The sequence below is a fragment of the Nostoc sp. JL23 genome (genome assembly GCF_017115065.1).
In the GTDB taxonomy this organism is placed as follows: domain Bacteria; phylum Cyanobacteriota; class Cyanobacteriia; order Cyanobacteriales; family Nostocaceae; genus Nostoc; species Nostoc punctiforme_A.
In genome coordinates this window covers 1-105,393 of sequence record NZ_JABXKN010000154.1, presented here as the reverse complement: position 1 = coordinate 105,393, position 105,393 = coordinate 1, and the positions used below count along the sequence as shown (strand labels likewise).

Sequence of the window (105,393 nt, the reverse complement as noted above, 5' to 3'; positions counted from 1 at the left end):
CACCCTAATTTTAATTTTTTGCCTCTGAATGCTCTCAAATACTTATTTTTTCGTAGCTCCTTTTAGTGATCGCCTATTGTACCCAAGTTTCTCAAACCCAGTCCCCGTGAGCATTTGCCATTTGTGGATGAGTCTAATAAATTTAGTTGCTCTCAGACCATTTTGCCTCCAGAGAAAATTCTTTTCTAAAACCTCCTGCCTCCTGCCTTTTTTCTGTGACATAAGGAGAGAAATCCAGGATTGATCAGGCAATAAAAGGTCATTTATTTTAAAACTGTGGAAAGTTTTGCAACCATGTGAGCACGAGATGAAACTTCAAGCTTGCGAAACATCCTTTTTAAGGCTTGCTTGACAGAGTTTTCAGTAATCCAAAGTTCAGCACTAATTTCTGCATTGGTTTGTCCTTGAGCCACCAAGGAAGCAATTTGCATTTCACGAGGCGTTAAACGCTTTGTCTGTAATAGTGGTTGTTGCAATTGCGCCATTGCCACCCAAGTAGAAATATGCAGACAAAGCGCACTCAAATCTGTAAGATTTTGTGAATCAAATGCAGGCATTCCTTGCTGACGCGTCAAACCTACCACACCCACTAACTCACCATTGCTGACAATTGGCCCTGCCATAACGTGCCAGTGATCGGCACGAGGACAAATCAATTTCCATGTTTTAGGTTCTACTACCAAAGCTTCATGAACAGGGGCATGGCGTTCTAGCAAGTAGCGTGCAACTGGATTGTGTTGAGGTGATAATGCAATTTGCAATGCTTTTTGAATCTTGCTGTCAACTAAAGAAATTTGGGCAAAGAAAAACAGCCCACATCGTGTAGCTGAAAAATACTCACTCATTTGTGCGGATATGTGCGATCGCAAAGTCTGTTCATCTTGAGCTTGAGCAATTCCATGAAATAGAGCTTGTAAGGCAACCATGATTTGCAAAGTGTACTCGTTCGAGGTCTAGGCGCAGTATCGCAACCAGACCTATCTTAGCTTTAGTCACACCAAACCGCTTCGCGGAGTCATTAGTTATTAGTCCTTAGTTTTTTCACCCACTCTGTTGCGAGCTATGTACCAAAAAACTCTTTATTAATGACTAATGACCAATGACTAATTTGTTTGGTTTTTTGGATTACTTTACATGACTGTAAATTCTGGCATTGATGACACACAGATATCCAGGCGCTGGATTCAAATCAGTTTTTTGATCGCAGCAGTGCTTTTCAATCTCTGTTTAATAATCCAAATATTCAGTGTTGGATTGGCTTACTTTTACAACTCTGATTGGTGGAACCTACATATTTGGCTCGTGCGAGGATATGGCGGACTCTCACTAATTTTGTTGATATGGGTGTTTTTGATTCCCTTTCCTCGAAGAGTCCGAAACCTAACAGCAAGTATGCCAGTGCTACTGGGACTGCAATTTCTCACAATTCACTTGCAAACTTCTTTTCCTCTAGCAGTGTTCCATCCACTTATCGGCTTTTCCTTATTCTCTATTTCCATAACCCTAGTGCATCGGACATCGCACATCGTATTTCCCAACCATAACCAAGACTAAATCGTTGAGGAAACACAAGTTTCAATTTTTTTCACGCTATTACAGGAGAAATACAAGTGTCTCAATACGCCGATCCGTCTGTTCTCGTTGATACCCAGTGGCTTGCAAATCATCTTAACGATCCAAATATCCGCATTATTGAAGTAGATATGAGTCCAGAGCCGTACAACAATGCTCACATACCTGGTGCTGTCTTCTGGAACATCTTTACAGACTTACTCTTGCCCGACTTGAAGATAAATTTGGATGCGATCGCTTTTGAGAAACTGATGGCACGTTCAGGCATCACCCATGACACCACAGTGATTGCTTATGGCAGTTATCCGGGAACGGGAGCCTGGATTTTCTGGTTGTTGAAAGTCTTTGGACATGAGAATGTACGAGTTCTCAATGGCGGCTACCAAAAATGGAAATCAGAAATTCGTCCACTAGCAACTGAGTTATCTACGTTTACTTCTACTGATTACCGTGCCAGAGGTATTGATGCTCATCTGCGAGTATTACACGATGAAGTTCAGGTATCGATAGGTAGAAGCAATCGCGTATTGTTGGATGTCCGAACACTGCAAGAATACTCTGGTGAGTGGTTTTTCAATCAGCCACCAAAAGCAGGCGAACGTACTGGACATATTCCAGGTGCAGTGCATTTGGAGCATATCTTAACTCTCAATGAGGATGGAACTTTTAAATCATTTAACGAATTAAAAAATCTTTATGACAGTAAGCGCATTACCCCTGATAAGGAAGTGTTTCCCTACTGTGCTATCGGTGGGCGTTCTGGATATACCTGGTTTGTCTTAAAATATTTATTGGGCTATCCGAATGTTCGGAATTACGATGGCTCTTGGAATGAGTGGAGTCGCCTGCCTGATATAGCGATCGAGAGGTAGTGAGAGTTATTGGGCAATATTACCAATAACCACACCTTTACGGACGGACACCACTACTGCCATCAAGATTAAAATCTCTTAACCTTTCGTTACACTAGAGACATCGAGAAGGAAGAAAGCAAACCTCTCGAAGCTGAAATCAAAGGTGAACGACATGAATGGCACAATTCGCGTTGGTAATCTCTTCGGAATTCCCTTCTATATCCATCCGTCATGGTTTTTAGTTCTGGGTTTAGTAACTTGGAGCTATAGCAGTGGATTGGCGGCGCAATTTCCCCAATTGTCTGCGGGATTAGCTTTGCTATTAGGATTGATGACAGCGCTGATGTTATTTGCCTCTGTCGTCGCCCATGAATTAGGCCACAGTTTTGTTGCGATTAGTCAGGGAATTGATGTCAAATCGATCACGCTGTTTATATTTGGCGGTTTAGCAAGCTTAGAAAAAGAATCGAAAACCCCAGGTGAAGCTTTTTGGGTAGCGATCGCCGGGCCAATGGTAAGCTTACTACTATGCGGTATCGTTACAGCGATCGGTGTTACTACTGCTGCATCAGGGCCGTTAGCTGCAATCCTTGGTGTTCTAGCTTCCGTAAACTTGGCATTAGCGCTATTTAACCTGATTCCTGGCTTGCCCTTAGATGGCGGAAATATACTGAAAGCTATCGTTTGGAAAATTACAGGTAATCCTTATAAAGGTATAACCTTTGCGAGTCGAGTTGGACAAATCTTTGGTTGGGTAGCAATTCTTTCTGGTGTAGTTCCCTTACTATTATTTGGCAACGCCGGTAACTTCTGGAATTTGTTAATTGGCTTCTTCTTATTGCAAAATGCTGGTAATTCGGCTCAATTTGCCAGAGTCCAAGAAAAACTTACAGGTTTGACAGCTCAAGATGCCGTAACTCATGACAGCCCGATTGTCTCTGCTAATCTTACCCTGAGAGAGTTTGCCGATGAGCGAGTCATAAGTGGGCAAAACTGGCATCGGTTCTTAGTGACTGATGATGATGGACAATTAGTAGGTGCGATCGCAGTTGATAATTTAAGAACCATCCCCACAGCACTGTGGTCAGAAACTCAAGTTAAAGAAGTCATGCGACCAATTCCCGAATTTACCACAGTCCAATCAGATCAACCTCTGCTGGAAGTCATGCATTTACTCGAACAACAAAAGCTATCTGTGCTTCCCGTGATTCGTGAGAATGGCGTCCTAGTTGGAATCTTAGAAAAAGCTGCAATTATCCAGCTACTTCAAAGCCGAACCCAACCTAACCCTGCATAGAGACGCAATTCATCGCGTCTATCAAAAAAAACGGTAAACCTTTGTAGAGACGTGATTTGTCACGTCTCTACATTTTTTTATCACCCAAATTTTTGATTGCATGAAAAAACTCCGTACAATTGAAAGAGCCTTATTGACCGTTGCCTCTTATCTGTCCCCGTAAATAAGTTCAAAAATCAAATCGGATTGTTATGTAGCACTCCTATTTAATTTTTGAATAAAACTCAGTATATATCTATTCCCTATTCCCTGTATTTATTTTCCAAGAATTTTTACGAGATATTAGGTATATCCCTAGCAAGGATAGACCTAACACTGACGCAGGTTCGGGTATAGTTTTGATTTTGGCATAAATAGCTGTTGTAGTTGTAGCTTCTTCAAGAGCTTTAATACTTATCTGGCGACTGTCTGGATTAAAACCGGTTAACTCAAGGGTATATTTATTACTTCCAAATGTGAAACTGCGATTACTCAAATTTGTGTCTAAAAATACTAAGTCTGCACTCTTTTCAGGATCTTTTGGGTCGTTAAATGTATTTACTAAACGCAAGTTGAAGTCAAAAACTTGGCTGGTTCCCACAGGTGTGCTGAAAGATACATTGAGATTTAAAGGGACAAATTCAACGCTTGAATCAGTGCGTACCTTTCCATTAAAGTAAGTTAAATCAGCTATTTTGAATACAGAGTTAATGTCCGCAGAAAATGAAGTTCCATTAGAGGTTAGTTTATTTGGAAGTCCTAGTGACGAATTAGCTTGACCCCAAGTAAATGTATTACTTCCCACACCTGTATATATGGGATTAGTATCAGTGATTCCTGGAGTAGGGTTTCCCCATGTCGCACCAGAGATGCCAGAAAAAGTTAGAGCTTGTGCTTGACCAGAGAAACTAAATCCTGTGGTCAAACTCACAAAAAAACTAGATATAGCAGTAGCGAAAACAAAACTAAGTTTCATAATTCTAGGTTTTAATTATCATTCTGGAGTTTCTTTCAAGTAGGTCTTCAATCTACCTTAGTAAATTTACGGAAAATCCGCCAACGTCTTATTGTATTTTTTATAAAAATTTTATGTGTATTTCAAAATAATTTAATGAATAATTTATATTTATTAAGTTAAAATTATGGGTTTTTAAAATATATTTCACTAGTTTGTAATTAGTAAAACGGTAAACTTCTTGCAAAAAGTTCTCTAACACGCTAAACTCAGCAGGAGTTGAGACTTTAACGAAAGTCAAAGGGAAAGTGAGGTTTTTTTTGATTTATGCAAGAAGTCTAGTAATTGTGTAGGCGTAGCCCGTCGTAGACATCGCTACCTTACTTGACTTACCGATAAATTGTCAAGCTGATATCAAGTTATGGTTTTTTGACATTCCTCGCGCTATGGAGAGGAATGGGATTCATAATTTTGACAAAATCTTTGACAACAACTGGCTAGGAATTTTAGATAGAGCCAGATTTTGTCCCTGTATCCCTAACTCATTATGAAAAGCACGAATAGTTTTCACCACATAAGCAAAGGTTGTTTGATAAGCTTCTGGTTGTTTACTTAATCGGTTTAAGGCTTGCAAATGGTTATCTAATGCCACTTCTAAGTGTTGAGAGCGTGTTGCTTTGTCGCCATTAAAAGACTTATCTATTACTAGCTGATAATGTGCTAGTCCCAGGTTATTGTGAGAGGCAAGCAAATCAAAACTTAAAGGAGTGCCGCTAAGTGAGTTAGCCAAAGCTATAGCTTCTTCGTAAGCGCTGATACATAGTTGCAGATACTTTTGCCGTGCCTCTTTAGTAGTCTCAGATAGGTTTGCTAGATGCCAGTAGGCAGTACCCAGATTATTTTGTGTAGCGGCGCAAGCACTGGGAACATTAGCTGGAGTGCGATACTTGAGAGCTTCGCTATAAACATCTATAGCTAGCTGGAGATTTTGGGCAGGTTTTTCGTATTGTGCCAGATTCCAATACGCAGTACCGATATTGTTTTGAATCATGCCATACTTCAGCGGTTCCTCTTCAGGGTTGTAGTGTGCAAGTGCTTCATTGTAAGCTGCGATCGCTTTCTTTAAATGCACAATCGGTTGATTGTATTGCCCTAAATGCCAGTAGGCAGTACCCAAATTATTCTGGCAAGCCGCATACTTTAATGAATCCATATCCGCTGTACGGTAGCTGAGTGCTTCACTGTAAGCGAAAATAGCTTGCTGCCAATTTTCAGATGGGTGAGAGAAACGAGCTAAATCACCATAGGCTGTTCCCAAATTATTTTGCACACGAGCGTAAGTTTCCGAATGTGTCTGGGGCGAAATCATCTTTAACGCCAACTGATAAAATTCTATTGCCTGCTCTATATAAGTTTGTCCCTCCTCAGAATTGGGTGGTGTGCGGTATAGCATCCAGTAGAGTGTACCCAAATCATTCAAGATATCTGGGAGTTGCGGTGAGCTTTCGTCATAGCTAATTGCCTCCTGATAGGCAATAATTGCCACCATCAGGTTTTCTAAATTTGCCTCTCCTTGCTCAATGCGAAGACGGTATAAAGTACCCAACCGATGATAAGCCTCTGCCAGTATCTCCTCTGAAACAAGATTTCCGTGTAATTCTTCAATCTCCAATAAAATCTGCTGTGGTTGTAAGGAATCCTCTGCATTTTGAGTAATACTTGTATTAATTGTTGCTATTATTAGCTCCGTTAACTCACTGCTAATATAAGATAAAGATGACAGCGATTGATTATTACTCCCATTACCAGACCGATTTGTAGATTCCTGTTGTTGTGGCGTAGCCTTCAATAAATCTGCTGGTGATGGTGAAACTTCCTCAGTTTTGTGTACGCGATTCCCTTGTATCTCTACTGGGAAATCAGAATTATTCTCAAACTTGAACTCAGTGGCTGCGGTTCTGAGTTCTGGTTGGTTAGCTGATTCATCTAGAATCGACTGCTCAATATTCCCTAAATCCAAGCTTCCTGAACGTGAAAAACGTTCTGGATAGGCCAAATTCTGAGTTACTGGTGTGGGTTCTCCAGCAAACACAAATACGCCAGTACGACAACGCCAAAACTGTGGTGCTGATTGCTTGATAGCCGATAACCAAGGACGTGGTATCCACAACAGCAAGTTAGATTCCAGGAATCGGCTAGATTCTTGTGTAGAGAAATATTGTTCGCTTAAGCGGAGATAGTGCAAAAATAACCGCTGTGTCGCTACTGATTGCTTAGTGAGATGCTCCACGCCGACAATCTGAAATGCTGGTACTGGAAAAGGTTTTCCAGGAGTATCTTTTGATGCCCCAACAATTGGCGGTGGATAATTAGTCAACCATTGATTAATCTGGATTATGGGGTTCGGATCGTTTAAATTCAAACGCAACGTGACTAATCGCGGATAAGCTGGAGTGCTATTTTCCTGAGCATTTGATGATTGATATAGCACCTGTCCAACAGGATAAGCTAATGTAGAATGCAAACGGGCTGCTACCTGATTTCTTAAGTATAAATCATCACAAACTGCTAAAAGAATTTGTCGTCGTAAGCCAAGACTTAAGGCAAGTTTCAGGCGGTGGTATACTTGCCGATTCCAAGTAGAATTATTGTTGTGTGCAGTATCATTCACGCTCATAGCGGCTAAAGAGCCAAAACACAGTACATATCACCTTTTTGGGTGTATCCAGTGGGACAAACTCATACCAATTCAAAATTCAAAATGACGCTCTCTACGAGACGCTAAAAGCGTAGCTTGCTTCTCTGTAAGAGTACGCGGACTCGCTCTAAGCGAAGCCATGCCGAAGGCTTTACGCTGCGCTAACAAAAATCAAAATTAAGAAAGCCAGACAGAACACAGGTTTGGGAGTATGTATCTGTCACATCCTTTTTTCAAATTGGTCTCATACTAAAAATTATTTTTAACAAGTAGATGTTGTGCTACTCAGGATATATTCAGCATTCAATTATAGTCGGAACAATAAAGTATAATTATATACTTTTATTCCTAGTTCAATTTTAACAAAAAATAAAAAAGCAGGCCCCTCTTAAAATCGGAACCTGAAAAACTATAAAGAAAATGAAGTTTTCTTAAAATGTTTTACGATCAACTGCTCTTAGAAACAAAGAAGGCGACTACAATCAAGCCGACAACCAAAACTGTAGCGGCAATTCCTAGTAGGAGATAAGTTCGCTTTTGCCCCTCTGTGGGAGGTTCTGCTTGATAAATCTTTGGTTCCCGGGCAAAATTATTCAGAAGACCGCCTTCTTCATTGGTATAGGGCATGAATGAATTCCTTTATCTTTATCGTTAATTTAATGTTACATAAATGCTAAATCTGGTCTTAAACTGCTAGATAAATCGTTACATTGGGGATTTAAAAGAGGTAGCGGTGCAGGGGAGCAGAGGGGCAGAGGAGACAAGGTGACTTGTGAGAATTTACAACAAGTTTTTCCCCTTGTCCCCTTGTGCTGTTCCCCATGCCCCATGCCCTACTCCCCATTTTCTAACTAGTAATCGTCCCAGTTAGAGGTGAACTAGGACTGGCGTAATCTTTAATAGGCATTCTGCCAGCAAGGTATGCTAGACGACCGGCGACTGTTGCTAAATTCATGGCACGAGCCATTGCTGCTGGGTTTGGAGAAAGAGCGATCGCACTATTAATCAACAAAGCATCTGCTCCCAATTCCATTGCCTGGGCGGCTTCTGAGGGTGAACCAATACCAGCATCTACCACCACTGGCACACCTGCATTTTCGATGATGATTTGGATATTGGCAGTTGTTTTCAGTCCTTGTCCAGAACCAATTGGTGATGCCAAAGGCATGACTGTAGCACAACCTACCTCTTCTAAACGCTTGGCTAACATGGGGTCAGCATTGATATAGGGCAATACTGCAAAGCCTTCTTTAACTAGTTGTTCTGCTGCTTGCAATGTCCCAATCGGGTCTGGGAGTAAATACTTAAGATCGGGTATTACTTCTAACTTTATAAAGTTATTATCTTCCTGCCCCAACAATTTCGCCATTTCTCGCCCCAAACGCGCCACCCGAATTGCCTCTTCGGCAGTTTGACAACCTGCGGTATTGGGTAACATCCAGATTTTCGTCCAATCCAAGGCTTCAGCTAAACCTTCATGTCCCGGAGCCTTGGTTTGTACCCTTCGGACTGCTACGGTGACAATCTGGCAATCGCTGGCGGCGATGCTTTGCTGCATTTCCTCAATGCTGCGATACTTACCAGTTCCCGTCATTAAGCGGGATTGGAAGGTTTTGCCAGCGATAATTAGTGGGGAGTCTTGAGTGGGGAGTAGGGATATAGCAGAGTGATGTCCGTTGGAGAAATTGGCAGAGTGAGTCAGCATTGGGGTGGAGGTAGATGACTTGGACTGGAAACGCGAATAGTGAAAATTAGCAAGTAGGGGGTCAGACTTTTGTTCCAAGATTAAATCGGCAATCAAAGCGGCGGTTACGGGCGCAAGTAGAATTCCATTGCGGTAGTGACCCGTAGCAAAGGTTAAATTTTGACAGTGGCTAGTGCCAAGAATGGGTAATTCATCAGGGGTCGTTGGGCGAAATCCCCACCAAAATTCCTGGATGGGATAATGCTTTAATTGGGGATAGAGGCGGATAGCACCTTGTAGTAATTTTTGAATACCTTCTGGGGTGTTGTTGGGGATAAAGCCAACGTCTTCACTTGTTGCTCCAATAACCAAGCGATCGCGTCTTGGTACGATGTAAATATTTTGCCCGAACAAAACCCGCTTCAAAGGCAATTCCGGCGAAACTTCTGGTATCCGCACACTCAGCATTTGTCCTTTTCTAGGTAGCACAGGTAGCGGTAACAATTCATTTGACCAAGCACCTGAAGCTAAAACATAGTGCGCGGCGCGAATTATTCCAGCATTGGTTTGGACGCCAATCACTTGTCCCTGCTGCTGTAAAAATGCTTCTACTGTAATACCGTCTTTGAGTTCAACACCAACAGACTCAGCCGCCGTCCGCAATACGCAAGCGAGAGCTTTATTATCAACTTGTGCGTCTTCAGGATACCACCAGCCACCAACTACCTCGGCTCCCAATCCTGGCTGATATTGATGAATTGCCTCTTTGTTTAACCAGTAAGAAGGGGATGAAGGAGATGAGGAGGAAAGACTTTCCCCTCTGCTCCTCTGCTCCCCTGCTCTCCTGCCCCCCTGCCCCCCTGCCTCTTCAAAGACGGGTGCAAGGATACCACAGGCACGGTAGCCAGTATTTAAGCCTGTCAGTTCTTCTAATTTGCGCGTCCAGTCGGGATATAAAGCACGCGATCGCCAACACAAGGAACGCATTGCCCCATTAGGGATGTTTTCCGCATCTGGTGCCAACATCCCGGCGGCGGCGTGGGTAGCGGCAGCCTGGAAGTCACGACAAAGCACGGTGACGTTTGTCCCGCGCAATTTTAGTTCAATGGCGATCGCTAAACCTATAACGCCGCCACCAATAATCACAGTCTCACTAATCATTAGTCATTAGTCATTAGTCATTAGTCATCTATCATTAGCTATTTATCATTAGTACATAACTAATAACTCATAACTTATAACTTATAACTCGTAACTAAAGACGGATCTATCTTTACCACAAAGCGCGAATTGGTTCGTTGCCTTGATTTGTATCGCTAGATGGTGTGCTGGTTTCTGAAGAATCTGTATTGCCATCTGTTGTACTGTCAGTTGAGTCATCGGCAGAATTTTGAGCAACGTTACTCCTGTTGTCAGGTCTTGGGGCTACAATACCGCGTCTGTTTTCGTTTGTTTCAGTTGTTTCGTTTCCTTCTGTTGCAGTTTCTTCATTCTTGCTGCCAGCACTGCTATTAACATTGATATTAGCTGGCAGGACTTCTGATTTCTTATCACTGGGAGCGTTAGCAGTTTGTACGCCCATCGGAAAGTTGATGCCCAGTAATGTACCAAGCAGAATGGCTAAACCGCCAGCCATTAAAATTAAGGGTGTCCATCTACCCATCTTGTCTTAACTCCTTTCTTTTTAACCTTTTGGTGTCCACACTATTTGAGAACCCTGTCCCCAAAATCCATCAAACTTTGTCACTTTCACGTCGCCTAAAACCTGAGTTTGACAGGCTAAACGCAAGTCTGTTGTAGGAGAATGGGGAGGAAGCGAACGCCGTACTCGATCGCGCCAGTTCGCTGCTGATACTTTGCCCTCTACCTTAACCGCGCAGGTACCGCAACTGCCAATGCCCCGACAGTTTATTACTTTAGCACCGTCATTGTAAAGATCAATACTATTGTGCAGCAAAACCTTGCGGAGATTGCTTCCATACTCGCAATCAATTGTTTTACCTTCTGCTAGTACTTTAGGCATTTTTAAATTGCCAAACTGGCTTTTTGTTGTATATTGACACATTGCCTCGAAAGTTGTCTCGTCGGTCCCAGTTTTATGACCACAAATTCCTCACCTCAACTTTGGCTCTATGACACTACATTACGGGATGGCACTCAGCGCGAGGGGCTATCTGTATCGATAGAAGATAAGTTACGCATTGCCCGTAGACTCGATCAACTGGGAATTCCCTTTATTGAAGGTGGTTGGCCTGGTGCCAATCCCAAGGATGTACAATTTTTCTGGCAACTTCAAGAAGATCCGCTAAAACAAGCTGAAATTGTTGCTTTTTGCTCGACTCGACGCCCTAACTCCACTGCCGCCACCGAACCGATGCTACAGGATATTTTGGCTGCGGGAACTCGCTGGGTAACGATTTTTGGCAAGTCTTGGGATTTACATGTGACAACCGGACTGAAGACGACATTAGAAGAAAATTTGGCGATGATTCGCGACACCATTGAGTACCTCCGTTCTCAAGGTCGTCGCATTATCTACGATGCCGAACATTGGTTTGATGGTTATAAGCACAATCGAGATTATGCTTTACAGACATTAGAGGCTGCGATCGCCTCTGGTGCTGAATGGCTAGTCCTCTGTGATACCAATGGTGGTACTTTACCACACGAAATTAGCCAAATTGTTCAAGATGTCATTAGTCATTTGTCATTAGTCATTTGTCAAGAACCAATGACCAAGGACAAAGGACAAAGGACAATGCCCCAAATTGGAATTCATACTCATAACGATTCGGAAATGGCGGTTGCTAACGCAATAGCCGCCGTAATGGCAGGGGCAAAGATGGTACAGGGCACAATTAATGGTTACGGTGAACGTTGCGGTAATGCTAACCTCTGTTCGTTAATTCCCAATTTACAACTGAAGGCGGGTTACAGTTGTATCACAGAAGACCAGCTCACACAACTTACAGAAGCTAGTCGTTTTGTGAGTGAGGTTGTCAACCTTGCGCCAGATGAACACGCTCCCTTTGTGGGACGTTCGGCTTTTGCCCATAAGGGCGGTATTCATGTATCAGCAGTGGAACGTAATCCCCTAACTTACGAACACATTCAGCCGGAACAAGTCGGGAATCGTCGCCGCATTGTGATTTCGGAACAGTCTGGACTGAGTAATGTTTTAGCCAAAGCCCGCAGTTTTGGGATTGAATTGGATCAGCAAAAGGCAGAGGCTAGAGAAATTCTCCAGCGTCTCAAAGATTTGGAGAGTGAAGGATTTCAATTTGAAGCAGCAGAGGCCAGTTTTGTGCTGTTGATGCACGAAGCTTTAGGAGACCGCCAGAAGTTTTTTGAAGTCAAAGGTTTTCAAGTCCACTGCGACTTGATTGAAGGGAAAGAAGCTAGCAATGCCCTAGCTACAGTCAAAGTCGCTGTTGACGGGAAAAATATTTTGGAGGCGGCGGAAGGTAACGGGCCCGTTGCAGCTTTGGATGCAGCTTTACGCAAGGCTTTGGTGAACTTTTATCCCCAAATTGCAACCTTTGATTTGACAGATTACAAAGTGCGGATTCTCAACGGACATACGGGCACTGCGGCGAAAACCCGTGTGTTGGTAGAATCAGGCAATGGTCGTCAACGCTGGACAACAGTAGGGGTTTCCACCAATATTTTGGCGGCTTCCTATCAAGCGGTGGTAGAGGGCTTGGAATACGGTTTGTTGTTACATTCTCAAGCAGAAGCAGCGGTGAAAGCTTCTAGTTGACAAAAGGGATATGTAGTGTAAGGAAAGTTTGCGTTTTTGGATGAAAAGGGGAAGCGATCGCTATTTGGCGATCGCTTCTTATGATCTATTAAAAATTTTTCTGCTTATATAGCGAAAAAGCGGTTGTGAAAAGTAGCTCTACCAATTGCGCCATCCACCTTTGGGTGCAACTTCATTATTAGTAGACTTCAGTCCGTGACTTTGCAACAGAGTTTGATATTCAGTGCTGCTTGCCCAACGGTCAATTTCTCGCGCCCGCAGTACTGGCACTGGATGGGTTAATTGGGCTGTACGGGCAGCTTTGACCATTTCACCCAGTTCTGTCTTGCTAATATCATCGTAAGCGCGAGCTTGGGCAACAAAGGCATCGAGATTCAGTTGGGGCGCTAAGGTGGGAGAACCACCTGCCAACTTCATCAACACGGACATGACAACTTTCGGGTCTTGGGTTGCTAGTAATGCGGCGCGATCGCAGGTAAACTCAGCACAACGTACCCATTCCAAAAGTTGCGCCTGTATGGCTTGGGCAACGATAGTACCGACATTGGGCACAATCGCCGCAGCTAATATTAATAAATTTACAGGTGTCAAGTAAACGCTATGGTCACACTTGAGATGCCCCAACTCATGGGCAATTACTGCCTGTATTTCTTCTGGTGTGAGAATATCAATCAGGGAAGTGTGTAGCACGACAAAAGGCTGCTTACCCCGCACAGCAAAAGTATAGGCGTTAGGAGCCGGATGTTGCCGGACGTACAACTGGGGAGGATCTATATCCAGGATTTTACAGGCATCTAACAACAGCTTGTATAAATCGGGTAGTTGCTTTTCACCCACCAAAATGCTAGAGGCAATATTTTCCACATAAAAAACCTGCTCTGCCATTGGCCCGAGCCAATTTCGCACCAACATATCTATGCCCGGTATCTGCTTGAGCGCTCTGGTAGCTTCCAGGTCTAATGGGTGACGAAATGAGTCAGCTTTTAAACCAATCAGCGGGGTTTTGAAGAAAGACATAGTGCAACAAGCTATAAAAAAATACAACTATGGAATCTGGCTGGATAGATAAACAGCCTCCCACAGTTAGTATAACGATTTCAGTTGGGGGTTTCCTTTCTTGCATAGTCGTAACTTTCGCTATCACTGCTCATTTCCCCCTTTTGCTGCATACGCCTACCGGGTAAACCCTCTCCTTTAGTATCCGTTGCAGTTAATCTTGATTGGACACACTAATTTACGCTCGGAGAATTGAATGCGCTTTGGTTTTTTTACTTTATGTGTTCTCGCACTAGCGACAACTTCTGGGCACGCCGCTCAGTCTCCCAAAATCCCAGCACTGGTAATGACCAGCCCGGATTCAGCTGACGCCAACTATGAAGATAAATGCAGCAACGGCGGCAACCTTGACCAGTTTAATCGCGATAAGTTTCTTAAACTTATGCTTGCTAATAAAAAATCAAAGCTATCTCTTCTGAAAGTAGCTCTCCTCAATGAAATTAAACAAAGTGGTGATGAGCCACGAGGCGAGGGTGTCCATATTGGTGAATGGAATCAAACCTTCCATGAGCGAAGTGGTTGTGGCACAAACACTAACAGTTACTCAGCATTTGTTGTCACTGTGACTGGTGGAAATGCAAACCATACGGTCGTGAAATACCTGGTAACAATTGATGATGACGATAACGCAGGCAAAAGAACCCTCAAGATCCGCGACATCCGTCCAATCAACCTACGAAATGATAATTGAGCAAGCCATTTCTCCTCGCTTCCTAGTTTCAACTCTCTGAAATTTAGAAGCTTCAAAGCCTTGTTGTACCGTGAGAAAACTAAGTATAGTATTTCATTAATTTATAGCGAATTTATGAAAAGTAATACCGTGCAATGCCAATACGTCAGCTTGAATTGTTAATGCAATAGCCGCCTTGTTAATGCGTTAGCTTGTATTGTTAATGCAATAGCCGCCTTGTTAATGCGTCAGCTTGTATTGTTAATGCAGTGGCCGCCTTGTTAATGCGTCAGCTTGCATTGTTAATGCGTTCCCCTGAATTAAAAACGCTACGCTTTTACGCAAAACTGTACTAAGCATGAAGCTACAACTAGTGGCACGATCAAAGTAAATCGTCTTTTTCTGTTGTCACTATGAAGATATTAATACTGAATGCCGGATCGAGCAGCCAAAAGAGTTGTCTGTATGAAATTGCAGATGAAACTCTTCCCAGTCAAGCACCCCAACCCCTTTGGGAAGGGAAAATCAACTGGACTCAAGATCGGGCTGTCGCAGAAATTGAGGTGAAAACTGCTACGGGTGGAACGCTGCAAAAATCAATCTCTGGTGATTCTCCACAGGCGCACCTCACCTATATGCTCAATACACTTGATCGTGATGATACCAAGGTAATCGAGCGGTTGTCAGAAATCGATGTGGTGGGGCATCGAATAGTACATGGTGGACAGGATTATCGAGATAGTGTGGTAATTACGGAGGATGTCAAAAAGGCGATCGCTGATCTGTCTAACCTGGCTCCAGCACATAATCCAGTGGGTTTGGAAGGTATAGAAGCAATTGAACAAATCTTAGGAGATGTCACCCAAGTAGCAGCCTTTGATACCGGATTTCATGGTACTTTACCCGATGCAACAGCAATCTATCCCGGCCCATATCAGTGGGTAGAGCAAGGTATTCGCCGCTATGGGTTTCATGGTATTAGTCACCAATACTGTTCTCAACGTGCTGTCCAAATTCTCGGTCGAGATGTTGCATCTGAGCGGTTAATTATCTGCCATTTGGGCAATGGTTGCTCTTTAGCGGCGATTAAAAACGGTCGCAGTATTGATACCACTATGGGATTCACGCCTGTAGAAGGATTGATGATGGGTAGTCGTTCTGGTTCAGTCGATCCAGGGATTCTGATTTACCTGTTGCGGCACTGCAATTACTCTGTAGAAAAGTTGGATGAGTTATTAAATAAAGCTTCTGGGTTAAAGGGAATTTCGGGTGTATCTAGTGATATGCGTGAAGTGAGAGAAGCGATGTCTCAAGGCAATTCCCGCGCTCAACTGGCGTGGGATATCTACGTGCATCGCTTGCGTTCTGGTATTGGCGCAATGCTTACTAGTTTGGGCGGATTAGATGCTTTAGTGTTCACAGCAGGTGTGGGCGAACACTCTCCAGAAATTCGCCAAGCCACTTGTGAAGCCTTTGGATTTATCGGACTGAAAATAGACCTTAAGAAAAATCAACAGCAGCCTGTGGATGAGGATATTGCTACACCCGATTCAGCAGTACGGATATTGGTTATTCATACTCAAGAAGATTGGGCGATCGCCGGGCAATGTTGGCAGCTATTGAAACGTAATTAGAAAGTCTGATTTAATTTGGGCAACATTGTTTGAATATTTCAGCTACCCTAATCTTTTTCTTAAAACAGTCTTTCACAACAAAATATCTTTTGCAATGCCTCACACCCAATTTTCAAGCTATTAACCAACGCATAAAGACTTTACCAATTTGCCCTACTATCAAACTAAAAACCCATTGTAATAACGGCCCAATTAGTGACAAAAGTAGCAAAAATAAGAAATTAGTGGGAGTAAAAATAAAAATACTAGAAGTGACACAAGTTACTCCCCACGCCAGCCAATTTCGATATTGAGAACTAATATAAGTCCATCTTGGAAGCTGACTAACCAGCCAAACTAATTTATTGTCTAGCGTAGCCTTATTATTAAAGCAAATCTTATCACTAAAACAGTTGTAGTACCAAATAGAAGCTAGTAATTTTGGTGGAATATATAAAGAGCAGCCTATTTCTCGCGCTTGCTCAATTTGTTTTAAAACTGTCTTATTTAGATAAAAAGTATACTGTCCTGGTTCAACCCTAATTTCAAGTTCAATAGGAGTGCCTTGAGGTATTTGCACAAAGAAAGAGAGTTGAACATCAGCTTCATTATCTGTATGTATTTTCTCAGCGTTCATTGTCGGGATAATTTTGCGATATTTTGTATAATACCAATCAGAAAATCTAGTGTTCCACGCCACTGCTTTTCTCCAGCAACTACCCCTTCATTATGTATTTTTAGGATTAAATTTCTATCCCCATCAGGTAATTGAAATAGCTTTTTATGGTAACGACTAATAATATCTCCATCTAACTGCATAACAGTTTGAGCATAAATAACATCGATATCTACGCTGGTAATATTCCCACTATTAAGTGCAGCTTTAAGCTCAGGCATTTTCCGCAGTGTACGAATAAATTTGTCATTATTCAAAAGTTCTTCAATCTCTTTCCACCTTTGCTGCAAACTTTTTAGATTATTTTCTTCTCGATCTGCGACAGGAGTTGGAGCAGGCAATATTGGTCGAGCTAACTTAATGTATACCTCATCAGTTGGAACAATATTTGCTTTATGTTCCACCTGATATTTAAGACGCTCTTGATATTGTATTATCCTGGAATCTGGCTCATTAGTCTCATTACTTTGTTCAAGGAGAATGTAAAAATATTCTCTTTCAAGTTGCGAAAATAGACTCGTATAACGCTTACGTAGCTCTTGAGCTTGAGTTTTTTCTGGTTCTGGTAAATCGTCTGGATTTGGAATTCCTTGAGCATCAAAGTAGTCTTTATCATTTATTGAATAAATCTCTTCATACGCTTGCCAAGCATTAAACTTTGCGCCAGTAATTTGCTCCACAACCATTGTATTTACTTCTAAAGCTGTAATATCATCAACTAATCCATGTACAGATGAGACTACTTTTTCTAGCAAATCTTTAGCTTGTTCTTGAATTTTATTAGGCATAGTCTTCCTTGATTTCTCTAAGGCAAATTAACCTACAGGTTAGGATAAGCTCATATCCTATAGGTATTTTTGGGTTAATATCAATTAATAAATATCAACTACTGGGGACGAGATAGCGATTGTTGTGAAGTTTTACTAGATTTCATAATTTCTATAAAAAATCCATACAACTTCTGCAAACTTTCTATATTTTTTTGCATAATTTCCCGACTTTCTTTGATTTGAGTTAGATGAAATTCACGAAGTTCTGTATATGGCCCACTACCAATAAATTCACTACCAACTTCATTAGTTATATCACCATCAATTAGATTGATTATAGTGTGCATTCGATTACCTGGTTGAGCAACTTGCTGCCCTTGGGGATTTTCTAACTGAGTAGATGATTCTGGAACCCAAGTGGTAATTTCTAGCTCGATAACTTCAACTATTGCTGTTTGAATAGCATCAATAATGTCATCAATCTTGAATCCTTCTCCTTTAGTATTTAGCTTCTTAACTTTTCTTTTAAATTCACTACTTGGTTTGCTAAATTGACTATTGCTTTCCCCATTTTCTATGGATTGACCATTAGTTTCTGCGTTTTCGTTAAAAGTATTATTCACCATGACATTTTAGAGGTTACAGACAGATTTAAATATAAACAAGATACAAGTTTAGGTTATGTCAAAATTTTTAAGGCTTTTACTAAAAAAAAGTAACTAAAGTCAAAACAACTTAATAATTAAAGCAATCTTTACTAAAAAAGTTATGATTTTCCTAAAGTCAAATTTATCTTAGAAAAAGAATAATACCGTGTTAGATTTTGGAGCCACGGTTTGTAATAAGTCCAGCGATGCTGCAAGGTTTTTCCACTGTTTTAAGTGGCGTTGACTCTGAAAGATTTATTTAATTAGCTTTTGGGCGTTTCGTTCTAATCTGTAGAAATTAGATATTACTTATGAACAAAGAAACATAAAGTATGTCTCAGAACAAAAGCAAGATTACGTATAAAGTAATACTCACCATTGAATTCATTTATTTTAGTCAACCTGTTTTTTATTTGCTCTAGCAAAGCGCAGACTCACAAATGGGGGTGACTTTTCTGATAGCAGTATGTATACAATAATATGAATATGATGATAAAGATAAAGAAAATATGTTGTTATCTCGTCAGAGTTTTGCTACACCTGTTGTAATTTGTATGTGTATTTTAGGAGTTGGCTTGATTCAATTCCCCCAATTGCAAAAACTAATAAATAGAAAACAATCTGCCTCTTTAGAAACTCTAAAAGAAGAAATAAAATCTGAAAATATCCGTCTGAATTTTCTCGAAAAAACGCCTAGCTTTGGTTATGATAACTTCATCGCAGATTTGGTATATCTCAATTTTCTGCAATATTTTGGAGATGATGAAATTCGGGATAAAACAGGTTACAGTTTAAGTCCAGAATATTTTGAAGTTATTCTAGAACGTGACCCGCGATTTTTAGCAGCCTATCACAGTCTTTCGATCAGTACTTCATTATATGCTGGTATGCCAGAACGTGCGATCGCAATATCACAAAAAGGCTTAAAATCGCTATCTCCCTCAGTTCCCGAAAGGTCTTATTACGTTTGGCGTTATAAAGGAGTTGATGAGTTATTATTTTTAGGAAACGCGAAAGCTGCCCAACAGTCGTTTGCAACAGCTGCAAACTGGTCGAGTAAATTTTCAGATCCAGAAAGTCAACTTGTAGCTAATACTTCCCAAAGAACTGCTGAATTTCTGAGCCGAAATCCTAATAGTAAATATGCTCAAATTTCTACATGGTCAATGGTTTTAAATAATCATGCTGATGAAAGAACTCAGAAACGCGCAATTAAGGAAATCGAAGCTTTGGGAGGAAAAATAGTTACGACTCCTGAAGGTACTAATAAAATTATATTTCCTCCTAAAGATTAAATTATTGCAAGTGTAATCGAGGATTCTATTCGCTCAATTATTTTCAAGTTTCTCATACATGATTGAGTAAAGTAATACTAATGTCAATAAAATTGGTAGAATCTGACTTTCAAATATTAGGTTGTTTTCTTGTTATCTCTCAGTTGCGCCCTTACATTGAACAGACTAAGTTTGTAGAACAAGTTCGATATCAAATGAAGGAAGGATATCAACTTGCATTCTTGGAAGTAGAAAAGCAAGCTGTAGCGGTCGCCGGATTTCGCATTTCTAATTGTTTAGCATCGGGGAAGTTTTTATACATTGATGATTTAGTTGTTGATGAGTTGAAACGGTCACACAGCTACGGTCAACAATTATTTCAGTGGCTAATTGAATATGCCAAAAATCATGAATGTAAACACCTGAGTCTTGATTCTGGTGTTCAGCGATATGCAGCCCACAGGTTTTATCTCATGCAGCGTATGAGCATTACAAGTCATCACTTTTCAATGGAGTTGTAGCAATAAGCAATTTGGTTGTGACAAATAATATTTTTTGGTATGACGGCAAATTAATTCACTCTCAAACCCTAGAATTAAACATTAACGATCCGGGTTTACTTTTTGGGGCAACTGTTTTTACAACATTGCGGGTTTATGAGAACTCCCTAGATAGTAATTTAACTAATTGGCAAGCACATTGCCAGCGCTTACTGTTCTCAATACAATCTTTTGGTTGGCAGCAACCCGATTGGAACCGTCTGCGTCAAGGCGCCCAAATTCTTCTCACACACTTCCCCGTTCTCAGAATTACCGTTTTTCCCGATGGACGGGAATGGATAACTGGTAGATTATTACCACAAAATTTGACAGAAAAACAAAAGAATGGTATTTCGTGCGCTGTTGCCAGTTCAGAATTTTCTCGCTCGCTCCCCTCTCATAAAACTGGAAACTATTTGAGTGCTTGGTTGGCAAAAACTAGCTCAGATGCTCAAGAAGCAATATTAGTTGATGCTCAAGGAAATTGGCTAGAAACCAGTACAGGCAACCTTTGGGGCTGGTGCGATCGCAGTTGGTACACGCCACCAATAAAGTCCGGAATTTTGCCGGGAATTGGGCGATCGCAACTTGTAAACTGGTTGCAAAACCACCAGCAGCCAGTGCGAGAAGAAACTTGGAGCGTCGAGTTAGTCCAGAGATTTGAAGCGATCGCCTACACTAATAGTGTGGTAGAAATTATTCCCATTCATACAGTTCATCTGCCTTCAGGGTCGCTACAATGTAATCCCTACCATCAAAGTTTTCAGCTAATAAGGGAGCTTTTTTTAGCATGACAGCCACGCCAAATTTGTTATATCTTAAGATAAGTTAACATAATTCTTAATAATCACCTTTCCGAGCAGAGAAGCTAGGCGATTGCGCGAAAAATACCGGAGGATAGACCTTAGTGAATAAAAGATGGAGAAATGCAGGGCTGTACGCGCTGCTGTTTATTGTCGTAATTGCGCTGGGAACAGCATTTTTTGACAAACAACCCCAAAGCAGAGAGACATGGCGATACAGTCGCTTTATTCAAGAAGTTCAGCAAGGCAGAGTAGAAAAAGTCAGTTTGAGTGCAGATCGCTCCACAGCACTGGTTACACCCAAATATGATCCAGCTAAACGGATTGTTACCTTAGTCAACGATCCAGACTTGATTAATACTCTGACTTCTAAAGGCGTTGATATTTCTGTTTTGCCCCAAACCGACGAAGGATTTTGGTTTAAGGCACTGAGCAGCTTATTTTTCCCTGTATTGCTTTTGGTTGGCTTATTCTTCTTGTTACGTCGCGCTCAAAGTGGCCCAGGCAGCCAAGCGATGAACTTTGGCAAATCCAAAGCCAGAGTGCAAATGGAACCACAAACTCAGGTGACATTTGGCGATGTTGCTGGTATTGACCAAGCCAAGTTGGAATTAAACGAAGTCGTAGACTTTCTGAAAAACGCCGATCGCTTTACCGCCGTTGGTGCAAAAATTCCTAAAGGTGTGTTGTTAGTTGGCCCTCCTGGTACAGGTAAAACCCTCCTCGCGCGTGCCGTAGCTGGTGAAGCAGGTGTACCTTTCTTCTCAATCTCCGGTTCAGAATTTGTCGAAATGTTCGTTGGTGTGGGTGCATCCCGCGTCCGCGATTTATTTGAACAAGCTAAAACCAATGCTCCTTGTATCGTCTTCATCGATGAAATTGACGCCGTAGGTCGTCAACGGGGTGCCGGTTTAGGCGGTGGAAACGATGAGCGGGAACAAACCCTCAACCAGTTGCTCACCGAAATGGATGGTTTTGAAGGCAACACTGGCATCATTATTATTGCCGCTACCAACCGTCCTGATGTTCTAGATGCAGCCTTGTTGCGTCCTGGTCGCTTTGACCGTCAAGTTGTGGTAGACCGTCCCGATTATGCCGGACGTAGCGAAATCCTCAAGGTACATGCTCGTGGCAAAACCTTGGCGAAAGATGTGGATTTGGATAAAATCGCCCGTCGTACCCCTGGATTTACTGGTGCAGATTTATCCAACCTGTTGAATGAAGCCGCAATTCTGGCAGCACGCCGGAATTTGACTGAAATTTCGATGGATGAAATCAACGACGCTATTGACCGCGTATTAGCTGGGCCAGAGAAGAAAGACCGAGTAATGAGCGAAAAGCGCAAAACCTTGGTAGCATATCACGAAGCTGGTCACGCTTTAGTTGGTGCTTTGATGCCAGACTATGACCCAGTACAAAAGATTAGCATCATTCCTCGCGGTCGTGCAGGTGGTTTAACTTGGTTTACCCCCAGCGAAGACCGGATGGACACTGGTTTGTACAGCCGCGCTTATCTAGAAAATCAGATGGCTGTAGCTTTGGGTGGTCGGATTGCTGAAGAATTAATCTTTGGTGAAGAAGAAGTTACCACTGGTGCTTCTAATGACTTACAACAAGTTGCACGGGTTGCACGTCAAATGATTACCCGATTTGGGATGAGCGATCGCTTAGGCCCTGTTGCCCTTGGTCGTCAACAAGGTAATATGTTCCTTGGACGAGATATCATGTCAGAGCGCGATTTTTCTGAAGAAACCGCCGCTGCCATTGATGAAGAAGTCCGCAAACTTGTAGATGTAGCTTATACACGCGCTAAAGAAGTGTTGGTGCGTAACCGCCACATTTTAGATGAGATAGCGCAAATGCTGGTTGATAAAGAAACAGTAGACGCTGAAGAGTTGCAAGAAATTCTGTCGAATAACGATGTGACAACTGCTGCGTTTGCCTAATTTAATGAGGAGTTAGGAGTAGAGACGCGATTAATCGCGTCTTTACAACAGTTAGGAGTTAAGAACAATCCGTAACTTTTAAAATTTGGGGTAATTCTGGGATTTTCCAGAGTTCCCCCAATTTTTTTAATTTATTGTCAAAAGCCCGGCCATGAAGACCGGGCTTTTAATCCGTAATGGGGTTATATTCCCCGAAGGTTCGTTATAGAGTTTCAGTATAAATCGCTAATCTGATAGAGACTACGACCTGAGCATAATCAATTCCGGAAAATTAGAAAAATTTTTTAGATACACCAAAATCAAATTACTAACGCCAGCAGAACGTGGCCAAATTCTGGCACAGAGCTTGCATGAACTTGGTATAGATCCTGATTCTCTCTCGTAAGAACTTGAAATCAGGGTAATTCGGAAATTTTACGAATTACCTTGATTGCGATGATGCAAAAGAATTTATGCATTCTGTCGCGCACCCCCTATGGCATTAAATAAACAACTTTCTAAACCTCGATCGGACTAGCGTCAAGAGTGACTGGATACTAATCAGTTGGTTAACTTACACTCTGGATGTGGGTTTCAAAAATAGCCATGCCACAAAGAATGTAGCCGCCGTAAATAGTTGCGTCAAATCCAAAGCAGATAGATAGCCATCTGCAAATGAAGCAATACTGCGATCGGTAATGCCAAATACCCAGGATGACAGCCCAAACAGCCAAATCCCATTCTTGAGATTTCCGACGAATTGCTTAGAGTCTGATGGTTTTTGGTCTTTCATAATCTTCTGTTCCGTTGGTGAACAATCTGATGATTGATGCGAAATACCGGCCATTAGGAATTTTTTCGGATTCCTGACGCTGAATTTACATTTACTATCTATTAACAATATTAATAAATATTTCACCTACTTGACATCCCTACCCAAAGGTACATCTCCTAATGATGACATTCCTCTTTTGGTTCTGTTACCTCCGATAGACAGCAATACATTGAGTTCTCAGCTTTACAGCGTCAGGGTTGAATACTGAAATCACATGATTTTTAAATAACTATATAAATATTTATTTATGCTTTGTATAAAATACCCCGTAGGATAGATGCGTTACCAAAATATCTTCATACTTCAATGTGTAGAGACTTTGTAGGGGCGCACAGCTAGCTATACGCCCCTACAAGGAAATGAAATACTTATTTTGGAGTAGATTAATTCCTTCACGCTACTTAGTGCTGAGTTCCGTGAGCGGTAGCGGGGCGTTTAGCCCGTGCTGAGTTCTGAGTAAATTAATAAGTACTCAGTACTTATGTATTAGTCTCCCTTGCGATGTCCGTAGCTCTGCCGTACTCTTTACCTACGGTACAGCGAATGGAGAAGCAAGCTACGCGTAGCATCTTGTAGAGAAAGGTGAATGGTCTTTCAACTCAGCACTCTTGACTCAGCACTCAGCACTCATCATCTCACCAACTGCGCGGCAGAATTAAAAAATTGACGACACAACCCCTTTGTGACTAAAACTGTTGTCAACAAGTTAGCAAAAGCAACCATAAACATAATCAAAATTTCGTAGGAGACAGCATCTAGAGGTTTGATACCAGCTAATAACTGTCCGGTGGTAATTCCTGGTATTGCGACCATACCTATGAGTATCATTTGATTGAGGGTAGGAATCAATCCGGCTTTGATAGCATCTTTGCGGTACTGGCTAACTGCTTGCTCTGGAGTTGCACCTAAGCTTAAATGAGTTTCTATTTCGAGATGGCTGGAATTAATGGTGCTGACAAGACGATCGCCTGCGATCGCAGCAGCATTAGTAGCATTACCTAAGACTATCCCTGCTAAAGGAATTATATACTGTGGTTCATACCATCTTTCGGGTTGAATGATCAAGAAGTTAGTGTAAAACACTGTTACGGCGGTACTAATTAAAATTGCACCCCATACCAAAGGCAACAGATGAGGAATTTTTTGGCTGATGCGATTTCGTGCGACAATCGCCGTAATTGTCAGCATTATTGCTAATAGCGCCAAAACTGCCCAAGCATTGTCTAAAGCCAAGATGAAATCTAAAATGTATCCCAATACAAGAAGTTGTAAGATGGTTCTCCCAGTAGCTAGGGCTAAGTTCAACTCTAATCCTAATTTTTCCCAGGCAGATAAACCAATGGCGATCGCCATCAATCCCACAGCAATAGCTAAATCCACAAAATCCAGCTTGATTAGATCCTGCATGGGTTCTCTATCTCCTGGTATTTTCTTTTCAAAGCAGCCCACACATTTGGAACTTTGATCGGATGTGTTGGATCTTGGTTGATATATATCACTTTCATCAATTCAAAATGGTACGACCTTAACATGGCAAACACCTAGTATGCCTACTATCTGTAAATTAAATGTGCGGTGGTTTACCGCACCACAATTTAAGTAAAAACCCTAATAGATGCGTATCTTGGGCGATAGTCTTTTAGTAGCTCCTCTTTGATTCACAATTCAATCAGCAAAAATTGACTGTCGAAGTGCATCCTTTGTATCTCCCGATAAAATGAGAACTCATGATCCAAAGTGTAAATCCCATCCCTGCCTTTGATATCAAGCAGCAATACACCACCATCGAAGCAGAAGTAAGTGCAGCTGTGTTAGAGGTTTTGGCTTCCGGCCGCTATATTGGCGGCCCCTTAGTCGAAGGCTTTGAACAACAGTTTGCCGCTTATAATACTGTCACTGAATGTGTGGCTTGTAATTCTGGTACTGATGCGCTCTACTTAGCGTTACGAGTCTTGGACATTGGTGCAGGCGATGAAGTGATTACAACGCCTTTCACCTTTATTGCGACATCTGAAGTGATTAGCGCCGTGGGTGCAAAGCCTGTTTTCGTTGATATTGACGCGACTACGTTTAATTTGGATGTAGAGCAAGTAGCAGCGGCGATTACACCCAGAACCAAAGCGATTATCCCGGTTCATCTATTTGGGCAACCTGTGGATATGACATCATTAATGGCGATCGCTCAGTCTCACAATTTGTCAATAATTGAAGATTGCGCTCAGTCTACAGGCGCGATTTGGGCTGATGAAAAAGTAGGAAGCATTGGACATATTGGTTGCTTTAGTTTCTACCCTACCAAAAATCTTGGTGGTTGCGGCGATGGTGGAGCAATAACCACTAACGATCCAGCGATCGCCACTAAACTGCGAATACTAAGAGATCATGGTAGTAAGATTCGATATTTGCACGAGGAAATAGGTGTAAATAGCCGATTAGATGCTCTCCAAGCAGCTATTTTGCAGATTAAGCTACGTTATTTAGATATTTGGAACGATCGCCGCCGAGATCTTGCCAACTATTACTACCAGTACCTTAGTCAAGTTGCGGGGATTGTCCCGCCCCAAGAATTACCTGGGGGTATTGGGGTATGGAATCAATACACTATTCGCATATCCGGCGAAGGGCGAAATGGTTCTAGCGCCAAATATCGAGATTGGGTGCGTAGTCAATTGCAAGAACAGGGCGTGAGTTCAATGATTTACTACCCCCACCCTTTACATTTGCAGCCAGTTTATCAAAATCTAGGCTATCAAATTGGGGACTTACCAATAGCAGAGCAAGCTTGCCATGAGGTTATATCCTTACCGATGTTCCCAGAACTGACACAACAGCAGCAAGACCAGGTGATTTATGCGTTGAAAGAAGTTATGAGTTAGAAGTTAGAAGTTAGGAGTTAGGAGTTAGAAATTAGGAGTTAGAAGTTAGAAGTTTTGAATAAATAAGTTTCTTCAACTCATAACTCATAACTCATATCTCATCACTCCTAACTCATCACTCTTAACTCATTACTACATTTGCAGTCGCTAAGGCTTCTACTAGTCCACGCACGGCGGCAATCATTGCGACTTCGCTATTGAGTTGGTTGATGGCGGAACCAACACCAACGCCAGCAGCACCAGCCGCGATCGCTAATGGTGCGGTAACGTTAGAAATGCCGGAAGCGCATAATACTGGCACTGACACTACACGGGAAATTTCAAAAGCTGCTGCCAAGGTGGGAGCAGCTTTTTCAATTAATCCTAGAGTTCCAGGGTGAACTGGGTTACTGCTGGTACCGCCTTCGGTTTGGATAATGTCTGCTCCAGCTTTTACCAGTTCTTCTGCTAGCTGTACCTGTTGATCTAGTTCCAGGATGTGGGGAACGGTGACAGATAGGGTGATTTCCGGCAGGAGAGCGCGGGTTTGCTTAGTCAGTGCTAGTACTTCCAGAGCTTCAAAGCGGCGTCCTTGAGCATAGAAGGAATCGAAATTCCCGATTTCGATTAAATCAGCACCAGCTGCGACAGCTTGCACAAATTTCTCTGGCTCTATTGCTGAAACACAAATAGGTAAATTTGTCAAACTTTTAGCTAGCTGGACTAAAGCTGGATCGGCGGCAATATCGACAAAAGTAGCACCGCCAAATTCAGCAGCTTTGACAGTAGCAGCGACGCTAGCAGCGTCGAAGTTATTCAAACCGCTGATCACTTTGAGAACGCGGCGATTAGTAAATGCACGTTGGAGTGTGGAATGCATCGTCATAGTTTGGCTTTTGAAGCTACGAAAATTAGGTATATTCTACCGTCCCTCAGTTGATTGGGGACTAAATCACTATGGTAGTTGCCAAATATTGATAGTTTTTTGATAATTTTATCCTTACCGCCACTAACCAAAGTTTTGCCATCTGTACTGAAAGCGATCGCATAAACTTATAATCTGATCTATCTACGTCTGTAGGGTTTTCACCATTATTCTAGTCAAACTCTAGAGGCCACAAATCTGCAATTGGTACTTCCCATCCTGGGAGCAGTTCGGGAACTGTTAAAATATCGCCATCACGAAGTATTATTGGCTCTTGTCCAAAATTGTAAACTTCAACAATCCGCTCATCTGGATTGAGCAAAATTCCTACCTTAGTTCCCAAACTCAGAAATTCTTGAATTTTGGCTCTCAGATCCTCTAAATTATCGCTAGGGGACTTCACCTCTACAGTCAAATCGGGAGCCAATTGAGCAAAAGACTTGGGACTACGACGCAAGCGTTCGGCTAAAACAAATGAAGCGTCCGGTGCGCGCAAATCGGAATTAGGCAACCTGAAACCGGCGCTAGAAGCTGCTGTTCGTCCAAGTTTGCGCGGTCTAACCCAGTTATGTAACTGGGCAATCATCGCGGCTGCGACTTCATCTGATTCGTATCCTGATGGACTCATAACAATAATATTACCCTTGACTAGTTCCATACGAAAGTCAGGATGCTGTTGCTGCATTTGTTCCAAGTCTTCAAGTGTTAGGGACATAAAACCTCTAGTTACACGTCTCTATATTAATTATGGAGACAACAGACCTCTCTAGGTGCGATCGCCCCATGAATTCTCCTCATTTTTCACGGGATTATGCAACGCCATTTTCCTAATTACTTTCTACGTTTACGATCAAACTTTATTTCTTGCGACTATGACTTCAGATATCAAACCCATTTTTGCTATCCTGACTGATGAAGGGTCTGCCATCGACTGGAACCGGCTGCTGACCGAAATCCTGAACGCTTTCGACTGCTCTACAGGTAGCATCCATACTCTAGATCAAGACAGCCAGTTATTGCACCTAAAGGCTTACCAAGGCATTCCAGAATTACTCTTGCCTAAAATGACGCTAATTCCCATTGGTAAAGGAATGGCTGGTGTCGCCGCCGAACGCAAGCGACCCGTACAGATTTGCAACCTGCAAACCGACGAATCAGGAGTGGCTAGACCCTCAGCAAAAGAAACGAAGGTAGAAGGTTCCATCGCAGTGCCGCTGATGCTGAATGGTCGATTGCATGGTATCTTGGGCATTGCCAAGCCAGTTCCCTACGAATTTACTCCTCAAGAGGAAGAGACACTGATAGAGATTGGAGAGGCCATTAGCTGGAAAATCGTCAGTTAATATCAAATAGTATTGCTTATTTTTCAAAATACTCCATTGCTGTTTGTACTTTCTCAACTTGCCTGGGTGCTTGCATTTCGTTAAAGAGTGCGATTGCTTGGACAAAACTTTCCCTACTCTTAGCAATTTCACCCATTTTTTTATGAGTCAATGCCAACTGATAATAAGCCTCAGCTAAGTCTGATTTCGCACCGATTTTATCAAGAATTTCTATTGCTTCTGAATGATGAAAAATTGCTCTGGTAAATTCTCCCTGTTCTCTAAAAAGTTCAGCCAGAGAACTTATAGCTTTAGCTTTGATTTGGGTAAAGTTGTTTTCTTCAGCATGAGATATAGCTCGTTGGCACAGATCAAAGGATTTTTTAAGATTACCTAAATTCTTATAAGTTAAGCAGAGACTTACTAAACTATGCCCGATTCCCCATAAAGTTACTCTAGCTGATGATGACATCGTAGAAAAGGCAACTTCAGCAAGATGAAAGGCTTCTTCTCCACTACCAGGGCGTGATTTTATCAAAGCTAGACAGCATTGACCATAAGTCATATAATCATCAAGGTTGCTATTCTGTTCAGCAAGGCTACAAACAGAATTGAAACAATCTTCGGCTGCTTCTATTTCCCATAATTCAAGTTTACAAAGTCCAGTATTGAACAAAATAGATATTTTTGTTTGCTTGACATCTAATTTGCCTAATACTTCTTCTGATTTCTCATAGCATTCTATAGCTTCTCTAATGCAACCGATAATTCGATATGTATAGCCAAGGATATTGTAAAGTCTAATTAGTCTTTCTTGCGATTTTATATCGTCTATTATCCGTTTAATGACAGAAAAATTTTTCTGGAGCAGTCCCAGTTGGTAAAAAGAGCAACCCAAAGGCAAACCTATACTCCACTGTTTGCCTCGCCCTTGTAAAATTACATCACCAGCTTGCTCAAAATCACTAATTTCTACATAATGATAATAAGCTTCTAAAGCTGTTAATGCATCTGTAATATTTTTGATTTTTGTAACTCGTTGCGTCCAACATTCTGCGGCTTTTCGATTTACTAATTCCCATTCTTCACTGACTAATCTTAATCTACTAATTGCTTCATCACGAATTACCGGATGTAGCCAATATTGTCCTTTTTTTGCTTCTATTAAAGACAAATCTTGCAGAGCTTTAATTATACTTCTACGTTTTTGCTCTGGTACATCCCAAAGCAAACATAAAACTCCCTCTATCGATAATGAAGGAATATCTTGATAACGATAGCATCCTAAACGACACAGGAGGCTATAGGCTTCTAAGTCATTTTTTTGAAGACGGGTAAATTGACTGGCGACTAAATCTTTTAACTCTCTTTCTATTAATAAATCTGTACAGTTTTCCTGCCAATAGGCGTGTATGTCACCAGAAAAATCTGTCAATATTGCTCCTCGGAGAATTTGCATTGCTTTGGCATTCCCTCCATAAGCTCTGCACATTTCACCGAGAATAGTACAATCACAATTGATGTGGCAACTACTGAAAAACTCTCGCCATGCTTCATCATCTAAACCTTCAAGTGGATAGAGATGAACCTCTACACTAGATTCGCGTAAACGCTCACGACTTGTTACTAAAGTAACTGAATGCACATCCGAATCTGCTAATACTCTCAATAGCTCAACATAAGGGCGACGATATTCTAGAAACTTGCCATTTTTATCGAGAGCAGTTTCTAGATTATCGATAAATACGCCAATTTTAGAAGTTTGTTCTCGAAGTTTGCGCCGTAGTCGTTCTAAGCTGATACCAAAGTCTCCTCCCGGTTCTTCGTTAAAGTATCGCCGTAGCCATTCTTCAACCACACTCTCTACAGGAGTAAGGTTTTGGATTTCTGTGGCCATCCACAGTTCTAGGACAAAATTAAATTTTTGACTTTTAAAATATTTGCGTGCTAATCTTGTTTTGCCAACACCACCTTCACCTTGGATGAGGATAACTTTTTCTCCCCGACTGACTAAGGTGTGGAGTTCGGCTATTTGGCGATCGCGCCCTACAAAGTTAGAATCTAAATCTTGGGGTTTAGTGCCATTGCCCTCTAAATTGGGAATATAGCTGATTTTTAGCGACTGTTGAGTTGTTCTAAATCCCTGAACTACCCCTTGGAAGGTAGATTTGGAGACTTTCACTCCCAGCACTTTTGATAGTAAATGCCAAAGTTCTGCGCCAACTGATTTTAAATGCGCTTCTGTATAACGAAGGCTGTTGGCAATATCCTGGTAAGTCCGCCTTTCATCCTCCCACAAATGACGCAAGATAATCCTTTGAGTTTTATCTAAGTGTTCTCCCGTCTTGAGAAAAACCAAGTTATCTACAAACTCTAAGGCCTCTTCTACACCCATTTGCTAACTTGATGTATCATTTGTAATTCATTATAACGATATTTTTACTACTTCTTCCTACTTGGCATACTACAAAATACTTTTTCCTACTCGGTAGGGAATTTACTTTATCCGACTGCAAAGCCTTTGGGGTTGTATTACTCTTGTAAGTAATACAGGCAAAGTTAAGTTAAGCGCCAATAAAAAGTGGTTGAGGAGAGATTTAGAGAGCGCTACTACTGCAAGCTTAGTAAATCACAGCTGTTACTGTGCCATATTAATTACTCATGAAAGTGGTGTCTACTAAACAGGCAGTGGGTATTAACTAACTAGATTCTGTAGAGCGTATTTACAACTAAGTATGTAAGTCTTTACTTTACAGGAGGTTCAATGATGTTAGACAAAGATTGTCATCATGATTGCAATCAAAATCAGTGCCCTTTTGCCCAAGATACACGTAATCCCAATAGATATGTCTGCCTCAAATGTGGTGTTGAGCGAGAAATAAATAAGTATTCCTCTGGGTTTGGCTCGTTTTTGCTCCTGTTGTTGGGCTTGTTTATTTCATTTCAACTATTAGTTAATTATGAAAAGCAAGACAATCTACAAAAGCAACAACAGTCTTTAAATAATTCAACGAACAAGGCAATTATCCAATTAGAAAACTAATAATTTTGATTCCCCACAGCCTGTTTTAAGGAGGAGTGGGGGAATCAAAAAGAATATTCGTTGCCCAAAATTCAGCTACTTTCGTGAGTAAAACTATGGACGCAAATCAGGATACGCTTTTATTTCGCTTTGCCTCGAAATCCTTAAAATATTTTTTGTTGGTGCTATTCGGCATTGCGATCGCTTACGTTTTATCCAGTGGTTTGGGTATCTTACAAATCATACCCATACTGCTGTACCTTTTACAACAGTTTTTGCTTCCACTGGGAATTATTCTGTTGTGTTTAATGACAATAGCAGTCATTTTTGAATCCCTGCGTTAAAAATTGGGGGAGTTAGGAGTTAGGAGTTAGGAGTAAAGAATTAATTGCCTCTCTTGTCTCCCTCATCCCCTTTTCTCCCCCATCTCCCTAATCTCCCTCACTTTTTCGTGGCATCTAAAAACTTCAACTGGTGGTATAAACAGCTAATCTGCGCTAAATCCACACCTACTGCTTGGGCTTTCCGTAATGGGCTGCCGAAAATTGCTTCTACCTCCAAGGGACGTTGTTCGTCGTAGTCAATTTTCATACTGGGGCGGTAAGGCGTCATTTTGACAGTATAATCCAGCATTGTTTGAATGAAGCGATCGCTAATAATCCGCCCATAACTTTTCGCCCCTGCCGCTACTTCATACATCAACTGTTCGACTAACTCGCGGGTGTACTCATACGCCATTAATTCATCAGTTCTAGCGTTGAGAATCACAGAAAGCCCATTGTACGGGATATTCTACACCAACTTTTTCCAACGTGCTAGTAGTAAATCTTCGGCTAATTCAATTGAGATAGCAGCGCTTTCAAAGTCATCAGCAATTTGCTGCATCCTCTGAGTTATCCCACTAGGCTGATAGTTAGGGGTATATTCACTGAAGTTAATTTGCCCATAGTCTAAGTGGTGTATATGCCCTGGCCCCACTTTGTTAGAACATAAAAAGCACAATCCGCCGATAACAGTTACATTACGAACAATTTCAGCGACTTCCTCTTCTACACCAAGTCCATTCTGTAATACCAACACTACGCCATTCTCTTTAACTACAGGTGGCAACATCTTTGGTAGTAAATGGTTTTGCGTTGTCTTCAATGCTACCACCACCACATCGCATTCTGGCATCTTTTCTACATCGTTGTAGGCATGAACTTCAGGAAGGGTAAAGTCACCGTCTTTGGACTCTACCACTAAACCATATTTCTTTAACCTGTTCGTAATCACTCTTGAGCAAAAAGTGGACATCCAACCCAGCTTTTTGCAGTCTAGCGCCATAGAACCCACCTAATGCTCCAGTTCCCAGAATGGCATACGTGCGATCGGACATTTCTTTTATAACGGAATTTTCCTAAAAACATCATAAGATGATGTCTGACGAGAGTACGCGTCTAGGTGTAGTTTATTCAACGCCTAATTTTAAATTTATTTTGTTTAATAAAACTTAAAAGAGGTTTATTATCCTTTAAAATCTTTTGCAGAGATTTAGGTAAGATATATGGCTGATATTGTTGATATTGCAGTTACGGCTGAGTCGTTTAAAACACTGGTGGCGGCTGTACAAGCTGCTGGTTTAGTAGAAACATTAAAAAGTCCTGGCCCGTTCACTGTCTTTGCACCAAATGACGATGCTTTTGCCAAGTTACCAGCGGGAACTATCCAAACTCTGTTACAGAATATTCCCCAGTTAACACGGATTTTAAAGTATCATGTCGTTCCCGGAAAGCTGCTAAAGGCTGATTTAGCAGAACTCGGTACGGTTAATTCTGTGGAAGGTTCACCCATTAAAATTCATTCTTCTGATGGTTTTGAAGTTAAAAATGCCACAGTTTTAGCAGCAGATATCGAAGCTGATAATGGTGTAGTACACGTTATCGATACGGTAATTTTACCGGGTTAATTCGGCTAGGGTGGGTGTTTTCCACCCTAGTTATCCAAAATCTTTATAATTAACTAACTATTGGTAGTATCAAAACGCAACTGAATATTTTAACTTATGTTATATTTGCAATGTGATTACTCACTCATCTGTTAATCTATATTTCGTTATTTTAAAATCAAGTAAATTAAATTCTTAAAAAGCTAACATCTATCCCAACAAATTAATGCTGGATTTTAACACCCTCGCTGAGTTCTCTCGTGGCAACTGCATAAGTATTTGTGCATTTCTCGTACCAGCGAACTTACTTGTCACAATTTCAACAATGATTCTAGTAGCGTTGCGTCGCCCATCATATCAAGTGTGGCAATCTGCTGGAATTGCTAGCTTTTTCGCTTCTGTAATGATATTGCACGTATATACTTGGTTCATGATTGGCGTGGTGATGGCTCCTACTTATATCTTGCTGTGCCTAGCAATCACTTGTTTGGTAACTAATTTGGCAGCAATTCTTTTTCAAAGACGCTACAGCAACAGCCCTAGTCTTTCAAACTGAAGTCTATCCAGGCGTCTATGGGTGATAGACTTCAGAAAATCAATCATCATTTGACCAAATAATTACTAATTCGTAATTCGTAATTCGTAATTAAAGAGGGTTCAAGCCCCAAAAGAATTGTAACTACGAATTACGAATTATCAATTACGATTTATGTTGAGGCCTCTCCATTCATGCTCAAGGATGGCATATAACCAAGAGTCCCGCCATTCTCCTTTAATCCAATGGTGTTCTCGCAAATACCCTTCCTGCTGCATTCCAATGTTTTGCATAACTCGTGCGGAGGCAATGTTTTCTGGGTGACAAGTGGCAAAGATGCGATGTAAGCCTAACTCCTGAAAACCAAATGATATAACTGCTTTTACAGCTTCAGTTGCATATCCTTGTCCCCAAAATTCCTTGGTAAAAGAGTATCCAATAGAGCCTATTCGGTTGTCAGTATCCTGAACGGATATACGACAGATACCAATTAATTGCTTTTGGGGTTTCAAAATCACTGCCAAAGCAAAATGCTGACGGGGTTCTTTGCCTTGCAATAAAATCTCTCTTTGCAAAAAGTTTTTGGTATCTTCTTCGGTATTAGGGCCAAAAGTCAAGTAACGCACAACTTCAGCATCAGCAGCGTATTTATGAACCTCTTGCCAATCTGATTCTACAAAGTCTCGCAGTATAAGACGTTGGGTTTCTAGTGGTATCATTTGGGAAATTCTGCACGTAACTGACTGACTACCCGATCTAGTCCTACAGAATGGGCGGCTTTGAACAATAAACGATCGCCTGTTTGCACAAATGTCTTCAACCTAGCCACCAACTCGGCATGAGTTGCAAAGCACTCCGATGGGATACCTTCGGCACTTTGAGCGATCGCTTCGGCATCTTCTCCATCTACCAAAACCAACAAACCGTCTAAATTCAACTTACGTACTGTTTCTCCCACTCGCTGGTGCAACTGCTGCGATCGCTCTCCCAATTCTTTCATTGCACCCAATACGGCAATTTTCCGCTTTCCGGGTGTGTCTGCCAATAATTGCAACGCTGCAATCATGGCTTCTGGTGCAGCATTATAAGTTTCATCTAAAATTACCACATCATTAGATAAAGTAAATCGCTGCGATCTTCCTGTGGGCATATCCACCTCCACACCTGTTTTTAAGGATGCCCAATCGATCCCCAACACCTTTGCCACTGCTAAAGCTGCTAAGAAATTAGTCGCATTGTGACGACCAGGTAAAGGTAGAGGTAGTTGGATTCCTCCGACTTCCACAGTTTCGTTATCAATTAACTCCCCTTGAATATCCCCACCAGAAAAGCCGTAAGTCAAAACTTCTCCGTGCCAAACTTTTGCTGCTGTGGCCATTAATAGGGGATTGTCATGGTTGAGAATTGCCACACTATCAGCAGGCATTTCGGCTAACAACTCACATTTTGCCTCAGCGATCGCTTCTTCGGAACCTAGTAACTCAATATGCGCCGTTCCCACATTGGTAATTACTCCAATTGTTGGACGCGCTATTTGTGTGAGTTCGGCAATTTGTCCTCTACCCCGCATCGCCATTTCAATCACGGCGTAGTCATGTTCTGCACCAAGTTCTAGGAGAGTTTTTGGGACACCAATTTCGTTGTTGTAATTTCCATAAGTTTTGTGAACTCGTCCCTTTGTTCCTAAAACTGCGGCAATTAATTCTTTGGTTGTAGTTTTACCCACGGAACCGGTTACGCCAATTACAGGAATATTAAAGCGATCGCGCCACCATCGGCCGATTTGTTGATATGCCTTGAGGGTGTCTTTTACCTGCAATACCGGAAATCCCGGATTTTCGTATTCAAAATCTACAATTGCAGCTATTGCACCCTTTGCGATCGCAGTTGGCACAAATTCATGTCCATCAAACTTATCGCCTCGGAAAGCGACAAATACTTCACCGGGCTTCAAGTTACGGCTATCTGTTTGGATACCGCTAGTTACTTGTGTTAAAGCAGTTTCGGATAAGTTTACAGAATGGGCCAAAATAACTTCAACCAGTTGGTTTAGGGTGGCAGAACAACGCATAAGCAATTTACAATTTAAAGTTCAAAATCATAAAATCGAATTATGACATAATATTGTTTAAATCAGATAATTTATACTATCAATGTAGAGACGTTGTAATGCAATATCTCTAAACGATATTGAATTATCGCCAATAAATAATCAAAGAACAGCAAAAAATAGTGGCAAAGAAGCTCAACTTCCTTGCCAGACTTTGTTTATAAGCTATTTATACAGTTTAATCAGGTAAACATAATGGGCATAACAAGTTATGTTCTATCACTCTATGCGCGATTTTTAATCAAGATTACTTCCACAATTTGTATTGCTATCTCACTAGAAACCCCTAAAGCTTGATATAAATCATTTAAGAAGTTTTTTTCTTCTTCAGGTATAATACCTTCAGCTAAGACTAAATCGGTGGCTACTGCAAAGGCTGCTTCCCGCAAGTCTTGAGATAGAGAATCTTTTGCTGCATTAAACAAAGCATTAAAGTCATCACCCTGGAGAATGCCCAAGATTTTGTCAAACAGCCTGTTCATCATTTCATTGGGATAACTTTTAAAAAGTTTCAGCCGAGACAGCACAGAAATGATAGAATTTGCTTGCTCAACAGAAAGATAACCGTCTGAAGCAGTTGCCGTCAATATAATGACAGCAAAAGCTTCCGCTGGATTAAGTGATGCTTGGGTTTGGCTTTCTGTACCCAACACAGCGTCGAATAGACCCATTGTAGTAGCTCCTTGGTTAGAGTCCCAATAGCGCTACTTTTACCTGTATATTTGGTAGATTTCCAGGTAAGACTATAACGCTATAAGACTTTCATACCTTAGTGTTCCCAGGATTTATTCACGGCGAACACTTGTACCCAAAGCTTTTTGCCAGGAACTACATTGCCATCTGTAAATTTAGCGTTCTCCTGTCTTTTCTATTGTCTCAATCACCGCCAAACCTATACCAGAAGCTGCCATTAACAGTACTACTGATAACAAATAGGCGTTGGTCAGCATTCGTAGGGCTTCATCGAAAAAAATATAGGTGGTCATTGCTTCACCTTTTGAACTTTGTGCTGCTTGTGCTTTTTATTTCTCCACACCCCGATAGGTGAATTTCGGTGAGAAACTGCTAGCAATTGCATCTTAACAAAACTTTAGCTCTTTCATAACCCCGTTGAAAATTTTTCTTTCTGAAGATTCTATGAAGTTTATAAAAAAGGGAATGGGGCATTGGGCAAAACAGTTCCGATTTCCGTTAGCGGATAGCTAAGGTTTAGCCCGTTCCTAGTCCTGAGTAAAGCGAGATTCCCAACTCGAAACTCTTGAGGGGTATGGGTTATTCTCCTTGTCCCCTCCGCTACAGTTGTCCAATGCCACCAACTCAGAAAAGTCTCACCTGGCTTTGCTATCTGGAACATTAGGGAACTTGGCCATCGCTCTTCATTAGGTAGATGGGGAAACTCTTTTTTAGAAAAAGGAGGTTCTGCAAGTGTCACATATCGAGTTGCTTGAACAAACTGAGCAACTTGAGCGTTATTGAGACGAGGAAAGCCTAAACCAAACAACGTTCAATCGTCGCTACAACTGATTGAGAAAGAGTATCAAAGTCGTAACCACCTTCTAAGCCAAACAGAATTTTACGAGTTACCTCTAGACAATAGTCAGTAAATAAAGCGTAGTCTTGTGGCTGCAAATTGATACTTGCCAAAGGATCTTCCGCATTGGCATCGTAACCAGCACTCACAATTAGTAAATCCGGCTGAAAGTTGGCTAAAAACGGTACTACCTTCTTTTCAAACAGCGGCTGATATACTGTAATATCGCTACCTGGGGGTACAGGCAAGTTGAGGATATTATTGTGAAAACCCCGTTCTGTAGCTCTCCCAGTACCGGGATAACACGGGTACTGATGTAACGAACAATAAACAATTTGGGGATAAGTCTCTACAATGGACTGAGTACCATTACCGTGATGTACATCCCAATCGAGGATGGCGACACGCTTAATTCCAGGTTGTTCTAGAGCAAATAAAGCGGCGATCGCGGCATTAGAAAATAGACAAAAGCCCATCCCAGCATCACTTTCAGCATGGTGTCCTGGGGGACGCGCTAGTACAAAAGCTGGATTCGCCGACCCTAACACAACCTTAACTCCATCTAACCATGCACTGACTGCCAACAATGCCACATCATAACTGCGTGGGGAAACTGGCGTATCTCCATCCAAAGGGCCGCCGCCACTAGAGGCGATTTGCCAAAGTTTTTTGATGTAGGCTGGGCTATGTGCTTTAACTAACGAAGACATCAGCGATGGCTGTTCTGATGCTGGTGTAGGCAAGTCCCAGGTAATTTTATCTGCGAATGTAGCTGCTTTTAGAGCATTGGCGATCGCACTTAAACGTTCTGGTTTTTCAGGATGGTATTTTCCAGTCTTGTGATCTAAAAATTCGTCGGAATAAATGACTGGCAGCATAGGACGAAAAAGGCCGACAGTAGGACAATGAATGTTATTGTATCCTCACTGGTACAAACAGTTTTCCCTTTTACTAGATCGTTAGTCGTTTACTTTCGAGGACTTCTGTTGCTTTCTGTGCAGAAAGTGGGCGGTAGAATAAAAAGCCCTGTACCTCCTCGCAGTTGATAGATTTCAAGAATTCCAATTCCTCTTCCTTTTCTACCCCTTCGGCTGTTAACTTTAATCCCAAGCTGTGTCCCAAGGTAACTATGGCCTTGATAATATGAGCTACTTTGGCATCCTGCGTCAAATATTGAATGAAAGATTTATCTATTTTCAGATTGTGGAGTGGCAAAAGCTGTAGGCGCGAGAGCGAAGAATGACCCGTACCAAAGTCATCAATGGAGATGTAAATACCCATCTGCTGTAGCTCCTTTAACACCTTTGTGGTAAAATCCAAGTCCTCAATTGCTGTGGTTTCCATAATTTCTAATTCTAAAAAGCGGGCTTCCAGACCTGTTTGTTGTAAAATCCTAGCTATAGTCTCTAACAATTTGGGTTGGCGGAACTGCTTCAGAGAAAGATTGACAGCGATCATAATCGGTGGCAACCCAGCATCTTGCCATGCTTTATTTTGGCTACAGGCCGTCTGTAGAGTCCATTCGCCGATGGGGACAATTAATCCACTTTCTTCGACCAGGGGAATGAACACACTGGGGGCGACCAATCCCATCTCTGGGTGCTGCCAACGCAACAGAGCCTCCATACTAGTAATTTCCCCTGTGGCAATGTTCACACGAGGCTGGTAGTACAGCATAAATTCATTGCGTTCTAGGGCATAGCGCAAGCTCTTTTCTAAAGTCAGGAGTTCAGGATTTTTAGCACTCAGGGAAACACTGTAGAATTGGTAGTTATTCCGCCCTTTGTCCTTGGCGTAGTACAAAGCAGCATCTGCGTGCTGAATTAGTGTTTCGGTGTCAGGGCTGTTGTTATCAAGTAAGGCAATACCAAGGCTAGCAGTCACATAAAGTTCATGCCCTTGGAGATGAAACGCATCTTCTAAGGCTTGGAGGATTCTTTCTGCCACCAAAGTTACCTCTTCAATATCGGTGACTCGTGGGAGTAAAATAGTAAATTCATCGCCTCCCCAACGGGCTACAGTATCTCCGCCTCTGAGTGAGTCTTTTAATCTTTGAGAGACACTTTGTAACAATTTGTCTCCCAGAGTGTGCCCCAGAGTATCATTAATGACCTTGAAGCGATCCAGATCGAGGAAGATCACAGCTAAACTTTCGCCATTTCGAGTGGCGTTGGGCAGAGTTTTACTGAGCAGTTGATTAAATAGTAGACGATTGGGCAACCCTGTCAGCAAGTCATGGAGGGCTTGATAGCGAATCTTTTCTTCTACTTGCTGACGCTGCCGCGCACCAATGATACTGGCGGCCATCGTCAAAAGAGTAGATTCTTCGTGCTTTGACCAATGACGCTCAAAGGTACAGTCTGCCAAGCCAAGATATCCCCAGAAATCATTATCCAAGCGAAGAGGCACTAAGAGAAGAGATTGAATGCCATCTCGAATCAGGAATTCTTGTTCGGTGACAGGAAATTTTTGAGTGATACCGTTAATTGACTGGCCCCTAGAGAGAACTGTATACCAACGGGCTAATCCAGAATCTTGATAAGGCTGATTCTGCCAATGGTGGTGGGTAGATTCAATACAAGATTGTGTCCATTCAAACCGTAGGCTGACTGCCATTTCCTCTGTAACAGGATGAAGATGGTTCTGAAAGAGATAGGCACGATCTGCCTTGGCAGCTTCGCCTAGTACAGCTAGAGCTCGATCGATACCAGTTTCGTAATTCATTTCTCCTAGCAAATAATTGGCAGCTTCTGCAACTGCTTGTAACAAGCGATCGCGCTGGCGCAGTTCGGCTGTAGCTTGCTTTTGCTCTGTAATATCCCTAATAATAAAAGTTCTAATTAAATCACTTTCAGGAAGATAGAGAACAGATTGTTCAAAAACTTCTGTACCTACTTCCACCTCCCGCACAAAAGAATTTTTTTCTAGATTGTTAACTCCAATCAAGAGTCCTGTTAAGATCGGGTGTTTTGTCCCAACTTCCCTAAGATTGGGAAACTTGATAGCTGCGACTGGATTGAGATAAGTAATTCTTCCCTCGAAATCCATCTCAATAATTGGATTGGGAATGAGTTCAGGAAAGGATGCTAGGCGAGCTAGGGCGGACTCACTAGCTGCTTCAAAGCTGGGATCGATGGCTAAGGTTTGAAAAGGATTGGCAGGACTGGCTTGCTCTGAGAAGAAACCAGATAAGTCTTCAACATCAAAAGATTCAGAAAATGCTTGTTCGGAAATGTTGGAAATAGCATAATATTTAGCTTGAGCTTTATTACTGCCAAAAGCAATGATATCTCCATGCCTAAGATTATGAGAAAAGCATTTATTGCCATTCACAAATAAGCCATTAGTACTTCCTTTACCCTTATAGTTGCCATCAATAATCTGGAAGCCATATTGGTCAGTTTCTGGAACAGTTACTCGCAATAAAATTGCATGTTGCATTGATACTGACCGGGAAGCCAAGACAATAGTGTTTGCAGGATGCCGCCCCAGAGAATAAGTAGTCTCTCGCAAGGGGACAGTTCGCCGCCCTTCCAGGTCTTGGATGACCAACAGATGGCGTATTTTTTCCCGCTCATTTCCTTGCATGGCTGTTCCTCAAATTCTTATATAATTAGTATTTATGTCTTAATCTGAAAAAGGCTGCTCCTATAAGTCCAGAATTTCCGGCTGCACTTATGGGAAAATTTACTCAATCAAAGTTCTCACGATCTGCGTAGGCGTAGCCCGCCGCAGGCATCGCAAAATTGATATGAGGGTGTAGACGAGCCTTTCTCTTCATTGATTGACCGCACTCAGCGCTAACGGAAATCAGCACTCTTCTTTTTATGGAATGAGATGGCTAATTGTTCAATCAGTTTTTGTGGTAGAAATTATAGCTTTTTTCTCTATTCATACATAAGTTCTAAACTTTTTTCCTTCGCCTATATCATCTAACCTTGTCTTTCTTAGGATACCCAGATTGACAATTCAAAATTAAAATTTCCAAATTGTACCCTTACAGGGAAGCAAGCTAGCGTAGCGTCAGGTTAGCGTAGCCTCTTGTTGAGAAGAGAGTTACATGAGGGAATTTCAACCCCAACTAAAACTGCACAAGGCCAGGGCCAATCCGCCTCTGAGCTAAGTGCAGACATTGGCGTTAGCCTCTCTCTTTGGAAACTAGTACAACACGGCGGAAATAAACCACCCATTCCAAATCAATGAAATGCTTACGCTGTATTCATTTTTAATTTTTAATTTTTAATTTTGCCTTGCGGTACTAGCTATCCATTAGTGACATCTTTACTTAAAATTTATAAAACGCTTAATCTCCAACCTCATAAATTTAGGGACTTTTGATGTCCTATTAGAGTATTAGTCCAACAACTTAGGGATATAAGATAGAGAAGTATGTTTAACTTTTCTTTCCCCTGATCATGGGGTTGAAAAAGTGAGCATTAATTAAGCATGGTTAATGAGTACTAATTCATACCTATTATTTACTATCAAATGCTGAAAGTAAGTGTTTTGAGCATTGGATGAGCATTTTAGAGAAAGTGAAGGCTGAAGTGTTGATATTATGTCGGTTTATCGTAATCTGCAAGAAACTCACTTAAATCGTGCCCGCGCCAGTCTCAGACAAGCGCTTTCTTGGTATGGATATCTTCGCAAGTCAGGACAGCTTTCATCTAACCCAGAATTGGTAGGTTTGGTGAAACCAGAATTGGAAGCTTTGAACGCCACACTCAACAAGCTAGATTCAAATGTCATTAGAATTGCCGTCTTTGGTTTGGTGAGTCGAGGAAAGTCAGCAGTTTTAAATGCCTTGCTGGGAGACAAAATTCTGCAAACTGGGCCCCTAAATGGTGTCACACAATGGCCGCGTTCCGTGCGGTGGCAGCCCGGTGGTAAGGTACTAGTAGAGTTAATTGATACTCCCGGATTAGATGAAATTGCGGGTGAGTCACGGGCGGATATGGCACGAGAAGTAGTACATCAGGCAGATTTGATTTTATTTGTCGTGTCTGGTGATATCACGCGTACTGAGTATCAAGCACTGCTGGAATTGCGACAATCACAAAAACCCTTGATTTTAGTGTTTAACAAGATAGATTTATACCCCGATACCGATCGCGGCGTGATTTACCAAAATTTGCAACAACTGGGTGCTGGGAATCCCCAAGCAAAGCCTCTACTCCCGGATGAAATTGTGATGGTGGCGGCAGAGCCAGCAGCAATGGAAGTGCGGGTTGAGTGGACTGATGAGCGTATCAGTTATGAATGGGAAACACCACCACCGCAAGTAGACGAACTTAAAGAGACAATTCTGAATATTCTCAATCGGGAAGGGCGATCGCTTCTGGCTTTAAATGCACTGATCCAAGCACGGGATGCAGAAGCCGCGATCGCTCAAAAAACCATCGATTTACGCGAAAAAGAAGCCGAAGATATCATCTGGCAATTTACCAAATACAAAGCTTTGGCAGTAATGCTCAATCCCATCGCCTTCTTAGATATCCTTGGCGGAACTGTTGCTGATTTAGCTTTAATTCGCGCTCTCGCTAGATTGTATGGTTTGCCGATGACTAGCTATGAAGCCGGGAAAATTTTAAAAACGATTTTATTTAGTTCTGGTGGTTTACTACTTGGAGAACTAGGTAGTAGTTTTATTTTAGGTTTAAGTAAAAGTACGGCAGCAATAACTAGTGGTGACAATCCCAGCAATATTACTGCTTTTGCTGGCAGTGCGATCGCTCAAGCTGGTATCGCCGGCTATGGTGCGTACTCTGTTGGCAAAGCCGCTCAAGTATATCTCGAAAAAGGCTGCACTTGGGGACAATTAGGCGCTAGCAGTGTCATTCAAGAAATTTTATCTCAAGTTGACCAGAATACAATTCTGTATCGTCTGCGACAAGAGTTAGGCATAAAATATTGAGAATAAATAAGATTTATTAAGCTTTTGTTACCGTTTATAAGTGTTTATCAACTTCTATCAAACTCTTCTGACAATTGACTGACATTCCGAATTTGGGATGCAAGATTGAGGGAACAGGTTATGGGAAATAAAACGATTCCCTATTTCCTAATATCTATCTGTGTAAATTAAAGGTGAAACGATCGTGACAACTACCCTAAAATTTGAAACTGCTAAGGCAGCAAATCTTGAAGAAGCCATTACTGAAGCCATTACTGAAGCCCGGACAACTTGTGAGCTTGATGGGAGCGATTCTGCTGGTTGTGCTGTAGCTTGGGACATTGTAGAAGAATTACAAGCTGAGAAAGCTCATCAACAACAAGCAAAACCAAACAAAACCTCTTTAGAAAATTATTGCGATCGCCATCCAGCTTCCGTAGAATGTTTGATCTACGACGTTTAACTTTTCCGTAAATCAGTTGTTGCTGATTGCGTTATTAGCTTAATTGTTTCTAAATCAAGTGGTGGTATTTCACTGTCCATTCCCAACCACAGCAGATATTCGATATTCCCAGCCGGGCCAGTGATCGGCGACCAAGTTAAGCCTTTGTATTTCCATCCTAATTCGTGGGCAGCTTGCAAAACCTGGAAAATGGCATCAGCTTGGTCGTTTGGATCGCGCACAACACCTTTTTTACCCACACGGGATCTGCCGACTTCAAACTGGGGCTTGACTAACAATACAGCTTCTCGGTTAGCTTGAGTTAGTTGCCACAAAGCAGGCAGAATCTTAGTTAAAGAAATAAACGATACATCCACCACGGACAAATCAGGAATCGGGTCATTTGCACCATATAACTCATCCGGTCGTAGTTGCCGTAGATTGGTGCGTTCCCGCAAAATCACCCGCGGATCATTTCGCAACCGCCAGTCAACTTGTCCGTAACCGACATCAATGCCGTAAACTTTTTTTGCTCCAGCTTGCAAGAGACAATCAGTAAAACCACCAGTAGAAATCCCACCATCTAAACAAATGCGCTCCATTACGGGAATGGCAAATACTGACAAAGCTTTAGAGAGTTTTTCACCGCCTCTAGAAACAAAAGGCGATCGCTCTTTAATATTTATTTGAGCCGTAATATCAACTTCTGTACCAGCTTTATCAACTAACTGCTGATTAACAGTAACTTCCCCTGCCTGAATTAGCCGTTGTGCTAAGGCGCGAGAAGAACATAAATTTAGCTCTACTAATAGTGTATCGAGTCGCTGTTTAGCCAATTAACTAGACTCTCCTGGTAAGATTAAAGTCAAAGCACGATTGATAATTTCTTCTTGGTTAACCAGCTTTTCTAATTCTTGGGCTTCATAACGACCTTCTTCTACTTCTAAGGAAGCCTCATCAATGGCATTTAAATAGGCTTCTGCTAAGATTTCTAATAATTCTTCTGGTGCAAGATAATAGCCTCCAGCTTGACGCCGCTTGTTTTCCCGCTGAATTTCCCGAACCGAATTCCGAATAGAGACTTCCCAAGAGCGAGTCGTGCGATTTTCAGCTTGTTGTTTAATCAGATGCAACAGCAAAATCACTGCATAGCTACGAATCGTCTTGATGATATCATTTCGGCTCATCTCTGTTAATTCTTCAACTATAATTAATGCTCCTTGAACATCGCCCTTAACAAGCAAGTCTTTTAGAGTTAATAATTCTTCCATAATCAGCGCCTCAAACATCGGCAACTTCTATTGTGGCTTATGGCGGTTCTAGTCTAGATAAGATAGGCTAATGCGTTTCATCTAAGAGCGATATCTACGATGGGCTACGCCTACGCAACTGCATACCATTATCCTTTTGGAATGCACAGAGTTTTTTATATAATTGTTCATATATAAGGCTTAAAAAAGCACAATGACAGATATTCGGCAGCAAACTGTCACACAACTGGATGCTTACAGCACTTTAGAAGCCCTGAAAGTGGCTGTTAGGGAATGGGTTAACACCTCAGACGGTAGCTTGGATACTTTAAAAAAAGTTCTAGAGACACATCTTGATGAGGATTACAACCTCAGTAATGAGGATTGGCAGCAACTCCAGAAACAAGATTTGACTTTCATCAGTGATGACGCAACCAGAGAAGAAGATATGCGTCGATTGCAGCGATACCGTGAAACAGGTGATGGTATTCCACATGAACAGGTAGCTTTGTGGTTAGCAAGTATTGGCACAGATCATGAGTATCCATGTCCAAGGTAATTTGGCTACCAGAAGCACTCAGTGACCTTGTACGGCTGTTCGATTTTTTGAAATTGCAGAATGAAAGTATTGCTTTTCAAGCTGCACAGGCAATTCGAGAGGCAGGCTTCAGCCTAGCTAATATGCCTTACAAAGGAACTGCTTTCGGCGATGGTTCAGAACGGCGGAAGTTGATAGTTCCATTTGGCAAATATGGTTATGTGATTCATTACTCTTTAGAGGACGACACAATTCTGGTTTTGCCTGTCTATCATGGTCGAGAAAATCGACCTCATTAAAAACGCCATATTTTAATGTTTGAGGTTCTGAAACTTGAGTAGTTAAAAATAATTAAGATACAGCAAAATCCGTGTATTACCGTAGTTCATAAGGATGGAAACCCAAGACAATATCTTCGCGCAAAATACCCGCTTCTAAATAATGCCTCTGCTACTGGCTGGGAAGTACCATCATATTGAATTCACACTTTATCATTAATAATATCTATATGTACCACCGAACCGTGTACGCGGCGCACACCATCCCAACCGACATGTAACACCTTGTAGTGTTCTCGCTCCGAGTCAATGACTGCTTCTGTCTCTATTTGACCGTTAGCAGGCTTGTGACTAGCATAGTCAAATATCAACTGACGAATAATTTCACGATACCGAGCTAGCTTATCCATCTGATAATCCTTTCTAGTTGCGGGCAAAAGCTTGAATAAAGCCCTTCTCAACGTCTAGAGTTAACAAAAAAGCGATCGCTCCATTAAACCAAAGTGCGATCGCTATTTATGCTTGTGTCGGGGCAGACACCTTGCCTACTTAAAATCTAAATATCTATCTCGCTCAACTCGCGTGTGATGTGATCGAATGGTTCATCCACAAAAGCAGTATTAACCACACCTGCGGCTGCTACTTGTTCCTTAATCAGATCCTTGAGAATTTGGATACCGCGAACCGTAGGCCCAATAGGCACTCCTAGAGAATTGTAAGTTTCCCGTAGCCCTTGTAGCACTCGTTCATCCAATACATTTGTGTTCCCAGCAACTAGCGCATAGGTGGCATAGCGCAGGTAGTAGTCCATATCCCGTAAACAAGCTGCATAACGACGAGTCGTATAAGAATTTCCACCAGGACGAATCAATTCTGGCAGTTCTTCAAATAACTTTAAACCAGCTTGCTTGACAAGTGCAGCCGCATTAGAATTTATCGCCGCTGCCGCTTGTACTCGTGCTGTACCACTATCAAAGTAAGATTTCAGGCTATCGATCGCATTCCGGTCAAAATACCGACCCGCTAGGTCATAATTCTTAATTAAACTTGTTACCGCATCGCGCATTCCTTCTTCTCCCAATCATTGCTATTTATGGTTTGATATTTATTTGGCTGCACTTATGCACCAGTAAACTTTTGTGCTATTAAAAATAGATTCGGCACAAAAACAATTTATCCACTATCTATGGATTCTATGCCAAAGTTGACCCCTATATGATGAACTTTCCAGTTTTGTACAGATGATCGCTGAAAGGTTAATATAACCTGATAATCCAGATATCTGTAGCACAAACTACAAAATCCGCTAATGTCTAGTATTTAAGATATTTCTGGTGTGTCACGGCCTGATTGAGATCAGCAGGGTTAGGATGCAATGTAAGATTCTGGTTGACTTTAGGAAATTGGTAGAGAAGGAGTAACAATGACAACACCCCAAGAACTCTTGAAGAGAATTCAAGATGAAAAAATTCAACTGATTGATCTCAAATTCATCGACACAGTAGGGACTTGGCAGCACCTCACACTGTACCAAAACCAAATCGATGAGACTGCATTCACTGATGGCGTAGCTTTTGACGGTTCCAGCATTCGGGGTTGGAAAGCGATCAACGAATCGGATATGACGATGGTACTCGACCCCAACACTGCTTGGATCGACCCATTCATGGAAGTACCAACACTAAGTATAATTTGTAGTATTAAAGACCCCCGCACGGGTGAACCGTACAACCGTTGCCCACGTGTTATTGCCCAAAAAGCAATAGATTACCTGGTTGCCAGTGGCATTGGTGATACAGCCTTCTTTGGCCCTGAAGCTGAGTTTTTTATCTTTGACAGTGCTAGGTTTGCCCAAACTGCTAACGAGGGCTACTACTTCTTAGACTCCGAAGAAGGTGCTTGGAATTCTGGTAAAGCCGGTACAGAGCAAAAACCCAACTTGGGTTACAAACCACGCTTCAAAGAAGGTTACTTCCCAGTCGCACCGACGGATTCTTTCCAAGATATCCGTACAGAGATGCTGTTGACAATGGCAGAATTAGGTGTGCCCATTGAAAAGCATCACCACGAAGTTGCTACTGGTGGTCAGTGCGAACTAGGTTTCAAGTTTGGAAAGTTGATCGAAGCGGCTGACTGGTTGATGATTTATAAATATGTCATCAAGAACGTTGCTAAGAAATACGGAAAAACCGTCACCTTCATGCCAAAACCGATTTTTGGCGATAACGGTTCGGGAATGCACTGTCACCAATCCATCTGGAGAGATGGCCAACCTCTGTTTGCAGGTGATAAGTATGCTGGCTTGAGCGATATGGCGTTGTACTACATTGGTGGTCTTCTCAAACACGCACCAGCGCTGTTGGCAATTACCAACCCCAGCACCAATTCATACAAGCGCCTAGTACCTGGTTATGAAGCTCCTGTTAACTTAGCTTACTCTGAAGGGAACCGTTCTGCTTCTATCCGTATTCCTCTATCTGGTAAGAACCCCAAAGCCAAGCGTTTAGAATTCCGTTGTCCAGATGCTACATCTAACCCCTACTTGGCATTTGCTGCAATGCTTTGTGCTGGTATCGATGGCATCAAGAACAAAATCCATCCTGGTGAACCCTTAGATAAGAATATCTATGAACTCTCTCCAGAGGAGCTTGCAAAGGTTCCCTCAACTCCAAGTTCTTTAGAACTGGCATTGCAAGCACTAGAAAACGATCACGGTTTCTTGACAGAATCAGGCGTTTTCACGGAAGACTTTATCGAAAATTGGATTGACTACAAGCTTAACGAAACCAAGCAGTTACAGCTGCGTCCTCATCCCTACGAGTTTTACCTCTATTACGATGCTTAATGAAGAGTCGTATTTAACTAAAAAGTAATAAGTTTTGCCACCCTAAAGTCGAGGGTGGCTTTTTTTTCCAGACTTGTCAGTTGAGGCATTCAATCAAAAAATCCAACTTATGACCCCTGAAACTTAGCTCATAGAAGCGTGGCTGGGGCCATAAATCATCCGACTGCTAGCATCTACTTTTCCTTGAATCGGGTTCCAGTAGTGAGATACTTCTTCAGGAAGACCAAGTTCTTGTGCCGCACGCATCAGCATTGATTGTTGGCGATTCTTGACTTGTTGGTGTTCACGCACCATTAATGCACGAGATTTATCTGCGATAGACATAACCATAGTCCCCTCTATTTTGTGAATATATAATTTTTGGCTTTTCTATAAACTACTATAGCAAAAAATCTGTAACATAGGCTACTTTTTACATAAATTTATGTTTGCCTTTGCTGACAATATTAGATATTTTTTCCTAAAGTTGGAAAACTCCCCCTAAGCCACCTTTGATGGCTAAAATCATCTGGCTTCAGGGTTGTCTCACCTGAAGAAACACACCTCTCTCAAGACAGAACATTTATTCGTTACTTTTATTTACATTTAAAAGGTCTGACACTTAAGTTCAACTCAAATGACTATTGTTTGTGACTTTTACCGTTTTTTTGGGTGAAGCGGCACAGATACAGCAGTTGCAAAAAATTAAGTTAGATTAAATAAAGATTTACAAAAATTTACATAAGTTATGACAGTTACCTACCCACGTAAATTTCAAAATGTTTTAAGTGCGAGAGATATATTGAAACAGGTGGTATGCGATCGCGAAATCCATCTAATTACTCTCAACCGCTACCGTTACAGTGAACAACGCAGTTGCAAAGACCTAACTGAGGTAATTGAACAACTGAATGGACAGCCACGGGAACTGGTGCGGGATTTGTCTCATCACATCTCAGATGAAGCTCGTCATGCCATGTGGTTAACTGACTTGTTGGCAGAACTGGGAGCGAATATTGGTAAGCCACCAGGTTCCTCCTATATCAACGAATTTGAACGCCTACTCGATCGTGAACAACAAGATCCAGTCGAAAGCCTCGAAGATTTTGTGATTTCTTCTCTTGCTGCGATTAACGTCACCGAAAAACGGGGTTGTGAGTATTTCTCTGCTCACATTTATGCACTCAAACAAGCACCTCAGACAGAAGAAAACATCAAAATTCGGGAAACGATTGAAAAAATTCTCCCAGAGGAAGCAGGACATGTCCGCTGGGGTAATCGTTGGCTAGGAGAACTTGCGCGTAAAAGTCCAGAACATCAGCAAAAAGTAGAGCAAGCCAAGCGAAAATATACCGCAATTGAACAAGCCGCATTTGAATCAGGAATGGATATTACCTTGGGTGCAGAACTACGGCGAGTTGCCAACCTGGTGGAAGTCGCAAAGACCATGCCGCTTTGGCAACGCCCTCAATATTTGATGGAACGCTTACCCCAGACTTTGCTAGCGCCGGAGTTGCAATTTACTAGGATTCAGGCTGCACAAAAGGCTTGGCAGCGAGATCCACAGATGTTTATTGAGAAGTTTGTGCCAATGTTCCTCAACGGCATCCAAGGAAGAGAAAGTAGCCGCAAGAATACAACGGTGTAAAAGGGCATTGGGCATTGGGCAGAGGGGCAGAGGGGAAAAACTTACTTACTGATCCTCTGCTCCCCACTCTCCACTCCCTTTTCTTTAAGTAAAATTCATCTAAAAAGGCCAAATGCAAAACTTTGCATCTGGCCTTGGGTGTAAAATAATTAAAAAGACTAAGATGATCTGGCAGATCCTTCTTAACACTTATTTTATTTTGTCGGGAGCCATCTACGAGGAGAACGAATCAAGGGGCAAAAGTAGGTCAAGAATAGTAGATTTGTTAGCAAGTGCAATAAACCTATACTACTTATACGAATCCATACGCTAGATAAGCAACAAATGAAACGAAAGGGATTTTATGCTTCGGCAAAGGACGCTAAACAGATGTCAGAGCGAAGATCGGTTACTTTCTTATGTAGATCATCAGCTACTGAATGTATGAGAAGAAAATCTATTGGGGAATAAAGTGAAGTTGCCTTAATACTATTTCCTCAACAAGCACAATGTCTGAATTAGATGTGCTTTAGATTAACTGATAGCCTAAGTAACATCTATTTTTAGAGCCGTTGAGGATTGAGATGCAAAGCTTTCTACCGAATATGAGCAACAGTTGTAGAGCTTTTGAGGAGTTGGTAATGCTATTGATCAAAGCACTTAAATTGATTTGCTTTTGATCGGCAGGATTGGGGCCAACTATATATACAAAGTATATACAAAGTTTGCAGTTGAAATACTAAGCGATCGCTGAAGACTTTCGTGTGTCAACTGTATATATCTCTGCCAGAAAAGCTGTGTTAGAGATGGTAACGCAACATCGTGTTTTCTGGTAATTCTGTTCCTTTGAGGAAAGAGTCATTACCCTACAGTAGTTAAACCACAGCATAGATATTTCGGACTTTTTGTGTCACTTCTCTGCGCCCACTACCGCGATGACGTGGTGCATCATCTGAAGCTTGTTCAGATGCCGCCGAGAGCCACTGTTCCGAAGTAGGCGTGGAAGGCAGCCCTGTTGATAAGTGATTGACCATTGCTTGGCAGTTAAAAGCTAAGGGGCCGAACACCAGACTCGAGACTAAAAGTGAAATGGCAGCACGCATAGCAGATGTCTATTTTGGAACTCTCCACTTCACTGATACTTAGCTTTTTGATTAATATCCGGACAATTCATCAAAAAGTATTCTGTTTTACTGAAAATAAACTCTTCTTATCCTCCGTTTAAATGTTCCACTAATAACCAATTACCAGAGTGATTGTAACGACCCCACAATGTAACTAATTGTTCGTGGGGATAAGCGCGTAATTGCTCGTCGATATGCGATCGCAAAGTCACAAGCTGCCAACTTTGCCCTTGATATGCGGCTGGTGCTGTGACAGTGAATTTGTATTCCTGCTGTTCCAAGCGGTAAAAGATGCCTTTGAAACAGTTACTCTCCTGAATTAATGCCTTGTCAAAAGCAGAGTCAGGGCAATCGCCACTAACTGGATAGGCTTGTGGGTTATCTAAGTAATACAGTTGCCAGTGCCGCCAATCCGAACGATTGGGAGGAAGATTAAACAAAGGAATAATTAGCGCTTTTGAGCGATTATCTTCTAATAAAGCCGTTTGCAGCTTTCTAATAGGTAAATCCCTCGGCTGGCAGTTTAATTCAACACATATCGCCGCCGCCATCCCTGCTGCTTGACCAATGCCCATCACCACAGGTTGTAATCTGGTAGCGCCATTGGCAATGTGGGATACAGAAATATTCTTTTCACAGACCAAGAAACCATCTGTTGTGGCTGGAATTAGACAACTGTAGGGAATTGTAAAGGGAGTCCCCGTCCAACGTCCTCCCCAGCGGATGGATTTAGGTTGCAGTGGGAATTGAACGCCAGGATAATGATGGTCATTGGCGTAGTTACCAACCGCGATTGCTTCGCAAACGCCAAGGGCGAACGCATCATTAAATATAGATGCAACTCTACCTCTGGCGATCGGCAAAATATCCTGTTCTCGTATAGTAGTTAGCCCCACCAAGCGGCGGCTTTCCCGGTAATAAGGATGCAGTGCAAAAGCTGTAGAGGTGTGAGGAAATACTTTTTCTGCTAAACCATAGCGACGACCAAGCTGTTTTTGGATAAAATGAGCAAAATTTTGGCTGTGCCAGCGAGATTCTTGGATGAATTCACCTCTGGATACATCTGACTCTATCAACCGCTCTACCCCTTCGCCGTAGTCATTGCCACAGATTGGCCAATTCATCATAAACAGGCCACCAGGCAAACGTCCATAATTTAAAAATGTCTCTGCTCCATAGCCATCCCAAGCACCTATAAACTGCGATGGATTATAGTTAGGCGCAGCCGCAATTTCTGGTGCTATCGCTTCACCAAAGTCTTGCATAATCACTACATAAGTGGGCGCTTGCACAGGATATTTCTGGGTTAAAGAGTTAAAAGTCACTGGGGCGCTGGGTTCTCCCCACTCAGATTGCAATTCCCAGCCCCAGCGGTAAGGTATATCAGCTAAAGGTAATAAATCTCCTAATTCTGTAGCGTCGAGAATAATCTTGGCTGTGACAGCAAAATCTGTAAAGCAGACACCAGTAATCAAATCAGCTTGTCGGTAAACATCTATTGGTACTTGTCCAGAAATCCAGTGCAGATTCGGCAATTCTTGCACCCAATCAGCAAAAATCTCTGCCCCAATTCGGGGATCGTAACTAAAAAAGCTTACCCAGCTATTATCTAATCCTCCAGGCTGTCGTTGTCGCAATTCCTGCAAAAACGCACCCCATAACCCTGTTTGAAAGGCTTCTAATTCATTCCCATCCGGTACAGACACTCCAGCCGAAGTTAGCATTCCTCCCAACCAAGGAAATTCACTTACCAAAATGGTTTTAGCTCCCCGTCGCGCCGCTTGGATAGCAGCCGCAGTCCCTCCAGTTCCTCCACCAACAACTAAGACATCAGCTGTATATGTCTGATGAACCATGACCAAATCCTCCACCAGGGTTAGCTATCTAGCTGATTTCGGTTGATCCTTGGCTCTACTTTTATCAGCTGAGTTTATAATTCACCTCTAGAAATCAGCTTTTGTCAAGTTTAAATTGATGGGTAAGCAAAACACTTAAGTGCTTACTACGAACCCTCAAAACTAGCTTTACAAGGTAGTAACGTAGTTATGTACGAAATATTACATATTGATTTTGGTGAAGTATAGGGTCTTGCATTTTACACATCTGTATGCAAAGATAATTTCACACAAAATACTGTAAATCTATCAAGTTACAGGATTAACTGAAGCTTAATACTTTTAAATCTAGCTGATTGCAAATGAAGGCATTCAGCGAGTATTAATTTGGCAATGAATAACTAAAATCTAAATAATTATTTACTTTAGTGTAAATCACACCAACAAACTGAAGAAGAAAGAATAATTTAGACTAAAAAACAATGTGGATTGTTAAACTTGCTCTTCGTCGCCCCTATACATTTGTAATTACTTCTATACTTATTTTTGTCTTAGGAGTAGTTACTATTACGCGCATGGCAACGGACATTTTTCCAGAAATTAATATTCCCGTTGTCAGTGTAATTTGGTCTTATAGTGGTGTCTCACCAGAAGAAATGGAACAGCGTATCGTTACAGCGAGCGAACGCTCTTTTACAACGACTGTCAATGATATTGAACACATCGAATCGCAATCACTCAATGGTGTTAGCGTCATTAAAGTTTTCTTCCAACCAGGAGCAAAAATTGAGGCAGCAGTAGCTCAACTTACCTCTAATACTCAAACAATTCTTCGAGGTTTACCTCCAGGAATTACACCTCCTTTAATTATTCGCTACAATGCCTCTAATGTGCCCATTCTTCAGCTAAGTGTTAGCAGCACATCGCTATCAGAGCAAGAACTTTACGATAACGGTAATAATTTTCTGCGGACTCAGCTAGCGACTGTTCAAGGTGCGTCTGTACCGTTACCTTATGGAGGTAAGCCTCGGCAGATTATGGTAGATATTGACCCGCAGGCGCTATTTGCCAAAGGTCTTTCAGCTACAGATGTCACAACCGCAATCAGCGCCCAAAATCTTATCTTACCTGGGGGCAATGCCAAATTAGGCGATCGCGAGTACAGTGTTCGACTCAATAGCAGTCCCCAAGTCTTAGACGCGTTAAACAATTTACCCATTAAACAGATTAACGGCACTGTAATTTATATACGTGATGTTGCCCAAGTTCATGATGGCTTTGCAGTGCAGAATAATATTGTTCGTCGAGATGGGCGACGTTCTAGCTTATTGACCATTCTCAAAAGTGGTAGTGCTTCAACTTTAGATGTTGTTGCTAGAGTCAAAGAAAGACTACCCAAAATTCAAGCTACATTACCCAAAGAATTAGATTTAGAAATCTTATTTGATCAATCTATATTTGTTAAAGCTTCTATCCACGGAGTATTAACCGAAGGATTGATTGCAGCTTGTTTAACTGCCGCGATGATTTTATTATTCTTAGGCAGTTGGCGCAGCACTTTAATTGTGGCAATTTCCATTCCTTTATCAATTCTTTGTTCTATCATTGCTCTGCGATTGATAGGACAAACTCTGAATATTATGACCTTGGGAGGTCTATCTCTAGCAGTTGGGATTTTAGTTGATGATGCCACAGTAGAAATTGAAAATATCCACCGCAATCTGGGACAAGGAAAACCTCTACAACAAGCTATTTTAGATGGCGCACAACAAATAGCTGTTCCGGCTTTCGTTTCTACCTTGGCAATATGTATTGTTTTTATCCCAATTATCTTTTTAACAGGAGTAGCACAATCGCTATTTATGCCTTTAGGAATGGCGGTTGTTTTTGCGATGCTTGCTTCCTATCTACTGTCGCGGACAGTAGTACCAATGTTGGCAAAGTTTCTCCTTGGAAAGGAATTACATCTTTATACTGAACATGAAAATCTAGAGAATAACGGTAATGGTCATGTAATTAACAAAAAAGATATTTTCTGGCGGATTCATGAGCAGTTTAATCGCCAATTTGATAAATTTCGCCAAAACTATCGAAATACTTTAGCTAAAGCTCTAAATCATCGCGGTGTAGTTTTTGCCATGTTTGGTGCTTTTTGGGTAAGTGCCTTAGTTTTACTACCTTTTGTCGGTCAAGACTTTTTTCCACAAGTAGATGCAGGTCAGTTTCGGTTGCATGTCCGCGCTCCTGCGGGAACACGACTTGAAAAGACAGAACAGATTTTTACTCAAGTTGAAAATGAGATTCGCCAAGTTATTCCTGAGCAAGAATTAGAAATTATTCTTGACAATATTGGTTTACCTGTAGGTGGAGTTAACCTGGCTTTTAGCGACACAGCAACCATCGGCCCTGGTGATGGGGAAATTCTTGTCGGTCTTAAAGAAGGTAAACATCATTCTACTTGGCAATATGTTAGACAACTACGCCAAAAATTAACTGCCCAATTTCCTGAATTAACTTTCTTTTTCCAACCTGCGGATATAGTAACTCAAATTCTCAATTTCGGTTTACCAGCCCCTATTGATATTCAGGTCATAGGCCCAGCTAAGAATCGTCGAGATAATTACAAAATTGCCCAACAAATTAAAACCAAAATAGCTCAAATTCCGGGAGCAGTTGATGTTCATTTACATCAAGTCGTTGATGCCCCAGACCTACGTATTAATGTAGATCGTTCTCAAGCACAGCGTAACGGTTTAACTCAACGAGATGTTGCCAATAATCTACTCACATCATTAAGTTCTAGTGGTCAAACATCACCCAATTTTTGGCTTGATCCTATCAAAGGAGTCAGTTATCCAATAGCAGTACAAGTTCCCCAGTACAAACTTAACTCACTAGAAAAAATTCAGAATACTCCTGTAGCTAACGGTTCTAGCTCGTCACAACTTTTAAGCAATATTGCTATTGCTAAACGTGGAAAAGCTCCTGCTGTTGTTAATCATTACAATGTACAGCCTGTATTTAACATTTACGCCAATGTTCAAGGTCGTGATTTAGGTGGTGTAGCCAGCGATATTTATAAAATAGTTGGGCAATTTCAGCAGAAGTTACCACGTGGAACCTCAATTATGGTGAAAGGCCAAGTAGAAACGATGAATTCATCTTTTCTAGGATTAGAAGTAGGATTGATATTTGCTATTGGATTAGTTTATTGCTTAATAGTAGTCAACTTTCAATCTTGGATTGATCCATTCATTATTATGATGGCACTACCAAATGCTTTAGCCGGAATTGTCTGGATATTGTTTGTGACTAATACGACTTTTAGTGTACCTTCTTTGATGGGTGCAATTATGAGTATTGGGGTTGCTACTGCCAATAGTATTTTGCTTGTCACCTTTGCTAATGAACAACGTCTAATAGGAGAAAAAGCTGTTTCTGCCGCTTTAGCTGCTGGTTATACCCGTTTGCGTCCAGTATTAATGACTGCTGGGGCAATGATTATGGGGATGTTACCAATGTCTCTTGGTTTAGGAGAAGGTGGTGAACAAAATGCTCCTTTAGGACGTGCTGTAATTGGTGGATTATTAGCAGCGACAGTGGCAACTTTAATTTTTGTACCCGTAATTTACAGTATTTTGCGCCGAAAACAACCCCAAAATTTAGAGTTGGAGGAAGAACTATCCTCTACTATCAAATTAACTGTAGCTAATCGGTAAATTTTTCGTGAATAATTAGAGCCCCGACTTCTCTAAGAAGTCGGGGATCTGAAAGAATTTTGATAAATCAACAAATCAAATAGAATTCTATAGTATGGATACTCAAGAAAATACCCAAGTTGATAATTCTGATATTGCAGCAACGACTAAAAAAAGTCGTTTCACTTCGATCACCATTATTGCTACGACTACTTTAGTTGTTACTGGACTTTTAGCACTTGGTATTATACCTCGTTTACAAAAGCAATCAGAATTAAATGCTTTCGCTAAATCTACAACAAAAAAAGTCTCTTCGGTTAATGTAGTTAAGCCAAAAGTTGCTGCTAATTTCACCGAACTAGTTCTACCTAGCAGTATTCAAGCCAGCCAAGAAACCACAATTTATGCCCGTACTAGTGGCTATTTACAAAAAAAATTAGTGGATATTGGCGAACGTGTTAATAGGGGACAGCTATTAGCTATAATTGATGCCCCGGAAACTGACCAAGATATACAGCAAGCTCGTGCTGAATTGGCAAAGTCTGAGGCTAATCTCGCTCAAGTTCAGGCAGATTTAGCACAAAAGCAAAGTAATCTTTCTCAAACAAAAGCTAACTTAAAAGCTAGACAAGCGGAATTAGCTGAAGCACGTACTAACCTAGAACTAGCACGTCAAACTTGGCAACGTTGGCAATTACTTCAAAACCAAGGAGCCGTGACTACACAAGCTGCTGATGAACGTGAAAGTGCTTTTAATGCAAGTCGAGCTAATGTAGATACTTTAATTGCTCGCGTTAATTCAGACCAAGAAAGTGTAAATACTGCTCTTGCAGCTATTAATTCCCAAAAAGCTAACATTAATGCGTTTATCGCAAGTAGGAGTGTTAGTAAATCAGATTTACAACGGATAACTTCTTTACAAACATTCAAACAAATTGTTGCTCCTTTTGCAGGTGTAATTACTGCTCGTAACATAGATATAGGAGCTTTAATTTCTGCGGGTAGCAATAATAATAGTGGAAATTCCTGGTTATTTAAGATTGCTCAGACAAAGAATTTACGTATCCGAATTAATGTTCCCCAGGCTTTTGTGCAATCAATTCACACTGGACAAACTGCGCTTGTTCGTGTTCGTGAGCTACCGAAAAAATCTTTTGCTGGTAAAGTTATTCGGACTGCTGATGTCTTAGATGCTACTTCTAATACCCTGTTAACTGAAATTGAAGTACAGAATTCAGACAATGTGTTGCGTCCTGGAATGTATGCTGAAGTGACTTTTAAGGCTGAACGTGCCAATCCACCTTTATTAGTACCAGCTAATACCTTAGTTATTAATGCAGATGGTATACAAGTAGCCACTGTGACGAAGGAAAAGAAAGTTAGGTATCAAAAAGTAGAGCTTGGACGAGATTATGGTACTGAAGTTGAAGTTGTTTCTGGTTTAAGCCCTAATGTTAGGTTAATTACTAATCCTACGGATGCTCTTCAAGATGGGAAATCGGTTCAGGTACTTGCATCCAAGCCTAAGATTAAGAATTGAATTTTGAATTTGGAGCGTACCCCATCTCTACGGGACGCTTTGTGAATGGGGAAGCAAGCGACGTGACTACGCAAGAGTTATGGAATAACGTAGACGCTTCGGCTTGCCGCAGGCTACCACAGAGGCACGGAGGACACGGAGAAATCAGAGTTTGAGAGATATTTTGTGTAAGTCCTATAGCTTAACGTTGACCACTAATGCTACATCTAGTATCGTTGAGCGGGGAAAAACCAACGTGAAAGCACAGGTATTTAGAGGCGTTAATCAACTTTCTTACGAAGATATCCCAGTTCCAACCGTGGAACCAGATGAAGTGCTGGTACAGGTGCGGGTTGTGGGGTTGTGTCAATCAGATATTAAAAAAATTCGTTATCCACTATATGAACCGCCGCGCATTTTTGGACATGAAACTGCCGGCACGATCGCAGCAATAGGCAATAATGTCAAAGGTTGGCAAGTTGGACAACGGGTAGCAGTGATGCACCACATTCCCTGTATGCGTTGCGCCTACTGCCTAAATGATAATTTCTCGATGTGCGATGTTTACAAAAACATTTCCACTACCGCAGGCTTTAACGCCAGTGGCGGCGGTTTTGCCGATTATGTCAAGGTTCCTGGACATATTGTGGAAAATGGTGGGTTGATTCCCATCCCGGATAACATCAGTTTTGAAGAAGCGAGTTTTGTAGAACCAACTAACTGCTGCTTGAAAGCTGTGAAAAAAGCTCAAATTGCCCCAGGACAAACTGTATTAGTTACTGGTGCTGGGCCCATTGGGTTAATGTTTATCATGTTGGTGAAGTATTTCGGAGCAAAAGCGATCGCTACTGATTTACTACCGTCTAGAATTGAAAAAGCCTTGAGTGTCGGTGCAGAGGCGGCTTTTGATGCTCGTGATCCCGATTTACCTGCCAAAATCTCTGCCTTAACTGGTGGACTGGGTGTTGATATTACTCTGCTGGCTGTTCCTAGCGAAAAAGCTTTCTTTCAAGCACTTGATAGTACCCGCAAAGGCGGTAAAATCTTATTTTTCGCTGAATTCCCCGATGAGGTGGAAATTCCCATTAATCCCAATATCCTCTACCGTCGAGAAATTGACTTGATAGGTAGTTATAGCTCATCTTATCGGCTTCAGAGTTTATCAGCCGATATTGTGTTTAATCAGCGAATTGATGTAAAAGCGTTGATTAGCGATCGCTATCCATTAAAAGATTTATCAGCAGCTGTTGAGCAAGCGATCGCACCCACACCAGATACTTATAAAATCTTAATTTACCCGTAAAAGGAAATTCCTTATCTCCCGATACGGTTCGGTTAAGGCAAGAGACGCGATAAATCGCCGTCTCTACAATCTAGGGCGTGTCATCAAAAAACCTTATCCGAACCGTATTGCCCATCTCCTTCATCTCCCCAAAATGCTTATTATCCTACTTTTCGTAGCTTTACTAGCTTTCTACGTTGCTTGGAATCTCGGAGCAAACGATGTCGCTAACGCGATGGGAACCTCTGTCGGTTCCAAAGCTGTCACCCTCAAACAAGCACTAATAATTGCTGGTGTATTAGAGTTTACGGGTGCTGTGTTGTTTGGACATGAGGTAACAGAAACCCTAGCAACGAAAATTGCTAATCCCGCCTTGTTCGCAGCTACACCCCAAATATTCGTTACTGGGATGGTAACAGTATTAATATCCTGTGGTGTGTGGTTGCAAATTGCCACATCACGCGGTTTACCTGTATCGTCTTCTCATGCGGTTGTTGGTGCGATCGCTGGATTTAGTTGGGTAGCTTTGGGAGTAGGTGCAATTGATTGGTCATCAATTGGTTTAATTACCATTGGCTGGGTTTTAACGCCGTTAATTAGTGGTGCGATCGCTGCTTTATTTTATAGTCAAATCAAGCACTGGATTTTAGATCAACCTAATCAAGTAGTCCAGTTACAAGAGTGGATTCCCTGGTTGAGTACTGCGCTGCTAGGTGTATTCGGCGTGATTGTCTTACCATCGCTCACAGAACCGCTAACCAATTTTGTAATTGAGCAAGTTGGTTTTACGATCCCTGCTTACGACATCCCCCTGTTAACAGGTGCAATCGCAGCCGTTGGACTCACAATCATTAGTTGGCGACAATTGGGAGAGAGCGGAGATAAGGAAGACAAGGGAGAAATATTCCCCAATCCAGTAGAAAGATTATTTGCCCGATTCCAACTACTAAGTGCTTGCTTTGTCGCCTTTGCTCATGGTTCTAATGATGTGGGAAATGCGATCGCTCCTTTAGCTGCGATCGTTTACATCAATCGTACTGGTAGCGTACCTATTGATGGTATAATTATCCCCCTTTGGATTTTAATTCTTGGTGGTGCTGGTATTGTTGGTGGTTTAGCTGTCTGGGGAAAAAAAGTCATTGCCACTATTGGCGAAAACATTATTGCCTTGCAACCTAGTAGTGGATTTTGTGCCGAACTTGCTACTGCTACTACCATCCTCATCGCCTCCCGGCTAGGTTTACCAGTCTCCACTTCCCACGCTCTCGTCGGCGGTGTAGTTGGTATTGGACTAGTGCAAAATATTAAGTCGATTAAGTTTCAAACACTAAAAGGTATTGCTGCCGCATGGCTAATTACAATCCCCGTGAGTGCTGCCCTGAGCGCTGCCATTTTTAGCATCGCCCAGATTTTATTCTTCTAAGAATTATTAATATTTTCCAAACTTTTCCTCTACTGGAATTTACTCAAAGCAAAACCCAGACTGCAACAACGCCAAAAAAAGCGTGTTTTTGCAGAATTGCTGCTCATTCATTAGAATGTTGTGCAGGGGATAGCGTAACTTTGAATTTCCACAGAAGGATACTTTAATCTCTCTTTAGAGATATAAACTGTCACACCAGTTACATTCCACACAAATTTACAGCTAGTTTCGCAAGTCAGACAATTTGGTGGGGATATCCAGCGACAATTCGCCTACGCACACGCATCTGTGAATCTTTGACAATTATTATTGGCAGCAAAACAATAAATATTTATTTGGAGTGAGATTTTTTTAAAAGTAAAAATTTCATTGGCAAATAATTTATGAAAATTAAACTGACCAAAAATAAAAAAGTCTCTATTTAAGGGACTTTCAGGCGTGGCGATCGATCCAAAATCCCTTTTGGTTGGGCAATCCCCCAAACGCTCTAGCGTCGCTAACGATGGGAACCGCCCTTCGGGTTCGCCACTTTGCCAGACGCTCGTTCGCTCTTAGCCTCTCCCTTCTCCCAAAGGGAGAGGCTAACGCCAAGGGAGAAGACTCGCTAACGCTGCGCTAACGACGCAAAGCGCCAAGACGGCAAGTGGACTCACCAATACGGGTGATACCTCACCAAAATTCCAAATCTAATGGTTAAATACTTATCAATGCTGAAAAGAACACGGTGTAGTAAGCTGTGTGGCAAACTTAGATGCTTTGCTAACCTGTGTCTAGTATGACAGAATTACGTTGAAATGCGGAAGTGCTGTTAAAATTTTTAATTTATCTGACAAAATACAGGAAATTAGGATGACCGCCAATCAAGTGTACGGGAAGCAGCTTTATCGTCAAAGTGTTAGAGGTTAGAAGCTAATGGGGCGATTCGAGAAGCAACCAGAAAACCCAAGAGTCAGAGGGGAGCTATCTAGAGCAGCAGAAAATGCTCTTTGGGCTGTAGTTGAAGACTTAGAAAATCTTCAGCAGAATGTCCTCAGAGGTTTGCAGGAAGACGTAAAGCGGCTTCAGTCAGAAAAAAATCGGTTATCTGATGAGATTCAAAGCTTGGTAGAGGAAAAAGAGCATTTACAACAAGTGCGCCAAATCACTGAGCAGCAAGTGTTAATTCGGCAACTGGCAGAAGTTCTGGCAAAGCATATATCTTCACAACTGCAATCCTCTCTGGCAACTTTAGCTAATCAAAGCATGGAGGGCAAATCTTACGAACAAGCTGCGTTGAAGTCTGCTGAAGTAAGCAGCAATGTAGTAGGTGAAATTAATGAAAAAGTCGAACACATGTTTGACAGTCTGGATGACACCGTTACTGTTACCTTTAATTCCTTACAACAGGAGCTGAAGAACTATCAAAGTAATCTTTCCCAACAGTTGTCACGGATGTATAGCCAGCAGCAGCAAGGGGAAACGATTTTGGCGGAGTTTGTTAACCGCCTGCATGGAGAACTAGAAAAAACTATAGAAGAAACTTCACGCAAATCAGCAACAGCAGGTATACCTACTGTTTTGCAGTTTACGGAGCCACAAAAAAACAGTTCTGTTGATACATCCCTGCCAGAGTTTGAGGAAGTAGTAAGAAATTCCCTTGAGCCAATTTCCCCGATCCCTAATAAATTTTCACCAAGGGAAACGACAGCAGAACCGCCGATTATTAAAGAAAACACCGCGAATCCAATTTCTTCTCTTAGCAAGGATTTGTCGGTAAGGGAAACAACATTAGAGCCACCGATTGTTAGAGAAAATATCGCGAATCCAATTTCTTCTCCCAGCAAGGATTTGTCGGCAAGAGAAACAACATTAGAGCCGCCGATTGTTAGAGAAAATACCGCGAATCCAATTTCTGTCCCCAGCCAGGATTTATCGCCAAAGGAAACGCCATCAGAACCTACTGCGGTTGTAGTTCCGCCACCAAAAGACAATGCCACCGAGCCAATTTCTGTCCTAAATCAGGAATCGCCGGAAAACGAAACGAAATCAGAGCCTCTGATCGCGTCTGTGCCAAAGCCGAGAATAATCCGACCTTCTCTAAAGATTCCTACTGAACCACTTTCTGTCCGCCGTAAGAACGTATCCCAAAGCAAAGCTGAATCCTCATCGACCACTGCGCCAGAACCGCAGGCGGAAGCAAAACCCCCACAATCGCGATCGCCTAATTCTTCTGGTTTATCGACACTCCAAATCGGTTTTTTGTTAATCGTCTTATCGGCAGTGGTATCGTCGCTTTACAACGTAGCCATCAAGGTGATTTTCCACGAAGGTTCCCAGATTTTTGGAGTATTAGAAGTAGAGCAGTTGCTACCGCCGACTTTGGGCAATACTCTGTTAATTTTGACGCTACGGTTTATGGTAGTTGTACCACTAATGGTACTTTTGTCTCCGATATTGCATCCCAGACTGTGGCAAGACTTTGAAACTTTGTCTGCTTCAGTCCGAGGAAATCCCACACCTGCCAATGCAGCTACCAAGCAGATTTTGGTGTTGTCAATTGTGAGTGGGTGCTTTTTGTTTTTATCTCAGGTGCTAATCTACATTGCGATCGCTCAAGTCCCAACTGGAATGGCGATCGCACTGTTCTTTATCTATCCGATGGTTAGCGGTCTATTTTCGTGGTTTCTGTTTCGCGATCGCCCCACTCTATTCCGCATCGCTGCGATCGCCGCGATTTGCTGCGGTGAATTGTTGGTTTTAGGAGGTTCTCCCAGCATCGGTATCGGTAATACTTCAATGGGAAGCAGCACCGCCATTCTTTCGGGTGTGGCTTTTGCTGCCTATATAATTCTGACGCGAGTCTGTGCTAGCAAACTGCATCCTGTGACTTTTACTTTGATTAACTTCACTACCATGCTGTTGTTGAGCTTTATCTGTTTGATGCTACCTTTGCCAAGCAATTGGAACTTGGTAGTAGTTGACCCCACTAAAATGCTGGAACTGGTTTTAAGCGCATTTATTTTGGGTGTGCTGACCCTTGCAGGTTATTTGCTCAATAATGTTGGTATTAGTAAACTAGGTGCCTCGCGATCGGCGCTCATCGGTGGTAGCATCCCAGTTTTAACCGTGATTTTCGCTGGGTTAATCATTCAAGAAAATTTGGATATTGTGCAAATTCTGGGAGTGTTATTTGTAACCTTTGGCGCGGCTGCTTTTAGCTTTGAAACAATGCGAAATCAGGTTAAACCCTCTAGTCCCACGAATTAAATGGCGAGTTCAATCAGCTTAAGAGTGATGGGAACTACTTTACCTTCCATCGCTCTCAGCATCAATCCTGACGCTAATGCGCTCACTTATAACTTCAAGATCCCCAACTTCTCAAAGGAGTCGGGGATTTAAATTTTTACGAGTGATTTCAGAATGCTGTATAGGTGCAGATAACACTTAATAGATCGGCAAGCAGTATTCAGAATAAATCGACTTGTAATATATTTTTAGGGATTTAGCCTGATACAGGTAGGGAAAACACGTATATGTAAGCAATATGAGTAGTACTGACTCCAGCAATTGAGACGAGTACTTGCTCAGAAAGAAGATTCGCAAGGAGTTAAGACCATTGCAGCACATTTTGGAACTAAGAGATGGAGAAGTCGCACAAATGTTTAGAGTAACTCGTTTTTTCAAGCCAAACGCACTTTGTTGATATTAGGCGGTGAGCCTACCTATTTTTTCAGCGTGGGAGGCAAAGTAAGTCGGCAAGAATAAACTAACTTATATTAAGCAATGTAACTTCAATCAAATTGCCTTGTAGTGAGGGCTAAAGCCCCTATCCTTCCGTTTTATTTGTCGCTAATGGGCAAGGCTCCCAGACCGCCCTAAGTCACGACAAATCTTTAATTATTCACACCCACTTACTAATAGTGTTTCGTAAGATGGTATCTTTATTTCTGTCGTTTTATACTAGTCAACTTAATCTGCGTAGGCGTAGCCCACCGTAGGTATCGCTCAGACACCCAGAAAACGAAGCTTATATCGTAGTTTGCTAAGGGTTATCCTCCTTTTACAGCAACAAACTATCTACGTAATTTAAGTCTCTCAAATATATAAAATAGCGAGGTAAAAACATACTTAAAGTAGCCAATAAATTAATTAAATCGCGAAAGTTTAAAATTTTTTCATGAAAAAAATATAAATTTATTGCTAAAAAGTCTCTAAATAATCATCGGATGTAACCCAAAATGTTTTATTATATGTATGGCTATTAACTAATCTTTCGGTTATTAGCACAAGCGCCAAAGCCTTATAAATACGCGATTTAGTTGGAAATAATCGCGGCTTTTTGTGTCCAACAATCAATATAAAATAATAAATAAAACTTGGATTTAGGAATAAATATAAAAGTATCATCAAACCTTGATTTAAGCCGAATACCAAATATTTAAATAGTCCTAATTTATAAACTTTAAAATGCACAATTTTATTTCAAAACTCAAAAATAGTGATATGATAAGGAACAATATTTGAAAAACAACAGGTATTTTGAAATTGGAATTATTTGCTCTATTTGATGTCTACTATCTTCCCTCAAGCCAACGGCTGATACAGCCGAGACATCACTGGAGGTTGTGAACCGAATGGATAGTTCACAACGAGCTGTATAGCTCAACCTCTAAATGTGGCTACACCTGGTAAGCGATTTGTTTTGAGACTATTCCCAATTATTTCTAGTCACTTATGTACTACAAATAATTCGCTAAAGCTGAAAAAAAGCATCTTTTTCTAGTAACAGATATCCCAGATTAACCGCGCAAACTAGTTTTTACTCTGAGTAGGCATAGTGCCATAATTAGGTGTAAGCAGCTTGACGTTGTTGCTCTTGAAAGATGAAAAAGACCAGAAAACTGAAAGGCTTTGGAGATTAATTGCAGCATTGTTGACTGTTGGGACAGAAACCGCCGTTAAGTTGGATTTGGTGGTGTCTTTAATTTTCCGGTTAGATGCAGAGACAGTTATAGTCACAACTACCGACTCTGCTTTTGTACCAGGAAATATGCGAAAACGGTAGTTTGCGCTACCACCGATATCATCGTTATCGCATACTAATATAGTTTGAAGTAAAGACAGCCTTCAGCCAGGTGTATACTACCTATTTTCACTCGATTAAAAATTCTGTAAACGTGCTATTCAATTGTCTGTAATATGAGTAACGACATAGATCTGATCAAACGTCTTGACCCCAGTGCGATGGATCAGATCATGCTTTATCTGGCTTTTAGTGCCATGCGGACGAGTGGGCACAGGCATGGGGCATTTTTAGACGCAGCCGCAACAGCAGCAAAGTGTGCAATTTACATGACCTATCTAGAGCAGGGACAAAACCTGCGAATGACAGGGCACTTGCATCACTTGGAGCCGAAACGAGTAAAAATTATTGTAGAAGAAGTCAGACAGGCACTAACAGAAGGCAAACTGTTAAAAATGCTAGGTTCTCAGGAACCTCGCTATTTAATTCAATTGCCTTATGTCTGGCTAGAAAAATATCCTTGGCAACCGGGGCGATCGCGTGTTCCTGGTACTAATCTGACAAGTGAAGAAAAAAGACAAATTGAGCAGAAACTGCCCAGTAATTTACCTGATGCTCAGTTAGTTAGCTCCTTTGAGTTTCTGGATTTGATCGAGTTTTTACACAAGCGATCGCAAGAAGACTTGCCACCCGAACACCAAATGCCTTTGAGTGAAGCTTTGGGTGAGCATATCAAGCGCCGTCTGCTTTACTCAGGAACGGTAACACGGATTGATTCTCCTTGGGGAATGCCCTTCTACGCGCTTACCCGTCTTTCTTATACCCCAACAGACGATGAAGAACGTACACACATCACCGTGGAAGATACTGCTCGGTATTTCCGCATGATGAAAAATTGGGCAGAACGGCGACGAAATGCCATGCGCTTGCTGGAAGAACTTGATATCCTCCCAGAAAAAATGGATCAGGCGATGGAAGAATTAGATGAAGTCATCCGTGCCTGGGCAGACAAATATCATCAAGACGGTGGTATTGCAGTGGTTTTACAGACGGCTTTTGGTGAAAGAGAAGACTAGTACCGCAAGGCGGAAGTCAAAAGTCAAAAGTCAAAAAGCTTAGAAAACAGGCTTTTGAACGATAAGGCGGAAGTCAAAAGTCAAAAAGCTTAGAAAACAGGCTTTTGAGCGATTTGAAATAGTTGCTTTATTTACGCCGTGCTGTACTAGTATAACTAACTGTGCAAACTGTGCAAAATTCCCAAAGCTGAAAAACTGACGTGAGTTCAACTAACCTCTCTCCAACTCCTCTTTGCGTTGGAGGGAAGCATGATAATATTTTTCATTTATTTGAATGCTTACCTGGTAAGTGGACACTTTGGGAACAGTGCTAGGTATCGGAATGCCTATAAGTGGCAGAAGTGGTACTGAAGTTTGTCCGAGCTAATAGAGCGGTTTGACGAAAGTTGCATTAGTGTACAATCCGCCTGAAGGTTCGCGTGATATCTTTGTAGTCTGAATAAGACCAGGTGTTGGCATCATCGAGAAGGGCAAAAAGACGGCTTTTTTGGGCGGGGTGCTGAAACTTCTTCAACCTTTCGATGATGATATAGATACCAAAGTAAGAAATATAGTAACTATTATTGCTTCAATTCCAGCTTGTTCCGACTTGGGACTAGTGCGACAAAGCGATCGCTTTCTCTACGATCAAACTACCGATAATCCAATACGCTTGGGTTAACGCCAAAAACCTTAAGTTGTGTAGGTTGGGGAGCCACTGAGGGCTTGCTATTTTCCGACTTGTCCGCGCAGGTTGAAGCATTGTAAATATATAAGGCTGGGTTTCGCTGTTGCTCAACCCAACCTACAAATTAAAATCGGATGATTTATTTTTTGGTAGTCCCTGAATCAGGTTGGCAAATAGCCACTCTATATTCAGCCTGTATTTTTAATCAATTACACAAAGCACTGTAATCTAATTAGTGCCCGGTTGAGTTGGAACAACTGGTTGGGTTGGAACAACTGGTTGGTTTGGAAATGGGGTAGTCTCTAAACTTGGACTTGAACCCGCAGGAATTATCGTTGGCGGTGTAGACGAAGATGAAGCACCGATAACACTATCATCAGCACTGATACAAGTTTCTAGCGCTTGAGTAGCAGGAAAATCGATTTGACTACGCAAGCCAACCACACACTGACCAAAGCGCACGGGTAACAAACTGCGTCCACAATAATCTAAAACTGTCGGATTAGCTTCTTCCTTAGTACTTAAGCTGACACCAACTACACAGGTTGCTAACTCTTCAGGACGTCGAGCTTTGCCACAAGAAGAAAGCGCATCTGTAGCAGCAATTTGGGTTTCCTTATCAATTTTCACCACACAAGCAGCCAAATCTTTTGGACGCAGTGCTGCTGCACAACCTTCTGATGCCGCTTCTGCCTTTACACCCACACTCAAAAGGCGACCCGCACAGACACTATAATCATTCCTGTAGGAGGCAGCAACAGCCACATTAGGCAAGATTGTTAAACATCCAGCTATAGCCAAAGCTGGTAATGTTAAAATCCTGGAGGTGGAACTGCCTTGTTTGTTCTTACCTTTGCTAACCACTTTTTTGCTCATTGACATTGCCATTCTCCAAACACCCAAAGTTATGCTAACTCAAATATCTTAAAAATCCTCTGTAATCTAAGAATTTCGGCGGTAGTAAAGTATAGATATAATTAATTATGTCGAAAATTGTGTTAATATAGCTGTTTGAAAGATAAGTAGGCAACGTAAAAAGTATTTCAGAGTAAGAATACTGCGTAAACCAATCTGATGATTGAGTAGCCTACGAAACTAAATAAACACAAAAAACTTATTGGCAGTAGTACGGCGGGGCACGTCGGAATTCAGGCTTGGAAGCTAGTGTGTCGGCTCAACCGACTTAAAGCAACTGGCGTAAAGGAGATGCCTCTACATTGGTAGGATACGTCATACCAAAGCAAGCACCTTCAAAAAACCAAGAATCCGCTGATTTATCATCAGTGGAATGTCAAAATAGAATGTTTGGGTAAAGTTTAAACAGGATTAGATTAAGGAAACTCATGTCCCGATATAGAGGGCCCCGCCTCAGAATTGTCCGCCGCTTGGGCGACTTACCAGGATTAACTCGTAAAAGCGCCAGACGCGCTTACCCACCTGGGCAGCATGGTCAGAATCGCAAGAAGCGCTCTGAATATGCTATCCGTTTAGAGGAAAAGCAAAAGCTCCGCTTCAACTACGGTTTGACAGAAAAGCAATTGCTCCGTTATGTGCGAAAAGCCAGACGTGTTACTGGTTCTACCGGACAAGTGCTGCTGCAATTGCTAGAAATGCGCTTGGATAATACTGTTTTCCGCTTGGGTATAGCCCCGACTATCCCAGCCGCTCGTCAACTGGTAAATCACGGTCACGTAACTGTTAACGGTCGTGTAGTGAATATTGCCAGCTACCAATGCCGTCCTGGCGAAGTAATTGCAGTCAGAGATCGGGCACAATCCCGGAAGTTGGTGGAAGCTAACTTGCAATATCCCGGTTTGGCAAACCTCCCCAGTCATTTGGAATTTGACAAAAATAAGTTGGTTGGTAAAGTCAACAGCGTTATTGAGCGCGAATGGGTGGCACTACAAGTTAATGAACTACTTGTGGTGGAATACTACTCACGACAAGCGTAATAGTCATTTGTCCTTAGTCATTTGTCCTTAGTTATTTGCAAGGGACAAATGACCAATTACTATCCGCCAATTTGCGACATGGTGCGGGTATATGTACCTGAAATGCCAGAATCGCGTTGTTTAAAGTTAATTTCTGGTTTGATTCCGAGTAAATGTCTGACCTGCTCTTGTAATTGAGCGGTGCTGACGCCAGAACGCAGGGCAGTTTTTAAATCTATTTGACCAGTTTCATTCAATAAACAGGGACGCAGCCAGCCATCAGCACTCAGGCGCATCCGATTACAACGATCGCAAAAACATTCTGACATCTGACTAATAAATCCTAGTGTCCCCTTCGCACCGGGAATTTGAAAGACATCAGCCGGGCCAGCACCACGAACTTGAGATTCTGTCAAGCCCCAACGATCGCGAATACGTTCTCGTAAATCGGCTGAAGATACCCAACCGCGATCGCCAAACAAATGCACATTACCAATGGGCATAAATTCAATAAATCGAACGTGCCACTGTTTATCAATTGTCAGGGCGGCTAAATCGAGAACTTCATGGTCATTAACCCCAGGAATCACCACCACATTCAGCTTCAGGGGGTCGAATCCAACTTGATGGGCTGCTTGAATCCCCTGCCAAACTTGTTGCCAACGAGAACGCCCCTGATTACCGATAATTTGGTCAAAAATATCAGGATCGAGAGAGTCCAGACTAATATTAATTCGTCGCAGACCAGCATTGTAGAGGTTTTGTGCCATCGGAGCCAGCAAAAAACCGTTGGTGGTCATTGAGAGGTCTTGAGTTTGGGGTAAAGTTGCGATCGCACCTACCAAATCCACCACACGCGGACGCAATAAGGGTTCCCCCCCAGTCAAACGAAACCGATTAAAGCCTACTGGAATAAATACTTCTTGAATTAAGATGAGTAGTTCTTCATCAGTCAATAACTGTTGCTTGAGAATATAGTCCAGTTCTACTCCCTCTGGCATACAGTACTGACAACGAAAATTGCAGCGATCGATTAAGCTAATGCGGAGGTAGTCTACCTGGTTCATCGTTTTATTTTTATTCTCTCTGATTAATTAAAGACTTTACAAAAGTGATTTACCCCTTCCTACTATATTTGTTGTAATTCAAAATACCGTACTCCCCCTTAAGTGAGAGTCCACAGATTGTGGCATAATAAGCCGATCGCATCCACTAGTTAGTCATCAATCGTGCAAGATACCGACTCCATCAACGACCTTGCTGCTGCTTTACTACAGCCAGCCGATATCAGCTTTGAACTGCCCGATCCAGAAGATGAACAGATTCTAGAGTCAGATTTTCAACAGCAGCTAGAAATAGCTTGGCAGGTATGCGATCGCTTTGATTTGCAAACTGAAATCTGGCGGGGGCGAATTTTACGGGCGATCCGCGACAGAGAAAAAGTGGGTGGTGACGGTCGCGGTACTGGCTTTCTCCGATGGCTAAAAGAGCGGGAAATCAGCAAAAGTCAAGCATACTCCTGGATTCAATTGGCGAATAGTGCTGATACTCTGATTGAAGACGGTAAACTTGACCCCGGATCTGTGAACAACTTCAGTAAACGGGCATTTGTCGAAACCTCCAAAGCAGTCCCAGAAGTGCAACAGATGGTGAGTGAAGCCGCCCAAAAAGGCGATCGCATCACTAGGCGAGAAGTGCGTCAACTCAGCGATGAATGGACAGCCATGTCCTCAGATTTATTACCTGAATCAGTCAAAGAAAAGGCAGCAGATAACACCCTTCCCCCACGCTACATTGCCCCTCTGGTGAAGGAAATGGAAAAACTGCCAGAATCGCATCAAAAGTTTATCCAAAAGGAAATAGCTGCCAATCCTGATGTGGATACCCTGAAACAGGTAACTACTGAAGCGCGTAACTTGGCGAAATATCTGAAAGGGGCGGCTCAAGTTCAGGCGCTAACCCAGGAAAATGTTGATATTGAAACAGCTTTAGAAGAAGCGCAAAGAGTCGGCTGTTTGAGCATTGCTGCTGATTTGGTAAATCAAGCATCGCAAATTGAACAAACGATCGCTAAATTGTACATGACTTGGAAACGGATCGGTAATTTAGCAGATCGATTATATGTAGATACTGGCGCAAGTACACCCAACTTGCGATCGCTCCTCACTTGCTTGGAACCTCTGGGTGGTGAAATCATGGAATTGCAACTTAGTGGTGCGACTGAACACACTGTTCGTTTGCAAATTCAGGAGACGAATTAGAGAATAGGCGAACTCATTTGCTATTTCGGCGAACTCATTTGCTATTTCGGCGAACTCATTTGCTATTTCGGCGAACGCATTTGCTATTTCGGCGAACTCATTTGCTATTTCGGCGAACGCATTTGCTGTTTCGGCGAACGCATTTGCTATTTCGGCGAACGCATTTGCTATTTCGGCGAACGCATTTGTTATTTCGGCGAACGCATTTGCTATTTCGGCGATGCCTACGGCTGGCTACGCCTACACAATTGCTGATTGCCTTTATCCTAAAACAATCTTAAGACAAAGACCTCTCCCTGGTTTGACTATGCAAAACCTGTCCCTCTTTAGATCAAAGGGGGAGAAGCTTGAACCTTAGTTCAAAGTAGGGAGAGGTTTGTCGAACTCACGCCTAATTAGCAGGGCAAGATTTAGAGGTGAGCGAGGAGTTATGGGGCGTCGCGGTCGGTACTTGAGCAACCAGAATCTACGTTCCCATTGGCATCCATTACCCACTCTTGGGCTTCTACAATTTGAGTAGGTTCATTGACAGAATTAACTTTCTGTGATTTTTCTTCTGTGTTTCCCTGCGCCTGAACAACGGCTCTTTTCTGAATACCGCCAGCACGATTCTGACTCTGTGGAGAGAGTGTGATCCAATCTGCCAGTACCGCGGGCTACGCCAATGCACCAACAAAAGTTATGAGAATCTCAAATTTTAATTAGCACCGCAAGATGTAGCGACGAGCGAGGAGTTATGAGGCGATGCAGTGGGTACTTGAGCAACCAGAACCACGTTCCCATTGGCATCGATTACCCAGCCTTGGGCTTCTACAATTTGAGTAGGTTCATTGACAGAATTAACCTTCTGTGATTTTTCTTCTGTGTTTCCCTGCGCCTGAACAACTGCTCTTTTCTGAATACCACCAGCACGATTCTGATTCTCTGGAGGGAGCGCGATCCAATCTGCTAGCACTGCATCATCAGCTATCAATGGCTCTGTAGGATCGGCTTGTATTCCTCCACGCCCAGTAGTAACAAATGAACTTTTTCCTATTTCTCCACCAGAACTACAACCAGCAGCAATTTGTTGCGAAGCATCAACCAGATTTACAGGTAGTTCCACTAATCCTTTACTGGGGTCAGCATCTGGCGAGTTGATTTGTACAGTGCCACTTAATGAAGGGTTTTGCTGAGAAAATGCAGTTATGTCACTTGTTGGTATATTATTCGGGTTTATACTTTTTGGATCGAGCCTCTCCACCTTTGCACGGGTGCGTGGCACAAACCCAAAGATATTCTTAGCGGCGATCGCAATTTTACCACCAGAACCAAAGTTGGCGTTGGCGGTAATATCGCTATTTCCGAAAGGAGTGGCGACGAGAAAGCCATTAGGTAGATTGATAGTGATATTACCGCCAGTTTTATCACCTCCGGCATTAGTAGAGATTTGACTGTTGCGACGCATCAGTAATAAGTCCCCCACCTGTACCGCAATGTTACCGCCCTTACCTGACTCACTATTAGATGTGAGTTTTCCTTTATCCAGCAGGATGGAACGAGCGTTTATATTGAGTTCGCCTGCTAGACCGAAATTGGGTACACCCCCTTGATAGTTAACATTTTTTCGAGCTTCACTGCTCACAGTTATTGCCGCGCCATCTTTGATAATCAATCGCCCTGTAGTTAGGGTCACGTTACCGCCATTTCCAGGCCCTTGAGTCCCAGCAAACAAGCTACTGAGCCTAGAACCATTTGCTGAGGTTCCAATTAATTCTACGGACTCAGAGGCGTTCACGATCAAATCTCCTCCATTTCCTGTAGCTGGTATCAATTGGTTAGAAAACCGCCCAAGTATACCCTCAGAACTTGTTGATATTGCTGCCCCTCCCTCAATACGTAACTTTCCAGTATTAATTATTATGTTGCCAGCATTTTGAGCGCCATAAGTTGCACTAAATAATCCACTAGATATTAAATCACTACCATCTGGCAAAGGAGAAATGGGGATGCCTGCGATTAGTTCTACGGAATCTGAAGCGTTGATGGTCAATTGCCCCGCCAATCCCGACCCCAGATTGAACATTACAACTTGCGCTCCATCTTTGACAATCAAATTCCTGGTAGTGATATTTATATCTCCAGAGTTTCCAGTGTCGAGAGTTCCACTAGACAAGAACGCATTTAGTCCAAGTTCTACAGACTCGGAAGCGTTCACTGTCAAATTTCCTCCTGGTTGCGTTCCCAGGCTAAGAGCCAAAATTTGTGAACCGTCAGTTACCAGTACTCGTTGTCCTTGCAGGTGGATATTACCACCACTTTTGCCACTGGTATCTACAGTAGATGGAATATCACTTTGCTGGGTGAGTTTGATGTTCTGAAAATTTTGAACACCTTCATATCCTAATGCCCAACCCTGATTTGTTGAACTCAGACCAACTAAACTATTGCCAGCAACGCTTCCTAACTCAATTCTTCCCCCACTTGCCGTTAAATTTCCACCCTCTAGCGTTATATCACCGCCTATAAGTGCTAGGGTTTTGCCTTGCTGCACCTGTAGACCAACACCTTTTCCGAAGGTATTAATTGCATTGTTGGGACTTGCTTGGGATTGATTGCGGATAGGTCGAGCATTTGTTCCGAATTGTAAACCTATAGGAACACTTTCTGTGAGTAGAGGTGCAGTTTGACCAGATATAGCACTAAAGTTTGTACCATCAGCAAAGTTCAAACTACTCGCCGTACTAGCCACAAATGAACCGCCGATATTTAAAGAAGCATTGGGCCCAAAAACAATGCCGTTAGGATTAATCAAAAATATGTTGGCTGTACCGTTAGCTTTGAGAATGCCATCTATATTAGAAACAGAATTGCCTGTCACCCGACTGATGATGTTCTGAATATTGATTGCATTGTTAAAATGGGCTGTCCTTCCCGCAGAGATAGAAAATTTTTCAAAGCTGTGGAACAAGCTTGTACCACGAACTGCTCCACCATCAATCTGGTCTATAGGCTGACCATCGATGAGCTTTGGTGTAATGATTGAACTTTCAGATCCAAGTGTGGCATCTTTTTGAATTTGAGCTAAGGCAAAACTCTCAGCAAAAGTGAGCACTCTAGCAATTACTAAAGTACTCACTATTCCTAATTTCCAGTGGTAACTGCTTCGATTTTGAGACATGAAAAACTGGCGCTCAAAACATCAGAGTTTATTAAAATACAGCTTTTTGCTAAGTAGTGATGTTAGTAAGTTGATGTTATCTCTGTAACCTAAATACTACACAAAAGCAAAGTTTAGTATTTTTACATTCACTAGAATAAACTCTTTGCAGTCCGAAGATTAAATTATTTAGCAGTTACAGCCTAAAGGGCTGCCAGTTGATGGGCAAGGGATACACAATGATTTTTTCACTAACACAATTTCTGGTATTGAAGGTCTTGCAGTTTCTGCCAATAATGCATTGGGTTGCTGTTCATCAACTGCATCATCAGATTTGAGTTGATTGGGATCGAGATTACACTGCCAATGAATTCTCAAGACTCTATATTCTAATAAGCCGTACTTTTCAAGCACTGAGTGTAAGTCAGCGTTTTCTAGGCTTTCATCCATTTTCTGCTGAATCTCTTCTTGTAACTGCTGTAATATTTGAGGATCTATGACTTGTTGAGAACTCATGAGTGTTTTCGTTCCTGACGGGATGTGTATAATTATTGCTTCAGTTTAGTTAGCAATGATTACGCTCAGTGTCATAAAAGTTCATAACTTTCCTGTGGAATTTTCTTTACAGCTATTTTTTAGTAATACCAATTCAAATTATTTATTGTCGAGTGGGCGTCTCGTCTAGTAACTAAATCGGGCTTCCACTTACCGCCTTCCCCACTAATTCTTAATCCCCGTCGCCGCAATACCCTGAAGAAATTGACGCTGACCGATGAGGAATAATACCATCACTGGAACTGTGGCTATTGTCACTGCCGCCATCATCAAGGGCCAATTATTCGTAAATTGCTCCTGAAACTCAGCCAATGCTAGTTGCACCGTCCTTAATTCTGGTCTTGTCGTAAATATCAGAGGCTTAAACAAATCATTCCACTCACCGATGAAGGTGAACAAAAACAGCGTCACCAGTGCTGGACGGGCTAAAGGTAACATCACCCGCCACAAAATTTGCAGTCGGTTTGCTCCATCTATAGCTGCGGCTTCCTCTAATTCCACGGGAATTGTCTGGAAATACTGACGTAATAAGAAAATCCCAAATCCGCTAACCGCAGTGGGTAAAATCAGCGCCCAGTATGTATTTATCAGGTGTCCCCACTTCAATACCAAAAAGATGGGAATCACCAATAACTGAAAGGGAATCACTAAAGTTGCTAAAACGACTAATAGCAGTGCTTGGCGTCCTCGAAACTTCAATCGTGCTAGGGCGTAACCAGCCAAAGCAGAAGTGACAATCTGAAACGCCGTCACAGCGATCGCTACCAAGGTAGAATTAGCAAACGCCAGCAAAAATTTTCCCTGTTGCCACGCAACGCGGTAATTTGCTAAAGACCAGTTATTTTTGGACAAATTTTCTGGGCTGGCGACCGACGGTGCAAAGGAGGTGAGAAAGACCACAAACAGCGGTATTAGAACGATAAATGCCCCTAGCAGTAAGATTACTAGGCTCAAAAAATCCCCAGATTTCAGATTCCAGTTTGGTTTGAACATAACTTAGACTGCAAAGCATTTATTTCGCTAGTACTAGAGCATTGCCCCCAGCAACAATTAATCTATAAACATAGTCTACTTGTTAAGTTAAATTAAACCACAGTAATTGTTACCCTCAGTTCATAGAGGAAATTCAATCGTAGTGTCAAATAATTCAGGTTTACAGGAGTAAAGATAACCATGCAGCAGTTGACAGACCAATCTAATTCTTTAGATTTCAAGAGCGAAACATACAAAGATGCTTATAGCCGGATTAATGCGATCGTGATTGAAGGGGAACAAGAAGCCCATGAAAATTACATCACATTAGCCGAACTGCTGCCAGAATCTCATGATGAGTTGATTCGCCTCTCCAAGATGGAAAGCCGACACAAGAAAGGATTTGAAGCTTGTGGGCGCAACTTGGAAGTCACCCCAGATTTGCAATTTGCCAAGGAATTTTTCTCTGGACTACACCAGAATTTCCAAACAGCAGCGGCGGAAGGGAAAGTCGTCACTTGTCTGTTGATTCAGTCTTTGATTATCGAATGTTTTGCGATCGCAGCATATAACATTTACATCCCCGTCGCCGACGCCTTTGCCCGCAAAATAACGGAAGGAGTAGTAAAAGATGAGTATAGCCACCTCAACTTTGGAGAAGTTTGGTTGAAAGAACACTTCACAGAATCCAAAGCCGAACTTGAACTTGCAAATCGCCATAACCTACCTATAGTCTGGAGAATGCTCAACCAAGTAGAGGGTGATGCCCACACAATGGCAATGGAAAAAGATGCTTTAGTAGAAGACTTTATGATTCAATACGGTGAAGCATTAAGTAACATAGGCTTCACGACTCGCGACATCATGCGCTTGTCAGCCTACGGACTCATCGCCGCTTAAAAGAGTGCTGAGTAGAGACGCGATTAATCGCGTCTGTACAAGAGTGCTGAGTGCTGAATAGTTCAAATTTATCAGAACTTCAGAACTCAGGACTGCTGAAACACTTAACATAATATTCCACGCCCTCAAAACAGCATAAGCCTAATAATCACTACATGTTTGGTCTAATTGGACATCTGACTAGTTTAGAACACGCTCAATCGGTTGCTAAAGAATTGGGATACCCAGAATATGCCGATCAAGGGCTAGACTTTTGGTGCAGCGCCCCACCGCAAATTGTCGATACCATTATTGTCACCAGTATAACTGGGCAAAAAATTGAAGGACGGTATGTAGAATCTTGCTTTTTGCCGGAGATGCTGGCTAGTAGGCGCATCAAAGCCGCAACACGCAAAGTCCTCAACGCTATGGCTCATGCACAAAAGCACGGCATTAACATTACAGCTTTAGGCGGATTTTCGTCGATTATTTTTGAAAACTTTAAGTTAGACCAGTTTAGCCAAGTCCGCAACATTAAACTAGAGTTTGAACGCTTCACTACAGGAAACACACATACTGCCTACATTATTTGTAAGCAGGTGGAAGAAGCCTCCAAACAATTGGGAATCGATCTGTCAAAAGCGACTGTTGCTATATGTGGGGCAACTGGAGATATTGGTAGTGCAGTTACCCGCTGGTTAGATGCGAAAACAGATGTCAAAGAACTTTTGTTGATCGCCCGCGACCAAGAACGCCTCAAAGAACTGCAAGGCGAACTGGGGCGAGGAAAAATCATGGGTTTGACAGAAGCACTGCCTGAAGCTGACATTGTAGTTTGGGTTGCGAGTATGCCCAGAGGCGTGGAAATTGACCCGACCACTTTGAAACAACCCTGTTTATTGATTGATGGTGGCTATCCTAAAAACTTAGCAACAAAAGTACAGCATCCTGGTGTATTTGTGTTAAATGGTGGGATTGTAGAGCATTCCCTAGATATTGACTGGAAAATTATGAAAATCGTCAATATGGACGTGCCAGCCCGCCAGATGTTTGCTTGTTTTGCCGAATCAATGCTGCTGGAATTTGAGAAGTTATACACGAACTTTTCGTGGGGACGGAATCAGATTACCGTAGACAAAATGGAGCAGATTGGTAAGGTATCAGTGAAACATGGATTTAGACCGCTGCTGGTTTAGTCATTGGTCATTAGTCATTTGTCATTTGCAAAGGACAAAGGACAACTGACAACTGACAAAGGACAAAGGATAGATAACTTATAACTCGTACTTATAACCCCTACGATGGCAACTACCGAGCGTAAACCGCTACTGTTAGATTTTGAAAAGCCCCTAGCAGAACTCGCAACCCGAATCGATCAAATTCGGCAACTTGCAGAAGAAAATGGCGTCGATGTTTCTGGTCAAATTCGTCAACTAGAAGCACGCGCCATGCAACTACGTGAGGAAATTTTCACTAGTCTATCCCCGTCCCAGCGATTACAAGTCGCTCGTCATCCGCGTCGCCCCAGTACTCTCGATTACATTCAGGCAATTAGTGATGAATGGATGGAATTGCATGGCGATCGCTGTGGTGGTGACGATCCGGCTTTAGTTGGTGGTGTTGGTCGTCTGAGTGGGCAACCTGTGGTGATGTTGGGTCATCAAAAAGGACGCGATACTAAAGACAATATTGCCCGTAACTTTGGAATGCCTTATCCTGGCGGCTATCGCAAAGCTATGCGGTTGATGGAACACGCCAACAAGTTTAGTATGCCGATACTAACCTTTATCGATACACCAGGAGCTTGGTCTGGGGTAGAAGCAGAACACCAAGGTCAAGGAGAAGCGATCGCTTACAACTTGCGAGAAATGTTTTGCTTAGATGTGCCAATTATCTGCACAGTTATCGGTGAAGGTGGTTCCGGTGGCGCCCTTGGTATTGGTGTAGGCGATCGCTTACTCATGTTTGAACACTCCGTTTATACCGTCGCCACTCCCGAAGCCTGCGCTGCAATTTTGTGGAAAGATGCTGGTAAGGCTCCCCAAGCCGCCGTGGCGCTAAAAATTATTTCCCATGACTTGAAAAAGTTGGGAATTATTGATCAAATACTGCCTGAACCCACTGGTGGCGCTCATTCTGACCCCTTAAAAGCCGCTACCACTCTCAAGCAGGTGCTGATGGAAAACTTAGACGAGCTCAACCGTTTAACCGCTCCAGAACGCCGCCAAATGCGCTATGAAAAATTCCGCAAAATTGGTGTTTTTACAGAAGTTGCCCACTAACGGCACTGCATAATCATTTATTAGTAAAGCAGAAATGCTATAATTGCCTATGTGCTTAAAGATTTTTAACAATCTAGCCATAGGCATTTGCATGTTTGGCGAATCTACTCAATTTGATTGAGTGGGTTTTGTCTTATGTAAATAATCTAATTTGAATGTACGGCGTGGTTTTCCAGGCAACAAGTTGTTGTCTTCAATCCTAAAACCCACAATATGGGGACTATTGTGCTGCATCATAGCATTTGCTTAATGGAAATCATCAGATTTTTAGATTCCTTTAATCTATCCAAACCGAGAAGTGTGAATAATTGGATGGTAATAGGTTTTGGGAACTGCCAAAAAATTGGGAGACACCATGAGTGTTGAGCAAAAACAACGCGCCCTGATTACTGGGGCAAGTAGTGGAATTGGGAAAGCAACGGCTTTAGCCTTTGCGAAAGCGGGAATAGATGTCGCCTTAGTCAGCCGTTCTTTGGATAAATTGGAGGCGGTAAGAGAAGCCGTAGAGCATACTGGGGTGGAAGCGAAAGCTTATGCTGTAGATTTAGCGCGGATCTCCGAAGTCAAAGAAAAGATCCAAGCGATCGCTCTTGACTTTGGTGATATAAACATTCTGGTAAACAATGCTGGCATCGCCTATACAGGCGCTTTGAGCGAAATCCCCCTAGAGGGCTGGCAGCAGGTAATTGACTTGAATCTCACCAGTGTGTTTCAGTGCATTGTGGGGATTTTACCTTCAATGCGCGATCGAGGCATAGGCACAATTATCAACGTCGCCTCAATTGCCGCCAAGCAACCCTTTGCTGGTTGGGGAGCATACAGCGTCAGTAAAGCTGGTTTGATAGCCCTCTCTCAAACCCTGGCACAAGAAGAACGCACTCACGGCATTCGTGTCACAGCTATCTGTCCTGGCGCAGTCAATACCGAACTTTGGGATACAGAAACAGTCCATGTCAACTTAGACCGTTCCAAGATGTTAACCCCGGAAATTGTGGCTGAGTCAATTCTCTACACAGTTCTGTTACCACAACAGGCAGTTATTGATGAATTGACACTGATGCCCAGTGCTGGCGCACTCTAATTGCGAAGTTAGAAGTTAGAAGTTAGGAGTTAGGAGTTAGGAGTTAGAATTTTTAACTCATAACTCATAACTCATAACTAAATTAAAACCATAACCAAGACTGAATCATGACTATTGCTAGTTCCAACGGTTCCAATTGCTCTCAATCACCTCTGATTCCCGACTTGGCAGAAGCCATAACTCCTAGACCCGATCGCAATACTCATAACGGGCGACAACCGGATGTGTTCCCGCCAAAAGAGGAACAGATGGAGGAAATGAAGGATGCCGTGCGAACACTAATATTGGGCGTTGGCGAAGATCCTGAACGCGAAGGACTCCTGAAAACACCCAAACGAGTAGCCGAGGCAATGCGGTTTCTGACCAGTGGCTACAACCAATCCCTTGAAGAACTCGTTAACGATGCCATCTTTGATGAAGGGCATAGCGAGATGGTACTTGTTAGAGATATTAACTTCTTTAGTCTGTGCGAACACCACATGCTGCCATTTATGGGTAGAGCGCACGTTGCTTATATTCCCAACCAAAAAGTTGTCGGACTGAGTAAGCTGGCCCGGATTGTTGAGATGTATTCCCGTCGCTTACAAGTACAAGAGAGGTTAACTCGTCAAATTGCCGAAGCTATCCAGACCATTCTAGAACCTCAAGGTGTAGCTGTAGTGATGGAAGCTAGCCACATGTGCATGGTAATGCGTGGCGTTCAGAAACCAGGTTCTTGGACTGTCACTAGCGCAATGGTTGGTGTGTTCCAAGAGGAGCATAAAACCCGCGAAGAATTTTTTAACTTGATTCGCCACCAACCAGCATTCTTTTAAGTGCTGAGTTAGGAGTTAAGAGTACATTTACAACTTATCACTCTTAACTTCTAAGTAAATCAATGTTTTTTAGGCTTTGAAATAGAAGCGCTACTTTATCTAAATCTTTATCTCCAGGTGCGCGTTCTACACCGCTAGATAAATCAACGCCGCTAGGACTTACCTGACTTAGGGCTTCGACAATATTATCTGCTGTTAATCCCCCAGCTAAAAACCAAGGGCAATTGGGGCTAAATTGCTCTAGCATTGTCCAATCTAAGGTTTTGCCTGTACCACCAAGTTGTTCAGGATGGTAGGCATCGAGTAGTAAAGTATCTACGTGTTTTGTGTAATCAGCCGCTGTGTCAAGATGCTCAAGACTCTGAATTCTGAGTGCTTTAAGAATTTCAACATTGGGTAAAGCTTGACGTAGTTGGTAGCAAAAATCTGGTAATTCATCTCCGTGTAACTGCACACCAGTCAATCCCGAATCAGCAACTATCTGACTGATTTCAGGGATACTAGCGTTGGCAAAAACCCCAATTGTGTCAATATTTGCGGGGAGTTCTGCCACTGCTGCCCGAATTTGGGATGTAGTCACGTAACGAGGTGAGTTTGGCACACAAATAAATCCTAGTGCCGTTGCGCCTAGAGAGGCGATCGCTATAGACTGCTGTGGTTGAGTAATGCCGCAAATCTTAACGCGCATAAAAAATTTAACAACAAATTTAAAATAATATCAAGAAAGTCTAAACTATCCGAAAAACTTTTGTGCCTTGGTAATTTTATAATCTTGTAGGTCTAGATTTTAGGAGACAAAAGCTTGATTTCATCTATTTTACTAGCAGCAGCTGAAACTGTTCCCGCAACACCTGCGTGGAATCCTACAGTAGGCATTATCATCAGCATTAGTAGCTTAGTAGTTCTTTTGCTAAGTACTAGGATTGAAAAACCCTTAGTTGGCCCCAAGTTCCCCATCCTGCCCGTTAGTATTCCAACATTCGTTGCAGCGATGGCTTTTGGTCATATTATTGGCATTGGTATCGTTTTAGGATTGACTAACATCGGTCGTCTATAATTTTGTGATGACAGAGGTGTTACTTGTAACCCCGCTATCAATGCAAAACTCCTAGAAATGATTTTGGGCAGGGGGAGTAGGAAAGAAATAACTTATGACCCATGCCCAATTCCCAATTCCAGAGTTTTGCTCACAGGCATTAATTGTCTATTCTAGAAATAAGAGCATTTCGTCACTTGTTACTACCAAATTGATGCTCAATATAAATGTGTATACGAATATGCATAGTATCTAGGTATAAAAAGTACTGGCGATATCTAGTTTTAGGGCAGTGTAATGCAAACAAATTGGAGAATTGGGTCATTATTTGGAATTCCCCTGTTTTTAGACCCGTTATGGTTTGTGATTTTGGGGTTGGCAACCCTTAACTTTGGGGTAGCTTATCAGGAATGGGGGCCTGTTATAGCTTGGAGTGCTGGCATAGTTATGGCACTGCTGCTATTTGGTTCGGTGTTGTTACATGAGTTGGGTCATAGCTTAGTAGCCCGATCGCAAGGGATTAGAGTTAATTCAATTACCCTATTTATGTTTGGCGGGATTGCTGCCATTGAAGAAGAATCTAAAACTCCTTTCAAAGCCTTTCAAGTTGCGATCGCTGGTCCTTTAGTGAGTATCATCCTATTTGTCCTGCTCCGTCTGGCGGCTATTGTAATACCTGATACGAATCCTCTCAGTGTCATGGTCGGTGATTTGGCGAGAATTAACTTGGTGGTAGCTCTATTTAATCTGATTCCCGGCTTACCTCTAGATGGAGGGCAAGTGTTAAAAGCAGCACTATGGCAAATAACAGGTAATCGTTTTCAAGCCGTACACTGGGCTGCAAGGGCTGGGCAAATATTGGGTTATAGTGCGATCGCTTTAGGATTTGTTGTAGATTTCGTCACCAGAGAGTTAGTAGTTGGTTTGTGGATTGCGCTGTTAGGTTGGTTTGCTGTCCGCAACGCTAACACCTATGACAACATGACTACATTGCAAGAAAGCCTACTCAAGGTGGTGGCAGCCGATGCGATGACCCGTGACTTTCGTGTAATTGATGCTGACCAGACATTGCGTTCCTTTGCTGATTTATACCTGTTGGAAACCACTCCCTCACAGGTTTATTTTGCTGCATCTGATGGACGTTATCGGGGTCTAGTTTCCATTGACGATTTCCGTTTAACCCAAAGGGGTGAATGGGAAACCCAAACTTTGCACAGCATAGTGCGTCCACTGACAGAAATACCTACTGTTGCAGAATCAACATCGATCGCTGAGGTAATTAACAAGCTAGAAAATGAGCAGTTACCGAGAATTACCGTCCTTTCTCCTGCTGGTGCTGTAGCTGGTGTAATTGACCGGGGAGATATTGTGCGATCGCTAGCACAAAAGTTAAATTTGCAGATCACCGATGCTGAAATTAAGCGCATCAAGGAAGAAGGTAGCTATCCGCCTGGGTTGCAACTGGGAGTAATCGCGAAATCAGCTACAAATTAAACGTCACATCCTCGTCATAGGTTTGCAATAGATACGTCAAAAGCATGTGTGATATTGAATTTGGTATTTGGTTACAAAATGCTTTTTTTGGGTAAAAGGTAGGGTTTCCTACCTTTTTTATTTTTAAAAGCATTGACATCACTGAATACGTGAGCATTGGGCATTGAAACCCAACCAAATCTTACTCATCTTTTCTTTCCTAGTCCCCAGTCCCCAATCCCCAAAAATTAAAACTTCAAGTTTAAAGTGAGTAAAATGGAGGAACGTGATATACTACACCTCTCACTTACCCTGGTTTTATGGCACTGCCAATTGTTGCAATTATCGGACGCCCAAATGTGGGCAAATCCACCCTGGTTAATCGACTCGCCGGGGAACAAACGGCGATTGTCCATGATGAACCGGGAGTGACACGCGATCGCACTTATCTTCCAGCTTTCTGGAATGGTCGTGAATTTTTAGTGGTAGACACTGGTGGTTTAGTTTTTAATGATGATACCGAATTTTTGCCACTGATTCGCCAACAGGCAATGACAGCCCTTGCAGAAGCGTGTGGCGCTATTTTTGTAGTCGATGGTCAAACAGGCCCCACATCGGCAGATTTAGAAATCGCCGAATGGATGCGCCAACAACCCGTACCTGTGCTACTAGCAGTAAATAAATGTGAATCCCCAGAACAAGGCTTAATGCAAGCTGCCGAGTTTTGGGAATTGGGATTGGGCGAACCTTACCCCATCTCCGCGATTCATGGCAGTGGCACAGGAGAGTTACTCGACGAGTTAGTTAATCACATCCCTGCGATTGAAGACATTCCAGACACGAATGAAATCAAAGTAGCAATTGTAGGACGACCGAATGTGGGCAAATCGAGCTTACTCAACTCTTTTGTTGGGGAAGAAAGGGCAATTGTCAGTCCAATTTCTGGCACAACCCGCGATGCTATTGATACCGTCATTGAACGGGAAGGACAAACCTATCGCTTGATTGACACCGCCGGTATTCGCAAAAAGAAACACATCGAATACGGCACAGAATTTTTTAGTATTAACCGTGCTTTCAAAGCGATTCGTCGCGCTGACGTGGTTTTATTAGTAATAGACGCTGTAGATGGAGTCACCGAGCAAGACCAAAAACTAGCTGGGCGGATTATCGAAGAAGGTCGAGCTTGCATCATCGTTGTTAATAAGTGGGATGCTGTCGAAAAAGACTCTTACACAATCTACGACTACGAAAAAACTCTGCAATCACGGTTACATTTTACCGAATGGGCAGAAACAATTTTTGTAAGTGCCTTGTCAGGACAACGAGTAGAAAAGATTTTAGAATTGGTGAAAACGGCGGCTGAATCACACAAACGCCGTGTCAGCACATCAGTAATTAACGAAGTCTTAACAGATGCCGTCAGTTGGCATTCACCGCCAGCATCTCGTGGTGGGCGTCAAGGGAAGATTTATTATGGTACACAAGTAAGTAGCCAACCACCAACGATCGCACTATTTGTCAACGACTCAAAACGCTTCAATGACAACTACCGTCGCTACATTGAACGGCAATTTCGTCAACAGCTAGGATTTAAAGGCACGCCAATTATTTTACTGTGGCGGAGCAAAAAAGTCCGTGATGCCGAAAGTGGTAATGTTAATAGAGCAACTCGCGTCAAAATAAGTTAGGAATAGAGACGCGATGAATCGCGTCTGTACAAGAGAGACTCCTCATTCCTCATTCCTAACTCTAAAATGGATTTATTGCGATCGCTGCCACTTGGACTTTATTTAGAACAACCCCAAACTTGGCTACATAAAATCGATCCGCGAGTCAAGTTCGCCTGGTTGATGAGCTTTTTAACAAGCTATGTTTTAGCCAATAACAATTGGCGGGTGCTGCTGGTGGTAATTTTGATTATTGCCACCTTGATTGCCAGAATTCCTCGACGCGTATGGCAGCAGCAAATGGGTTGGCTATTAATGCTATCGTTTTTTGTGCTAGCGATCGCAGCCATTAGTCCTGATGGGCTGGGTGTAGATTATCAGTCACGTCTGCCAGCTAATGAACAAATATTAACGCAGCCAGCAAACTCTAATAATATTAAAGAGCCAGCCCCTGAGAAAAAAGCATACAGGTACGTGCTATTTCACAAAGGCCCGGTTAAAGTGACTCGCTACTCATTGAGTTTGGCGGTACGCCTGAGTACACTTATCTTTACCGTAATTTACAGCACCAACCTCTATCTACTGACAACCGCACCAGAAGAAATCACATCTGGCATAGAAAGCTTAATGCAACCCTTGCGACGCTTCAAGTTGCCTGTCACAGAAATTGCTTTGACTTTAACCTTGTCCTTGCGCTTCATTCCCTTGGTTTTAGAAGAAGTGCAAAACTTATTTCGCTCCGTGATGACAAGGGCAATTAATTGGAAAAAGCTGGGATTAAAAGGAGCATTCAAGGTTTGGATGACAGTCGCAGAGAGACTTTTGGAAAATCTGCTCTTACGAGCCGATCAAATGGCGAATGCCATGATGGTGCGGGGTTTTACCAGTCCCAATGAGCATCGAGTGCAGTGGCACGACTTACGATTAAAAGGGCGTGACTGGCTGGCGATCGCAATTTTAATCTTATTCTGGGGAATACGACTAGCTATAGGAACTCAGGCGTAATTTTGCACTGAGAAAATGGTAAGAGGTAATACAGCAGAATTCAGGAGTCAGAAGTAAAACATTAAATTGCCGTCTCTACCAAAGACTGATTATTGTAGAGACGGCGATTCATCGCGTCTCTTGCCTTAACCGAAAAGTATTGAGCTATAGGTAACAATATGGTAGGGTAATTTGAGTAGCTACCCAGCCATAAAATTGATCCCCTAGCATTTACTGTAGATTTTAGGTATTAACCAGCGTTGCGCGAACACTAAAAACTAATCTTAAGATTTTTGACCGAGTATCCTTATGAATCTCTGCACAACGCTCAGGCACAAATTCCACCACTGAAAATACTGGATAATCGATAGACCTTTTGCATAAATGATAGTTTTCTTTCCAGTACCCACTCCCTACTCCCCAATTTTGTGCCATTCAGCGACAGTTGTGGCAGTATGGAAAGAAGTTGAAAAATTCGTCGTTGCCGTTGGGAATTTCAAAGGGTGTTTTTCCTTCCCACGTCGAACTTTCAACCAGAGGATCGGGAATATTTTGTGCCTTGTCCCTACAAATTAGTAAATTGAAGTCACCAAAGCAGATGGTGATATTTGTCAAACAGCCTCTACTCTTTGAATCTACGCTTCGCGGCTTCTGTTGTACCATTGCGCTTCACTACCACTAGCTTCATCTGCCCATTAGGAACTAGATCAAGGTCTTCGTAACCGCAGCTTCGCATTTTAACCAAATATTCTGACGAATGTTGGTATTATCGTCTGAATGTTTGGAATTCACTGCGAAAAGATATATATACTTCCACCTTGACTACACCTTGACTCTTAAATGAATCCAGAAAACGCAGAAACTTACATAAACCATCCAACTTGGGGTTTACTCTACAAAATCTGTATGGTTGATGAGAACCAGGATTTGTTCACCACACTTTATGCCCAACGCTTATTTTTTTTGGTGGCAAATGACGTTAAAGGTGTTAAATTCCAGTCTCTAGGACGTACTGAGGCGAGAATGATGTTGGAAAATCGCTTACGTACCCTGCGGCGCAGTGGGCATTCTCAGGAGTACGATCAGCTTCAGAGTGTTTTCCAGCGCACCTTCCAATGAACAGTTCGATTTCCGAACGTATTCTTTCCATTCGTTCCTCACTGCCAACTTCAGTCAAATTGATTGCTGTTAGCAAGCAAGTTTCTGCCCAGGCCATTCGGTCTGCATACAACGCAGGAATTCGTGATTTTGGGGAAAGTCGTATCCAAGAAGCTGCCAGCAAACAAGCCGAGTTGCAAGACTTACCGGATATTACCTGGCACTTTATTGGACATTTGCAAAGCAATAAAGCCAAAAAAGCCATCGAGCATTTCCTTTGGATTCACTCTGTGGATAATTTGAAGCTGGCACAGCGCTTAGACCAATTGGCGCAACAGCTAGGAGTGAGTCCCCAGGTTTGCCTGCAAGTGAAAATTCTCCCCGATCCCAACAAGTCTGGTTGGAGTGTGCCAGAACTTTTGGCTGATTTACCCACACTCAATCAATACAAAAGTTTACAAATTCAAGGTTTGATGACAATTCCGCCATCAGGATTAAATGATTCCGAAATTCTAAATGTGTTTAATCTCAATCGTGAGTTGGCAAAAGAAATCCAGGAGCAAAATTGGTCGCATATTAAAATGCAGCACCTATCTATGGGTATGTCAGGCGACTACGAACTAGCAGTGCAAGCAGGCGCAACGATGGTACGATTAGGAACAATCTTGTTTGGCGATCGCTCTTAGCCGATTAATCATCAGTCTTGCAGGCCAGTATTAATAGAAGCTAAGGATTTGTTGACAAGAATTTTGTCACAGACTGGTGCAATCCGAAACAAAGGATATAGTATTGACAAAAGCAATCGCTAAGAGAAAATGGGGTATAAAGAAGTTTCCTTCGGTTAAACCTTAGGATATAATTTTGACTCATTATTATGTTTAGGCGATGCACAGACCTTTCCAATAAGTGTCAGTTCATCGCCAAAATCCGTAGTATGAGCTACAAATAGCAATACACTTGCTGAAGTATCCACCGATGTAGCGTAGTTTACCGCCTTATGCATCGCTCTTAGCTCAACTAATCCTCAGCCAAGTCAATACAGGCTATTCGCACCAGGAGAGTACACACACAATGAACAACATTTTTTCCAAACTCAGAGACTTTGTGGGTCTAAATGAGCAAGTAGAATACGAGTATTACGAAGAAGAACCAGAAACAGATAATAATTATCAAAATCTGTATCAGCAAGAAAATCCCCAACCAGCGCCACAAGAGAGTCCAGCCGCTCAAAATCGACGCTGGCGGGAACCAGTGCCTACAATGGGAGATGATATGACAGCAGGTTCAAAGCCAATGGGGAATGTGATTGGTATGCCAGGAGCAATTAACGGAATTTCGGAAGTTTTAGTACTCGAACCACGCACCTTTGAAGAAATGCCCCAGGCAATTCAAGCGTTGCGCGAACGCAAGTCAGTGGTATTAAATCTGACAATCATGGACCCAGATCAAGCTCAACGAGCAGTAGATTTTGTTGCAGGTGGTACTTACGCATTAGATGGACATCAAGAGCGCATCGGAGAAAGCATCTTTTTGTTTACACCAAGTTGCGTCCAAGTTAGTACCCAAGGTGGCGTTCTTCATGAAGTACCACAACCACCAGTACGTCCCTCCCGTCCTACAGGTACTCCAAATCAAACCTGGGGCAACGAAACTAACCGGATGGCACAATAAAGTTAAATTAGTATTTAGTCCTTTGTCCTTTGTCATTTGTCCTGGGTTTTGCTCATGGTGACAAATGACAAACGACTAATGACTAATGACCAATGACTAATGACTAATGACTATAAAATTTGGCCTAATTGGTGGCGGGGTAATGGGAGAAGCGCTCTTATCCAGCCTTATCGCGCGTGGAATTTATCAATCATCAGAAGTCATAGTTAGCGAACCGCTATCTTCACGCCTAGATTTTTTAAAACAGCAATACGCTGTTGCTGTGACGACAGATAATAGCCAGGTTTTCACCGAAGCAAAAGAAGTTCTATTTTTGGCAGTGAAACCGCAGGTGTTTAGTGCGATCGCTCAAGAATTAGCAGATATTGATATTCTTAATAGAGAACATACACCTCTAATCATTTCTATTTTGGCAGGTGTGCCCTTAAGTCAGCTAGAAGCTGCATTTGTGCAATTGCCAGTGATTAGAGCAATGCCCAACACCCCAGCAACGGTGGGAGCAGGAGTTACCGCGATTTGTTTAGGTGCATATACCAATGCCAAGCATTACCAAATAGCACAGCAAGTTTTTTCTGCTGTGGGTGAAGTTGTAGAAGTGTCAGAAGCGCTGATGGATGCAGTTACAGGGCTATCTGGGAGTGGCCCCGCTTACGTGGCACTGTTAGTAGAAGCACTTGCAGATGGTGGAGTCGCCGCAGGTTTACCTAGAGCGATTGCCAATCAACTAGCCTTGCAAACCGTACTGGGAACAGCAAAACTGTTACATGAAACCAAAATGCACCCAGCAGAACTCAAAGATCGCGTTACCAGTCCCGGTGGTACAACCATTGCGGGGATTGCCAAGCTAGAACAGGCAGGATTTCGTTCCGCTTTAATTGAAGCAGTCAAAGCTGCCACAGAGCGATCGCAAGAGCTGGGAAAATAATAAAGAGTCCTTTGTCATTTGTCCTTTATCCTTTGTGAAAAACTTATGACTAATGACCAATGACTAATAACGAAGTTGACAAAAGACTCGTTAGTATAGTAAACAATCTGGTTGCAAATGTGATTGAGTGAATTATCCTGCACCGTCTCCAGAACTTGACTTAGGGTTTATATTCCCCTTTGATCTGGATCAGTTTCAAAAAGAAGCGATCGCGTCCCTGAACGCTGGACGCTCCGTAGTCGTATGTGCCCCCACAGGTTCGGGCAAAACATTAGTTGGGGAATACGCCATTTATCGCGCCCTAGCGCGAGGAAAACGTGTATTTTACACTACTCCCCTGAAGGCGCTGTCGAATCAAAAATTACGTGACTTTCGAGAAAAATTCGGGTTTGATCGAGTCGGGCTATTAACTGGAGATGCTTCCATTCACAGGGATGCACCGATTTTGGTGATGACCACAGAAATTTTCCGAAATATGCTCTATGGTACACCCATTGGGCAAATCGGCATCTCATTAGTAGACGTTGAAGCGGTGATACTTGATGAATGCCACTACATGAACGATCGCCAGCGCGGTACTGTTTGGGAAGAATCAATCATCTATTGTCCCCGTGAAGTGCAACTGGCAGCCCTCTCAGCAACGGTTGCCAATAGCGATCAACTCACCGATTGGCTAAATCGCGTTCACGGGCCAACAGACCTGATTTACTCTGATTTTCGCCCAGTTCCCTTAGAATTTCACTTTTGCAATCCCAAAGGGTTATTTCCCCTGCTAAATGATAGCAAAACCAAAATTAACCCCCGACTTCAGAAGAAGAAGGGAAAAGGGGGAGAAAGGGACAGAGGGAGAAATGGCAGACCGGAGGCTCCCGGTATAATTTATACCCTCAGCCAGTTAGAGCAACGGGATATGCTACCAGCGATTTACTTCATCTTCAGCCGCCGGGGATGTGATAAAGCGGTGGCGGAAGTGGGAGATTTATGGCTGGTAAATAGTGAAGAGTCCCAAATTTTACGCGAACAGATTGATGACTTTTTAGCTCGCAATCCCGAAGCAGGGCGTTCGGGACAAATTGCCCCTCTATACCGGGGAATTGCTGCCCACCATGCGGGAATTTTACCTGCTTGGAAAGCACTGGTAGAAGAACTATTTCAGCAAGGGCTGATTAAAGTAGTATTTGCCACCGAGACATTAGCAGCGGGAATTAATATGCCCGCCCGGACAACGGTAATTTCTACCCTTTCTAAACGGACTGACACCGGACACCGCCTATTGAACGCTTCCGAATTCTTGCAAATGGCGGGACGAGCAGGCCGCCGGGGGATGGATAAACAAGGTCATGTGGTGACAGTCCAAACTCCCTTTGAAGGAGCCAAAGAAGCGGCGTATTTGGGAACATCCAAGCCAGACCCTCTAGTAAGCCAGTTTACGCCCAGTTATGGCATGGTACTCAACTTGCTGCAAACCCATACCCTAGAGCAAACCAGGGAACTGATAGAGCGCAGTTTTGGGCAGTACATGGCGACTTTGCATTTACGGCCAGAATACGATGAGATTGCCGAATTGCAAACCCAATTAGCTCAACTTCATGAGCAAATCGCCGCAGTTAATGAAAATGAACTGGCTGTTTATGAAAAATTGCGGCAACGCCTGAAGGTGGAACGCCAGATATTGAAAACCTTGCAAGAGCAAGCACAGGAAAACCGCCAAGAGGAATTGGTGATGATGTTGGGCTTTGCAGTATCAGGAACTCTGTTGAGTCTCAAGGGGAAAAATATCACAGTGTCTTCCCCGGTAACGGCAGTTTTAGTAGGAAAATCGCCTGGTTCTGGTCAAGCTCCTTACTTGGTATGCTTGGGGCACGATAACCGCTGGTATGTGGCAACTACAGGGGATGTAGTCGATTTGTATGCCGAACTACCGCGAATAGAGGTGCCGCCTAATGTACTACCACCGCCAGAAATGCCTTTGAAGCCAGGACAATCGCGCCGTGGTAACGAAGAAAGTTTTGCGATCGCTGTGTGTATTCCTAATCCGATAGAATCTTTGCATCTAGCACCAGAAGTAGCAGAACAACTCAGTCACGTTACCGCCATCCAAGAGCAATTAGAAGCTCATCCCCTACATCAATCAGGCAATGCCGCAACGCTTTTCAAGCGTCGGGCCCGCTATGTCGAATTAGAAGCCGAACTCGAACAGTTGCAAGGGCAAGTAGAGCAACAGTCACAACGTCATTGGGAAGAATTTCTCAATTTAATCGCCATTCTGCAACATTTTGACGCTTTGGATAACTTAGTCCCCACACAATTAGGGCGAATCGCTGCCGCCATTCGAGGGGAAAATGAATTGTGGCTGGGTTTAGTATTCGCTAGTGGTGAATTGGACAACTTAGACCCGCATCATTTAGCAGCAGCAGCAGCGGCTTTAGTGATGGAAACCCCCCGTCCAGATAGCAAGGTTAACTTTGACCTTAGTAATGAAGTGGCAGAAGCCTTGAAAAAATTGCGGGGAATTCGCCACCAAATGTTCCAACGACAACGGCGGTATAACGTAGCGCTGCCTATATGGTTGGAATTTGAGTTAATTGCCATAGTCGAACAATGGGCGCTGGGAATGGAGTGGATTGAACTCTGCGAGAACACTACCTTGGATGAAGGCGATGTGGTGAGAATTTTACGCCGAACTTTGGATTTATTGTCGCAGATACCCCACATTCCCCATTTGCCAGACTCTTTCTTGCGTAATGCCTATCGGGCGATGCAGTTGATTGATAGATTCCCTGTGAATGAGGTGGTTGAATAAATAGGACGTGGCAATTTCTGTGCGTCTTTTTCTCTCAGCACTTACACAAAAAAAGGCGCTGTAGAGGCAATTCATGAATTGCCCCTACAAATCGCCCTAACAATCAATTTGCATGTGGCCAAATAATAGTAATGGTACGTAGTTAAAAATGCTTCTTTGGTTTCGTATATCTTTTATACGTGATTAATCACGTGTATCTAACAAAAGTTATAGTCGCTATCAGCGCTATTCAATCTTAGTACACCAAGTTTCCAGTACCCTGCAACTGACGCAAAGAATTTATACATAATGGACAGTCGCAACCAAATACCCTAATTGCAGCATCGCTTTCCTCTTCAGTAAAGTTCAACATCGCAATATTCTTATCTGATACTGATGTGACAATTGTTGAGGAACTTTTAGAGGTATATGGACGTTTTCTCTCTGAATCTCGAATGCACACAAAATCTTGCCCACCATGTGGGTTAGTGATACAGGTACGACCGTCTTGTGTGTGTAGTAATCGCTGTGTAATGCTACCACTAGCATGGGCAGGATGAAATGCCACCAGCGTAGACATCATCGACACAAAAATTGAGGAAGTGGAAAGCAAATTCAGGAGAATTTTTTTGTTCATAGATTTCCTTGAAAAAATTGTCTACTAGATTAGGGTATTCGATTAACTTTCAAACTTCAAGTAAATTTTCCCTGAGAATAGCTAGATAGACACTTGTTACCCAAGAAAGTTCCATCTCTACACCAGTTGGATTGTAAATTATTTACTACATCATAATTCAGCAATCAAAAAGACTTGATGTCTAGCTTTGAGACGCAAGTTATGTAATTGAGCAAACTTAAATCCGCTGTATATTCCCAAGATAGTGATTGTTGGCTTGATGCAAGTATAAGAGCTTAACTAAATTAAAGCTCGTAATTAGCGGCTGTAACCCTCTAAGTTTTTATACAGAGCGATAAATCGCTTACTACGAACAAAAGTTACATCTGAGATTATTCTATACAATTCAGAACCATTAGCGCTATCTTTAGAAGATTATAAATCTTAATTTTAACCAAAAGATAACACATGTATTTAGCAATAATTTTGAGATAGATTCTCGTTCTTAAAATATCAACTTGTAAAAATTTATTTTTTTGATTACATTTGGGAAAAGGCTAATATATCAAGTAATTTACTAGGATGCATAGAAAAAATGAAGCGGAAAGTACATTCAGAATCTTCAGATTGTTGCAGCAGTGAACATGACCATCACGAGAATCATAACCATGTTCATAATCACAATCATGATGAGAATCATAACCATGACCACAATCACGAACACGGTGGAGAATTCAATCTGAAAAATGAGATATTGCCTTTGGTAGCAATTTTAAGTTTATATGCGCCTGGTGTAATTTTTGAAAATCAATTACACAATACATTCTACTCAATAGGTGAATATCTGCTTTTTATTCCTGCTTATTTATTAAGTGGATGGAGTGTTTTAAAAACTGCTGGGCGCAATATAGTCAGAGGTAGAGTATTTGATGAAACGTTTTTGATGACAGTAGCAACATTAGGAGCGATCGCAATTCATAAATTACCCGAAGCTGTCGGAGTCATGTTATTTTATAAAATTGGAGAATTGTTCCAAGATATTGCCATCAGTCGCTCCCGTAATTCGATCAAATCATTATTGGAAATCCGCCCGGACTATGCAAATATCCAAATAGAGGGAGAACTCAAGAAAGTATCGCCAGAAACAGTAAATATTGGCGATATTATCGTTGTCAAGCCTGGAGAAAAGATTCCCTTGGATGGCGAAATTATAGATGGGAATTCGCAAGTTGATACATCTGCATTAACTGGAGAGTCTGTACCGCGAACGGTAAAAATCGGAGAAGCAGTTTTCGCTGGGACGATCAATAAAATAGGTGCGCTCGTCATTAAAGTCACAAAACTATTTGATGAATCTTCCATTGCCAAGATTTTAGACTTGGTGCAAAATGCCAAAAGCAAAAAAGCAGCAACAGAAAAGTTTATTACTAAATTTGCCCGATATTATACACCAATCGTAGTTTTTACATCTCTAGGAGTTGCAATATTGCCTCCTTTATTCATTTCGGGTGCAACTTCTTCTGAATGGGTTTATCGCGCTCTAATTTTACTAGTTATCTCCTGTCCCTGTGGACTCGTTATTAGTATTCCATTAGGTTACTTTGGAGGTGTGGGAGGTGCAGCTAAACGTGGTATTTTGGTTAAAGGCTCTACTTTTTTAGATACTTTAAATGCAGTAAATACAGTTGTTTTTGATAAAACTGGAACGTTAACGAAAGGGGTATTCAAAGTAGTAGAAATAGTCCCCTTAAATGGCTGGGATCAACAAGAACTGCTGTTATTAGCTGCCAAAGTAGAATCGCACTCAAATCATCCCATCGCTCAATCTATCTGCAAGGCTTATGGTAGGAAAATCGATGAATTTGAGATCAGAGATTATGAAGAAATAGCAGGCTATGGAATTCGAGCCAAGATTGAAAATAGGGTAGTAATAGCAGGAAGCGATCGCCTATTACATAGAGAGAAGATTTCTCACAATAATTGCCAGTTAGAGGGAACAGTTATTCACCTAGCAGTGGATAATATTTACGCTGGATATATTGTGATTGCTGATGAACTGAAAGAAGATGCAAGACTTGCTATTCAAGCACTCAAACGAATGGGTGTAGAGAGAACAGTAATGTTGACAGGAGATAATCACGCGATCGCTTCCCGCATTGCTCAACAGCTTGGCATAGATACCTACGAAGCAGAGTTATTACCTGAAGAAAAAGTTAATGCCATTGAGAAGTTACTCAGCACCGCCGGCAAGCATGGTAAAGTTGCCTTTGTTGGGGATGGGATTAATGATGCCCCAGTGATTGCTAGAGCAGATGTTGGTATGGCAATGGGTGGATTAGGCTCAGATGCAGCGATCGAAACTGCCGATATTGTAATTGTGACAGATGCTCCATCCAAAGTTGCAGAAGCAATCCAAATCGCCAGAAAAACTCGCAAAATTGTTTGGCAAAATATTGGGTTTGCGTTAGCAATTAAAGGTGTATTTATTGGATTGGGTATTTTCGGGATAGCGACAATGTGGGAAGCTGTATTTGCTGACGTTGGAGTAGCAATGCTGGCAATTTTAAATGCAACTAGAGCGATGAAATAAAATTTTGGGAAAATTGGGAATCTATAATTGGGAAATTGTAGTAGTTAAACTATGAGCGCTTCTCACTCATATTCTACTAACCAATAGTAAAACCGATGAATTCATCAATCAAAGTTATTACTACAGCTACTTTAGCTTTACTGCTAAACTATTCAGCCAACCCAGCCTTTGCAATACCGCAGAAAATCAATCATCCAGTTACTATTGCTAAATCACAAACCTCAAAAGACACCTTGATTGTTCCTGGGGAAAGAGTTGGGCCGATAACACGCACAACCACCAAGCAGAATTTAGTCAAACTGTTTGGTGCATCCCATCTCGTTGATAAAACCATTTCTGGTCCTGAAGGAATAGGTAGTTTTGCAGCTACTCAGTTAAATCTAAATCAGGGACGCTCTCTACTAGTGGTTTGGAGTGATAATACTCGTACCAAACCTCTAGATGTGCGTAACCTGGGTTCAGCTTGGAAAACCCGCGAAGGCATTGGTGTTGGAACCCCATTAAGCGAATTACGTAAGAAGTTAGGTAACTTTAAACTCTATGGATTGGAGTGGGATTACGGCGGTACTATCTTGTTGGATAGTAGTAAATTATCCCGTTATCAAGGCAAACTCATTTTACGAGTAAACGCTGCTCCCAATGCTTATGAGAAGTTTCCCAATGACTACCAATCAGTATCTGGGGATGCTACTTTTTCTTCCAGCAATCCCCACTGGAAACCTTTGGGGATTAGGCTTGCAGAAATTATCGTTGTATTGAATCCAAGTGAGTAGTGGGATGTTAAACATCAGTTTGCTTGCTAGGGCTTAGAGTAACTATGAAGACAACGTTCTCATACTGAGTCTTTGAGGCTGGTAAAGCAGTCAAGTTTCAATTAGAACAGCAACTTCTTGATGGAGAGATAAAACTGACACATCTTAAGCGATGATCTGGATAAAATTTAGTCTGGATTGCAATCATGAGACTTATGTAAATATACAGTTATTTCGTGCATAGAAATCAGGATTTACTCACCTAGAAACAAGGAAAATAGAGATATTCAGTTAATTGGTGTTTGTTTATACTATTTCAATTTTTTGTAATCGTTATACTCATAACTTAGGTTCTACCTGGGAATTAGGAAGTGGCTTTGCCACTTCTTTTTATTTATCTACTAGTCCAGTAAAAAATCGATTAAAAGTTAAAAGTAATTTTGTTGAACTTTTAACCTTTATTAATTGTTATACTATTTCACAAAATATCTGCTAAACATTCATTGATAGAGGCGTACATCTATACTATACGCCCCTATAAGCACTTCATTTCTTGCAAAGATTGTTGACAATAGTTATGATACCGTGTGCGTTTAATTGGCCAAGCAGTCTGACGGAATTTTGGTCATATAGGCATGATATTAGTCATTACTCATTGTATCTTGCCATCTTTCACGCCTGGGCTTGCTCTCCACATCGCGCGATCGCATTTCTTGCCAAGTCCCCCACATTAGGGATTGCTGTTTTTCAACATGGTTAATAAACTGCATAATTGAGTGATCTGCTTTGATGGGAGTTTTCAAATCAAACTGAATTGTTTGAAGAATCTTGATGTCACCCATGAGAAAGTACTTAGCTGTAATCTTAGTCAGCCATAGTACAACTCGATTGCATAACCAACCAAAAATTCCTTTACGTTTTTTAGTCATCAACAGAACTTGACCTTCAGTTTTTCCCCCTTCATGGAGGCGAACTGCAACCATCATGTGGATATGAAAGAAATCAGGCCCAATTGTCACAATGCCAATGCTACCGTACCAATAGCAAATACTGTAAGTTATGACATTTTTGTAGAAAAGACGGATGAGCTTAATCAACAAGAAATTGTCTTGAATGGGTGTAGTATTACTGAAAATAATCGCATTCTCGTTCAGTTCGTGTCTTTCAAAAATAATTTCTAGTGGCAATTTGTGAACTGTATTGAGGTGTTGAGCATCAATTGCATTAATCATCACCACATTGGGGTGACAGTTCAGCAAGAAGTGGGAATGGATGGCGACATCACACTCTTTTTGCTCTAACTCTGGAACAAAAGGTAGAGGTTGTTGCGGTATTTCTCCAGTCCAAACCCAAATCATCCCATATTTTTCAGCAGTAGGCCAAGTTTGTAATTTTAGGGAAGGTGGTATATCTAAACATGGGATATCAATACACATCCCCTCAGCATCAAACTTCCAGTGGTGGAAAAAACAACGTAGTGCATTACCCTCAACTTTGCCTTCAGCAAGGTGAGCGCCCATGTGTGGACAGTAGGCATCTAAGGTAACTACTCTTTTATCTTTCCCACGGTAAATTACTAATTCTCTACCCAAAATCGTGACAGGTTTTACTTCACCCACCCGCAGATTTTGAGAAGGTATTACCCAATACCATCCCTCAATAAAACGCTCTGGATTATTGAAAATTTTAGGTTTACGGATTGAGCTAGAAGTCTGCGAGTTGAGATTCATTTTTATGGTTTCACTTGAAGTGAAGCAGTTGATCTAGAAGTAACATGGGAACTCCAAAAAAAAAGTTACTTTCAGTACTATGAGAAACAGCTACCCAATAAATGAATAAAAATCATTAGGTAAAATCTTGAATAAATATTAGTAAAAATGTCAAAATTATGCCAATTTAATATCAGCTAAATTCTAACTATCCATTTATAATAGATGATTGAAAATTTACAACTTAGTAAAATCTCTAGTTAGATAAAAAGTTCCAATACTGATGCTAAGATTTGCCTAAACTCTCAAACCCCTTGGATTTAGCAAAATATGTAATAATAATTACAAAACTTGGGAAAATCTACCATGCTAACTCAAGATAAAAAACTACTTTTAATTGGTCAGGTAACAGATTTAACTGGAATACCCATTAGGACAATTCGTTATTACGAGAGTTTAGGTTTAATCAATTCATTAAGACGAACAGAAGGAGGCTTTCGCCAGTTTTCATTGGATGTGCTAACTCGTCTAGCATTCATTAAAAGGGCACAAAATCTTGGTCTTAGCCTAGAAGAGATTGGTAATATTCTTCAGGTTTATGACCAAGGGCAAACTCCTTGTGGTGAAATCAAAGAAAAACTTGAAGAGAAGGTCTTGCAGATCGATCGCCAAATCGATCAACTGTTAACTTTACGCTCTGAAATCAAGGGATTACTTTCAGGCTGGAAGAATATCAGCGACCATCATGAGAAGACAATTTGTCCGATTATTCAAAACACCTCTCAGGACTGACACTAATCAGGAATCAGGACTTTTATAGAGAAGAAACCACCACAACTCTAGTCCAATTAAGGCTAAACCTGCGATCGCAACACCGACTTTCAAGCCCAAAGGTTGCTCAATGCGTTGAAATTGGCTAGTTTGCTCTGATGAATGGGCTGGCATTTCTGCGAATGTTACACCTGATGTTCCAGTGAGCAGCACTAAAGCTATCAGGCTTCCCCAAAGCGTTTTTTTGAACATTTGCTAAATTACCCTGCAATTATGAGCTAATTTTTGGTTGAAAGTTACGCAATCTCAGGGCATTGCTAACAACAGAGAGCGAAGAAAGAGCCATCGCAGCGCCGGCAATAATTGGATTAAGTAACCAACCAAAGATAGGAAACAAAATTCCTGCCGCAATAGGAATACCAATGACGTTGTAAATAAAGGCAAAGAAGAGATTTTGCCTGATATTGTTGATGGTAGCGCGACTAAGTTGAATAGCCGTGACAATTCCTTGCAAATCTCCAGAAATTAGGGTGATATCGCTAGCTGCGATCGCTACATCTGTTCCCGTACCAATAGCAATTCCCACATCAGCCTGTGCTAACGCTGGCGCATCATTAATGCCATCACCTACCATTGCGACAATTTTAGATTTTGGGTTTTGGATTTTGGATTTGGGAAATTTCTCTATCTCCCCTTGCAATGATTGAATAATCGCTGCCTTCTGATCTGGACGGACTTCGGCAAAGATTCGCTGGATGCCAACTTGTCTTGCGATCGCATCAGCAGTTTTACGATTATCTCCAGTAAGCATTACTACTTCTAAACCTAACTTCTGTAACGCTTTCACCACTGCTGCTGACGAAGGTTTTAGGGCATCAGCAATACCCATTATTCCTTGTAGTTCGCCATCTACAGCAATCAAAATAACTGTTTTACCAGCCGCTTCCCATACATCTTTATATTGCTGGAGAGTTATGGTGTTAATTCCCAGTTCTGTTAACCAGCGTTGTGTACCAATTTGCACAAGCTGATTTGCAACAACTGCTTGGACACCACTACCTGCATTAGCTACGAAGTTCTTTGCATCTATTAAACTCACTTCTTGAGACTGGGTGTATTTTACAACCGCTTCAGCTAAAGGATGCTCAGAATTACGTTCTACCGTTGCTGCTAATTGTAAAAGTTGGAGTTCATTACCATTAGCTGTGCCGTTGATAGTTACAAAGTCTGTAACTGTCGGTTTCCCTTGAGTCAAAGTGCCAGTTTTATCTAAAACGATGGTTTGAATTTTGTGTGCTAGTTCTAAGCTGTCAGCACCCTTAATTAAAATGCCATTTTCTGCACCTTTGCCCGTCCCCACCATTACAGAAGTGGGAGTAGCTAAACCCAAAGCACAAGGACAGGCGATAATTAGTACACCCACCGTTGTCATTGTGGCTAGGGTGAGGTTGCCAGTGAAATTAAACCAAATGACGAAAGTGGCGATCGCAACGGCAATCACAGCTGGTACAAACCATCCTGTAACTCGATCTGCCAAGCGCTGAATTGGTGCTTTAGAACCTTGCGCTTGTTGCACCAATTTAACTATTTGAGCCAAAAACGTATCATTTCCAACTCGTGTCACCCGAAACTGAAATGCACCCGCACCGTTAATCGTCGCCCCAATTACCTCATCTCCTGGCTGCTTTTTGACTGGCAAACTTTCACCCGTCACCATCGCTTCATCTACCGTCGAAGCGCCTGCAATCACTTCGCCATCTACCGGAATCTTTTCACCAGGACGCACCAAAATCACATCGTTGATTCTGACTTCGGCGATGGGAACATCAATTTCTCTACCATCACGGATAACTCTGGCATCTCTAGCTTGCAGTCCGATGAGTTTGCGGATGGCTTCAGAAGTTTGCCCCCTAGCGCGATTTTCCAACAACCGCCCCAGCAAAATTAAGGTAATGACAATGGCGGCAACTTCGTAATAAATATGAGGAATCAAACCTTGAGCAATAAAAAATTTCGGGAAAATGGTGACAAACAAAGAATATAGATAGGCTGCACTTGTACCCAAAGCAATCAGCGTGTCCATCGTCGCCGTATGGCGCTTGAGGGATTTCCAGCCATTCCGGTAAAAAGATCCACCACACCAGAAAACAACAGGTGTTGTCAGCACTAACTGCACCCAAGAATTTTGCAGGAAGTTTGGAATTAAAGGTAAGTTCAGCCCAGTCATCATGGGCAACGACCCCAAAAGTAGGAAAATGCTGATTACACCTCCCACCACTACCTTGAGAGAGAGTTGGTGTTGTAATGCTCGCCTACTTGCTTTTTCAGCATCATCTTCTTCAGAGAGCAATTCTTCCTGGAGTGAGTCAGAAGAGTATCCCGCAGATGCGATCGCAGCTTGGATTTTCTCTAAATTCGCTAGAGAGCGATCGTATTTGATGGTAGCTTGCTCTGCCCCAAAGTTAACGTTACAGTCAATTACCCCAGAAACAGAGCGAATTGCCTTTTCGATGTTGTTGGCGCAAGCGGCACAACTCATGCCTCGAAGTTTGAGTGTGAGAGTATCCATAACTAGATGAACCCCTGTGATTAGTGTGAGAGGAGCGTGAAGAAGGCAGGAGGCTCTAGAGCATTATTCCTTCTCCCTCCTGCCTGTCGTTGCTAAAAATTAAGCAACTGGATAACCCGCAGCAGCCAACGCTTCCTTAATTGCTGTTTCTGATGCTTGAGTTTCTACACTGACAAGCTTGGTTGTTGGATCAGCCTGAACCCTAGCATTGGCATCGACTGCCTGAAGTGTTTTGGTGATGGTGCTTGCACAAGCAGAACAAGCCATGTTGGGAACTGTGAGTTGGAGAGTCATAGATTTACGGGATAAAATGAACAACTTAGCCAGATTGAGCTGGATGACTGAGACGTATCCCTCACACATCAGAAATAACTGGAAAGAGAGTCGCCTTGAATTTATCCTAGACTCTCTAGCCGGCTGGAGAGTCTAGAGATTTTTAAAAGTTTTTCGTTAAACTTCAAATTTCTTTACAACTTTGGTTTGGGGCAGGGCTGTTTCATTCCCTAAATGGCTTGAAAAATCAAGGGTTCTAGCGATTAAAGATTGATTATTTTCTTACCAACGTGCCGATAAAATGAAGAATTTTACTGTTGTTTAAGTGCTTAAAAGTTCATCTCATCGTCACCCTCACCTTTGAAAGGGGAGGGTTAGGATGGGGTAAAACCTTGGTTAATCAGCTATTTTAGACTTGTGTGTACACCGTAGCCTTAATCAGGGAAGGTTGAGAGGGGTCAAAATAATGTGCAGCTTCACAGAGAATTGGTATTAGTTGTTGACAGTTGAGAAATCTCACTGGAGTTGCTTGAATTTATTATTTGCCGATAGCAATAACTCTTGAGCTTTTAAATAAACAGTTGTACCTTTTTCTACCTTTTCTAATTGGTTAATAATCCCGTGTAACTGACTAATTATACGATTGCGATCTAAATTTTTGGGGTCAGTGGGAATTGAAGCCATTAAGCTTTCTATTTCTCGTTGTGCCATGAAGAAAGCCTGTACAGAATCTGCCTCAGCTTGTCGTCTTACTTTGACTTGACCCAAATTACTCTCATAAGTTGCTAATAACTTTTGTGCTTCTGCATAACCTACCAAATCTTCAGAAGAAATCTGTTTTAACCGATTAATCGCTTCTGACCATAAATTTTCTATTTGTTCCCATTCGGTAACTGTGTGTGGTGGATTTTGACCAGCTTTAGCAGCTTGCCAAGAAAATTGCTGTGCTGCGGTAATTAAAGCACTGACGCGTTCATTTCCCGCTGCTAATCCCACAACTTCTTTAAAATCACGCTTGTAGGCATCTAGTTGATTTTGAGCAGTTCTTCCGGCTAAGGTTTGTCCGGGAATTTCTTCTAACTTATCCAGTGCTGAACGCCAATCTGCGATCGCCGACTTTTTATCGGTTACTGTTGTAGCAATTTGATACTGCTGTTTTGCATTCAATAATGCCTGGCTATTATCAGTGAGCAAGGTTTGAGCATTTTTTTCCTGAAAAACCTTGGCTTCTAGTTGCCCTACTTGACGACGCGCTGCATTCAGACCGTAAATGCTGAACCGCCAGTCGTACCACCAATATTTGTATTCCGGCCAATCGTTAACCAACCCAACTGGCAAGTTATCCAAATGTGTTTTTGTCTGTTGCAGTTGTTGTTCACCCAACGCCAAATCTGCCGCACTAGTGGGTTTTTCAATCAAGTATTCAGCTTGCTCAATTGATGCCAACGCCTGTCGATAATGCTGTTCCATGCTCATGTAACTGGGTAGCAATAAAAAAGGCGCATTTTGCACCACAGTCCGGCGAATTATTGGGTAAGGTAGATTCGCCAGCCAAATCACACCTGCGGGAATACCGATAAGTATTGCTATCCATATCAACTTAGTACCTATACCTCTGTTGGCTTTGCTAGGTCTTTTTTGATGGGATATACTGCTAACCTGCCCCTGTGCTGCTATTTCCTGTTCTAATTCAGCTAGAGTTTTTGGTTGTGATGGTTTTGCTGGTTGCTTCAGTCCTGTAGGTTGTTGGCTGATTACAGATGGATTTATCCCAGAAACATTTTGAGAGTTATTACGGGAAAATTTTTTAGTAATTTTGTGTAAAAAGGTCATAAATAGATTCAGTGCTTAGTTTAGTATTCCACAACTAAGCTCGAAATAAAAACAATACGTGGCTTTTTACAAAAGCTCCAAGGGTGCGATCGCTATTTTGTAGTATTTTTGTACCATAAAAAAGGGGTATCCACAGGTCATATTGATGTGCAGGTTAAGGCAGAAATGGTAGACGTTGTGGCGCGATTGAGTCCGGTGTTGACGTTTAGGCGTAGCTGCTAAATAAAAAGCCCCTGGTCAACGCCAGGGGTATCCATCTTTATTCCCTCATTTAGAATGGCATCTGTGAAGCTATTGTAAAACCGTACTAATGCGATAAACGCATATTATTGATGATTATTTTGCAATCAGCTAGATAGGGGACTTCCAAAGAATAAATTATTCCAAGAAAAACAAGAAATATGTTTTCTCAAG

At 42.1% G+C, this 105,393-nt stretch carries 91 protein-coding genes and 1 pseudogene; 49 read left to right on the top strand and 43 right to left on the bottom strand.

Features of this window, described 5'->3' with window-relative positions; all coding sequences use genetic code 11:
• Positions 1–263: 263 nt before the first annotated feature.
• Positions 264–926, bottom strand: coding sequence for a LuxR C-terminal-related transcriptional regulator (locus HWQ42_RS34625; RefSeq protein ID WP_292820495.1), 663 nt, complete (start codon positions 924–926; stop codon positions 264–266).
• A gap of 208 nt (positions 927–1,134) precedes the next feature.
• Here HWQ42_RS34625 and HWQ42_RS34620 point away from each other — a divergent pair, with 208 nt between their 5' ends.
• From HWQ42_RS34620 to HWQ42_RS34610, 3 genes are all read left to right on the top strand, one after another.
• On the top strand, positions 1,135–1,554 hold the full coding sequence (locus HWQ42_RS34620; RefSeq protein ID WP_292820492.1) for a DUF6220 domain-containing protein: 420 nt from the start codon (positions 1,135–1,137) through the stop codon (positions 1,552–1,554).
• Between the two features lie 56 nt (positions 1,555–1,610).
• Positions 1,611–2,444: a sulfurtransferase gene (locus tag HWQ42_RS34615; protein ID WP_292820489.1), complete on the top strand. Its 834-nt coding sequence runs from the start codon at positions 1,611–1,613 to the stop codon at positions 2,442–2,444.
• Positions 2,445–2,598: 154 nt separating this feature from the next.
• Positions 2,599–3,723 (top strand): site-2 protease family protein, encoded by a 1,125-nt coding sequence (locus tag HWQ42_RS34610; RefSeq protein ID WP_292820486.1) that lies wholly within the window; start codon positions 2,599–2,601, stop codon positions 3,721–3,723.
• A gap of 235 nt (positions 3,724–3,958) precedes the next feature.
• Here HWQ42_RS34610 and HWQ42_RS34605 read toward each other — a convergent pair whose 3' ends face one another.
• From HWQ42_RS34605 to HWQ42_RS34580, 6 genes are all read right to left on the bottom strand, one after another.
• Complete coding sequence (locus HWQ42_RS34605; RefSeq protein ID WP_292820483.1) at positions 3,959–4,678, bottom strand: choice-of-anchor K domain-containing protein; 720 nt, start codon at positions 4,676–4,678, stop codon at positions 3,959–3,961.
• A 442-nt stretch (positions 4,679–5,120) separates the two neighbouring features.
• Positions 5,121–7,334 (bottom strand): tetratricopeptide repeat protein, encoded by a 2,214-nt coding sequence (locus HWQ42_RS34600; RefSeq protein WP_292820480.1) that lies wholly within the window; start codon positions 7,332–7,334, stop codon positions 5,121–5,123.
• 468 nt (positions 7,335–7,802) lie between these two features.
• A complete protein-coding gene (locus HWQ42_RS34595) occupies positions 7,803–7,982 on the bottom strand; it encodes a ssl1498 family light-harvesting-like protein (RefSeq protein ID WP_292820476.1) in 180 nt (59 codons plus the stop codon).
• Between the two features lie 220 nt (positions 7,983–8,202).
• On the bottom strand, positions 8,203–10,200 hold the full coding sequence (gene thiO, locus HWQ42_RS34590; RefSeq protein ID WP_292820473.1) for a glycine oxidase ThiO: 1,998 nt from the start codon (positions 10,198–10,200) through the stop codon (positions 8,203–8,205).
• Between the two features lie 112 nt (positions 10,201–10,312).
• Positions 10,313–10,702, bottom strand: coding sequence for a hypothetical protein (locus HWQ42_RS34585; RefSeq protein ID WP_292741652.1), 390 nt, complete (start codon positions 10,700–10,702; stop codon positions 10,313–10,315).
• 21 nt (positions 10,703–10,723) lie between these two features.
• Positions 10,724–11,062 carry a 2Fe-2S iron-sulfur cluster-binding protein gene (locus tag HWQ42_RS34580; RefSeq protein ID WP_292820470.1) on the bottom strand — a complete coding sequence of 113 codons (339 nt, stop codon included), beginning with the start codon at positions 11,060–11,062 and terminating at the stop codon, positions 10,724–10,726.
• A 75-nt stretch (positions 11,063–11,137) separates the two neighbouring features.
• Here HWQ42_RS34580 and cimA point away from each other — a divergent pair, with 75 nt between their 5' ends.
• Complete coding sequence (gene cimA / locus HWQ42_RS34575; protein WP_292820466.1) at positions 11,138–12,799, top strand: citramalate synthase; 1,662 nt, start codon at positions 11,138–11,140, stop codon at positions 12,797–12,799.
• A 138-nt stretch (positions 12,800–12,937) separates the two neighbouring features.
• On the opposite strand, the gene HWQ42_RS34570 is transcribed toward cimA, so the two are convergent.
• Complete coding sequence (locus HWQ42_RS34570) at positions 12,938–13,816, bottom strand: M48 family metallopeptidase (protein WP_292741649.1); 879 nt, start codon at positions 13,814–13,816, stop codon at positions 12,938–12,940.
• Between the two features lie 235 nt (positions 13,817–14,051).
• Here HWQ42_RS34570 and HWQ42_RS34565 point away from each other — a divergent pair, with 235 nt between their 5' ends.
• Complete coding sequence (locus HWQ42_RS34565; RefSeq protein ID WP_292820463.1) at positions 14,052–14,546, top strand: hypothetical protein; 495 nt, start codon at positions 14,052–14,054, stop codon at positions 14,544–14,546.
• Positions 14,547–14,938: 392 nt separating this feature from the next.
• Positions 14,939–16,159, top strand: coding sequence for an acetate kinase (locus HWQ42_RS34560; protein WP_292820460.1), 1,221 nt, complete (start codon positions 14,939–14,941; stop codon positions 16,157–16,159).
• A 112-nt stretch (positions 16,160–16,271) separates the two neighbouring features.
• On the opposite strand, the gene HWQ42_RS34555 is transcribed toward HWQ42_RS34560, so the two are convergent.
• From HWQ42_RS34555 to HWQ42_RS34545, 3 genes are all read right to left on the bottom strand, one after another.
• Positions 16,272–16,775: a hypothetical protein gene (locus HWQ42_RS34555; protein ID WP_292820457.1), complete on the bottom strand. Its 504-nt coding sequence runs from the start codon at positions 16,773–16,775 to the stop codon at positions 16,272–16,274.
• Entirely contained in the window at positions 16,772–17,602 is an 831-nt protein-coding gene (locus HWQ42_RS34550) for a hypothetical protein (RefSeq protein ID WP_292820455.1), read from the bottom strand. The genes HWQ42_RS34555 and HWQ42_RS34550 overlap by 4 nt, the downstream gene beginning before the upstream one ends.
• A 98-nt stretch (positions 17,603–17,700) precedes the next feature.
• Positions 17,701–18,210, bottom strand: coding sequence for a hypothetical protein (locus HWQ42_RS34545; protein ID WP_292820453.1), 510 nt, complete (start codon positions 18,208–18,210; stop codon positions 17,701–17,703).
• A 530-nt stretch (positions 18,211–18,740) separates the two neighbouring features.
• Here HWQ42_RS34545 and HWQ42_RS34540 point away from each other — a divergent pair.
• From HWQ42_RS34540 to ftsH3, 4 genes are all read left to right on the top strand, one after another.
• Positions 18,741–19,526: a hypothetical protein gene (locus tag HWQ42_RS34540; RefSeq protein ID WP_292820450.1), complete on the top strand. Its 786-nt coding sequence runs from the start codon at positions 18,741–18,743 to the stop codon at positions 19,524–19,526.
• 80 nt (positions 19,527–19,606) lie between these two features.
• Positions 19,607–20,026: a GNAT family N-acetyltransferase gene (locus HWQ42_RS34535; RefSeq protein WP_292820447.1), complete on the top strand. Its 420-nt coding sequence runs from the start codon at positions 19,607–19,609 to the stop codon at positions 20,024–20,026.
• Positions 20,027–20,043: 17 nt separating this feature from the next.
• Positions 20,044–20,838: an aminotransferase class IV gene (locus HWQ42_RS34530; RefSeq protein WP_292820444.1), complete on the top strand. Its 795-nt coding sequence runs from the start codon at positions 20,044–20,046 to the stop codon at positions 20,836–20,838.
• A 113-nt stretch (positions 20,839–20,951) separates the two neighbouring features.
• The gene (gene ftsH3 / locus HWQ42_RS34525; protein ID WP_292741628.1) at positions 20,952–22,793 is read left to right on the top strand and encodes an ATP-dependent zinc metalloprotease FtsH3; all 1,842 of its coding nucleotides are present in this window, start codon (positions 20,952–20,954) and stop codon (positions 22,791–22,793) included.
• Between the two features lie 553 nt (positions 22,794–23,346).
• Here the strand turns inward: ftsH3 and HWQ42_RS34520 are convergent.
• Positions 23,347–23,565 (bottom strand): hypothetical protein, encoded by a 219-nt coding sequence (locus tag HWQ42_RS34520; RefSeq protein ID WP_099099105.1) that lies wholly within the window; start codon positions 23,563–23,565, stop codon positions 23,347–23,349.
• Positions 23,566–24,237: 672 nt separating this feature from the next.
• Entirely contained in the window at positions 24,238–25,014 is a 777-nt protein-coding gene (gene fetB, locus HWQ42_RS34515) for an iron export ABC transporter permease subunit FetB (RefSeq protein WP_292820440.1), read from the bottom strand.
• A gap of 320 nt (positions 25,015–25,334) precedes the next feature.
• Here fetB and HWQ42_RS34510 point away from each other — a divergent pair, with 320 nt between their 5' ends.
• Positions 25,335–26,483 (top strand): DegT/DnrJ/EryC1/StrS aminotransferase family protein, encoded by a 1,149-nt coding sequence (locus tag HWQ42_RS34510; protein WP_292820437.1) that lies wholly within the window; start codon positions 25,335–25,337, stop codon positions 26,481–26,483.
• 121 nt (positions 26,484–26,604) lie between these two features.
• Here HWQ42_RS34510 and HWQ42_RS34505 read toward each other — a convergent pair whose 3' ends face one another.
• Complete coding sequence (locus HWQ42_RS34505) at positions 26,605–27,348, bottom strand: DUF561 domain-containing protein (RefSeq protein ID WP_292820433.1); 744 nt, start codon at positions 27,346–27,348, stop codon at positions 26,605–26,607.
• A gap of 211 nt (positions 27,349–27,559) precedes the next feature.
• A complete protein-coding gene (locus HWQ42_RS34500) occupies positions 27,560–28,102 on the bottom strand; it encodes a Uma2 family endonuclease (protein ID WP_292820430.1) in 543 nt (180 codons plus the stop codon).
• 157 nt (positions 28,103–28,259) lie between these two features.
• Here HWQ42_RS34500 and HWQ42_RS34495 point away from each other — a divergent pair, with 157 nt between their 5' ends.
• Entirely contained in the window at positions 28,260–28,730 is a 471-nt protein-coding gene (locus tag HWQ42_RS34495) for a GAF domain-containing protein (RefSeq protein WP_292820427.1), read from the top strand.
• Positions 28,731–28,746: 16 nt separating this feature from the next.
• Here the strand turns inward: HWQ42_RS34495 and HWQ42_RS34490 are convergent, their stop codons facing one another.
• On the bottom strand, positions 28,747–31,104 hold the full coding sequence (locus tag HWQ42_RS34490) for a tetratricopeptide repeat protein (RefSeq protein ID WP_292820422.1): 2,358 nt from the start codon (positions 31,102–31,104) through the stop codon (positions 28,747–28,749).
• Positions 31,105–31,473: 369 nt separating this feature from the next.
• Between HWQ42_RS34490 and HWQ42_RS34485 the strand changes: the two genes are divergently transcribed.
• A complete protein-coding gene (locus HWQ42_RS34485) occupies positions 31,474–31,752 on the top strand; it encodes a hypothetical protein (protein ID WP_292820419.1) in 279 nt (92 codons plus the stop codon).
• A gap of 95 nt (positions 31,753–31,847) precedes the next feature.
• Complete coding sequence (locus HWQ42_RS34480) at positions 31,848–32,075, top strand: hypothetical protein (RefSeq protein WP_292820417.1); 228 nt, start codon at positions 31,848–31,850, stop codon at positions 32,073–32,075.
• 97 nt (positions 32,076–32,172) lie between these two features.
• Here HWQ42_RS34480 and HWQ42_RS34475 read toward each other — a convergent pair.
• Positions 32,173–33,109: pseudogene (locus HWQ42_RS34475) on the bottom strand (putative 2-dehydropantoate 2-reductase).
• 168 nt (positions 33,110–33,277) lie between these two features.
• On the opposite strand from HWQ42_RS34475, the gene HWQ42_RS34470 reads away from it, so the two are divergent.
• Both HWQ42_RS34470 and HWQ42_RS34465 read left to right on the top strand, forming a co-directional pair.
• Positions 33,278–33,679, top strand: a complete 402-nt coding sequence (locus HWQ42_RS34470; protein ID WP_094327870.1) for a fasciclin domain-containing protein — start codon at positions 33,278–33,280, stop codon at positions 33,677–33,679.
• Between the two features lie 205 nt (positions 33,680–33,884).
• Positions 33,885–34,214, top strand: coding sequence for a hypothetical protein (locus HWQ42_RS34465; protein ID WP_292820412.1), 330 nt, complete (start codon positions 33,885–33,887; stop codon positions 34,212–34,214).
• 140 nt (positions 34,215–34,354) lie between these two features.
• Here HWQ42_RS34465 and HWQ42_RS34460 read toward each other — a convergent pair whose 3' ends face one another.
• The 6 genes from HWQ42_RS34460 to HWQ42_RS34435 form a co-directional block, all read right to left on the bottom strand.
• Entirely contained in the window at positions 34,355–34,912 is a 558-nt protein-coding gene (locus HWQ42_RS34460; protein ID WP_292820409.1) for a GNAT family protein, read from the bottom strand.
• On the bottom strand, positions 34,909–36,264 hold the full coding sequence (murF, locus tag HWQ42_RS34455) for a UDP-N-acetylmuramoyl-tripeptide--D-alanyl-D-alanine ligase (protein WP_292820406.1): 1,356 nt from the start codon (positions 36,262–36,264) through the stop codon (positions 34,909–34,911). The genes HWQ42_RS34460 and murF overlap by 4 nt, the downstream gene beginning before the upstream one ends.
• Positions 36,265–36,527: 263 nt before the next feature.
• Complete coding sequence (locus tag HWQ42_RS34450) at positions 36,528–36,974, bottom strand: tellurite resistance TerB family protein (protein WP_292820403.1); 447 nt, start codon at positions 36,972–36,974, stop codon at positions 36,528–36,530.
• A gap of 177 nt (positions 36,975–37,151) precedes the next feature.
• Positions 37,152–37,289, bottom strand: a complete 138-nt coding sequence (locus HWQ42_RS34445; RefSeq protein ID WP_194041036.1) for a hypothetical protein — start codon at positions 37,287–37,289, stop codon at positions 37,152–37,154.
• Positions 37,290–37,791: 502 nt separating this feature from the next.
• The gene (locus HWQ42_RS34440) at positions 37,792–38,712 is read right to left on the bottom strand and encodes a histone deacetylase (RefSeq protein ID WP_292820400.1); all 921 of its coding nucleotides are present in this window, start codon (positions 38,710–38,712) and stop codon (positions 37,792–37,794) included.
• 73 nt (positions 38,713–38,785) lie between these two features.
• Entirely contained in the window at positions 38,786–41,422 is a 2,637-nt protein-coding gene (locus tag HWQ42_RS34435) for an EAL domain-containing protein (RefSeq protein ID WP_292820397.1), read from the bottom strand.
• 970 nt (positions 41,423–42,392) lie between these two features.
• On the opposite strand from HWQ42_RS34435, the gene HWQ42_RS34430 reads away from it, so the two are divergent.
• Together HWQ42_RS34430 and HWQ42_RS34425 are read left to right on the top strand one after the other, a co-directional pair.
• Entirely contained in the window at positions 42,393–43,748 is a 1,356-nt protein-coding gene (locus HWQ42_RS34430) for a GTP-binding protein (RefSeq protein WP_292820394.1), read from the top strand.
• 184 nt (positions 43,749–43,932) lie between these two features.
• On the top strand, positions 43,933–44,190 hold the full coding sequence (locus tag HWQ42_RS34425; protein WP_094349719.1) for a Calvin cycle protein CP12: 258 nt from the start codon (positions 43,933–43,935) through the stop codon (positions 44,188–44,190).
• Here HWQ42_RS34425 and HWQ42_RS34420 read toward each other — a convergent pair.
• Both HWQ42_RS34420 and HWQ42_RS34415 read right to left on the bottom strand, forming a co-directional pair.
• Entirely contained in the window at positions 44,187–45,005 is an 819-nt protein-coding gene (locus HWQ42_RS34420) for a TlyA family RNA methyltransferase (RefSeq protein WP_292820391.1), read from the bottom strand. The two genes, HWQ42_RS34425 and HWQ42_RS34420, sit on opposite strands and share 4 nt — an antisense overlap.
• Positions 45,006–45,440 carry a DUF29 family protein gene (locus HWQ42_RS34415; RefSeq protein ID WP_292733651.1) on the bottom strand — a complete coding sequence of 145 codons (435 nt, stop codon included), beginning with the start codon at positions 45,438–45,440 and terminating at the stop codon, positions 45,006–45,008.
• Between the two features lie 193 nt (positions 45,441–45,633).
• Between HWQ42_RS34415 and HWQ42_RS34410 the strand changes: the two genes are divergently transcribed.
• Both HWQ42_RS34410 and HWQ42_RS34405 read left to right on the top strand, forming a co-directional pair.
• Complete coding sequence (locus HWQ42_RS34410) at positions 45,634–45,978, top strand: hypothetical protein (RefSeq protein ID WP_292820388.1); 345 nt, start codon at positions 45,634–45,636, stop codon at positions 45,976–45,978.
• Positions 45,966–46,256: a type II toxin-antitoxin system RelE/ParE family toxin gene (locus tag HWQ42_RS34405; protein ID WP_292733544.1), complete on the top strand. Its 291-nt coding sequence runs from the start codon at positions 45,966–45,968 to the stop codon at positions 46,254–46,256. The genes HWQ42_RS34410 and HWQ42_RS34405 overlap by 13 nt, the downstream gene beginning before the upstream one ends.
• A gap of 182 nt (positions 46,257–46,438) precedes the next feature.
• Here the strand turns inward: HWQ42_RS34405 and HWQ42_RS34400 are convergent, their stop codons facing one another.
• Both HWQ42_RS34400 and apcB read right to left on the bottom strand, forming a co-directional pair.
• On the bottom strand, positions 46,439–46,645 hold the full coding sequence (locus tag HWQ42_RS34400) for an element excision factor XisI family protein (protein WP_292733541.1): 207 nt from the start codon (positions 46,643–46,645) through the stop codon (positions 46,439–46,441).
• A 146-nt stretch (positions 46,646–46,791) separates the two neighbouring features.
• Positions 46,792–47,301 (bottom strand): allophycocyanin subunit beta, encoded by a 510-nt coding sequence (gene apcB, locus HWQ42_RS34395; protein WP_094349722.1) that lies wholly within the window; start codon positions 47,299–47,301, stop codon positions 46,792–46,794.
• Positions 47,302–47,658: 357 nt separating this feature from the next.
• On the opposite strand from apcB, the gene glnA reads away from it, so the two are divergent.
• Positions 47,659–49,080 carry a type I glutamate--ammonia ligase gene (gene glnA / locus HWQ42_RS34390; RefSeq protein ID WP_292733535.1) on the top strand — a complete coding sequence of 474 codons (1,422 nt, stop codon included), beginning with the start codon at positions 47,659–47,661 and terminating at the stop codon, positions 49,078–49,080.
• A gap of 123 nt (positions 49,081–49,203) precedes the next feature.
• Here the strand turns inward: glnA and HWQ42_RS34385 are convergent, their stop codons facing one another.
• Entirely contained in the window at positions 49,204–49,404 is a 201-nt protein-coding gene (locus HWQ42_RS34385) for a hypothetical protein (protein ID WP_012411649.1), read from the bottom strand.
• Between the two features lie 403 nt (positions 49,405–49,807).
• On the opposite strand from HWQ42_RS34385, the gene HWQ42_RS34380 reads away from it, so the two are divergent.
• Positions 49,808–50,707: a ferritin-like domain-containing protein gene (locus HWQ42_RS34380; RefSeq protein WP_292820385.1), complete on the top strand. Its 900-nt coding sequence runs from the start codon at positions 49,808–49,810 to the stop codon at positions 50,705–50,707.
• Between the two features lie 854 nt (positions 50,708–51,561).
• Here the strand turns inward: HWQ42_RS34380 and HWQ42_RS34375 are convergent.
• Complete coding sequence (locus tag HWQ42_RS34375; protein ID WP_334954717.1) at positions 51,562–51,720, bottom strand: hypothetical protein; 159 nt, start codon at positions 51,718–51,720, stop codon at positions 51,562–51,564.
• 176 nt (positions 51,721–51,896) lie between these two features.
• Positions 51,897–53,666 (bottom strand): FAD-dependent oxidoreductase, encoded by a 1,770-nt coding sequence (locus HWQ42_RS34370; RefSeq protein WP_292820382.1) that lies wholly within the window; start codon positions 53,664–53,666, stop codon positions 51,897–51,899.
• Between the two features lie 461 nt (positions 53,667–54,127).
• On the opposite strand from HWQ42_RS34370, the gene HWQ42_RS34365 reads away from it, so the two are divergent.
• The 8 genes from HWQ42_RS34365 to HWQ42_RS34330 all read left to right on the top strand — a co-directional run bounded on the left by HWQ42_RS34365 (position 54,128) and on the right by HWQ42_RS34330 (position 68,306).
• Positions 54,128–57,364 carry an efflux RND transporter permease subunit gene (locus tag HWQ42_RS34365; RefSeq protein ID WP_292820379.1) on the top strand — a complete coding sequence of 1,079 codons (3,237 nt, stop codon included), beginning with the start codon at positions 54,128–54,130 and terminating at the stop codon, positions 57,362–57,364.
• Between the two features lie 94 nt (positions 57,365–57,458).
• Positions 57,459–58,883, top strand: coding sequence for an efflux RND transporter periplasmic adaptor subunit (locus tag HWQ42_RS34360; protein ID WP_292820376.1), 1,425 nt, complete (start codon positions 57,459–57,461; stop codon positions 58,881–58,883).
• A 235-nt stretch (positions 58,884–59,118) separates the two neighbouring features.
• Positions 59,119–60,165, top strand: coding sequence for a zinc-dependent dehydrogenase (locus tag HWQ42_RS34355; RefSeq protein ID WP_292820498.1), 1,047 nt, complete (start codon positions 59,119–59,121; stop codon positions 60,163–60,165).
• Between the two features lie 133 nt (positions 60,166–60,298).
• Entirely contained in the window at positions 60,299–61,567 is a 1,269-nt protein-coding gene (locus tag HWQ42_RS34350) for an inorganic phosphate transporter (protein ID WP_292820373.1), read from the top strand.
• Positions 61,568–62,479: 912 nt separating this feature from the next.
• Complete coding sequence (locus tag HWQ42_RS34345) at positions 62,480–64,813, top strand: EamA family transporter (RefSeq protein ID WP_292820371.1); 2,334 nt, start codon at positions 62,480–62,482, stop codon at positions 64,811–64,813.
• A 1,609-nt stretch (positions 64,814–66,422) separates the two neighbouring features.
• A complete protein-coding gene (locus HWQ42_RS34340) occupies positions 66,423–66,611 on the top strand; it encodes a hypothetical protein (RefSeq protein ID WP_292820368.1) in 189 nt (62 codons plus the stop codon).
• Between the two features lie 134 nt (positions 66,612–66,745).
• Positions 66,746–67,645, top strand: a complete 900-nt coding sequence (gene hetR, locus HWQ42_RS34335; RefSeq protein WP_094349731.1) for a heterocyst differentiation master regulator HetR — start codon at positions 66,746–66,748, stop codon at positions 67,643–67,645.
• A gap of 496 nt (positions 67,646–68,141) precedes the next feature.
• Positions 68,142–68,306, top strand: a complete 165-nt coding sequence (locus HWQ42_RS34330; RefSeq protein ID WP_292733509.1) for a hypothetical protein — start codon at positions 68,142–68,144, stop codon at positions 68,304–68,306.
• Positions 68,307–68,540: 234 nt separating this feature from the next.
• Here the strand turns inward: HWQ42_RS34330 and HWQ42_RS34325 are convergent, their stop codons facing one another.
• Positions 68,541–69,194, bottom strand: a complete 654-nt coding sequence (locus HWQ42_RS34325) for a hypothetical protein (protein WP_292820365.1) — start codon at positions 69,192–69,194, stop codon at positions 68,541–68,543.
• 461 nt (positions 69,195–69,655) lie between these two features.
• Here HWQ42_RS34325 and rpsD point away from each other — a divergent pair, with 461 nt between their 5' ends.
• On the top strand, positions 69,656–70,264 hold the full coding sequence (rpsD, locus tag HWQ42_RS34320) for a 30S ribosomal protein S4 (RefSeq protein ID WP_012408407.1): 609 nt from the start codon (positions 69,656–69,658) through the stop codon (positions 70,262–70,264).
• Between the two features lie 59 nt (positions 70,265–70,323).
• Here the strand turns inward: rpsD and moaA are convergent, their stop codons facing one another.
• On the bottom strand, positions 70,324–71,310 hold the full coding sequence (gene moaA / locus HWQ42_RS34315; protein WP_292820363.1) for a GTP 3',8-cyclase MoaA: 987 nt from the start codon (positions 71,308–71,310) through the stop codon (positions 70,324–70,326).
• 162 nt (positions 71,311–71,472) lie between these two features.
• Between moaA and HWQ42_RS34310 the strand changes: the two genes are divergently transcribed.
• The gene (locus HWQ42_RS34310; protein WP_292820360.1) at positions 71,473–72,504 is read left to right on the top strand and encodes a hypothetical protein; all 1,032 of its coding nucleotides are present in this window, start codon (positions 71,473–71,475) and stop codon (positions 72,502–72,504) included.
• A 697-nt stretch (positions 72,505–73,201) separates the two neighbouring features.
• On the opposite strand, the gene HWQ42_RS34305 is transcribed toward HWQ42_RS34310, so the two are convergent.
• The 3 genes from HWQ42_RS34305 to HWQ42_RS34295 form a co-directional block, all read right to left on the bottom strand.
• A complete protein-coding gene (locus tag HWQ42_RS34305) occupies positions 73,202–75,664 on the bottom strand; it encodes a filamentous hemagglutinin N-terminal domain-containing protein (RefSeq protein ID WP_292820357.1) in 2,463 nt (820 codons plus the stop codon).
• A 168-nt stretch (positions 75,665–75,832) separates the two neighbouring features.
• Complete coding sequence (locus tag HWQ42_RS34300) at positions 75,833–76,159, bottom strand: hypothetical protein (RefSeq protein WP_292733489.1); 327 nt, start codon at positions 76,157–76,159, stop codon at positions 75,833–75,835.
• Positions 76,160–76,363: 204 nt separating this feature from the next.
• A complete protein-coding gene (locus HWQ42_RS34295) occupies positions 76,364–77,191 on the bottom strand; it encodes a carbohydrate ABC transporter permease (protein ID WP_292820354.1) in 828 nt (275 codons plus the stop codon).
• 180 nt (positions 77,192–77,371) lie between these two features.
• Here HWQ42_RS34295 and HWQ42_RS34290 point away from each other — a divergent pair, with 180 nt between their 5' ends.
• From HWQ42_RS34290 to folE, 5 genes are all read left to right on the top strand, one after another.
• Positions 77,372–78,070, top strand: a complete 699-nt coding sequence (locus tag HWQ42_RS34290) for an aldehyde oxygenase (deformylating) (protein WP_292820351.1) — start codon at positions 77,372–77,374, stop codon at positions 78,068–78,070.
• A gap of 155 nt (positions 78,071–78,225) precedes the next feature.
• Complete coding sequence (locus HWQ42_RS34285) at positions 78,226–79,245, top strand: long-chain acyl-[acyl-carrier-protein] reductase (RefSeq protein WP_292820348.1); 1,020 nt, start codon at positions 78,226–78,228, stop codon at positions 79,243–79,245.
• Between the two features lie 105 nt (positions 79,246–79,350).
• On the top strand, positions 79,351–80,331 hold the full coding sequence (locus HWQ42_RS34280) for an acetyl-CoA carboxylase carboxyltransferase subunit alpha (RefSeq protein ID WP_104907940.1): 981 nt from the start codon (positions 79,351–79,353) through the stop codon (positions 80,329–80,331).
• Between the two features lie 355 nt (positions 80,332–80,686).
• Complete coding sequence (locus HWQ42_RS34275) at positions 80,687–81,412, top strand: SDR family oxidoreductase (RefSeq protein ID WP_292820345.1); 726 nt, start codon at positions 80,687–80,689, stop codon at positions 81,410–81,412.
• A gap of 107 nt (positions 81,413–81,519) precedes the next feature.
• Positions 81,520–82,227: a GTP cyclohydrolase I FolE gene (gene folE, locus HWQ42_RS34270; protein WP_292733475.1), complete on the top strand. Its 708-nt coding sequence runs from the start codon at positions 81,520–81,522 to the stop codon at positions 82,225–82,227.
• A 43-nt stretch (positions 82,228–82,270) separates the two neighbouring features.
• Here folE and HWQ42_RS34265 read toward each other — a convergent pair whose 3' ends face one another.
• Positions 82,271–82,915, bottom strand: coding sequence for a phosphoribosylanthranilate isomerase (locus HWQ42_RS34265; RefSeq protein ID WP_292820342.1), 645 nt, complete (start codon positions 82,913–82,915; stop codon positions 82,271–82,273).
• A 114-nt stretch (positions 82,916–83,029) separates the two neighbouring features.
• On the opposite strand from HWQ42_RS34265, the gene psaK reads away from it, so the two are divergent.
• The 4 genes from psaK (at position 83,030) to HWQ42_RS34245 (ending at position 87,411) form a co-directional block, all read left to right on the top strand.
• A complete protein-coding gene (gene psaK, locus HWQ42_RS34260) occupies positions 83,030–83,284 on the top strand; it encodes a photosystem I reaction center subunit PsaK (RefSeq protein WP_292733470.1) in 255 nt (84 codons plus the stop codon).
• Positions 83,285–83,560: 276 nt separating this feature from the next.
• Positions 83,561–84,757 (top strand): site-2 protease family protein, encoded by a 1,197-nt coding sequence (locus tag HWQ42_RS34255; RefSeq protein WP_292820339.1) that lies wholly within the window; start codon positions 83,561–83,563, stop codon positions 84,755–84,757.
• A gap of 299 nt (positions 84,758–85,056) precedes the next feature.
• Positions 85,057–86,427 carry a ribosome biogenesis GTPase Der gene (gene der / locus HWQ42_RS34250; protein WP_094349751.1) on the top strand — a complete coding sequence of 457 codons (1,371 nt, stop codon included), beginning with the start codon at positions 85,057–85,059 and terminating at the stop codon, positions 86,425–86,427.
• A 66-nt stretch (positions 86,428–86,493) separates the two neighbouring features.
• Positions 86,494–87,411 carry an energy-coupling factor transporter transmembrane protein EcfT gene (locus HWQ42_RS34245; RefSeq protein ID WP_292820333.1) on the top strand — a complete coding sequence of 306 codons (918 nt, stop codon included), beginning with the start codon at positions 86,494–86,496 and terminating at the stop codon, positions 87,409–87,411.
• A 414-nt stretch (positions 87,412–87,825) separates the two neighbouring features.
• Here HWQ42_RS34245 and HWQ42_RS34240 read toward each other — a convergent pair whose 3' ends face one another.
• Positions 87,826–88,005, bottom strand: coding sequence for a hypothetical protein (locus HWQ42_RS34240; protein WP_292733458.1), 180 nt, complete (start codon positions 88,003–88,005; stop codon positions 87,826–87,828).
• Between the two features lie 225 nt (positions 88,006–88,230).
• Between HWQ42_RS34240 and pipX the strand changes: the two genes are divergently transcribed.
• From pipX to HWQ42_RS34215, 5 genes are all read left to right on the top strand, one after another.
• Complete coding sequence (pipX, locus tag HWQ42_RS34235; RefSeq protein WP_069068710.1) at positions 88,231–88,509, top strand: transcriptional coactivator PipX; 279 nt, start codon at positions 88,231–88,233, stop codon at positions 88,507–88,509.
• Positions 88,506–89,174 (top strand): YggS family pyridoxal phosphate-dependent enzyme, encoded by a 669-nt coding sequence (locus HWQ42_RS34230; protein ID WP_292733454.1) that lies wholly within the window; start codon positions 88,506–88,508, stop codon positions 89,172–89,174. Before pipX ends, HWQ42_RS34230 begins: the two co-directional genes overlap by 4 nt.
• A gap of 385 nt (positions 89,175–89,559) precedes the next feature.
• Complete coding sequence (locus tag HWQ42_RS34225) at positions 89,560–90,159, top strand: cell division protein SepF (RefSeq protein WP_292733451.1); 600 nt, start codon at positions 89,560–89,562, stop codon at positions 90,157–90,159.
• A 106-nt stretch (positions 90,160–90,265) separates the two neighbouring features.
• A complete protein-coding gene (gene proC / locus HWQ42_RS34220) occupies positions 90,266–91,084 on the top strand; it encodes a pyrroline-5-carboxylate reductase (protein ID WP_292820330.1) in 819 nt (272 codons plus the stop codon).
• A 127-nt stretch (positions 91,085–91,211) separates the two neighbouring features.
• Positions 91,212–93,887: an RNA helicase gene (locus HWQ42_RS34215; protein ID WP_292820328.1), complete on the top strand. Its 2,676-nt coding sequence runs from the start codon at positions 91,212–91,214 to the stop codon at positions 93,885–93,887.
• 235 nt (positions 93,888–94,122) lie between these two features.
• On the opposite strand, the gene HWQ42_RS34210 is transcribed toward HWQ42_RS34215, so the two are convergent.
• Positions 94,123–94,503 carry a hypothetical protein gene (locus tag HWQ42_RS34210; RefSeq protein WP_292733442.1) on the bottom strand — a complete coding sequence of 127 codons (381 nt, stop codon included), beginning with the start codon at positions 94,501–94,503 and terminating at the stop codon, positions 94,123–94,125.
• 574 nt (positions 94,504–95,077) lie between these two features.
• On the opposite strand from HWQ42_RS34210, the gene HWQ42_RS34205 reads away from it, so the two are divergent.
• On the top strand, positions 95,078–97,072 hold the full coding sequence (locus HWQ42_RS34205) for a heavy metal translocating P-type ATPase (RefSeq protein WP_292820325.1): 1,995 nt from the start codon (positions 95,078–95,080) through the stop codon (positions 97,070–97,072).
• 95 nt (positions 97,073–97,167) lie between these two features.
• Positions 97,168–97,845: a hypothetical protein gene (locus HWQ42_RS34200; RefSeq protein WP_292820322.1), complete on the top strand. Its 678-nt coding sequence runs from the start codon at positions 97,168–97,170 to the stop codon at positions 97,843–97,845.
• Positions 97,846–98,465: 620 nt separating this feature from the next.
• Here the strand turns inward: HWQ42_RS34200 and HWQ42_RS34195 are convergent.
• Positions 98,466–99,554: an aromatic ring-hydroxylating dioxygenase subunit alpha gene (locus tag HWQ42_RS34195; protein WP_292820319.1), complete on the bottom strand. Its 1,089-nt coding sequence runs from the start codon at positions 99,552–99,554 to the stop codon at positions 98,466–98,468.
• A gap of 345 nt (positions 99,555–99,899) precedes the next feature.
• Here HWQ42_RS34195 and HWQ42_RS34190 point away from each other — a divergent pair, with 345 nt between their 5' ends.
• On the top strand, positions 99,900–100,325 hold the full coding sequence (locus HWQ42_RS34190) for a heavy metal-responsive transcriptional regulator (RefSeq protein WP_292820316.1): 426 nt from the start codon (positions 99,900–99,902) through the stop codon (positions 100,323–100,325).
• A gap of 6 nt (positions 100,326–100,331) precedes the next feature.
• Here HWQ42_RS34190 and HWQ42_RS34185 read toward each other — a convergent pair whose 3' ends face one another.
• The 4 genes from HWQ42_RS34185 to HWQ42_RS34170 form a co-directional block, all read right to left on the bottom strand.
• Positions 100,332–100,556: a hypothetical protein gene (locus HWQ42_RS34185; RefSeq protein WP_292820312.1), complete on the bottom strand. Its 225-nt coding sequence runs from the start codon at positions 100,554–100,556 to the stop codon at positions 100,332–100,334.
• A 19-nt stretch (positions 100,557–100,575) separates the two neighbouring features.
• On the bottom strand, positions 100,576–102,873 hold the full coding sequence (locus HWQ42_RS34180) for a heavy metal translocating P-type ATPase (protein ID WP_292820309.1): 2,298 nt from the start codon (positions 102,871–102,873) through the stop codon (positions 100,576–100,578).
• Between the two features lie 99 nt (positions 102,874–102,972).
• On the bottom strand, positions 102,973–103,167 hold the full coding sequence (locus HWQ42_RS34175; RefSeq protein ID WP_292733424.1) for a heavy-metal-associated domain-containing protein: 195 nt from the start codon (positions 103,165–103,167) through the stop codon (positions 102,973–102,975).
• A 495-nt stretch (positions 103,168–103,662) separates the two neighbouring features.
• Positions 103,663–104,979, bottom strand: coding sequence for a hypothetical protein (locus tag HWQ42_RS34170; RefSeq protein ID WP_292820306.1), 1,317 nt, complete (start codon positions 104,977–104,979; stop codon positions 103,663–103,665).
• Between the last annotated feature and the right edge of the window lie 414 nt (positions 104,980–105,393).

Coding starts and splice junctions, on each gene's coding strand:
- pipX (WP_069068710.1), top strand. CDS start 88,231: ATGAATCCAGAAAACGCAGAAACTTACATAAACCATCCAACTTGGGGT.
- HWQ42_RS34480 (WP_292820417.1), top strand. CDS start 31,848: ATGGACGCAAATCAGGATACGCTTTTATTTCGCTTTGCCTCGAAATCC.
- HWQ42_RS34540 (WP_292820450.1), top strand. CDS start 18,741: ATGTTGTTATCTCGTCAGAGTTTTGCTACACCTGTTGTAATTTGTATG.
- der (WP_094349751.1), top strand. CDS start 85,057: ATGGCACTGCCAATTGTTGCAATTATCGGACGCCCAAATGTGGGCAAA.
- HWQ42_RS34405 (WP_292733544.1), top strand. CDS start 45,966: ATGTCCAAGGTAATTTGGCTACCAGAAGCACTCAGTGACCTTGTACGG.
- HWQ42_RS34360 (WP_292820376.1), top strand. CDS start 57,459: ATGGATACTCAAGAAAATACCCAAGTTGATAATTCTGATATTGCAGCA.
- HWQ42_RS34190 (WP_292820316.1), top strand. CDS start 99,900: ATGCTAACTCAAGATAAAAAACTACTTTTAATTGGTCAGGTAACAGAT.
- HWQ42_RS34625 (WP_292820495.1), bottom strand. CDS start 926: ATGGTTGCCTTACAAGCTCTATTTCATGGAATTGCTCAAGCTCAAGAT.
- HWQ42_RS34300 (WP_292733489.1), bottom strand. CDS start 76,159: ATGAGTTCTCAACAAGTCATAGATCCTCAAATATTACAGCAGTTACAA.
- glnA (WP_292733535.1), top strand. CDS start 47,659: ATGACAACACCCCAAGAACTCTTGAAGAGAATTCAAGATGAAAAAATT.
- HWQ42_RS34275 (WP_292820345.1), top strand. CDS start 80,687: ATGAGTGTTGAGCAAAAACAACGCGCCCTGATTACTGGGGCAAGTAGT.
- HWQ42_RS34175 (WP_292733424.1), bottom strand. CDS start 103,167: ATGACTCTCCAACTCACAGTTCCCAACATGGCTTGTTCTGCTTGTGCA.
- HWQ42_RS34450 (WP_292820403.1), bottom strand. CDS start 36,974: ATGGGTCTATTCGACGCTGTGTTGGGTACAGAAAGCCAAACCCAAGCA.
- HWQ42_RS34595 (WP_292820476.1), bottom strand. CDS start 7,982: ATGCCCTATACCAATGAAGAAGGCGGTCTTCTGAATAATTTTGCCCGG.
- HWQ42_RS34280 (WP_104907940.1), top strand. CDS start 79,351: ATGGCAACTACCGAGCGTAAACCGCTACTGTTAGATTTTGAAAAGCCC.
- HWQ42_RS34535 (WP_292820447.1), top strand. CDS start 19,607: ATGTCAATAAAATTGGTAGAATCTGACTTTCAAATATTAGGTTGTTTT.
- HWQ42_RS34285 (WP_292820348.1), top strand. CDS start 78,226: ATGTTTGGTCTAATTGGACATCTGACTAGTTTAGAACACGCTCAATCG.
- HWQ42_RS34370 (WP_292820382.1), bottom strand. CDS start 53,666: ATGGTTCATCAGACATATACAGCTGATGTCTTAGTTGTTGGTGGAGGA.
- HWQ42_RS34210 (WP_292733442.1), bottom strand. CDS start 94,503: ATGAACAAAAAAATTCTCCTGAATTTGCTTTCCACTTCCTCAATTTTT.
- HWQ42_RS34400 (WP_292733541.1), bottom strand. CDS start 46,645: ATGGATAAGCTAGCTCGGTATCGTGAAATTATTCGTCAGTTGATATTT.
- HWQ42_RS34580 (WP_292820470.1), bottom strand. CDS start 11,062: ATGCCTAAAGTACTAGCAGAAGGTAAAACAATTGATTGCGAGTATGGA.
- HWQ42_RS34345 (WP_292820371.1), top strand. CDS start 62,480: ATGGGGCGATTCGAGAAGCAACCAGAAAACCCAAGAGTCAGAGGGGAG.
- HWQ42_RS34570 (WP_292741649.1), bottom strand. CDS start 13,816: ATGTCTTTCTTCAAAACCCCGCTGATTGGTTTAAAAGCTGACTCATTT.
- HWQ42_RS34430 (WP_292820394.1), top strand. CDS start 42,393: ATGTCGGTTTATCGTAATCTGCAAGAAACTCACTTAAATCGTGCCCGC.
- HWQ42_RS34385 (WP_012411649.1), bottom strand. CDS start 49,404: ATGTCTATCGCAGATAAATCTCGTGCATTAATGGTGCGTGAACACCAA.
- rpsD (WP_012408407.1), top strand. CDS start 69,656: ATGTCCCGATATAGAGGGCCCCGCCTCAGAATTGTCCGCCGCTTGGGC.
- HWQ42_RS34255 (WP_292820339.1), top strand. CDS start 83,561: ATGCAAACAAATTGGAGAATTGGGTCATTATTTGGAATTCCCCTGTTT.
- HWQ42_RS34230 (WP_292733454.1), top strand. CDS start 88,506: ATGAACAGTTCGATTTCCGAACGTATTCTTTCCATTCGTTCCTCACTG.
- HWQ42_RS34295 (WP_292820354.1), bottom strand. CDS start 77,191: ATGTTCAAACCAAACTGGAATCTGAAATCTGGGGATTTTTTGAGCCTA.
- HWQ42_RS34305 (WP_292820357.1), bottom strand. CDS start 75,664: ATGTCTCAAAATCGAAGCAGTTACCACTGGAAATTAGGAATAGTGAGT.
- HWQ42_RS34440 (WP_292820400.1), bottom strand. CDS start 38,712: ATGCTGCCAGTCATTTATTCCGACGAATTTTTAGATCACAAGACTGGA.
- HWQ42_RS34245 (WP_292820333.1), top strand. CDS start 86,494: ATGGATTTATTGCGATCGCTGCCACTTGGACTTTATTTAGAACAACCC.
- HWQ42_RS34460 (WP_292820409.1), bottom strand. CDS start 34,912: ATGATACCACTAGAAACCCAACGTCTTATACTGCGAGACTTTGTAGAA.
- HWQ42_RS34585 (WP_292741652.1), bottom strand. CDS start 10,702: ATGGGTAGATGGACACCCTTAATTTTAATGGCTGGCGGTTTAGCCATT.
- murF (WP_292820406.1), bottom strand. CDS start 36,264: ATGCGTTGTTCTGCCACCCTAAACCAACTGGTTGAAGTTATTTTGGCC.
- fetB (WP_292820440.1), bottom strand. CDS start 25,014: ATGCAGGATCTAATCAAGCTGGATTTTGTGGATTTAGCTATTGCTGTG.
- HWQ42_RS34200 (WP_292820322.1), top strand. CDS start 97,168: ATGAATTCATCAATCAAAGTTATTACTACAGCTACTTTAGCTTTACTG.
- HWQ42_RS34605 (WP_292820483.1), bottom strand. CDS start 4,678: ATGAAACTTAGTTTTGTTTTCGCTACTGCTATATCTAGTTTTTTTGTG.
- apcB (WP_094349722.1), bottom strand. CDS start 47,301: ATGCGCGATGCGGTAACAAGTTTAATTAAGAATTATGACCTAGCGGGT.
- HWQ42_RS34445 (WP_194041036.1), bottom strand. CDS start 37,289: ATGACCACCTATATTTTTTTCGATGAAGCCCTACGAATGCTGACCAAC.
- proC (WP_292820330.1), top strand. CDS start 90,266: ATGACTATAAAATTTGGCCTAATTGGTGGCGGGGTAATGGGAGAAGCG.
- HWQ42_RS34485 (WP_292820419.1), top strand. CDS start 31,474: ATGATGTTAGACAAAGATTGTCATCATGATTGCAATCAAAATCAGTGC.
- HWQ42_RS34465 (WP_292820412.1), top strand. CDS start 33,885: ATGCTGGATTTTAACACCCTCGCTGAGTTCTCTCGTGGCAACTGCATA.
- HWQ42_RS34415 (WP_292733651.1), bottom strand. CDS start 45,440: ATGGAAGAATTATTAACTCTAAAAGACTTGCTTGTTAAGGGCGATGTT.
- thiO (WP_292820473.1), bottom strand. CDS start 10,200: ATGATTAGTGAGACTGTGATTATTGGTGGCGGCGTTATAGGTTTAGCG.
- HWQ42_RS34500 (WP_292820430.1), bottom strand. CDS start 28,102: ATGTCCCTAACACTTGAAGACTTGGAACAAATGCAGCAACAGCATCCT.
- HWQ42_RS34375 (WP_334954717.1), bottom strand. CDS start 51,720: ATGGTCAATCACTTATCAACAGGGCTGCCTTCCACGCCTACTTCGGAA.
- HWQ42_RS34265 (WP_292820342.1), bottom strand. CDS start 82,915: ATGCGCGTTAAGATTTGCGGCATTACTCAACCACAGCAGTCTATAGCG.
- folE (WP_292733475.1), top strand. CDS start 81,520: ATGACTATTGCTAGTTCCAACGGTTCCAATTGCTCTCAATCACCTCTG.
- HWQ42_RS34380 (WP_292820385.1), top strand. CDS start 49,808: ATGACAGTTACCTACCCACGTAAATTTCAAAATGTTTTAAGTGCGAGA.
- HWQ42_RS34550 (WP_292820455.1), bottom strand. CDS start 17,602: ATGCCTAATAAAATTCAAGAACAAGCTAAAGATTTGCTAGAAAAAGTA.
- HWQ42_RS34600 (WP_292820480.1), bottom strand. CDS start 7,334: ATGAGCGTGAATGATACTGCACACAACAATAATTCTACTTGGAATCGG.
- HWQ42_RS34520 (WP_099099105.1), bottom strand. CDS start 23,565: ATGAAAGACCAAAAACCATCAGACTCTAAGCAATTCGTCGGAAATCTC.
- moaA (WP_292820363.1), bottom strand. CDS start 71,310: ATGAACCAGGTAGACTACCTCCGCATTAGCTTAATCGATCGCTGCAAT.
- HWQ42_RS34350 (WP_292820373.1), top strand. CDS start 60,299: ATGCTTATTATCCTACTTTTCGTAGCTTTACTAGCTTTCTACGTTGCT.
- HWQ42_RS34180 (WP_292820309.1), bottom strand. CDS start 102,873: ATGGATACTCTCACACTCAAACTTCGAGGCATGAGTTGTGCCGCTTGC.
- HWQ42_RS34435 (WP_292820397.1), bottom strand. CDS start 41,422: ATGCAAGGAAATGAGCGGGAAAAAATACGCCATCTGTTGGTCATCCAA.
- HWQ42_RS34325 (WP_292820365.1), bottom strand. CDS start 69,194: ATGTCAATGAGCAAAAAAGTGGTTAGCAAAGGTAAGAACAAACAAGGC.
- HWQ42_RS34545 (WP_292820453.1), bottom strand. CDS start 18,210: ATGGTGAATAATACTTTTAACGAAAACGCAGAAACTAATGGTCAATCC.
- HWQ42_RS34505 (WP_292820433.1), bottom strand. CDS start 27,348: ATGACGATGCATTCCACACTCCAACGTGCATTTACTAATCGCCGCGTT.
- HWQ42_RS34205 (WP_292820325.1), top strand. CDS start 95,078: ATGAAGCGGAAAGTACATTCAGAATCTTCAGATTGTTGCAGCAGTGAA.
- HWQ42_RS34470 (WP_094327870.1), top strand. CDS start 33,278: ATGGCTGATATTGTTGATATTGCAGTTACGGCTGAGTCGTTTAAAACA.
- HWQ42_RS34555 (WP_292820457.1), bottom strand. CDS start 16,775: ATGAACGCTGAGAAAATACATACAGATAATGAAGCTGATGTTCAACTC.
- cimA (WP_292820466.1), top strand. CDS start 11,138: ATGACCACAAATTCCTCACCTCAACTTTGGCTCTATGACACTACATTA.
- HWQ42_RS34490 (WP_292820422.1), bottom strand. CDS start 31,104: ATGGGTGTAGAAGAGGCCTTAGAGTTTGTAGATAACTTGGTTTTTCTC.
- HWQ42_RS34620 (WP_292820492.1), top strand. CDS start 1,135: ATGACTGTAAATTCTGGCATTGATGACACACAGATATCCAGGCGCTGG.
- HWQ42_RS34225 (WP_292733451.1), top strand. CDS start 89,560: ATGAACAACATTTTTTCCAAACTCAGAGACTTTGTGGGTCTAAATGAG.
- HWQ42_RS34495 (WP_292820427.1), top strand. CDS start 28,260: ATGACTTCAGATATCAAACCCATTTTTGCTATCCTGACTGATGAAGGG.
- HWQ42_RS34365 (WP_292820379.1), top strand. CDS start 54,128: ATGTGGATTGTTAAACTTGCTCTTCGTCGCCCCTATACATTTGTAATT.
- HWQ42_RS34195 (WP_292820319.1), bottom strand. CDS start 99,554: ATGAATCTCAACTCGCAGACTTCTAGCTCAATCCGTAAACCTAAAATT.
- HWQ42_RS34510 (WP_292820437.1), top strand. CDS start 25,335: ATGATCCAAAGTGTAAATCCCATCCCTGCCTTTGATATCAAGCAGCAA.
- HWQ42_RS34565 (WP_292820463.1), top strand. CDS start 14,052: ATGCGCTTTGGTTTTTTTACTTTATGTGTTCTCGCACTAGCGACAACT.
- HWQ42_RS34170 (WP_292820306.1), bottom strand. CDS start 104,979: ATGACCTTTTTACACAAAATTACTAAAAAATTTTCCCGTAATAACTCT.
- HWQ42_RS34185 (WP_292820312.1), bottom strand. CDS start 100,556: ATGTTCAAAAAAACGCTTTGGGGAAGCCTGATAGCTTTAGTGCTGCTC.
- hetR (WP_094349731.1), top strand. CDS start 66,746: ATGAGTAACGACATAGATCTGATCAAACGTCTTGACCCCAGTGCGATG.
- HWQ42_RS34410 (WP_292820388.1), top strand. CDS start 45,634: ATGACAGATATTCGGCAGCAAACTGTCACACAACTGGATGCTTACAGC.
- HWQ42_RS34290 (WP_292820351.1), top strand. CDS start 77,372: ATGCAGCAGTTGACAGACCAATCTAATTCTTTAGATTTCAAGAGCGAA.
- HWQ42_RS34610 (WP_292820486.1), top strand. CDS start 2,599: ATGAATGGCACAATTCGCGTTGGTAATCTCTTCGGAATTCCCTTCTAT.
- HWQ42_RS34560 (WP_292820460.1), top strand. CDS start 14,939: ATGAAGATATTAATACTGAATGCCGGATCGAGCAGCCAAAAGAGTTGT.